This is a genomic window from Hymenobacter qilianensis (assembly GCF_014638675.1).
GTDB classification, from domain to species: Bacteria; Bacteroidota; Bacteroidia; order Cytophagales; family Hymenobacteraceae; genus Hymenobacter; species Hymenobacter qilianensis.
Map to the genome: position 1 here is coordinate 865,070 of NZ_BMFN01000001.1, position 112,558 is coordinate 977,627.

General features: G+C 55.3%; 106 protein-coding genes, 1 tRNA gene and 1 pseudogene (2 of these 108 cut by a window edge). 50 read left to right on the forward strand and 58 right to left on the reverse strand.

Features of this window, described 5'->3' with window-relative positions; genetic code table 11:
- Positions 1-748: the 3' portion of a 23S rRNA (adenine(1618)-N(6))-methyltransferase RlmF gene (gene rlmF / locus IEW06_RS03615; protein WP_188547457.1), read on the forward strand. 242 nt of this gene lie to the left of the window's left edge; 748 of the gene's 990 nt are visible here — the last part of the coding sequence; its start codon lies beyond the left edge, outside the window; its stop codon occupies positions 746-748.
- A 195-nt stretch (positions 749-943) separates the two neighbouring features.
- Here the strand turns inward: rlmF and IEW06_RS03620 are convergent, their stop codons facing one another.
- Both IEW06_RS03620 and IEW06_RS03625 read right to left on the reverse strand, forming a co-directional pair.
- A complete protein-coding gene (locus IEW06_RS03620; protein ID WP_187733853.1) occupies positions 944-2,221 on the reverse strand; it encodes a PQQ-dependent sugar dehydrogenase in 1,278 nt (425 codons plus the stop codon).
- A 302-nt stretch (positions 2,222-2,523) separates the two neighbouring features.
- Positions 2,524-3,654: a putative sensor domain DACNV-containing protein gene (locus IEW06_RS03625; RefSeq protein WP_188547459.1), complete on the reverse strand. Its 1,131-nt coding sequence runs from the start codon at positions 3,652-3,654 to the stop codon at positions 2,524-2,526.
- Between the two features lie 529 nt (positions 3,655-4,183).
- Here IEW06_RS03625 and IEW06_RS03630 point away from each other — a divergent pair.
- Positions 4,184-4,573, forward strand: a complete 390-nt coding sequence (locus IEW06_RS03630; protein ID WP_187733852.1) for a DUF2750 domain-containing protein — start codon at positions 4,184-4,186, stop codon at positions 4,571-4,573.
- Positions 4,574-4,916: 343 nt separating this feature from the next.
- Here the strand turns inward: IEW06_RS03630 and IEW06_RS03635 are convergent, their stop codons facing one another.
- The 5 genes from IEW06_RS03635 to IEW06_RS03655 all read right to left on the reverse strand — a co-directional run bounded on the left by IEW06_RS03635 (position 4,917) and on the right by IEW06_RS03655 (position 9,516).
- Positions 4,917-6,167 (reverse strand): 5-(carboxyamino)imidazole ribonucleotide synthase, encoded by a 1,251-nt coding sequence (locus IEW06_RS03635; protein ID WP_229743031.1) that lies wholly within the window; start codon positions 6,165-6,167, stop codon positions 4,917-4,919.
- Entirely contained in the window at positions 6,164-6,676 is a 513-nt protein-coding gene (gene purE, locus IEW06_RS03640) for a 5-(carboxyamino)imidazole ribonucleotide mutase (protein ID WP_188547461.1), read from the reverse strand. The genes IEW06_RS03635 and purE overlap by 4 nt, the downstream gene beginning before the upstream one ends.
- Before the next feature lie 185 nt (positions 6,677-6,861).
- The gene (locus IEW06_RS03645; protein ID WP_188547463.1) at positions 6,862-7,128 is read right to left on the reverse strand and encodes a hypothetical protein; all 267 of its coding nucleotides are present in this window, start codon (positions 7,126-7,128) and stop codon (positions 6,862-6,864) included.
- 44 nt (positions 7,129-7,172) lie between these two features.
- Positions 7,173-8,453 (reverse strand): dihydroorotase, encoded by a 1,281-nt coding sequence (locus IEW06_RS03650; RefSeq protein WP_187733849.1) that lies wholly within the window; start codon positions 8,451-8,453, stop codon positions 7,173-7,175.
- A 79-nt stretch (positions 8,454-8,532) separates the two neighbouring features.
- On the reverse strand, positions 8,533-9,516 hold the full coding sequence (locus tag IEW06_RS03655) for an aspartate carbamoyltransferase catalytic subunit (protein ID WP_188547465.1): 984 nt from the start codon (positions 9,514-9,516) through the stop codon (positions 8,533-8,535).
- A 976-nt stretch (positions 9,517-10,492) separates the two neighbouring features.
- Here IEW06_RS03655 and IEW06_RS20965 point away from each other — a divergent pair.
- Positions 10,493-10,666 (forward strand): annotated as a pseudogene (locus IEW06_RS20965) (hypothetical protein); the annotation flags it as partial.
- Between the two features lie 79 nt (positions 10,667-10,745).
- Here IEW06_RS20965 and IEW06_RS03665 read toward each other — a convergent pair.
- Positions 10,746-11,198 (reverse strand): winged helix-turn-helix transcriptional regulator, encoded by a 453-nt coding sequence (locus IEW06_RS03665; protein WP_187733848.1) that lies wholly within the window; start codon positions 11,196-11,198, stop codon positions 10,746-10,748.
- 82 nt (positions 11,199-11,280) lie between these two features.
- On the opposite strand from IEW06_RS03665, the gene IEW06_RS03670 reads away from it, so the two are divergent.
- On the forward strand, positions 11,281-12,135 hold the full coding sequence (locus IEW06_RS03670; protein WP_188547467.1) for an SDR family oxidoreductase: 855 nt from the start codon (positions 11,281-11,283) through the stop codon (positions 12,133-12,135).
- Positions 12,136-12,307: 172 nt separating this feature from the next.
- Here IEW06_RS03670 and IEW06_RS03675 read toward each other — a convergent pair whose 3' ends face one another.
- The 4 genes from IEW06_RS03675 to IEW06_RS03690 form a co-directional block, all read right to left on the reverse strand.
- Positions 12,308-12,847, reverse strand: a complete 540-nt coding sequence (locus tag IEW06_RS03675) for a DUF1697 domain-containing protein (RefSeq protein ID WP_187733847.1) — start codon at positions 12,845-12,847, stop codon at positions 12,308-12,310.
- 69 nt (positions 12,848-12,916) lie between these two features.
- Positions 12,917-14,371: an L-lactate permease gene (locus IEW06_RS03680; protein ID WP_187733846.1), complete on the reverse strand. Its 1,455-nt coding sequence runs from the start codon at positions 14,369-14,371 to the stop codon at positions 12,917-12,919.
- 105 nt (positions 14,372-14,476) lie between these two features.
- Complete coding sequence (locus IEW06_RS03685; protein WP_188547469.1) at positions 14,477-17,263, reverse strand: cation-transporting P-type ATPase; 2,787 nt, start codon at positions 17,261-17,263, stop codon at positions 14,477-14,479.
- 232 nt (positions 17,264-17,495) lie between these two features.
- Entirely contained in the window at positions 17,496-18,752 is a 1,257-nt protein-coding gene (locus IEW06_RS03690) for a S41 family peptidase (protein WP_188547471.1), read from the reverse strand.
- A gap of 172 nt (positions 18,753-18,924) precedes the next feature.
- Here IEW06_RS03690 and IEW06_RS03695 point away from each other — a divergent pair, with 172 nt between their 5' ends.
- The 5 genes from IEW06_RS03695 to IEW06_RS03710 all read left to right on the forward strand — a co-directional run bounded on the left by IEW06_RS03695 (position 18,925) and on the right by IEW06_RS03710 (position 23,428).
- Positions 18,925-20,595 (forward strand): hypothetical protein, encoded by a 1,671-nt coding sequence (locus IEW06_RS03695; protein ID WP_188547473.1) that lies wholly within the window; start codon positions 18,925-18,927, stop codon positions 20,593-20,595.
- Between the two features lie 152 nt (positions 20,596-20,747).
- Positions 20,748-20,960 carry a hypothetical protein gene (locus IEW06_RS03700; RefSeq protein WP_187733842.1) on the forward strand — a complete coding sequence of 71 codons (213 nt, stop codon included), beginning with the start codon at positions 20,748-20,750 and terminating at the stop codon, positions 20,958-20,960.
- Positions 20,957-21,511: an ABC-three component system protein gene (locus tag IEW06_RS03705; protein WP_187733841.1), complete on the forward strand. Its 555-nt coding sequence runs from the start codon at positions 20,957-20,959 to the stop codon at positions 21,509-21,511. The genes IEW06_RS03700 and IEW06_RS03705 overlap by 4 nt, the downstream gene beginning before the upstream one ends.
- Position 21,512: 1 nt before the next feature.
- A complete protein-coding gene (locus tag IEW06_RS20970) occupies positions 21,513-21,746 on the forward strand; it encodes an ABC-three component system middle component 6 (RefSeq protein WP_373285333.1) in 234 nt (77 codons plus the stop codon).
- Entirely contained in the window at positions 21,737-23,428 is a 1,692-nt protein-coding gene (locus IEW06_RS03710; protein WP_187733840.1) for a DUF2326 domain-containing protein, read from the forward strand. The genes IEW06_RS20970 and IEW06_RS03710 overlap by 10 nt, the downstream gene beginning before the upstream one ends.
- Before the next feature lie 72 nt (positions 23,429-23,500).
- On the opposite strand, the gene lpdA is transcribed toward IEW06_RS03710, so the two are convergent.
- The gene (gene lpdA, locus IEW06_RS03715) at positions 23,501-24,907 is read right to left on the reverse strand and encodes a dihydrolipoyl dehydrogenase (RefSeq protein WP_187733839.1); all 1,407 of its coding nucleotides are present in this window, start codon (positions 24,905-24,907) and stop codon (positions 23,501-23,503) included.
- A 253-nt stretch (positions 24,908-25,160) separates the two neighbouring features.
- Positions 25,161-26,822, reverse strand: coding sequence for a M1 family metallopeptidase (locus IEW06_RS03720; RefSeq protein WP_223284826.1), 1,662 nt, complete (start codon positions 26,820-26,822; stop codon positions 25,161-25,163).
- 139 nt (positions 26,823-26,961) lie between these two features.
- Between IEW06_RS03720 and IEW06_RS03725 the strand changes: the two genes are divergently transcribed.
- Both IEW06_RS03725 and IEW06_RS03730 read left to right on the forward strand, forming a co-directional pair.
- Entirely contained in the window at positions 26,962-27,927 is a 966-nt protein-coding gene (locus IEW06_RS03725; protein ID WP_187733837.1) for an EamA family transporter, read from the forward strand.
- A gap of 190 nt (positions 27,928-28,117) precedes the next feature.
- Positions 28,118-28,471, forward strand: a complete 354-nt coding sequence (locus IEW06_RS03730; RefSeq protein ID WP_187733836.1) for a group III truncated hemoglobin — start codon at positions 28,118-28,120, stop codon at positions 28,469-28,471.
- A 102-nt stretch (positions 28,472-28,573) separates the two neighbouring features.
- Here the strand turns inward: IEW06_RS03730 and odhB are convergent, their stop codons facing one another.
- From odhB to IEW06_RS03745, 3 genes are all read right to left on the reverse strand, one after another.
- On the reverse strand, positions 28,574-30,358 hold the full coding sequence (gene odhB / locus IEW06_RS03735) for a 2-oxoglutarate dehydrogenase complex dihydrolipoyllysine-residue succinyltransferase (protein ID WP_187733835.1): 1,785 nt from the start codon (positions 30,356-30,358) through the stop codon (positions 28,574-28,576).
- A gap of 164 nt (positions 30,359-30,522) precedes the next feature.
- Positions 30,523-33,378, reverse strand: coding sequence for a 2-oxoglutarate dehydrogenase E1 component (locus tag IEW06_RS03740; protein WP_187733834.1), 2,856 nt, complete (start codon positions 33,376-33,378; stop codon positions 30,523-30,525).
- Positions 33,379-33,595: 217 nt separating this feature from the next.
- Positions 33,596-34,789, reverse strand: coding sequence for an L-dopachrome tautomerase-related protein (locus IEW06_RS03745; protein WP_187733833.1), 1,194 nt, complete (start codon positions 34,787-34,789; stop codon positions 33,596-33,598).
- A 548-nt stretch (positions 34,790-35,337) separates the two neighbouring features.
- On the opposite strand from IEW06_RS03745, the gene IEW06_RS03750 reads away from it, so the two are divergent.
- Complete coding sequence (locus tag IEW06_RS03750) at positions 35,338-35,715, forward strand: RlpA-like double-psi beta-barrel domain-containing protein (RefSeq protein WP_187733832.1); 378 nt, start codon at positions 35,338-35,340, stop codon at positions 35,713-35,715.
- Between the two features lie 39 nt (positions 35,716-35,754).
- Here the strand turns inward: IEW06_RS03750 and IEW06_RS03755 are convergent, their stop codons facing one another.
- Together IEW06_RS03755 and IEW06_RS03760 are read right to left on the reverse strand one after the other, a co-directional pair.
- Positions 35,755-36,771 carry a hypothetical protein gene (locus tag IEW06_RS03755; protein WP_223284825.1) on the reverse strand — a complete coding sequence of 339 codons (1,017 nt, stop codon included), beginning with the start codon at positions 36,769-36,771 and terminating at the stop codon, positions 35,755-35,757.
- A gap of 158 nt (positions 36,772-36,929) precedes the next feature.
- Positions 36,930-37,331, reverse strand: a complete 402-nt coding sequence (locus IEW06_RS03760; RefSeq protein WP_187733831.1) for a hypothetical protein — start codon at positions 37,329-37,331, stop codon at positions 36,930-36,932.
- Positions 37,332-37,563: 232 nt separating this feature from the next.
- Here IEW06_RS03760 and IEW06_RS03765 point away from each other — a divergent pair, with 232 nt between their 5' ends.
- On the forward strand, positions 37,564-37,848 hold the full coding sequence (locus IEW06_RS03765; RefSeq protein WP_187733830.1) for a hypothetical protein: 285 nt from the start codon (positions 37,564-37,566) through the stop codon (positions 37,846-37,848).
- 58 nt (positions 37,849-37,906) lie between these two features.
- Here IEW06_RS03765 and IEW06_RS03770 read toward each other — a convergent pair whose 3' ends face one another.
- Positions 37,907-39,460 carry a hypothetical protein gene (locus IEW06_RS03770; protein ID WP_187733829.1) on the reverse strand — a complete coding sequence of 518 codons (1,554 nt, stop codon included), beginning with the start codon at positions 39,458-39,460 and terminating at the stop codon, positions 37,907-37,909.
- A gap of 201 nt (positions 39,461-39,661) precedes the next feature.
- Between IEW06_RS03770 and IEW06_RS03775 the strand changes: the two genes are divergently transcribed.
- The 6 genes from IEW06_RS03775 (at position 39,662) to IEW06_RS03800 (ending at position 43,684) form a co-directional block, all read left to right on the forward strand.
- Positions 39,662-40,420, forward strand: coding sequence for a hypothetical protein (locus tag IEW06_RS03775; protein ID WP_188547475.1), 759 nt, complete (start codon positions 39,662-39,664; stop codon positions 40,418-40,420).
- 41 nt (positions 40,421-40,461) lie between these two features.
- Positions 40,462-41,085: a hypothetical protein gene (locus IEW06_RS03780; protein WP_188547477.1), complete on the forward strand. Its 624-nt coding sequence runs from the start codon at positions 40,462-40,464 to the stop codon at positions 41,083-41,085.
- Positions 41,086-41,159: 74 nt separating this feature from the next.
- Positions 41,160-41,783: a hypothetical protein gene (locus IEW06_RS03785; protein ID WP_187733826.1), complete on the forward strand. Its 624-nt coding sequence runs from the start codon at positions 41,160-41,162 to the stop codon at positions 41,781-41,783.
- Positions 41,784-41,867: 84 nt separating this feature from the next.
- Entirely contained in the window at positions 41,868-42,071 is a 204-nt protein-coding gene (locus tag IEW06_RS03790; RefSeq protein ID WP_187733825.1) for a CsbD family protein, read from the forward strand.
- 144 nt (positions 42,072-42,215) lie between these two features.
- Positions 42,216-42,797, forward strand: a complete 582-nt coding sequence (locus IEW06_RS03795; RefSeq protein WP_187733824.1) for a DNA-binding protein — start codon at positions 42,216-42,218, stop codon at positions 42,795-42,797.
- A gap of 53 nt (positions 42,798-42,850) precedes the next feature.
- The gene (locus IEW06_RS03800) at positions 42,851-43,684 is read left to right on the forward strand and encodes a DUF1206 domain-containing protein (protein ID WP_187733823.1); all 834 of its coding nucleotides are present in this window, start codon (positions 42,851-42,853) and stop codon (positions 43,682-43,684) included.
- A gap of 123 nt (positions 43,685-43,807) precedes the next feature.
- Here IEW06_RS03800 and IEW06_RS03805 read toward each other — a convergent pair whose 3' ends face one another.
- Positions 43,808-45,022, reverse strand: a complete 1,215-nt coding sequence (locus IEW06_RS03805; protein WP_187733822.1) for an NAD(P)-dependent oxidoreductase — start codon at positions 45,020-45,022, stop codon at positions 43,808-43,810.
- Positions 45,023-45,199: 177 nt separating this feature from the next.
- Here IEW06_RS03805 and gcvP point away from each other — a divergent pair, with 177 nt between their 5' ends.
- Positions 45,200-48,118 (forward strand): aminomethyl-transferring glycine dehydrogenase, encoded by a 2,919-nt coding sequence (gene gcvP, locus IEW06_RS03810; protein WP_188547479.1) that lies wholly within the window; start codon positions 45,200-45,202, stop codon positions 48,116-48,118.
- A 127-nt stretch (positions 48,119-48,245) separates the two neighbouring features.
- A complete protein-coding gene (locus IEW06_RS03815) occupies positions 48,246-48,620 on the forward strand; it encodes a hypothetical protein (RefSeq protein ID WP_188547481.1) in 375 nt (124 codons plus the stop codon).
- An 83-nt stretch (positions 48,621-48,703) separates the two neighbouring features.
- Here IEW06_RS03815 and IEW06_RS03820 read toward each other — a convergent pair whose 3' ends face one another.
- Positions 48,704-49,003, reverse strand: a complete 300-nt coding sequence (locus IEW06_RS03820) for a hypothetical protein (RefSeq protein ID WP_187733820.1) — start codon at positions 49,001-49,003, stop codon at positions 48,704-48,706.
- A gap of 222 nt (positions 49,004-49,225) precedes the next feature.
- Between IEW06_RS03820 and IEW06_RS03825 the strand changes: the two genes are divergently transcribed.
- Positions 49,226-49,834, forward strand: coding sequence for a DUF4136 domain-containing protein (locus IEW06_RS03825; protein ID WP_187733819.1), 609 nt, complete (start codon positions 49,226-49,228; stop codon positions 49,832-49,834).
- Between the two features lie 88 nt (positions 49,835-49,922).
- On the opposite strand, the gene lipA is transcribed toward IEW06_RS03825, so the two are convergent.
- Complete coding sequence (gene lipA, locus IEW06_RS03830; RefSeq protein WP_222841364.1) at positions 49,923-50,816, reverse strand: lipoyl synthase; 894 nt, start codon at positions 50,814-50,816, stop codon at positions 49,923-49,925.
- Between the two features lie 202 nt (positions 50,817-51,018).
- A complete protein-coding gene (locus IEW06_RS03835) occupies positions 51,019-51,813 on the reverse strand; it encodes a hypothetical protein (RefSeq protein ID WP_187733818.1) in 795 nt (264 codons plus the stop codon).
- A 107-nt stretch (positions 51,814-51,920) separates the two neighbouring features.
- Here IEW06_RS03835 and IEW06_RS03840 point away from each other — a divergent pair, with 107 nt between their 5' ends.
- A complete protein-coding gene (locus IEW06_RS03840) occupies positions 51,921-52,325 on the forward strand; it encodes an OsmC family protein (protein WP_187733817.1) in 405 nt (134 codons plus the stop codon).
- A gap of 78 nt (positions 52,326-52,403) precedes the next feature.
- Here IEW06_RS03840 and ytxJ read toward each other — a convergent pair whose 3' ends face one another.
- From ytxJ to IEW06_RS03860, 4 genes are all read right to left on the reverse strand, one after another.
- On the reverse strand, positions 52,404-52,748 hold the full coding sequence (ytxJ, locus tag IEW06_RS03845) for a bacillithiol system redox-active protein YtxJ (RefSeq protein ID WP_187733816.1): 345 nt from the start codon (positions 52,746-52,748) through the stop codon (positions 52,404-52,406).
- Positions 52,745-53,080, reverse strand: a complete 336-nt coding sequence (locus IEW06_RS03850; protein WP_187733815.1) for a hypothetical protein — start codon at positions 53,078-53,080, stop codon at positions 52,745-52,747. Before IEW06_RS03850 ends, ytxJ begins: the two co-directional genes overlap by 4 nt.
- Positions 53,081-53,207: 127 nt before the next feature.
- Positions 53,208-53,489, reverse strand: a complete 282-nt coding sequence (locus IEW06_RS03855) for a hypothetical protein (RefSeq protein WP_187733814.1) — start codon at positions 53,487-53,489, stop codon at positions 53,208-53,210.
- Between the two features lie 168 nt (positions 53,490-53,657).
- Positions 53,658-55,658, reverse strand: a complete 2,001-nt coding sequence (locus tag IEW06_RS03860) for an alpha-ketoacid dehydrogenase subunit alpha/beta (protein WP_188547483.1) — start codon at positions 55,656-55,658, stop codon at positions 53,658-53,660.
- A gap of 268 nt (positions 55,659-55,926) precedes the next feature.
- On the opposite strand from IEW06_RS03860, the gene IEW06_RS03865 reads away from it, so the two are divergent.
- Together IEW06_RS03865 and IEW06_RS03870 are read left to right on the forward strand one after the other, a co-directional pair.
- Positions 55,927-57,417, forward strand: a complete 1,491-nt coding sequence (locus IEW06_RS03865; RefSeq protein ID WP_187733813.1) for an ArnT family glycosyltransferase — start codon at positions 55,927-55,929, stop codon at positions 57,415-57,417.
- A gap of 73 nt (positions 57,418-57,490) precedes the next feature.
- Entirely contained in the window at positions 57,491-58,759 is a 1,269-nt protein-coding gene (locus IEW06_RS03870) for a M16 family metallopeptidase (RefSeq protein ID WP_187733812.1), read from the forward strand.
- Between the two features lie 85 nt (positions 58,760-58,844).
- Here IEW06_RS03870 and IEW06_RS03875 read toward each other — a convergent pair whose 3' ends face one another.
- From IEW06_RS03875 to IEW06_RS03885, 3 genes are all read right to left on the reverse strand, one after another.
- The gene (locus IEW06_RS03875; protein WP_187733811.1) at positions 58,845-59,318 is read right to left on the reverse strand and encodes a hypothetical protein; all 474 of its coding nucleotides are present in this window, start codon (positions 59,316-59,318) and stop codon (positions 58,845-58,847) included.
- 131 nt (positions 59,319-59,449) lie between these two features.
- Positions 59,450-59,830, reverse strand: coding sequence for a hypothetical protein (locus IEW06_RS03880; protein ID WP_187733810.1), 381 nt, complete (start codon positions 59,828-59,830; stop codon positions 59,450-59,452).
- A 300-nt stretch (positions 59,831-60,130) separates the two neighbouring features.
- Positions 60,131-60,715, reverse strand: a complete 585-nt coding sequence (locus IEW06_RS03885; RefSeq protein ID WP_187733809.1) for a hypothetical protein — start codon at positions 60,713-60,715, stop codon at positions 60,131-60,133.
- Between the two features lie 204 nt (positions 60,716-60,919).
- On the opposite strand from IEW06_RS03885, the gene pheS reads away from it, so the two are divergent.
- The 4 genes from pheS to IEW06_RS03905 all read left to right on the forward strand — a co-directional run bounded on the left by pheS (position 60,920) and on the right by IEW06_RS03905 (position 63,537).
- Complete coding sequence (gene pheS, locus IEW06_RS03890; RefSeq protein ID WP_187733808.1) at positions 60,920-61,966, forward strand: phenylalanine--tRNA ligase subunit alpha; 1,047 nt, start codon at positions 60,920-60,922, stop codon at positions 61,964-61,966.
- A 63-nt stretch (positions 61,967-62,029) separates the two neighbouring features.
- Positions 62,030-62,929, forward strand: coding sequence for a 3-hydroxyacyl-CoA dehydrogenase NAD-binding domain-containing protein (locus tag IEW06_RS03895; RefSeq protein ID WP_188547485.1), 900 nt, complete (start codon positions 62,030-62,032; stop codon positions 62,927-62,929).
- Positions 62,913-63,365, forward strand: a complete 453-nt coding sequence (locus IEW06_RS03900) for a Rieske (2Fe-2S) protein (protein WP_188547487.1) — start codon at positions 62,913-62,915, stop codon at positions 63,363-63,365. Before IEW06_RS03895 ends, IEW06_RS03900 begins: the two co-directional genes overlap by 17 nt.
- 95 nt (positions 63,366-63,460) lie before the next feature.
- Positions 63,461-63,537 (forward strand) — tRNA-Asn (locus IEW06_RS03905).
- Positions 63,538-63,642: 105 nt separating this feature from the next.
- Here the strand turns inward: IEW06_RS03905 and IEW06_RS03910 are convergent.
- Positions 63,643-64,140: a carboxypeptidase-like regulatory domain-containing protein gene (locus IEW06_RS03910; protein ID WP_187733806.1), complete on the reverse strand. Its 498-nt coding sequence runs from the start codon at positions 64,138-64,140 to the stop codon at positions 63,643-63,645.
- A gap of 266 nt (positions 64,141-64,406) precedes the next feature.
- Between IEW06_RS03910 and IEW06_RS03915 the strand changes: the two genes are divergently transcribed.
- Positions 64,407-64,577, forward strand: coding sequence for a hypothetical protein (locus tag IEW06_RS03915; protein ID WP_187733805.1), 171 nt, complete (start codon positions 64,407-64,409; stop codon positions 64,575-64,577).
- A gap of 71 nt (positions 64,578-64,648) precedes the next feature.
- Here the strand turns inward: IEW06_RS03915 and IEW06_RS03920 are convergent, their stop codons facing one another.
- The 5 genes from IEW06_RS03920 to IEW06_RS03940 form a co-directional block, all read right to left on the reverse strand.
- Positions 64,649-65,335, reverse strand: a complete 687-nt coding sequence (locus tag IEW06_RS03920) for a sterol desaturase family protein (RefSeq protein WP_187733804.1) — start codon at positions 65,333-65,335, stop codon at positions 64,649-64,651.
- A gap of 82 nt (positions 65,336-65,417) precedes the next feature.
- Positions 65,418-65,948, reverse strand: a complete 531-nt coding sequence (locus IEW06_RS03925; protein WP_187733803.1) for a shikimate kinase — start codon at positions 65,946-65,948, stop codon at positions 65,418-65,420.
- Between the two features lie 93 nt (positions 65,949-66,041).
- Positions 66,042-67,100 (reverse strand): ABC transporter permease, encoded by a 1,059-nt coding sequence (locus tag IEW06_RS03930; protein ID WP_188547489.1) that lies wholly within the window; start codon positions 67,098-67,100, stop codon positions 66,042-66,044.
- 148 nt (positions 67,101-67,248) lie between these two features.
- On the reverse strand, positions 67,249-68,355 hold the full coding sequence (locus tag IEW06_RS03935; RefSeq protein ID WP_187733802.1) for a BT_3928 family protein: 1,107 nt from the start codon (positions 68,353-68,355) through the stop codon (positions 67,249-67,251).
- Positions 68,356-68,479: 124 nt separating this feature from the next.
- The gene (locus IEW06_RS03940) at positions 68,480-69,025 is read right to left on the reverse strand and encodes a DUF1599 domain-containing protein (protein WP_187734223.1); all 546 of its coding nucleotides are present in this window, start codon (positions 69,023-69,025) and stop codon (positions 68,480-68,482) included.
- A gap of 189 nt (positions 69,026-69,214) precedes the next feature.
- Here IEW06_RS03940 and folP point away from each other — a divergent pair, with 189 nt between their 5' ends.
- On the forward strand, positions 69,215-70,099 hold the full coding sequence (gene folP / locus IEW06_RS03945; protein WP_187733801.1) for a dihydropteroate synthase: 885 nt from the start codon (positions 69,215-69,217) through the stop codon (positions 70,097-70,099).
- Complete coding sequence (cdaA, locus tag IEW06_RS03950) at positions 70,096-70,935, forward strand: diadenylate cyclase CdaA (protein WP_187733800.1); 840 nt, start codon at positions 70,096-70,098, stop codon at positions 70,933-70,935. Before folP ends, cdaA begins: the two co-directional genes overlap by 4 nt.
- Before the next feature lie 10 nt (positions 70,936-70,945).
- Here cdaA and IEW06_RS03955 read toward each other — a convergent pair whose 3' ends face one another.
- From IEW06_RS03955 to IEW06_RS03965, 3 genes are all read right to left on the reverse strand, one after another.
- Positions 70,946-72,241: a cation:proton antiporter gene (locus IEW06_RS03955; RefSeq protein WP_187733799.1), complete on the reverse strand. Its 1,296-nt coding sequence runs from the start codon at positions 72,239-72,241 to the stop codon at positions 70,946-70,948.
- A 190-nt stretch (positions 72,242-72,431) separates the two neighbouring features.
- Positions 72,432-73,679 (reverse strand): glycine C-acetyltransferase, encoded by a 1,248-nt coding sequence (gene kbl, locus IEW06_RS03960; RefSeq protein ID WP_187733798.1) that lies wholly within the window; start codon positions 73,677-73,679, stop codon positions 72,432-72,434.
- Positions 73,680-73,727: 48 nt separating this feature from the next.
- Entirely contained in the window at positions 73,728-74,798 is a 1,071-nt protein-coding gene (locus tag IEW06_RS03965) for a patatin-like phospholipase family protein (RefSeq protein ID WP_187733797.1), read from the reverse strand.
- 185 nt (positions 74,799-74,983) lie between these two features.
- Here IEW06_RS03965 and IEW06_RS03970 point away from each other — a divergent pair, with 185 nt between their 5' ends.
- Both IEW06_RS03970 and IEW06_RS03975 read left to right on the forward strand, forming a co-directional pair.
- Positions 74,984-75,967, forward strand: a complete 984-nt coding sequence (locus tag IEW06_RS03970) for an NAD-dependent epimerase/dehydratase family protein (protein ID WP_187733796.1) — start codon at positions 74,984-74,986, stop codon at positions 75,965-75,967.
- A gap of 616 nt (positions 75,968-76,583) precedes the next feature.
- Entirely contained in the window at positions 76,584-77,315 is a 732-nt protein-coding gene (locus IEW06_RS03975; RefSeq protein WP_187733795.1) for a DUF3891 family protein, read from the forward strand.
- A 29-nt stretch (positions 77,316-77,344) separates the two neighbouring features.
- Here IEW06_RS03975 and IEW06_RS03980 read toward each other — a convergent pair whose 3' ends face one another.
- Positions 77,345-78,175: a hypothetical protein gene (locus tag IEW06_RS03980; protein WP_187733794.1), complete on the reverse strand. Its 831-nt coding sequence runs from the start codon at positions 78,173-78,175 to the stop codon at positions 77,345-77,347.
- 189 nt (positions 78,176-78,364) lie between these two features.
- Between IEW06_RS03980 and IEW06_RS03985 the strand changes: the two genes are divergently transcribed.
- The 3 genes from IEW06_RS03985 (at position 78,365) to IEW06_RS03995 (ending at position 81,451) form a co-directional block, all read left to right on the forward strand.
- Positions 78,365-79,330 (forward strand): YihY/virulence factor BrkB family protein, encoded by a 966-nt coding sequence (locus IEW06_RS03985; protein WP_187733793.1) that lies wholly within the window; start codon positions 78,365-78,367, stop codon positions 79,328-79,330.
- Between the two features lie 84 nt (positions 79,331-79,414).
- Positions 79,415-80,572, forward strand: coding sequence for a hypothetical protein (locus IEW06_RS03990; protein WP_187733792.1), 1,158 nt, complete (start codon positions 79,415-79,417; stop codon positions 80,570-80,572).
- 150 nt (positions 80,573-80,722) lie between these two features.
- A complete protein-coding gene (locus tag IEW06_RS03995; RefSeq protein ID WP_187733791.1) occupies positions 80,723-81,451 on the forward strand; it encodes a hypothetical protein in 729 nt (242 codons plus the stop codon).
- A 72-nt stretch (positions 81,452-81,523) separates the two neighbouring features.
- On the opposite strand, the gene rlmN is transcribed toward IEW06_RS03995, so the two are convergent.
- Together rlmN and IEW06_RS04010 are read right to left on the reverse strand one after the other, a co-directional pair.
- Positions 81,524-82,591 carry a dual-specificity RNA methyltransferase RlmN gene (rlmN, locus tag IEW06_RS04000; protein ID WP_187733790.1) on the reverse strand — a complete coding sequence of 356 codons (1,068 nt, stop codon included), beginning with the start codon at positions 82,589-82,591 and terminating at the stop codon, positions 81,524-81,526.
- A gap of 568 nt (positions 82,592-83,159) precedes the next feature.
- Complete coding sequence (locus tag IEW06_RS04010) at positions 83,160-83,594, reverse strand: thioesterase family protein (RefSeq protein WP_187733788.1); 435 nt, start codon at positions 83,592-83,594, stop codon at positions 83,160-83,162.
- A 132-nt stretch (positions 83,595-83,726) separates the two neighbouring features.
- On the opposite strand from IEW06_RS04010, the gene mnmC2 reads away from it, so the two are divergent.
- The 3 genes from mnmC2 to IEW06_RS04025 all read left to right on the forward strand — a co-directional run bounded on the left by mnmC2 (position 83,727) and on the right by IEW06_RS04025 (position 86,299).
- Positions 83,727-84,416 carry a tRNA (5-methylaminomethyl-2-thiouridine)(34)-methyltransferase MnmC2 gene (gene mnmC2 / locus IEW06_RS04015; RefSeq protein ID WP_187733787.1) on the forward strand — a complete coding sequence of 230 codons (690 nt, stop codon included), beginning with the start codon at positions 83,727-83,729 and terminating at the stop codon, positions 84,414-84,416.
- A gap of 82 nt (positions 84,417-84,498) precedes the next feature.
- A complete protein-coding gene (locus tag IEW06_RS04020; RefSeq protein WP_188547493.1) occupies positions 84,499-85,701 on the forward strand; it encodes a DUF2157 domain-containing protein in 1,203 nt (400 codons plus the stop codon).
- 22 nt (positions 85,702-85,723) lie between these two features.
- The gene (locus IEW06_RS04025; RefSeq protein ID WP_187733784.1) at positions 85,724-86,299 is read left to right on the forward strand and encodes a GDYXXLXY domain-containing protein; all 576 of its coding nucleotides are present in this window, start codon (positions 85,724-85,726) and stop codon (positions 86,297-86,299) included.
- Here IEW06_RS04025 and IEW06_RS04030 read toward each other — a convergent pair.
- A complete protein-coding gene (locus IEW06_RS04030; RefSeq protein WP_187733783.1) occupies positions 86,296-86,871 on the reverse strand; it encodes a 5-formyltetrahydrofolate cyclo-ligase in 576 nt (191 codons plus the stop codon). The genes IEW06_RS04025 and IEW06_RS04030 overlap by 4 nt on opposite strands.
- Before the next feature lie 68 nt (positions 86,872-86,939).
- Positions 86,940-88,517, reverse strand: a complete 1,578-nt coding sequence (gene bshC / locus IEW06_RS04035) for a bacillithiol biosynthesis cysteine-adding enzyme BshC (RefSeq protein WP_187733782.1) — start codon at positions 88,515-88,517, stop codon at positions 86,940-86,942.
- A gap of 197 nt (positions 88,518-88,714) precedes the next feature.
- Here bshC and IEW06_RS04040 point away from each other — a divergent pair, with 197 nt between their 5' ends.
- Complete coding sequence (locus IEW06_RS04040; RefSeq protein WP_187733781.1) at positions 88,715-89,893, forward strand: acyltransferase family protein; 1,179 nt, start codon at positions 88,715-88,717, stop codon at positions 89,891-89,893.
- A gap of 122 nt (positions 89,894-90,015) precedes the next feature.
- Here IEW06_RS04040 and rimO read toward each other — a convergent pair whose 3' ends face one another.
- Positions 90,016-91,332, reverse strand: coding sequence for a 30S ribosomal protein S12 methylthiotransferase RimO (gene rimO, locus IEW06_RS04045; protein WP_187733780.1), 1,317 nt, complete (start codon positions 91,330-91,332; stop codon positions 90,016-90,018).
- 379 nt (positions 91,333-91,711) lie between these two features.
- Here rimO and IEW06_RS04050 point away from each other — a divergent pair, with 379 nt between their 5' ends.
- Positions 91,712-93,343, forward strand: a complete 1,632-nt coding sequence (locus tag IEW06_RS04050; RefSeq protein ID WP_188547495.1) for a glycosyltransferase family protein — start codon at positions 91,712-91,714, stop codon at positions 93,341-93,343.
- Between the two features lie 87 nt (positions 93,344-93,430).
- On the opposite strand, the gene ftsY is transcribed toward IEW06_RS04050, so the two are convergent.
- The 6 genes from ftsY to IEW06_RS04080 all read right to left on the reverse strand — a co-directional run bounded on the left by ftsY (position 93,431) and on the right by IEW06_RS04080 (position 97,349).
- Positions 93,431-94,408 (reverse strand): signal recognition particle-docking protein FtsY, encoded by a 978-nt coding sequence (gene ftsY / locus IEW06_RS04055; protein WP_187310277.1) that lies wholly within the window; start codon positions 94,406-94,408, stop codon positions 93,431-93,433.
- A gap of 181 nt (positions 94,409-94,589) precedes the next feature.
- Complete coding sequence (locus tag IEW06_RS04060; RefSeq protein ID WP_133271382.1) at positions 94,590-94,751, reverse strand: DUF4295 domain-containing protein; 162 nt, start codon at positions 94,749-94,751, stop codon at positions 94,590-94,592.
- A gap of 8 nt (positions 94,752-94,759) precedes the next feature.
- On the reverse strand, positions 94,760-94,942 hold the full coding sequence (gene rpmG / locus IEW06_RS04065; RefSeq protein ID WP_044510387.1) for a 50S ribosomal protein L33: 183 nt from the start codon (positions 94,940-94,942) through the stop codon (positions 94,760-94,762).
- 133 nt (positions 94,943-95,075) lie between these two features.
- Complete coding sequence (locus IEW06_RS04070; RefSeq protein WP_229743032.1) at positions 95,076-96,734, reverse strand: aminopeptidase P family protein; 1,659 nt, start codon at positions 96,732-96,734, stop codon at positions 95,076-95,078.
- A 96-nt stretch (positions 96,735-96,830) separates the two neighbouring features.
- Complete coding sequence (gene rpmB, locus IEW06_RS04075) at positions 96,831-97,070, reverse strand: 50S ribosomal protein L28 (RefSeq protein WP_133271380.1); 240 nt, start codon at positions 97,068-97,070, stop codon at positions 96,831-96,833.
- Between the two features lie 96 nt (positions 97,071-97,166).
- Complete coding sequence (locus tag IEW06_RS04080) at positions 97,167-97,349, reverse strand: C1orf53 family protein (protein ID WP_187733777.1); 183 nt, start codon at positions 97,347-97,349, stop codon at positions 97,167-97,169.
- Positions 97,350-97,478: 129 nt separating this feature from the next.
- Between IEW06_RS04080 and IEW06_RS04085 the strand changes: the two genes are divergently transcribed.
- Positions 97,479-98,966, forward strand: a complete 1,488-nt coding sequence (locus IEW06_RS04085; RefSeq protein ID WP_188547497.1) for a DUF6056 family protein — start codon at positions 97,479-97,481, stop codon at positions 98,964-98,966.
- Positions 98,967-98,980: 14 nt separating this feature from the next.
- Here the strand turns inward: IEW06_RS04085 and IEW06_RS04090 are convergent, their stop codons facing one another.
- Positions 98,981-99,880, reverse strand: a complete 900-nt coding sequence (locus IEW06_RS04090; protein WP_187733774.1) for an LEA/WHy family protein — start codon at positions 99,878-99,880, stop codon at positions 98,981-98,983.
- A 202-nt stretch (positions 99,881-100,082) separates the two neighbouring features.
- Between IEW06_RS04090 and rocD the strand changes: the two genes are divergently transcribed.
- The 3 genes from rocD to hemB all read left to right on the forward strand — a co-directional run bounded on the left by rocD (position 100,083) and on the right by hemB (position 103,040).
- Positions 100,083-101,327 (forward strand): ornithine--oxo-acid transaminase, encoded by a 1,245-nt coding sequence (gene rocD, locus IEW06_RS04095; protein WP_188547499.1) that lies wholly within the window; start codon positions 100,083-100,085, stop codon positions 101,325-101,327.
- A gap of 225 nt (positions 101,328-101,552) precedes the next feature.
- Positions 101,553-101,930, forward strand: a complete 378-nt coding sequence (locus tag IEW06_RS04100; protein WP_187733773.1) for a hypothetical protein — start codon at positions 101,553-101,555, stop codon at positions 101,928-101,930.
- Positions 101,931-102,047: 117 nt separating this feature from the next.
- Positions 102,048-103,040, forward strand: coding sequence for a porphobilinogen synthase (hemB, locus tag IEW06_RS04105; protein ID WP_187733772.1), 993 nt, complete (start codon positions 102,048-102,050; stop codon positions 103,038-103,040).
- A gap of 71 nt (positions 103,041-103,111) precedes the next feature.
- Here the strand turns inward: hemB and IEW06_RS04110 are convergent, their stop codons facing one another.
- Both IEW06_RS04110 and IEW06_RS04115 read right to left on the reverse strand, forming a co-directional pair.
- Entirely contained in the window at positions 103,112-103,663 is a 552-nt protein-coding gene (locus IEW06_RS04110) for a hypothetical protein (RefSeq protein ID WP_187733771.1), read from the reverse strand.
- A gap of 45 nt (positions 103,664-103,708) precedes the next feature.
- A complete protein-coding gene (locus tag IEW06_RS04115) occupies positions 103,709-105,067 on the reverse strand; it encodes an APC family permease (RefSeq protein WP_188547501.1) in 1,359 nt (452 codons plus the stop codon).
- 218 nt (positions 105,068-105,285) lie between these two features.
- Here IEW06_RS04115 and IEW06_RS04120 point away from each other — a divergent pair, with 218 nt between their 5' ends.
- Together IEW06_RS04120 and IEW06_RS04125 are read left to right on the forward strand one after the other, a co-directional pair.
- Positions 105,286-105,465: a hypothetical protein gene (locus IEW06_RS04120; protein WP_188547503.1), complete on the forward strand. Its 180-nt coding sequence runs from the start codon at positions 105,286-105,288 to the stop codon at positions 105,463-105,465.
- A gap of 136 nt (positions 105,466-105,601) precedes the next feature.
- Positions 105,602-106,816, forward strand: a complete 1,215-nt coding sequence (locus IEW06_RS04125) for an amine oxidase (protein ID WP_188547505.1) — start codon at positions 105,602-105,604, stop codon at positions 106,814-106,816.
- A gap of 40 nt (positions 106,817-106,856) precedes the next feature.
- On the opposite strand, the gene IEW06_RS04130 is transcribed toward IEW06_RS04125, so the two are convergent.
- Together IEW06_RS04130 and IEW06_RS04135 are read right to left on the reverse strand one after the other, a co-directional pair.
- Positions 106,857-107,576 carry a hypothetical protein gene (locus IEW06_RS04130; RefSeq protein ID WP_187733769.1) on the reverse strand — a complete coding sequence of 240 codons (720 nt, stop codon included), beginning with the start codon at positions 107,574-107,576 and terminating at the stop codon, positions 106,857-106,859.
- 154 nt (positions 107,577-107,730) lie between these two features.
- Positions 107,731-108,618: an alpha/beta hydrolase gene (locus IEW06_RS04135; RefSeq protein WP_188547507.1), complete on the reverse strand. Its 888-nt coding sequence runs from the start codon at positions 108,616-108,618 to the stop codon at positions 107,731-107,733.
- 290 nt (positions 108,619-108,908) lie between these two features.
- Here IEW06_RS04135 and IEW06_RS04140 point away from each other — a divergent pair, with 290 nt between their 5' ends.
- On the forward strand, positions 108,909-109,631 hold the full coding sequence (locus tag IEW06_RS04140; protein WP_187733768.1) for a tetratricopeptide repeat protein: 723 nt from the start codon (positions 108,909-108,911) through the stop codon (positions 109,629-109,631).
- Positions 109,632-109,710: 79 nt separating this feature from the next.
- Positions 109,711-110,442: a hypothetical protein gene (locus IEW06_RS04145; RefSeq protein ID WP_187733767.1), complete on the forward strand. Its 732-nt coding sequence runs from the start codon at positions 109,711-109,713 to the stop codon at positions 110,440-110,442.
- A gap of 91 nt (positions 110,443-110,533) precedes the next feature.
- Here the strand turns inward: IEW06_RS04145 and IEW06_RS04150 are convergent, their stop codons facing one another.
- Positions 110,534-112,558, reverse strand: partial view of a M4 family metallopeptidase gene (locus IEW06_RS04150; protein WP_187733766.1) — the 3' portion only. Its footprint extends 444 nt past the window's final position; the window shows 2,025 of its 2,469 coding nt (coding positions 445-2,469); its start codon lies off the right edge, out of view — the gene reads right to left on this strand; it ends in the stop codon at positions 110,534-110,536.

Consider the following 112,558-nt stretch of genomic DNA (forward strand, 5'->3'; position numbering starts at 1 on the left):
CTACCTGTGCCCGCCCATTCCCGGCCGCGCCGATTACGTTCATTACTTAGCTGATTTGCTGGCTTCCGTCAATGGCGACGTGGTTCCCAGAGGCAAAAGCATTCGGGTGCTTGATATTGGCGTGGGGGCCAATTGCATCTACCCTATTATCGGGCATAAGGAGTACGGCTGGCGCTTCGTGGGCACTGATGTGGATGTGGTAGCCCTGCGCATGGCCAAGCAGATAGTTGCCAGCAATAGCACCCTGGCCGGCAACGTAGACATACGCCGCCAAATTTCCTCCACCCAGATTTTCAACGATATCGTCGAGCCCAAGGAGTTCTTCGACCTGACCATGTGCAATCCGCCGTTTCATGGCTCCCAGGCCGAGGCCGAAGCCAGCAGCCGGCGTAAGGAGCACAACCTCGGCACCCAAAAAGCCCCCCAGACTCCGTCTGCCCCGAACTTTGGCGGCCAGGCCACGGAGCTGTGGTATCCCGGCGGCGAGGCTACGTTTTTGTGGCGCATGGCCCAGGAAAGCACTTTAAGCAAGAGCAACATTTTCTGGTTTACGACGCTGGTATCCAAGAAGGAAACCCTGCCGGGCCTGTATAAGTCGCTGGAAAAGGCAGGGGCCGTCGAGGTGCGCACCATCAACATGGCGCAGGGTCAGAAAAGCAGCCGCATCGTGGCCTGGACGTTTCTGGACGCCCAACAGCAGCAGGCGTGGCGGGACAAGCGCTGGGGGGCAAACCCGGCGCAGAAGTAAGTTTGCGGCCGGACTTTCTTTCCCTATTTCGACGCCAGGTGACTGCTATGCCCACCAATCTACATTGGGAGGGGCAACTCTTTTTAACCTGCTCTAGAAACCCAAAAGCCCGACGAGAACCTTATTCTCGTCGGGCTTTTGGGTTCTAAATGAATACAGGCAGCGGCAATTTGCCCCCAGCGCTTGTCTTGCTTTCTACGAGCCAGCCTGGGGGGCAATTTTCCACAGCTCGCCGTCGGCCTCATCCGTCACCACGTACAGCGCGCCGTCCGGCCCTTGTTTTACATCACGCACGCGTTGCTTGCGGTCGGAAAGGAGACGCTCTTCGCCCGTTACGCGGCCATTCTCGATTTGCAGGCGCACCAACTCCCGGTCTTTGAGCGCCCCCACAAACAGGTTGCCGCGCCAGGCCGGAAAAGCGGCGCCGGTATAGAACTGAGCCCCCGACGGCGCAATCACCGGATCCCAGTAATAGACAGGGTCCACGAAGCCTTGCTTGGTGGTGACGGAGTTGGGCACGGGCTCGCCGGAGTACTCTTCGCCAAACGTTACCAAGGGCCAGCCGTAGTTTTTGCCGCCCTCCAGACGGTTCAGCTCGTCGCCACCCTGCGGCCCCATATCCACGGACCAAAGCTGCCCCTGCGCATCAAACGCGGTAGCCTGTACGTTGCGCTGCCCCACCGTCCAGATTTCGGGCAAGGCACCGGCCTGTTTAATGAATGGGTTATCCGGGGCGGGCTTGCCGTCGGGAGTGATGCGCAGGGTTTTGCCCATGTGGCTATTCATCTGCTGAGCCTGGGGCCGGATTTCCTTGTCGGAGCGCTCACCCAGACTCACGTACAGCATACCATCCGGCCCAAACGCTAAGCGGGAGCCGTAGTGCATGTCGCCGTCGTAGGCGGGCAGCGCCCGAAATATCACTTTTACTTGGCTCAGGCTCCGGCGATCGGCGGAAAGCACCCCTTTGGCTACGCTGGTGGCGTTGCCTTTGTCGCCGCGCGGCTCGGAAAAAGACCAATAAATCGTTTGGTCAGTTTTGAAATTTGGGCTCAGCGCAACATCCAGCAGGCCGCCTTGCCCAGAGACGTAAATCTCGGGCAACCCTTTGATGGGCTCTCCCACTTTCCCCGTGGCCGATACAATGCGCAGCATGCCGGGTTTCTCAGTTATCAGCAGGTCGCCGGTGGGCAGCGGCTCCACGGCCCACGGGTTTTTGAGACCTTTCGCCAGCACCGTCACCTCAAAGGCAGCAGTCGATTTCACGCCCTTGGCCCGGGTTTGTCCGGCGAAAGTGGGGCGCTGCCCGGGCACGTTGGCCTCCCGGGTTTCGAGCGGGGCGCGGTTGATCTGGTCGGCAATCGAAGAGGTTTCGGTGTTCTGGGCCTGGTCGCGCTGCTCCTGGCCCGATTGGTTGCAGGCAGCGGTAAGGCCAGCGAGAAGAATGGCCGTAACTACAAGTGGTCGTCTGTTCATTAGGCGTTGTTTTGAGAAGTATAAAAGCTGGTTTACACATAAGCTGTAAGCAGAAGCACGGCAGCTACATAGCCTTACGCAAAAACAAGCATAGGTTGCCTATAAACAGGTTAGAGTCAGTTTGGTAATCAATAATGGAAATTTGGCGGTCATGCAGAGCGGCAGCGAAGCATCTCGCGTGTTTACTAAGATTAGTAATCCTTCATCAGCACGCGATATGCTTCGTCCCTGGCTTGATGCGCCACATGCTCTGCATGACACCAATATAAAATCGCAAAATGCTTTCTAAGATCAATAGCCCCCTACAGCAGCAGCACATCAATGCGGTGGGCGTGCACCATTTCCAGGGAAGTTGACCAGGCAAACACTGTAAAGAAGCCATCCTGCGACGCTACCAGGGCCACAGTGTCGCGTTGGTCGTACACAAACTGCGCGGCGGCGAGGTGGCGGGTGCCGCCGTTCTGGGCCGGATGCATGTACTTGGCCTCGCTTTCCACGACGGGTTCCGTGAGCACCATTTTATCGACGGGCGTGCTGGATCTGGCGCGGGCTACCTTCGCCCCAAAGGCCAGCAGATGATAGTCGCGGGTGATGATGGTGGCCCCATCCACGGCTGTAAAGCCCCCCACGATGCCAATGGCCCGCTGAATCTCTTCCCGCCACTCCCACTTGGCTTGCTCCTGCTGCCGAACTTCGGCAATGCCCGTATACACGGGCAGCACGGGGTAAGTCATGGGATGCACAATCGACTCCTGCCACTTGTTCGACTCGGTGGGCACCACCAGCACCAATCCGCCCCGGCCGTGGGCGCGCATCACGCCCGCCAGCTCCACCAGCACAGTATCCAGCTCGCCGGCCGCATCGGGCAGCCCTGGTTCGGGCAGAAACTTCTGTAGCGCGGGGCAGTCATCTACGGCCGTGTTTTCGATATCGACCAGCTGGAGCTGCTCGCCGCGCAGGATGGCCACGTTCACAAACTTGCCGAAGCCATCGGCGCGGCGGTGCTTGGCTACCAGCAGGCCGGGCTCCACTACCTCCAGTACAAAGCACAGCGGCGGTGTGCCTGTGGCGGTGCCCCACACATAGAGGCCCTCTTCATCGTACCACACCCCCAGGTGAATGCCCGGCAGCTCTACGGCAGGCGCTAGTTTGAGCAGGTTATAGGGTATAAGGCGACGCTTGGTAAACTCCACGGCCTGGGTTGCCTGCGTGGGCTCCAGCAAAGCCAGCGAAATCTTGGGTGGGTGCCCCTCCTCCCGGCGCAGACTAGCCCAAAACGCTACATCTATCATCACTTCCACCAGATGCGCCGACGGTGGCGGCCCCAGATTGACCGCCTGCTGGGCGCTGGCCGCTGCCCGATGCCGTATAAAGTGAGCTTCAATCATCGGGGCCACCACGCGGGCCGCTAGGTAGGTGGGTTCAGAAAGCATACGGACAAGTACAGAGCTTTGGAAACAGGAAGCTACTATACGTGCGCTAATCAGTCAAAGCTGGAGTAGCTTCCGCACCACTGAATTTTGGTGCTGGGGGGCTTTTTATCAGGTGCTTCAGCTGCTGAGGTTTAGCCACTGCTTACCTTAAAAGCAGAAGAAGCTGGAGTTACAAAATTCACATCAGGCAGCTTTACCCGGCGCTGCCAAAAACAGGCAGCCAACCGTACGCAGGAGTTGTTACGTGGCGCTGACAGATAAGGAAACCTTATTGGAAGAGGTTGATATTTCAAAAGTACTACGGATGAATCGTTCAGGTGAGTATGAGTCAAACCGTCACTATTCCGAGGCTGGGGGTATAACTCTTCTTATGTCAAGCGACTTTTTAAGGAATGGATATGAGTGACTGCGCAGCCTTCTATCTGCGTTTTATCTACTTTCACGGTTGCTGATTGGCAGCTTCGCTAGAGCTTGTAAATTCGAGCGTGTAAGCTTGCCAGTAGAACCTTATCGAGCCCATCCTTATTATATGCGCAACCCCAATCCGAAAGAAATTGAAGCCGTCTCTAAGCTACCAGCATTCAAGCGCTATCAGCATCTTATTAAACACGTAGCCGACACCGAAATAGTCTTCGTTTTAGTGGACGAGTACGGGACTTGCGCCATGAGCGAAGTAGAGGGGAAACACCTGCTGGCCATCTGGCCGGCAGCCGCTTATGCCGAGTTGAATAAAGTTGGGGAATGGAGCCCCTACACGGTCGAGCCACTCGCCTTGGAACACTTCATGCAGCAGGTGGTGCCCGAAGCAGCAAACATAGGCCACTTGATTGATGCCTTTCCGATGAACGACAAGACCGGCTTTGTGGTCTCGTCCGAGGAACTGCTGCGAGATTTACAGGCCGAGCTTTCCAACTATTAAGCTATCTCAAGCGGACGCGTCACACCATATTTAACTCAGCACCTCTTGCCTTTTCACTGTCTTAGAAGGCGAATTATGATAAGCGACTGATTGTTGTAGTAAGCATAAATACTTAATAACGGCCATTCATAAGTGCGCCCAACGAGTTTATACTAGAGTTCAGAGTATTAATAATCACCCCATTTTTGGACAAGCAACTGGAGTCACGACGCGAGAGGCTTTCTCGGTTGTAAACCACTAGCGCACAGCCGCTGGGGATTCATTCTTGTGGCCTCTTTTCGAGCTTGGCGGCGCCTACCGTTGCACAAAGTGCGGGAGGCTGGTCAAGAGCAGAAAATGGCCTCTAGATGGCGTCCTGCCCCGGCAAGTGGAGCAAACCAGCGGCGCGGCGCGCCACGGCTTTGACACTGGCGACATCCGGACCGGTGATGGTCAGGTGACCCATCTTGCGGCCGGCGCGCGCCTGCACCTTGCCGTACAGGTGCAGGTGGGTTCCTGGCAAGCTCAGTACGGAGTGCCAGTCCGGCTCCTGCGGTTGACCGTTGGCATCAAACCACACCTCGCCCAGCAGGTTGAGCATGATGGCTGGGGAATGCTGGCGCGGCTGTGGCAAGGGCAAGCCCGCCATGGCATGGACCTGCAAGTCAAACTGCGACGCGTCACAGGCGTCCAGGGTGTAGTGGCCGCTGTTGTGCGGGCGCGGGGCCATCTCGTTGACCACCAAGCTGCCGTGCGCGCTGCCGTCTTTCACCACAAAAAACTCGACGCACAGCACCCCGACATAACTGAGATGCTGAGCGATGGAAACGGCCGCATCTCGGGCACTAGTTGCCAGGGCGGGGGGCAAATTTCCTTTGTAGGCGTGGGTCACGGCCAAAATGCCGTCGACATGTACGTTGCGCTGGGGGGCAAAACTGACGACTTGCCCGTCCCAGCCGCGCGCCACCAGCACCGAACACTCAGCGGTTAGCGGCAGCATCTTTTCCAGCACGCATGCGGCGCTGCCCAACTCCGCCCAGGCAGCAGCCAGTTCCTCGGCGGTCTTGACGCGAACCTGGCCCTTGCCGTCGTAGCCCATGCGCGCGGTTTTAAGGATGCCAGGCAGCAAATCCGCTCGGTTATCCTGGACGGCCTGCAGCTGGGCCGGTGTCTCAATCACCGCATAGGGCGCACAGGTCACCCCCGACACGGCAGCGCAGGCCGCGAAGTGGGCTTTTTCCTCAATGCGGTTTTGGGCAATGCCCACCACGGCCGCGCCAGGCGCCACAGGCCGGGTCTGCGCCAGCGTTTGCAGGGCCTGGGCCGGCACGTTTTCAAACTCGGTGGTAATGGCCTGGCACAGGTGGGCCAGTTGAGCCAGCCCGGCCGGGTCGTCGTAGCCGGTCTGGATGTGGTGGTGACTCACGAGCCCGGCCGGGCTTTGCGCGTCGGGCTCCAGCACGGCGGTGAAGTAGCCCAGGCGCTGGGCGGCGTGCACAAACATCCGACCCAGTTGGCCGCCCCCTAGCACCCCCAGGGTAGCCCGCTGGCCTGCGGCGTCTACACTACCTGGGAAAACAGGAATCATGGTGGTTACGTGACTGTCGTTGCTCATATGGGCAGGGTCATGGCGCGAGCGGCTTCGGTTTGTTCGGCGCGAAACGCCTGCAGCTTGGCCGCCAGGGCCGCGTCGTGCAGGGCCAGCAGGCTGACGGCGAACAGCGCCGCATTAGCCGCCCCGGCAGCGCCAATTGCAAACGTGGCCACGGGCACCCCTTTGGGCATTTGCACGATGCTGTGCAACGAGTCCACCCCCTGCAAATGGCGACTGGCCACCGGCACCCCCAGCACAGGCAGCGCGGTTTTGGCGGCCATCATGCCCGGCAGGTGGGCGGCACCACCCGCACCGGCGATGATAGCCTGCAAGCCGCGCGGACCGGCTTGTTCAGCGTAAGCAAATAAGTCGTCGGGCATGCGGTGGGCCGACACCACCCGCGCTTCGTGGGCCACGCCAAAGTCCGCGAGAATCTGCACGGCATGCTGCATGGTGTCCCAGTCGCTGCTGGAGCCCATGATCACGCCGACTAGGGGCTTGGGGGTATTAGGGGAGGAAGGTGTATTCATCGAAGTTATCAAAACGTCATGCTGAGCTTGCCGAAGCATCTCTACCGCTTCGTTGGGATCAACCTTCCCAAATATCTAAATCAATTGCTTCTCAAGTCGGATTAAATGCCGTAATCAGTACATCTGCCGATATACAAAACGGTTTGATTGGTCAGAATGTAGACGTACATACTGGGCTGAAACAGTTATGGCAGTTGAAGAAACCTGTACATAATGAGCCAGACTATAATTGCAGCAGAATACAGAAGGAGTTTACTTTTTCCTGTATTATCAGCGACAAGAAATGCTGCGAAGAATAGCCCAGCACTCAGTACTGCAAAAAGAATCCCATCTGTTCCATCTTCTACTTGACTGAGCATGACACCAAGGACGATACCTGTTGTCAGGAATAGCCCTTTGATGAGTTGATTTTTCTCCTTTTCTGTCATTAATAATTTTGCACGAGGTTGCAACGAAGCGGTGGAGATGCTTCGACAAGCTCAGCATGACATTCTACCTATCTGCGCTCTAGCAGGATTTCCGCACCTAAAACCACTAAGTCTACCCGGCCTTTCAACGTCTGGTCGATGAAGGGCGTGTTCTGGGATTTGGATTTCATGAATTCACGCGTGAAGGTCGTTTCCGCTTCAGTATCGAATAAGACGCACTCAGCTTGTTGGCCTACTTCAATGGCGGGTACCGGCAGGCCCATCAGGCGGCGTGGCTCCGCCGAATAGCGCTTCACCACTAAATCCCACCCAAATTTGCCGGGTTCAACGAAGAAGTGATGGAGCGACACCAGGGCTGTATCCAAGCCAGTGATACCGTTGGGCGCGCTGATGAAATCCTGTGCTTTTTCGAACGGCGTGTGCGGCGCGTGGTCGGTGGCAATCAGGTCGAATACGCCTTCGATGAGCCCTTCGAGCAGGGCATCACAATCCGCCTGCGTGCGTAGCGGTGGGTTCATCTTGTAATTCGTGTCGTAGTCGCCGATGTCTTCGTCGGTGAATAACAGGTGGTGCGGAGTTACTTCCGCCGTCACCTTCACGTCGCCGCGCGACTTCCACGAGCGGATAGTTTCCATACCGAGCTTACTGGACACGTGCTGGATATGCACGTGCGCGCCCGCCGCGTGGGCCAGGCGGATGTCGCGGTCGATGATGATTTCCTCAGCGCAAGCCGGCGAGCCCTTGATGCCAAGCCGGTAGCTCATCACCCCTTCGTTGAGGGCGCGCGGCCCGGCCAGCTCCGGCACCTCGCAGTGGCTGGCGAAAAACATTCCAAACTCGGTGGCGTACTGCATGGCCCGCAGCAGCACCGCCGGGTCGCTAGTGGTATCCCCGTCGTCGGTGAGCATTGTCACGCCGAGCCTGTGCATGCCCTCGATTTCCGCCAGTTCCTTGCCCTCGCGGTTCTTAGTGACACAGCCGGAGGTGTACACCGGAATGCGGGACCGGTCCTTAGCATTTTCCAGCACCGTAGCCACGGCCGTTGCCGAGTCGAGGGCCGGGCGGGTGTTAGGCATCATGACCACGCCAGTAATGCCGCCGTTGATGGCCGCTTCGCTGCCCGTGGTGATGGTTTCCTTGTTCTCAAATCCGGGCGCGCGGAAATGGACGTGGGCATCAAACATGCCCGGCATAAGGATGCGGCCACGCGCGTCGATGATGCGGGCACCCTCGGGAATGGCCAGGTTGAGGCCGATGCCCTGAATTTTTCCTTCGACAATCAGGACATCGCTCTCAAGAAGCACGGGTGAATTTTCGGAGGCTATGCGGGCGTTTTGAAGGAGAAGCATGAAGTAATAATTGCTGTAAACCGGCAAGGGGTATGGAAGATATAAATGAAAGAGCGGCGTCAGCCGTTGCGTCCGGCGGTCAGGGCATCACCACTGTCGAGCTAGCCCGCTGCCGCGTGGCATAGGTTGATTCCTGCTTCGGGAAGTCCCCGCCGGGGGTGAGCCAGTCGAGCACGGCCATGCGGATGGAGATGCCATTTTCGACCTGGTTAGTGATCAGGCTGCGCTCGTAGTCCATCACGGCGTCGCACAGCTCGACCCCCCGGTTCACGGGGCCGGGGTGCATGATGTAGAGGCCGCGGTCACGGATTTCCGCCAGCCGGGCGTTGGTGATGCCGTAGACCCGGTGGTATTCCCGGACGTTGGGAAAAAACTGCACGTCCTGGCGCTCCATCTGCACACGGAGCAGGTACACCACATCGGGTGCCCAGGCCATGGCCGCCTCGTAGTCGGTGAAGCGGCGAATGCTTTCCGGGACATACTTGGGCACCAGCGACCCCGGGCCGAGATAAGCGACCTCGACGCCTAGCTTTTGCAGCAACGTGCTGGTAGAGCGCGCCACGCGGGAGTGGAGAATATCGCCGATGATGAGGACTTTTTTGCCCCGAGGGTCAGGAAATTTTTCCTTGATGGTGAAGGCGTCCAGCAAGGCCTGCGTCGGGTGCTCGTGCGCCCCGTCGCCGGCATTAATGACCGAAGCCGTGGTTTGGCGGGCAATCATGCCGGGCAGTCCAGGGTGACTATGACGGACGACGATGTAGTCGGTGCGCATGGCCTGGAGCGTCTCGATTGTTTCGCGCACCGACTCGCCCTTGGTGATGGAGGAATGGTCGACGTTGAAATTCGTTACCTCCGCCGAGAGGCGTTTGGCCGCGACCTCGAAGGAGGAGTGCGTCCGGGTGCTGGCCTCATAGAACAGCATGAGCACGGACTTGCCCTCGAGGGCGGGGATTTTTTTCACCGACCGGGTGAACAGCTTTTTAAAGGATGTGGATTGGTCGAGCAGGAACTCGATTTCCTCACGGTGAAGGGATGCGATGTCGAGCAGGTCTTTACGTGCCATACCAAAGTGAAGGAAAAGTGAGGGCGTCTAGCTAAAACGGACAATGTGCATTCTTATCTACCACTACCCATGCCGGAGAAACTGGCGGCTGGTGTGGGCCGAGGCAATGGCGGCAGCCGCCACCGTTGGCAGAGAGGGTGTTGGCGTCCGGGGGATATATTAATCGGGTGCGGAGCAGCAGTCGATGAACTCAACGGACATAAAAAAACCGTTTCGGAATCCGAAACGGTAGCGGGGCAGCACTCAAAAAAAATAACGGAAATACCAGAGGCAAAATCGGGAGAACCGATGGCGGCGAAGACCTTTTGGTCCACTCGCGGCTCCCTGCCGAGCAGGGTATCTCCGCGCTTCATCAACAAGTTTTTTGGTTGAAGCATGCTGCAAAACTACGGCATTGTTGCGCTCGGTAGCTCATCGGCCATGGTGGTTTTTTTTCGCGCCGCTTTTCGCAAATTTTATTTTCGACCTAATGGACTAGACAACGCACTTTTGCGAGTCTTTTCGCCATCAAAAAAAATTATGGCTCGCGTAACCAATTGTTTGGCAAGCACAATCCGCTCTAACTTTAGCTCTTTATTCCGCTCGCTTCAGCTGGTGGGCCACCACTTTCCGGGGGCAAGCAGACCCTGAACTACTTGGTAGTTCAGGGTCTGCTTCATTTTCGGGCAGCACAATGGGTATGGAGGTGGTTTGGTTCGGCTGGACAGTTCTGGGGGGCTTTCTTCTGTGATAGCAGCCAAAACCATTAGGGCTTCGCCCGACATACGGCGTTAATACGACGAGACCCTGAACTCCACAGCCCTGCGCCGCCCGCCGGCTAGGCGGCCGGGCGCATCGTGCACTATGACTAGAGCAGCCAGTACACGGCCTCCTGTTTTAAGGCCTTTTCGCCAAATACGGTGCGCTGCAAAGGATGAGCCGGTGCGGCAACTGCTACGACAACACCCTTGCCGAATCGTTTTAGAAGCGCTTAAAGGTCGAATTAGTCGACGGTGGCCGTTTCACTGCCTTAACCGAAGCCAACCTGGAAATCAGCTACCATATCGCTTATCACAACGCCGGAAGGCGTCATTCTTCGCTCGGCTACCTCGCACCCAACCATTTGAAAAGTAACTTGAAACAATATCTCAGCTTGGTTCACCTTAGCTAGACAACCTAATGAGCTTTCCCCCATTTCTGGGCAGCCAATTAGAGCTACGACGCGAATTACTTTTTCTATTATATAATCATTAGCGCAAATCCGCTGATACGGCCGGTTCCTGGGCTCCTTCTTGGTTTGGCTGTTTCGCCCACCGTTGTGCAATATGCGGCAGGCTGGTTTCAATCCAATCCGCCAGGTCCCGCACCTTCTCGGCGGCCTGCTGGCCCAGCGGTGTCAGGCTGTACTCCACGTGCGGCGGCACCACATCAAAGGCTACTCTATTTACTAGGCCATCTGCTTCTAGCCATTGCAGGGTTTGAGCCAGCATCCGCTCACTCACGCCGCCAATCAGCCGGCGCAACTCGCTGAAGCGTCGGGTTGTGGGGCCTTGTAAGGCAATGAGTACCAACACTCCCCAGCGGCTGGTCATGTGCTTGAGCACGGTGCGCGACGGGCAGGCCTCTGCCATCAAATCGCCGCGCTGAAACTTGTCGGAAAGCGTATCAGGTTGCTTGGGGGGCAAAATCGAATCTTTTTTCATACTTACCTTTCTGTACGTACTTACTTTATGTAAGTATACATTTTACTTTTGGCTTTTCATTCACTGATTACACACATACTCTATGACTATCGCCATCACAGGAGCCACCGGGCAGCTAGGCCGCCTAGTTGTTGAAAAACTAAAAGCCCAGATTGGGGCTGACCACATTATTGGGCTGGTGCGCTCCAAGGCCAAGGCCGCTGACTTAGGTGTACCGACCCGCCAAGCTGACTATTCCCAGCCCGATACGCTCCCCGCCGCGCTGGCCGGCGTCGATACGCTGCTCTTAATTTCTTCCAACGAAGTGGGACAGCGCATAGCCCAGCACCGCAACGTCATTGAGGCTGCCAAGCAGGCTGGTGTACAGCGAATTGTGTATACCAGCGTATTGCACGCCGATACTTCGTCGCTGAGCCTGGCGGATGAGCATCTTGCTACCGAGGCGCTGCTTAAAGAATCCGGTCTGGAGTACACGCTGCTGCGCAATGGCTGGTACACCGAAAACCACCTGGGCTCGATTCCGGGCGCATTGGCCGGGGGGGCATTTTTGGGCAGCGCGCAGGAAGGTCGCATCTCGTCGGCTACACGGGAATACTTTGCCGAGGCGGCAGTAGCGGCCCTCACCGGCGAAGGGCACGCCGGCCAGACCTACGAGCTAGCGGGCGACGAATCCTATACGCTTGCTGATCTGGCTGCTGAAGTTTCGCGCCAGACCGGCAAAACGATTCCTTACCGGGATCTGCCCGCCGCCGAGTATGCCGCTGCGCTTACTGGTTTTGGCTTGCCCAAAGGGCTGGCTGAGGCTATTGCTGGCTGGGACGTAAGTGCCTCCCAGGGTGCTCTCTTCGATGACAGCCGGCAACTTTCCAAGCTCATCGCCCGCCCGACTACTCCCCTATCCAAAGCTGTCGCCGACGCTCTGAAGCAAGCTTCATAACTGCGCTTCAGAAGCTGTTCAGGTAATACAGCGTAGAGACGCAATAGTTGGAGTCTCCTTGCGAAAGAACTATTCGACGAAAAGACGCAAAATATTGCGTCTCTACATGATAAAGGCATTTGTTTGCTAGCTCAAACAGCCTGTTAAGGAGGTGTGAGTACTTCCGCGCTACTCAACTATTCCTTGCGGCTGCCAGAATTTTGGCGGCCGTGGGGAAGAAGCGCGTAGTGGTCCGGCGCCCAAGTGTTTTATCCAGAAAAGATAGGGTAGCTGGCGCGCGGCCGTCGATGATGTGCCAGATAACGAAGGCTTCGTGGTCGGTGAGGTGCACGATTTCCATATCCCCTTTGGGTGAGCGGAGCGGCAGCACCAGGCCGGTAGGCGCGGAGTCGGTCAGAAACATCAGGCACAGACGCATGTCGTCTGTCACGGTGAGGTGACTGAAGGGATTGAGGACCAGCAGATGCTCCAGCTCCTCCGGGCTGCGCAGAAATGTGGGCACGGCATAGCCCAGGGCCTGCTCTAGGTGCTGCTCAATGCGGGCGGTAAGCAAGGCTCTGTCTTGCACGGGCGCGTCGAAGAACACGTTGCCGGTTTGGATGTAGGTGCGCACGTTGGCAAAGCCTAGCTCCGTGAAGAGGCGGCGCAGCACTTCCATCGTCACGCGGTGGCCGCCCACGTTGATGCCGCGTAGCAAGGCGATGTAGGTCATGTGATCTGGGGGGCTTTTTGTGATGGCGTAAGTTGATCAGCCAAGCTACAAAAAGCCCCCCAGGCCTGCTTAAGCGCTGATCAGCAGCCAGGCCATGCCCAGCAGCCCCGCCAATAACGCAGCCAGAAGCGTAGGAACCAGATTATTCGCCAGGATAGTCTTGTAGTTCTTGATGCCCGCGACGGAGGCGGCGGCAATGATATTGAACAGACAGATAGCATTGCCCAGACTCGCCCCTACCAGCTGCAATGCCAGTACCACGGTAGTGCTCAGGCCCAGAGAGGCGGCTGTGTGCTGCTGGGAGGCTCCAAAAACCAGGTTGGAAATAGTAGTGCTGCCCGTAATAAAAGCGCCCATCACACCGATGAAGGGTGCCAGCACCGGGTAGGCGGGTCCGAGCCGGCTGAGTAGCTCGGCTATGTACTTGACCATAGAGGGCTGCTGCACGCCGGAATAAATCATCAGCTGGGCAATAGCCACCGACGGAAACAACACCCCAAACACGCTCACCATTTTGCCCAACGGTTCGCGCAGGTGCAGGGAGGGGCTGTGGCGGAAATAAGCCACGCCTAGCCCTACCGCTACGAACGGCAGAAACGGCGACTGCAGCGGCTTGAGGCTACCCCGAATGCCGGAGCCAAACATATCCGCGAAGACTAATTCCCAACCCAGCCACAGCCGCAAGGGAGCCAGGAGCTTAGGCAGCAATAATAGCAAGGCTAGCGCCGCGTACGGCAGCCAGGGCCACAGATTGATACTCGTGCCGCGCTGCCGCAGATACAGCACCGCTAGGCCCAGCATAAGCAGGGCACCAAATACGGTAGCCAGCTCGGGCGCCAGCCAGGCCAGCGCACAAAATGGCACTATGATAAACGCATACAGTACCAGCACCTGACGTCGGTTCTTGAGCGCGCCGTGCTGCCGGCCCACCAGCCGAAACACCAGCCCCAGCACCAGCAGTCCCACCAAGCTGATGAGCCCGGCCGCCGTAATACCGATGGTCTGCACCTCGGCGGCCGACAAGCCCAGGGGTAATTGCAGCCCAATCAGAATAGGCGTACCCACGGCCCCGAACAAGGCGAACAAGCCATCGAACAGCAGCACTACCGACACCGACAGCACTGCCTCGAAACCCAGGGCAATCAGAATAAGGGGCACAATAGCGCCGGGAGTGCCAAAGCCCGCCACGCCCTCAAAAAAGGCCGTCAGGCCAATAGCCAGCAGGAAAAACCGAAGTTCCTTGGAAGGGTGAAGCTGATCCAGAGAGTGCGTAAGCTGCCCGATAAGTCCGGTGTGCTGCATGATGGTGTAGAGAAACACCGCGCCCAGCACAATCAGCAGAATATTGACCGTCGTCAGCAACGATACCGCCAGCGCCCCCAGGTAGTGATTCAGGCCCGCGCCCCAGTAAAAGAACAGGATCGTCGTCACCACCCAGCCTACCAGCACCGCTGCCTTAACGCCCTTCGTCAACGAGACAACAACGAGCAGCAGAATAGGCAGCAGCGCGAGCAGATATATCATAGAGGTCAAAAAGGAGAGCGAGGAAACCCAGGAAGTTACGAGTACAGCGTTGTCCCAACGCCTGCACCGGCGCTACCGGTAACTGGGGGGCATTTTGCGGATGTACTAGCCAACTGCCGGCAATGTTCGGGGCTGCCGGGCGCTTCGGACAAGGCTACGAAACCGCAGGTGCTTCTCCACGCTCACGATAAGCCACAGGACGAGGCCCGCTCCTAGAATGCGCAGTAGCTGGGGGGCATTTAGCGGAGCCGAGCTAAACAGGGTATTCATAAAAGGCACGTAGATAAAGGCGGCTTGCAGGGCCAGCATGGCGGCAATGCCGTAGTACACCCACATATTGGAGAAGTAACCAACTTCCTGCGTTGGCCTCACCAGGGAGCGGCAGCTCAGCAGGTAAAACGCCTCCAGCACGATGAGTACCGTAGTAGCCATCGTCTGGGCTTCGGCCAGCGAGGCTCCCTGGTACCGCCGCTCATACAGGTACAAGCCAAACGTGGCAACCAACATCAGCACCCCCACCAGCAGCGTGCGCATGATCAGGTCGCGGGTAAGGATGGGCTCACTGGCCGGGCGGGGCGGACGATCCATAATGCCGGGCTCTCTTGGCTCGAAAGCCAGCGTCAGGCCCAGCAGCACGGCCGTGGTCATATTTATCCACAGAATATGAATCGGCTGCACGGGCAGCTGAGTACCAAAGGCAATAGCCGCTAGGATGGTAAGGCCCTCACCCAGGTTGGTAGGCAGCGTCCAGACTATAAACTTGGTCAGGTTGTCGAACACCCCGCGGCCCTCTTCCACAGCCCCTTCAATAGAAGAAAAGTTGTCGTCGGTGAGCACCATGTCGGCCGCGTCCTTGGCCACGTCGGTGCCGGTGATGCCCATGGCAATGCCGATGTTGGCCTGCTTGAGGGCCGGCGCGTCGTTGACGCCGTCACCAGTCATAGCCACCACCCGGTCGCGGGCCTGCAGGGCTTTGACCAGCCGCAGCTTCTGGTCGGGCGACACGCGCGCAAACACGGAGGTAGTTTCTGCTACTTCTTCCAGCGTTTTATCGTCGATCTGCTGCAGCTCCTTGCCTGTCAGGGCCACTAGCTTGCCGTTGTGCTGGCGTCCTTTCAGCCCAATTTCGCCGGCAATGGCGGCGGCCGTGGCCGCGTGGTCACCGGTAATCATTTTCACGTCGATGCCCGCTGCCTGGCAGAGCCGCACGGCCTCTATGGCTTCCTGGCGTGGCGGGTCAATCATGGCTTGCAGGCCTAGAAACACCAGGTCCCGGCTGGTGTAGTCGTGGCTGATGGCTGCCAGGGTAGCGGGGGCGTCGGCCGTGGCAAAGGCCAGTACGCGCATCCCTTCATTGGCCATAGTTTCTACCTGATGCATAATCACGGCCTTATCCAGTGGGGCCAGGTCCCCATTGGCCTGCATACTCTTGGCACAGCGCTCCAACACGGCTTCCACCGACCCTTTCAGGTAAATAACAGCCCTAACGCCGCCGTGGAGCGTGGCCATATACTGGTAATGGGACTCAAACGGTATGGTGTCCAAGCGCGGGTAGGCTTCCTCCAACTGGGTCCGCTGGAAGCCCGCCTTGCCGGCCGCGACAAGTAGTGCTCCCTCGGTCGGGTCGCCCTCCACAATCCATTTTCCCTCTTTTTCCTTTACGGCGCTGTCGTTGCAGAGCAAGCCGGCGTGCAGACAGAGTTGCAGGGCCCGGTTGGAGGTAAGGTCAGCTACCTCTTGGCCGCACCGAATTTGGCCTTCGGGCCGGTAGCCCAGGCCTTCTACCTGATACATTTGCCCCCCAGCGGCTATTCGCTGCACGGTCATCTGGTTTTCGGTGAGCGTGCCGGTTTTGTCGGAGCAGATAACGCTGGTACTGCCCAGGGTTTCGACTGCCACCAGCTTGCGAATAATTGCCCGGCGGGCGGCCATTTTTGATACACCCAGAGCCAGCATAATGGTAACGGCCACCGGCAAGCCTTCCGGGATGGCCCCCACGGCCAGGGCTACAACAATCATAAAGGTGTCGGCCTTGCTTTCGCCGCGCAGTATACCCACCACGAAGACCACCACGCAAAGCCCCAGAATGACCCAGAGCAGCAGTTGGCTGAACTCTTTGATTTTCAGGGTGAGCGGCGTCTCCAGGTCTTCAGCGCCGGCAATGGACTGCTGAATTTTACCCACCTCGGTCTGGTCGCCGGTGGCTACTACCACTCCTGTTGCTTGTCCATACGTGACGCTGGTGGAGGCAAAACCCAGGCAGAGCCGGTCGCCCAGCACGTTGTCGGCGGGCACGGCTACAGTGCTCTTTTCCACGGCCACCGATTCGCCGGTCAGCGCCGATTCGTCGACCTGCAGGTCGCGGACTTTCACCAGACGCACATCGGCCGGGAACTTGTTGCCCGATTGCACCAGCACCACGTCGCCGGGCACGAGTTGCAAGGCTTCTATTTCATGCCGGCGGCCGTCCCGGATAACCTGGGCGCGGGCCGTCATGCGCTGGGCTAAGGCATTGATGGCGGTCAGCGCCTTCGACTCCTGCACGTAGCCAATAATGGCGTTGATAAACACCACGGCAAAAATCACAATGGCATCGGTGTACTCCTGCAGAAAGATAGTGACCACCGTGGCGGCCAGCAGAATATAAATCAGCGGCTGGTGAAACTGCAGCAGAAACATAACCAGGGCACTCTGCTGTTGTTTTGGCGTCATTCGGTTCAGGCCTACCTGCTGCTGGCGTCGCGCTACTTCCTCCTCGCTCAACCCCTCCTTCGCCGACACCTGTAGCCGCGCCAGCACTGCATCCGCTTCTAGGCTGTGCCACCCGGGAGCCTGATCAGGAGCTAGCTGTAATGGTCGCTCGCTTACCTTTTTTGCTTCTAGAACACGCATAGCCTATTCATTTTTTACCGCTCCGCAAAGGAAGACCACGCACGCGGCTGAATCCATGACGTAGGTCATGTCAAGAGTTAACTCTTTGCACTGCCACACGGGGCTAGGCTGGTGCCTGGGCTGCCCGAAGGGTCTTGCTTGCTGCGTCAGCGGTTTCTACAACCTGTGGGGGGCTTTTTGATCACGACTGCTAGCGCCGCGGCCGCCACTTAATGCCAGCGGCAAAGCAGATTTAATGCTTTGAGCTTCTGCGCAAACGAAGCAATGCTACTTCCAGCGTTTTGTCGCTGCCACCCGCAGATGGCGGTACAATTACCTGTGGCACGTAGTTTTCCCGAGGCAACCCATCAATTCGATACAGTCGCTCGGCCGGAATATTAAACCCAATCCCTGAGTTTGGTATCCGAAAAGAGTAGATGGCGCCGTTCAGGCGGGCCATTTCGGTGCCCATTACCGTGGCGCGCTTCATGCCATCCAGCCCGATGGTTATGCCTTCGGGCATGCTGCCCGTCCAGCGCCCTACCAGCACCACAAGCGGCTGGGTGTAAGGATTAGGTCGGGGTGATACCAGCTCTATCCAGGTGCGCTCCACGCCAAACTCCACTTCTTCGGCCGTTAGCTCGTGGCGCTGGTAGGGCTGCTCCTGCGTGATAAAGCGGCCCATAATAGCGCGGGCCACGGTGGTGTTGCCCCCGCTGGGGCATTCCCGCAAATCTAGGATAAGACCTTGCGTGTCGTTTAGGGCCGTCAGGGCGCTGTCGAAGGCGGCAATCAGGGCGTTGTTGCCGAGGCTGTTGTTGATTTTGACGTAGCCAATGGTGCCCAGGCGCTTGCTTTCCAGCAGTCCGGTGTACTGGATGTTTTCCAGGGCGAGGCCGTTTTTGTCGGGGTAAAAGTCTTGCTTTTTGCCCCCCACCCGCACTGTTAGCTTGCGCGGGGTGCGATGGTCGCCGGCCAGCGCCAGGTTGAGGGCTACCTGACGGGCTGCGTCATCTACGGTCTTTAAGCTGCGGCCAATAAAGGGCTGAATAGCTTGCTCTATAGGCATGTCGTTTAGGGCCAATACTTCCATACCGGGTCGCAGCCCCACTTGCTCGGCCCCCAATCCGCGGCGGATATCCACCAGCACAGCTTTGCCTTCTATAAATGCCCCCCACACATCGGTAGCCGACGGTATCAGACGGCGCGAGTCGGGCAGGTTCGTGGAGAGCGAGGCGTGGTTGTCGTACAGCTCATTCAGGGCGTTTTCCAGCAGGCGCACAAACTGGGCGCGGGTTGTGACGCTTTTCAGCTGCGGCTCAGCCGCTTGCCGGACTTTTTCCCAATCGGTTTGCTTCTTGTCGAAGTAGCAGTAATTGCGCTTTACCGTCGTCCAGAAGTAGTCGAAATCCTGCTCGTACTGCGCTGGGGTGAAGGTAGCTTGGGCGCGGAGTGTGGCAGGCAGAAGCAGCAATAACGCGCACAGCAGGCGCCGATAGGTAGGAAGCACTAGGGATGAGTTAAGGTCAGATTTAGAGTATCTAATTACTAAAAGCTGCTGGCATTCCTGCGCCCCCTTCTCCCAGAGGATATTGAGCAATGGAGGCTGGGGGGCAAAATAACCTCGGCTGCTTTCCAGCAAACCCGTATTTTGCACTCTCTTGTGTTTTCTATTCTATTTTATGTCATGCATATCGTTTCGAGCTTTTCTCTGTGGTATTATTCTTCTGTTCACTACCCGCGCCGCCTCCGCCCAAAGCGCACCGCTCGATACAGAGCTAAACACCTTCTACGACCAACTGAACGCCTACCGCACCGCCCGCTACCAGCCACTGCCGGACCTGGAGGCGCTGCAGCTGCCCTCCACCTTTTCGGGGGCCGATTTGCAGGCCCTGCGCCTGAAGGAGCGTCACATCGTGCGGGTTGATCTGGTGTACACGGCCTTTCGCCTGAACCCCACGTTCAACCAGCGCCAGCTCAACCTCAGCCGCCTCCGCAACCTGGCTGCTGGCGTGCCGGGCTTGGTGCAAGATGAGTCGGTGACGTGGACGCTGGTGGAGCAAACCGGCTGCAACAGCCCCACCGAGTGCCAGCCGTTTTTTCACGGCTTTGTGGTGTACGTAACCCGCCACGCCACCGCCGCCACCAGCCGCGCCGACCTCGACAGCCTCACCCACAAGCTGCGCCTTCTAGAAAAGAGTCGGCCGAAAGCCGCCAAAAAGAGCCAGGGCAAAGCCGTAGCCTGCAATTTGCCCCCCAGCCGCTTCACCTACCGTCAGATGGCCCGCAGCCTGCGCCAGAGCTACAAGTGCCCCCAGCGCGACGCCCAGATTGTAAAGTTTGAGCTGAAAGTAAACGCCGACGGCTCCGTGCAGGCGGTGAAGGTGCTGCCCACCGCCAAGCCTCTGTGCACGGCCGAGCTGGAAGCGGCCATCCGCAAGAGCGTGGGCTTCCACTCCGGTTTTCCCATCAATGGCAAAACGTTTCCCTTTGTGGCCAAAGGCGCGGTGCGGCTTCCCATCGGACCCTTGCAGCTGCTGGGCGAGGCGGATATGGGCTTTACTCATTTCGCCCTCCCCGATTCGGCGGCCCGGCTCTACCGCGTCTTCCTGAAAAAGAAGAACAAGCAGCACAAAAACGACTACTGCGAGGCCCGCATTACCAAAGCCGGCGAACTGCTGGCCACCGCTGATACCGCCGCCGTAGAGCTGCCCCTGCCCGCCGATGCCAACGTAGTAGCCCGCGTGATGCAGCGCCACCCCGAGTGGCCGAAGGAAGTGGTAGTGACGGACGCCACCGGCAGCATGTTTCCCTACACCTTCGACCTGCTGGCCTGGCTACAGCTCAGCGCCCTCGAAGACAAGAAAACCTTCGTGTTCTTCAACGATGGCAACGACCAGAACGACAAGGACAAGCGCGTAGGCAAAACCGGCGGCCTTTATCACGTAAAAACCGACAGCTACGAGGCCATCAAAAACAAGCTCATCGAAACGATGAAGGCCGGCGGGGGCGGCGACGCGCCCGAAAACGACGCCGAAGCCCTGCTCTACGCCCAGCAGCTCACCGGCTCCGACTCTCCCGACCTCATCCTGATTGCCGACAACTACACCTTCCCCCGCGACGCCAAGCTCCTCAAAAACACCACGGCCCACGTGCGCATCATCCTCTGCGGCGTGCGCGACTACGTCAACCCGCGCTACCTCGCCCTGGCCCGCCAGCACGGCTTCTCCCTACACACCATCGAGGGCGACATCGAGGACCTAAGCAAGCTGCTGGAAGGCGAAACCATCACCATTCAGGGTCAGCAGTATCTTGTGACGAAGGATGGGTTTAAGCTGGTGCAGAAGACATAGGTGTTTACCTGTTATTGCTGCTGGACAACATCCTGAATTGCAGCTAACGAAGCTTACGTAGCATTTAATTTAGTTAAGCAGCTAATGAATTTAGCAAATACACGCTCACTTTTGATACCTTTGGACAAGACCTTAACATTTATACAATCACAATGAGCGAAGAATTTATCAAATTCTCTGGCTGGGCTATTGCCGCAGCATCTTTAGTCGTGAATATTTTACAACTACTGAAAAACAATGATTTAAAGAAGGAGATTAACTCGTCCACTCAAACTGTTGGAGCAAACGCTAGGGCGAATCAACAGACTAGTTCTGGGTCTGGAAGCAACTATGCTTCAGGAAGAGATATCAACGTTGGAAAATGATAGATCAAACTAGCTCAGGGCTTGGGGATAATTTTGCAGCACTAGGAGACATCAATATCTTAAAGGAGAGCAGGAATATTACTAGCAACCTTTCAAAATTGATCAACATTCTTGGAAAAAGACTTGCAGACAATAACCCTACTAAACAGGAAAACGAACCTTTTACTATAGAAAAGAAGATTGCTTATAATAATGTAAAAAAATACAAACCTATAATAGACGAATACGGACTTTTTGTTGGCAAGTTATCTGCAATATATAAAGAACATGATCAGCAGAATACTAATATGACATATTTCACGTTAGCTAATATCAGGCAGCATTATTTAAAAGTAAAAGGAGATATTATTAGTGCAAATCCTGGGCAAGATGAGTTATCAATAATACAAACGCATGCTGATAGTATATTTTCAGAAGTTGAGAAAAGATTATTGAATGAAATCAACAAAAGCTCAAATATTACTGAACCTTACGAAATAATAAATGTTTCATTACTGGTAATCATGATTGATGCCTTTATGAGATGCAAAATACTTGAAGAACCTAATTAAGATGCTTCTACCTAAAGACACAAATCCCAAGAATAGCATTTATTTTTACGGAGCTATAGTGTGCAACAAATTAGAAGAAGTGAAAGAAGGGGAGATAGACTTTCTTGATTTATTTACAAAATCGAGAGAAGAAAGCGAAATATCATTGCAATCGTTCGTACTTACCTTAGATTGGTTATTTATATTAGGGTTAATTAAACTGGACAAGTTTGGCTTGATAAAGAAATGTTTTTAAAAAATCTCAAAATTGAGAATGAGGCCAAAGTAGTAAGGGAAGTCCTTTTTCACAAAGGACTCAATCTTATTATTGACGAAACTCCTACCGATGCGCTCCAGCAATCCGGAAATAATGTCGGCAAAACAACTGTTTTGAAGTTAATTGACTTTTGTCTTGGTGGTGACGGAAAGAACATTTATAACGACTCAGAATTTAAAGAGAAGAGTAATGTCGATGTTGAAAACTTCTTAAAAGACAATAATATTATAATTACTTTAATTCTTAAAGATGATTTAACCAAACAAGATAGTGCTGAAATAATTATCAGAAGAAATTTCTTAAAACGCTCTGAAAAAATACAGGAAATCAACAATGAAAGCTATAATGACAAAGATTTTTTAGAGAAACTCAAGTCACTTGTATTTCATTCCAGTTCTGACAAGCCTACCTTTCGTCAGATAATTGCTAAGAATATACGTTACGAAAAAAGCAGATTAGATAATACTATAAAAGTACTTCATATAACTACAAAAGCAGAAGAATACGAAGCATTATACCTTTTTTGGCTTGGAATTGATACTAATACCGCTAACAAAAAACAGAAGCTACAGTATCAAAAATCTACTGAAGAAGCCATACTAAAAAAACTAAGAAAGGAAACATCACATTCACAGATAATTCAGGCATTGTCTGTTATCAATAGAGATATACAAGAACTCAATTTACTAAAAGACAATTTCAGCGTCAATGATGATTATCAAGAAGATCTAAACAGACTTAATATCATCAAGGCGGAAATAAATAAACTATCAACTGAGTTAGCAAGATTAGCCCTTAGAAGAGATATTATTCTTGAAGCAAAAGATGAGATTGAAAAAGAATACGCAAATATTAACACAAAGCAACTTGAGGAGTTATATAAAGCAGCCAATGCATTCATTCCTAAGATGCAGGCTACTTTTGAAGAGATGCTAGAGTTTCACAATAAAATGTTACAGGAAAAAGTAAAATTTATAAGTTCAGAAATTCCCAAATTAGAACAAGATATAGTTAATACTAATCAGCTTATACAAGTCAACGTTAATAGTGAAAGATCTATTTCACAAAAACTCATCAAACTTGGAGCGATTGAGGAATTGGAAAACATAATTCAATCACTCAATAAAAAATATGAGCAGAAAGGCAGATATGAAGAACAGCTTAGACAGTGGAATGAATCAACAGAAAAACTTGAAGAAATAGAGAAAAGCCTAATAAACATAAATAACGGCATCGCCTCTTTTGAAATAGACTTAGAAAAAAGCATTATTGAATTTAATAAGTTCTTCTCCAAAGTATCGGAAAAGCTTTACGGAGAACAGTTTATTTTAAGTCAAAATAAAACAGAGAGAGCTTATGAACTTAAAATTGGTTCTGTAGGAGGGCTTGGGACAGGCAAAAAAAAGGGACAAATCGCTGCGTTTGACATAGCCTATATTCAGTTCTGTGATGAGAACGATATACCTTGTGTTCACTTTATTCTACATGACCAAATTGAGAATATTCATGATAATCAACTTACGCTAATTGCAGATGTTGTTAGCAAATCAAATATACAATTTATTGTACCAGTGCTAAGGGACAAACTTCCTCCTGATTTGAACCCTGAAGATTATAAAATTCTTTCCTTATCTCAGAATAATAAACTTTTCGGAATTTAAATTACGCACAAATAAAAGAGGCCGTAGCTCTAGGAGCTACGGCCTCTTTTACGTTTCTATTTTACAGCAGAACTACATATGAATCGCCCGATTCTCCGTGGCGGCTAAGCACGCTTCCTTCATAGCTTCCGCATACGTCGGGTGGGCGTGGCTCATGCGGGCTACGTCCTCGGCGGAGGCGCGGAACTCCATGGCGGTGACGGCTTCGGCGATGAGGTCGGCGATGCGCGGGCCGATCATGTGCACACCCAGGATTTCGTCGGTTTCCTTGTCGGCCAGCACTTTCACGAAGCCGTCGAGGTCCATGGAGGCGCGGGCGCGGCCAGAGGCGCGGAAGGGGAAGGAGCCGGTTTTGTAGGCGCGGCCGGTTTCCTTGAGCTGCTCTTCGGTGTAGCCCACTCCCGCCACTTCGGGCCAGGTGTACACCACGCCGGGGATGAGCAGGTAGTTGACGTGGGGCTTCTGGCCGGCAATGGTTTCGGCCACGAATACGCCTTCTTCTTCGGCCTTGTGAGCCAACATTGCCCCCCGCACCACGTCGCCGATGGCATAAATGCCCCCCACGTTGGTTTGCAGGTGCTCATCGACCTTGATGCGGCCGCGCTCTTCCAGCTCAATGCCGGCCGCTTCCAGGTTCAGGCCCTGGGTGTAGGCCGAACGGCCCACGGCTACGAGGCAGTAGTCGCCCTCAAACTTCACTTCCTCGCCCTTGGGGTTGGTGGCGGTCACGGTCACGGTGTCGCCCTCGCGGGTGGCGCCGGTTACTTTGTGGCTGAAGAAGAACTCGATGCCGATTTTGCCCAGCACGCGCTTCAGCTCCTTGCCCAGGGCGCGGTCCATGGTGGGGATGATGGCGTCCATGAACTCCACCACCGACACCTTGGCGCCGAGGCGAGCGTACACGGAAGCCATTTCCAGCCCGATAACGCCGCCGCCGATTACCACCATGTGCTTCGGCACCTCCCGAATGTTCAGGGCCTCGGTGCTGGTGATGATGCGTTGCTTGTCCTGCTGAATAAAGGGCAGCACGGTGGGCTTGGAGCCCGTCGCGATGATGACGTTTTTGGTCTCAATCTGCTGCTCTTCGCCTTCGCCGGTAGGCGTGATTTTGATATGGGTCTTATCGACGAAAGAGCCGAGGCCCTGAATCACGTCGATCTTGTTTTTCTTCATCAGGTACTGAATGCCGTCCACGTTGGCTTTCACCACACCGTTTTTACGGTCAATCATCTGATTCATATTCACCTGCAAATCACTCAGCTCAATACCATGCTCCTTGAAGGTGGTGTGGGCATTGTGGTAGTGCTCGGTGCTGTCGAGCAGGGCCTTGCTGGGAATGCAGCCCACATTGAGGCAGGTGCCGCCCAGCGTAGGGTATTTCTCAATGATAGCGGTTTTGAGACCGAGCTGGGCGCAGCGGATGGCCGCCACATAACCGCCCGGCCCCGAGCCGATAACGGTAACGTCGTATTGGTTCATATTCAGCAGGTGAATTCAATGGAAATCAACGGCCACGAAGGTACGCAAGGCGAATTTGTGAAAAGTGAAATTGTGAAGGGGTGAGTTTTATGACGTAGAACGTCATGCAGAGCGGCCGCGAAGCATCTCGCTCGCTGACGTTGCAATACTAATCAACGAAGCGAGCGAGATGCTTCGCGGCCGCTCTGCATGACAGACGTAAAAAATAGCAGAACGTCAAACTCACAATTTCACCACTTCACAAGTTCACCTCTTACTCCACCAGCACGCCGATGTAGTAGTTCTCCGTGTCTACCTCCAGATTGTCTTTGGTAAGACCCGGCAAGCTCAAGGGTTGAAAGGAAGTAGTGAGAGGCAGTGTGCTATACTCGCCGCCTTTTTGGCGCACCCGAATCGGGAGGGCAAAGCCGGGCACATTCGCTATCCAGCGGGCTTCAGATTTGCCTTCCACGAAGCGAACTTCCAGCGTAGGCAGGGCTGAGTGACGTAGGTATTGGTCGAAAACAGGGGTGAGGTCCTGGCCGGTTTGCTTATTGAAGTAAGCAATGATTTGGTCGGTAGTGACGGTTTGGTGGTAGAAAGTGCTGGACAGGCCCCGGAGCAGCTCACGCCACTTTGCGTCATCGGGGACATAGGCCGTGCGTATCATATTGAGCAGGTTGCTGCCCTTATCATACATATCCGATGAGCCTTCCCGGTTTACCTCGTAAGGTCCGATGATGGGTTTGTCGTTACGAATGTTGCGGCGCTGCCCATGGATGTACTGTTGGGCGGCTAGCTTGCCAAACTGGCTTTCCACAAACAAGGCTTCGGAGTACGTAGTGAAGCTTTCGTGAATCCACATGTCGGCTATGTCCTTGCTGGTGATGTTGTTGCCAAACCACTCGTGGCCGCTTTCGTGTATGATGATAAAGTCCCACTTCAGGCCCCAGCCCGTGGCCGAGCGGTCGGCGCCGAGGTAGCCGTTCTGGTACTTGTTGCCGTAGGCCACGGCGCTCTGGTGCTCCATGCCCAGGTGAGGTGTTTCTATCAGCTTGAAACCATCCTCATAAAATGGATAAGGCCCAAACCAGTTTTCCATTGCCTTGAGCATGGGCTTCACATTGGCCGCAAACTGCGTTTTGGCTTTAGCCAGGTTTTCGGGCAGCACCCAGTAGTCAAGCGTCAGCTTGCCTTTTTCGCCGGTGTATTCGTCCGCGAAGTGGGTATAGTCGGCCACGTTGAGGGCCACGTCGTAGTTGTTGATCGGGTTGTTCACAAACCAGTCGAAGCGGGTAGCGCCGCCTTTAAGTTTAGTGGTTTTGCGCAAGCGGCCGTTCGAGATGTCCTTGAGGCCTTTGGGCACCGTTACGCTGATGAGCATGCTGTCTACCTCATCGGCCTGATGATCTTTAGTGGGCCACCAGATGCTGGCGCCCACGCCCTGGCAGGCGGTAGCCACCCACGGCTTGCCCTTGCCATCCTGCGTGAACACGAAGCCGCCATCCCAGGGGGCATTTTTGGCCACCGTAGGCTGACCGGAATAGTAAACCCGAAACTCGGCCCGACTACCCTTCTGAATAGGCGCCGGAAACGTGACGAACACGGCATTAGCCTCTCGCGTGTATGGGACCGGCTTGCCTTGGTATTCCACTTTCTCCACCTTCAGATTGGCAAACAGATCAAACTGCAGACGGGTGAAATCCTGGGTGGCCGTGAAGTGAAAGAGGTTGGAGCCGCTGATAGATTTATTGGCTACATCCAGCTTTACATCGAGGTGGTAATAGTTGATGTCGTAACAGGTGCGGAGCGGCGTGAGCGCGCCGCGCAGGGAGTCGGCGCGGGTAAAGGCGGGCTTGGGTTGCAGCAGTTGGGCCGAGGCCCCGAGGGAGCAGCTTAGCAGGGCCGCCAGAAAAAGCAGAAAGGTAGAACGCACAGCAGAGAAGTAATGGGAGTACATGGCAAAGAACGCCAACCTGACCGAAACGCGGCAAGCCGGGAGCTTCGTAGTAGAGCGCAGCTAGCAGCCCCGCCAAAACCGCCGTAGGTTTGCAGCCTCATTCTCGCTTCGCTTCATGTCAACTTCTGCTACCTCCCCTACCCGCCTGGCTTTGGTGCTCGCTTTTGCAGCGGTATATATCATCTGGGGCTCCACGTATCTGGGCATCCGCTTCGCCATCGATTCCATTCCGCCTTTGCTGATGGCCGGTACGCGCTACGCGCTGGCAGGCGTGCTGCTGTACGGATTTATGCGCCTGCGCGGAGCCCCGCGCCCAAGTGCGCAGGGCTGGATTACGGCGTTCATTATTGGAGTCTGTTTGCTGGGCTTCGGCAACGGCGGCGTGACTTTGGGCGAGCAGTATATTCCTACTGGTATGGCCTCGCTGCTGGTAGCCACGGTGCCCATGTTTCTGGCGGTGCTTGGCTGGATGAGCGGCGTATCACAACGCCCGACGGCGCTGGTGGCACTGGGGCTGGTGTTCGGACTGGGGGGCGTTTATCTGTTGGCCAGCCATCCGGGAGCCTCTCACGTGGCCTTGCCCGGGCGGCAGGGAACCGGCATTACCATGGTGCTGACGGCAGCTTTGGTGTGGGCCATCGGGTCGCTTTATTCCAAGAAAAAGCAGGCGGCGGCTTCTCCTTTTGTGGCCGGCGGCATGCAGATGATTTGTGGTGGTCTGGTGATGCTGGTGGTGGGCCTGCTGCGCGGCGAAGCCAATGGGTTTGAGCTGGCGCAGGTCACGACGAAATCGTGGTGGGCGTATGCTTACCTGGTCAGCTTTGGCTCTATTGTGGGCTTTACCGCTTATATCTGGCTACTGCGGGTAGTAGAGCCGGCCCTGGCGGGCACATACGCCTTCGTCAATCCGGTGGTGGCTGTGCTTCTGGGCTGGGCCTTCGCGGGCGAATCGCTCAATATAAGCATGCTGGGCGGCGCGGCGCTGATTGTAATAGCGGTGATGCTGGTAGTGCTGGGCGGCCGGAAAACGCAGCCTAAAACAGTTGAAAGTGAAGCCGTTGAGCTTGAATCAAAAAGATAAGCTAATGAAGTATTTGCTGCGCTGTGCAAATTCCCTTTTCAGACTCAACAGTATAATTTATTTAACATTAAATTGAATTAATAATCTCAGATTGTGTATGTTTACTATGGGCACTCGCCACGCTTAACATAGCGGAGCAACGGTGTCGGAATCTTGTCGTATGTATCACTCTACCGCTATTTAGCTACTTATGCCAACTGCTCTTCCCGACATCCGTACCGAAGGTGACATCAAGGTTTTGGTAGATTGCTTCTGCCAGAAGGTAAACCAGGATGCGCTGCTCTCGCCCATCTTTAGCGCGGTGGCCGCAGTGCATTGGCCCAACCATCTTACCTCGCTGTATGACTATTGGAGCAGCACTCTGTTTGGCCGCACCAATAGCACTGGTCAGCCCATTCCTCAACAATTAGCTATGCCAGCCCGCAGTCAATACCAGCGCCAGTGGATTGGCTTATTCAGCAAGGCGGTGGAAGAAAATTTTGCAGGTGATAAGGCTGAGGAAGCTAAGGTGAAAGCCCGAAGCATAGCCCTTTCTGCCGAGTAGCTTTCCGCCCCCTATCCACAGCCAGATCCGCGTAGCTTACGTCATAAAAAAGCCCCCCAGCTATGGTAGCTGGGGGGCTTTTTTTGCGTCCATTCTAAAGCGCTACACTCCTAGCAGCAAGCGCGTTGGATCTTCCAGCAATTCTTTCACGCGCACCAAGAACGACACCGACTCGCGACCATCGATGATGCGGTGGTCGTAACTCAGAGCCAGGTACATCATGGGGCGAATCACGACTTGCCCGTTCACGGCTATGGGGCGCTGCACAATGTTGTGCATCCCCAGAATAGCCGACTGGGGGGCATTTATGATGGGCGTACTCATCATAGAGCCGAAAACACCGCCGTTAGTGATGGTAAACGTGCCGCCGGTCATTTCCTCGATGGTGAGCTTATTATCGCGGGCTTTCACAGCCAAGCGAACTACCTCTTTCTCAATGCCTTCGAAAGACAGCTGCTCCGCGTTGCGAATCACCGGTACTACCAAGCCCTTCGGCGCTGATACCGCGATGCTCACGTCGCAGAAGTCATTGAATACGATATCGGTTCCGTCGATCTGAGCATTTACGGAGGGGAATTCCTTCAGGGCTACGCAGCAGGCCTTTGTGAAGAAGGACATAAAGCCCAAGCCAACCTGATGCTTCTCCTTGAATTTGTCTTTGTACTTGGTACGCAGGTCCATGATAGGCTGCATATCCACCTCGTTGAAAGTGGTAAGCATCGCCGTCTCATTTTTCACGGCCACCAAGCGGCGAGCCACGGTCTTGCGCAGGTTGCTCATCCGCTCGCGCCGCTGGACACGCTCACCGGCTGGTTGAGCGCCGGCAGGAGCCGCTGGCTGCGCACTGCTTGCCGGTGCAGCAGCCGGAGTTGGAGCTGGTGCAGCTGGGCGTGCCTGGGCGTTTTGCGCGTCTTCTTTGGTGATACGGCCGTCACGGCCGGTGCCTTGTACGTCAGTAGCGGCAATACCTTTCTCACCGAGGATTTTGCCGGCAGCCGGCGAAGGAGTGCCCGTGGCGTACGTAGCGCTACCCGAAGCGGCAGCGGTGGCAGGCTGAGCCGACGTCGAACTTGTCCCCTGAGCAGCGGCTGGTGCCGGTGCAGCCGGAGCTGCTCCCGCAGCGGCACCGCTACCACCCTCAATGCGGGCAATTACCGTCCCGATGGCAATCGTCTGACCTTCCTGGGCTGCGTGGCGCAACGTGCCAGCGGCCTCGGCGGGCAGCTCAAATGTCGCCTTATCTGACTCCAACTCAGCAATTACCTCGTCGCGCTCTACTTGGGCGCCGTCGGCTTTCAGCCACTTAGCTACCGTTACCTCCGTGATAGACTCGCCTACGGCCGGAATCTTCATTTCTTTCACCTCGCCACCGCCAGTAGCTGGGGCGCTGCCGCCCGTGGCAGGCGCAGTAGGCTTATCGGCTGAGCCAGCGGTCGAACCACCGTAACCTGATTGGTCACTGGCCTGCGGATTTTGCTCACCCTGAGTAATCGGATCTTTTGCGGACTGGGGAGCTTTTTCAGCCGACGCGCCTTGGCTGCCATTGCTGCCCGACTCCTTTTGGCCGGGCGCTACGGGGTCAGCCTGAGGCTGGGCCAGCGTGGCATCTTTGGCCGGTGCTGCGCCTCCAGCGGCCGGGGCAGCGCCATTGCCCTCGCCGCCGATATTGGCAATGACGGTGCCGATACCAATCGTTTCGCCTTCGGCCACCAGAATCTGCAGCGTGCCATCTGCCTCGGCAGGCAGCTCAAAGGTCGCCTTATCCGATTCCAGCTCGGCAATTACTTCGTCGCGCTTCACGGCCGCGCCGTCGCTTTTGAGCCATTTGGCAATGGTCACTTCGGTGATAGATTCGCCGACGGCGGGGATTTTAATTTCCAGACCCATAGGTGGAACGGTTGAAGAGTTTCGGAGGGTGATAGTTTAGGCGGCAGGCGTACTGGCTGCCACAATTACTGATGAAACAAAAAAGCGAATTATGCTGAAAATATAGAGCTGGGGGCTTTTTCAACGAACCTGTGAGTGCGCGAACAGCCGGTTCGCGCACTCAGCTAGTCCTGCTTCTTTGCTACTTCTACGGTGCCTTTGATATTTTCGGCGTCTACCTCGGCAGATGCAATGCCGAAAGCGCGGGCCACAATGTCCTTCTGCTCCTTCACGTGCACCTTATTATAGCCGGTAGCCGGCGAAGCCGACGGCTTGCGGGCAATCACGTCTTCCAGCTCGCGGCGCATGAAGCGGAGCAGGTAGTTCCAATAGCCCATGTTCTCGGGCTCTTCCTGAACCCAATATATTTTGGCCTTCGGGTACTTGGCCAGCTCTACGCTCAGCTGCTTTTGGGGGAAAGGATGCAGCTGCTCCAAACGCACGATAGCCACATCCTTATGCTGAGACTTTTGCTGCTCTTCCAGCAAGTCGAAGTACACTTTGCCTGAGCACAGCAACACCCGCTTTACCTTTTTGGCATCGGCGTACACATCACCAAGAACTTCGCGGAAATTGCCCCCCGTAAACTCTTCCACCGGCGACACGCACAGCGGATGGCGCAGCATCGACTTGGGCGACATTACTACCAGCGGCTTGCGGAAGCTCCACGTCAACTGCCGACGCAGGGCGTGGAAGAAGTTGGCTGGTGTGGTAATGTTGGCTACCACGATGTTATTCTCGGCAGCAAGCTGCAGGAAACGCTCAGGGCGAGCGTTGGAGTGCTCCGGGCCCTGGCCTTCGTAGCCGTGGGGCAACAGCATCACCACTCCGTTCATCCGCTGCCACTTGCTCTCCGACGACACAATGAATTGGTCGATCATGGTCTGGGCGCCGTTGGCGAAATCACCGAACTGCGCTTCCCAAACCACCAGAGCGGTGGGGTTGGCCATGGCGTAGCCAAATTCAAAGCCCAACACGGCATACTCACTCAGCAAGGAGTTATAAATCCGCAGCTTCTCCTGTCCTTCCCCGATGTGATTCAACGAGTTATAGGGTGCCGAAGTCTCCGCGTCGTGCAATACGGCATGGCGGTGCGAGAAGGTACCGCGCTGGCAATCTTGTCCGCTTACACGCACAATGTGCTGCTCCTGCAATAAGGAGCCATAGGCCAGCAGCTCGGCGGCGGCCCAGTTGAGAATGCGCGTTTCGAAGAACATCTTGCGGCGTTCCTCCGTGAGCTTCTCAATCTGCTTCAGGGGGCGGAATCCTTCGGGCAGCGTAGTTAGCGCTTTGCCAACTTTGGCAATGGCCTCCTCACTGATGCCCGTCTCGGGCGACTGCTCAAAGTCTTCGTTTTTGGCCCGGCGCAGGGTGCGCCATTCATTTTCGAGAGCCTGATAGTTATACGGCAGCGGCTTCTGCTTTACCATATCCAAACGAGCCTGCAGCATCTCGCGGAACTCGCGGTCCATCTGGTTGGCTAGCTCCGCATCTACATCACCGCGCTGCACGAGCATGGTGTTATACACCTCGCGCGGATTTGGGTGCTTCGAGATGATATTGTAGAGCGTCGGCTGGGTGAACTTAGGCTCGTCCGACTCGTTGTGGCCGTGGCGACGATAGCACACCATATCAATGAAGATATCGGCGTGAAACTGCTGACGGTACTCAGTAGCCAGGCGCACGGCAAATACCACAGCCTCAGGATCATCACCATTTACGTGCAGCACCGGCGCATCAATAATCTTAGCCAGATCAGTGCTGTAGATACTGGAGCGGGCATCTTCGAAGTCGGTGGTAAAACCAACCTGATTGTTGATGACAAAGTGAATAGTACCACCCGTTTTGTAGCCTTCCAGCAGCGACATCTGCGTCAGCTCGTAGCCAATACCCTGGCCGGCTAAAGCGGCGTCGCCGTGAATCAGAATAGGCAGAATCTGGTGGTAATCGTCGTTGTACTGGTGCTCAATTTTGGCGCGCACAAAGCCTTCTACCACCGGGTTAACTGCCTCCAGGTGAGAAGGATTGGGGGCCAATTTCAGATTTACTTTATGCCCGGCTTCGGTGTCAACTTCCGAAGAGTAGCCCATATGGTACTTCACGTCGCCGTCACCCATAGTCAGGTCAGGCACGGCGGTACCCTCAAACTCCGAGAAAATCTGCTCGTAGGTCTTGCCCATGATGTTGGCCAGCACGTTCAGACGGCCGCGGTGGGCCATACCAATCATCACTTCGCGTACACCCAAATCGGCGGCTTTGTTGATGATGGCATCCAAAGCGGGAATAGTGGTTTCGCCACCTTCCAAAGAGAAGCGCTTCTGCCCTAAAAACTTGGTATGCAGAAAGTTCTCGAACACAACTGCCTCGTTCAACTTCCGCAGAATACGCTTTTTGTACTCAACGCCGGGGTTGAAACTCAATGAGTCCTTTTCCACTTTATCCCGGAACCAGTCCAGAATCTGGGGGTCCCGGATGTACATGTACTCAAAGCCGATGGTGCGGGTATAAATCTTTTCCAGCGCCGCTACGATGTCGCGCAGTTTGGCGCTGGTGCCCAAACCCAACAATTCCCCATTCTTGAAGGGTGTGTCGAGGTCGGCTTCCGTTAAGCCAAAATCAGCGATGTCGAGACGCGCTTTGCGGTCTTTGCGCTCCCGCACGGGGTTGGTTCGGGCTCGTAAATGCCCCCTGCTGCGAAAAGCATGAATAAGGTTGCGAACCTGCGTTTCCTTATCGGCGGCTACTGTGTCCACAGCGCGCACTGCTTCTGCCTCATTCGTAGAAGCAGGTGTAGCTAACACCCCTGAACCGGTGGGCTGGCCTGCTTGGCCATCACCATCAGCAAACTGCTGGGAGAAGTCGAAGCCTTCAAAAAACTTGCGCCAGCCGAAGTCCACTGATTCGGGATCTTGCTGGTATGTCTTGTAAAGCTGGTCTATGTAGTCGCCGTGGGCATTGGCGATGTAAGAGTAAGCGTCCATTCGTAAAGGAGCTAAGTGAGTCAGGGCAAATGTATATAGCTTATCACAAAGCTAAAAACCCATATTCGGTTCCACAAATACACCTGTAAGTCAAGTGCTTATTTCCGTACCCGCAATCGTTACGATTTGCGATGTAGCCAATCTATTCAAAATAAAAGGAAAGCCCTTCCTCAATTGAGGAAAGGCTTCAATAAGTTAAACCGACGCAACCCAGGAATTATTGCGGAAGAGCAGTCTTGAAAATGCGGTAGGTCTGGTCCTGCTTACCTACACCTTTGTTCCAAGTAGGCGTTTTATGAATGGCCGAGGTCGTGAAATACAAATCGCCATTAGCAGTGATAGCATACGTATCTGGCCACTGAAGCCGGGGCTCTTTAGCTATCGTTTCCAGCTTGCCGGCCGGTGTACGGCGCATAATAGCGTTGTTCTCAAAAGAGGTGAGATAGACGTTATCCTTAGCATCTATCTCCATGCCATCGGTGGCGGGAATGGTACCGACCTTCTCCACCTGGCTGCCCAGCTGCGCTGAGGATAAGGCCGCATTGCGAAGCGCCTCTGTTTTGATGCGGTAAAGCGAGTGGCTGGTGAGCGGCGACCAATACAAGTATTCACCATTACGACTCAGAGCAATACCATCGGCGTGCAAGGCCATGGGCTTACCGGTTGGGTCGATCATGGGATGGCCATCCGCTTTTAAAGTAAGGCCCGGCTCCGGATGCACGGAAGGATGATCAGCTAGAAGGCGGCGTGAAGTGCCCGTTTTTAAGTCCACGACTACAATGGCTCCCATTCCTGACTCGGTGATGTAAGCAAAGTTGCGCTGGGTATCAATGCGTACATCGTTCAGGTAAGACTTGCGCGGCGCCACCGAGGCCGGGAAGCTGATGTTTTGAACAACTTTATTGGTCTTCGGGTCAATCTTAACCAGTTTGGGACCACCGGGCACGGTGGCTTTCAGGCCGGGCGCGGCGGGGTCGAGCACCCATAGCATACCAGCCTGATCGACGTGCACACTCTGGGGGCAGATCCAATGCTTCTGGGGCTCGTTGCGGACGGAATCGTTCCACATGCACCAGCTGGCATCGGGATATGGCTTTACGGAGCCATCCGTGCCGATGACCGCAATGGGATTGACCGGGTTGTTATCCCAACGCGGAAAAACGCCAAATACCCGGCCATCGGGCGCTACCGCCACCCCAACAATCTGGGGCTCGCGAAACTCGGCTACAACTTGTAGCGGTGAGTTGGCAGGAGCAGCGGTTTGGCTGGTAGCAGTAGAGTCGGAATCGGTGCTGCGGGAGGCATTTTCACCCGATGGCGATGAGCAGCTTACTACCGCTCCTACTAATAACAGACCGGTACACAGGGATGTAGCCGAGCGCAAAACGCTGGCCGGGCAAATAGTAACCATAGTAGCTAGAGAGAAAGATAGAATGCCTGGAAAAAGATGAAACCCACCTGCTTTTATGCCAGCAGGCAGATGCTTTCTTACGGCCTGACACAGGTCAGGTTCATGACGCGGGCGCACTTCACTCACATGACCGATGAGGCAGTAGTCGCCTATAGGAGCTCTGAGGCTCAAGCGCTTGCCTTCGTGGGGAAATGAGAGCTGAGTTAATACGTATAAAATAAGGGCAATTTTAAATCAATTAACTACCAAAAACGGCGCTTTCGTCCTCTGCGAGAGGCCGTTGATATACTACTCAAAATCCAGAGCAACCTTTTTTTATAAGTTAGGGTTAACACTTTTCGTCCGCGAAAATTATGTGGTCGGCCCATCCTCTTCGGGCGAGTAGAAGAGTCACCAGATCAACTGTCATGTCTATTGCCTTATTCATCCTAACACTCCTTTTCCCCCCGCAAACAAGTACCTCCGCTCCGCTTCCGCTTACTCCTACTGTTGCCAACCTGACACCTCGGCACATTATATTCGATTCGCCAACACCTGTACCTGCAGTGTTGCCCCGTCGCTTACCCGGTTATAAAGTAACGGCCACCGTGTATTGGGCCGAACCCGGGCAAACTGATTCTGATCCGCTAATCACGGCCGACAACTCCCGCATCAAACGTAACCACTCAAGCAAAGACCGTTGGATAGCGCTTTCCCGGGATATGCTTAAGCAGAACGGTGGCAAGTTTAAATACGGTGATTTAGTGCATGTTAGCGGTATCTCCCCTAAGCTCGACGGCGTGTACGTGCTCCACGACACGATGAATCGTCGCCTACGCCGCACCATTGATTTATTGGTGCACAAAGACGAAAAGCTCTATGGCAAATGGGACAACGTGCGCATCAGCCGCGTGGCCAAGCCTGAGCTACAATGGCAGGCCAGCTAAGCTGCCCGCCCCCAAATTTGCCCCCCAGACTATCTGCTTCTATTCCGAAGCAGAGGTATAAGTTGTCATCTCGCGGGGTTTCCCATCGGGCTGATACAGAAAGCTTAATGGCTCATCCGCATCGCTCAGAATAGCGGTGTACGGTATATGCCAGCGCTTCCACATTTCCTGCAACGACTGTGCGTAGGCTGAGTTTAGCCAAGGCGCAAAAATGCCCCCTGTCACATCGTCGATGAGCGTATCGTAGGTCAGGTGCTGGTCGCCGGGCTGATGCGGGCGTACAAAATAATCGGGAATCACGCCGAACAGATAGGCCGCGTAGTAGACGCGGGCCTTAAATTCGGCCACCTGAATAGGGTGTAGCGGACGCTGTGCGTCGGTGTACACTTGGCGCATGGCTTGCCGAATAATGCCATTATCCATCAGACAAGCCATCAATACCACATTATCGAGCTTGATGCTGAACACCATGGTGGTCAGGTCGTCGTCGTACTCAAAGGCGATGGTGTCTTCGTGCGGAGCGGTTTCCAGAATAAAGATGGAGGCCGGCGTGAAGTCTTCAAACTCGATGGGAACACGCAGGGCCTGAAACGTTTGGAAAAACGCTTGAAAGCGACGGAACATCTGCGCGTTTTCGGCGAGCGGGTAGCGTGGCTTTACCAACGGGTCGAGCTCGGTGAGCAGCTCAGTGGTAAGAATGCCATAAAACATCTTGCCCAGCCACAGAAACAGCGTTTTTTCGGGCAGCGCCTGCCACGCGGCTAGGCCCAGCTTGGCCGTTTGTTCCATTTGCGCCTCCAAGGGCTCCACGTACTGGGTGCGGCACCGTGTGCAGCACGGAATCCGGAGCTCCGGGTAGAAGCGGATGCTTTGGTCGAGCAGCAGAATCTGCCGTTCCGCTAGGCCGTAACGCTGCTGGAGCCAATCGGCAAACACTGGCACTGAGTTGGTGGCCGGATCGGTGGGCGAGCCGCACAAAAAGCAGTGCTTGTCGCCAAACTGCATTCGGGCAGACGGATCGTAAAGCGTGAGGTCGGGCGGTGTGTTGGCAGGCATGTGGCGGAAAGGAATAGAGGCTGCAAAAATAGGTGCTGGCGTGCGTCTTGCTGCCTTTGTCGCTATTACGGCCAGTAAGTCGCTGATTGTGAGCAATACGCAAACACAAAAAAGCTCCCCAGACTGGTCTGGGGAGCTTTTTTTGGTGTCGATTGAGGTTAGCGCGACAGCGACGAGCCCAGCTTGATCAGTACTTTACCCAAGTGATTGAGGGAAGCAGTAAAGTGATTGTTGCTTTCATCGGCTACTTTGTTGGCTTCGGCGCCCAGTGTAGCCAGTGTTTCGGCTATGGCGTGGGGCTCCGTGTCACTATCGTTCAGCTGCTCGCGCAGGGTTTTCATCTCCTGAAGTATTTTGGCCAGACCAGTGCGCTCCGAAGCGCTCAATACTTCTATCCAACGGTCGATTTCGGCCAGCCCGTGCTTATCAGCTTGGTCGGGCACACCGCCGTTGAGCAGCTTCAGCGTATCATCCAGAAGCGCGGCGTTCTGCTGATCGGTCACATCAAGCGGAATGGTGGGCGTGAGGGGCGTTTGGGGGGTTTGGGCGGTGGAATCCATAGGTCAGAGAGGCAAATCAGGAAAGAACGTCTTAGCTATACTGGCATCGGCTCCTAAAAGTTAAGCCAATAGTCGGGTTGCTTGATTCATCGTCTTTACTGCTCGCGTTTGGGTAAGTTTTACGCCGTCTATATTCACTTTTTTAGAAAATTTAGATCAAAGGCGGGTTACTTTCCCTAGGTAACCGGTATGAAGCCATTATCCACTCTCACGACCCTAATTCTTTTAAGCCATGAAATTTTCCTTTAAATCTCTGCTCGTTTTAGCCGCATTTGCTCCTTTCGCTCTAGCTTCTTGCTCAGAGAAGACTCAAGAGAATGCCGAAGCTACCGCTGAAAGTGCTGGCACCGACGCTGCTAACGCAACCGAAAACGCTGGCGACGCTATAGAAGGCGCCACCGACAATGCTGCTGCCGACATCAAAGAAGACATGAAGCGTGAGCCCGGCGACACGGCCGTTGTTCAGAACAAAGAAGCTGACAAGCTTGTAGAAGAAGTTCCTGACAAGAAAGACTAGTTCTGCTCTTAGATTGTAAAAAAAGCCCCCCAGACTCGGTCTGGGGGGCTTTTTGATTTTATGCTGTTTCTTTTTCCTGCGCCTTGACCGCCCCGGCCAGTTCCATCAGCACCTCATAGTAGGGCCGACCCAAGGCACGGGCCTTGAGCCAGGCGTAAAAGCTCATGGCGTGCAAATCTTCCCGCTCGCTATCCAATGGCACCGCGTCTGCCATCTGGCTGACGCGCTCCAGAAAGCTGGGGTGGCGCACGGCGGCGGGGTCGTCCAGGATTTCGCGCACCAGGTTCAGGTAGCAGAGCACGTATTGATACGGGCCGCCCTCGCCAAACCGTTCGCGGAAGCCACGCTCAATAGCGCGCAAGCGGTTCAAGGCCAGGTCGGAGTTGCCGAGTTCGAGCTGCACCAGCATCTCGCCCATATTCTTATTGAACACCCATTCCACGCCCATTTTCTGCTCGCACCAATGGTCGGAGCGGCCGATGCCGATAAGCACTTGGTTGGTTTTGGCAAACTGGTTTTCGGCGAAGTAGTGAAAGCCCAGCCCCAGCCGCGCCGTAAGCTGGTCGGCGGCCGACAAGGCCACCTCGCGCCCCTGCAACAGGTTTTCCAGCAAGCTGATACTCTCGGCGTTGCGGCGCAGAAACGAGTAATTAGCAGCCAGTAGGAAGATATACTTGGGATAAAAATCGGCCATGTAGCTGCGCGAGCCCGCGTACAGTGCCGCCCGCAGCTGCTCCAGATACGCCACCGACTCGGTGAAGCGGCGCGAACGATACAAGGCGTGGGCAATCATATACAGCAGCCCCAACTGGTAGTAGCGGTGGGCGGGCCGGAAGCCGTGGCGCTTCTCCATGAGCGTGTAGCAACGGCGCACAAACGGCGCAAACGACACAAAGTCGCGGCGCACCAGCATGGCACTGCGGGCAATGGACATAAGGCGGTAAAGCAACGACGGGCTGCGCGCAAAGGCTTCCTGCAAATCATACTCGCGCAATACTTCGCGCATAATACCATCGAAGGCCTCGCCGGCCCGGCCCCGGCTGCGGGCCTGCCGCAGCCGCTCCCGAATGAGGCTGTCGGCAATACCGGCGCGCTCCTCTTCGTCGGCCGCCTTTTTATTATGATTCCGGCGGCGAATGATGTCGGCCAGCTCATCGGCATACTCGCTGCCCGCCTGGGCAATCTGCAGGTTATAAATGGTGTTCAGCAGCTCATACTGCTCATTCTGGTGGGCCAGCTTTTCGGCCTTGCGCAGAATGTTCCAGGCCAGGCGGGGTACGCCCACATCAAAAAGGTACTGTGCCAGCGTGAGTTGGCCGCGCACCGAGGACGCCGCCGTCGGGTCGAGTTGGCGCTGGCGCAGCAGCAGGTAATCGGTGAGGTGGCGCATCAGGCGCTTGCGCAAGGCATAGTATGCCACCGCGTTAGGCTCACCGGGGTATAGCTTGGCGAGCAGCTCCTCGGTTGAGTATGCTTTGGCGTGCAGCAGCAATTCGTAGAGGCGCGAATCCATGCGACCATTTACTTTTTTGCGCTGCCGCTGCACGAAGCGGCCAAACTCTTTGCGGTCGTCCGGCGAGAAAGTGACCAGCGTCGTGCGTAAGTCATCCATAAGAGTAGATATAAAAGCTAAATATAGGGATTGGGGGGCTTTTTCTAAAGTCTAATTTATTGGCTTGTACACTATCTGTAAATCAGATTTTTACAACAGGAAAGGGGTCTGTCGAAAGTCTGAAAAACGTGAAAGTTGGTTCGTGTTTTCAGGGGGTAAGTCTGCACCTTCGGACAGGATTTCACCTCACAGCCTACTTATATGAAACGCTTTCTACTTTCCCTGCTGGTGTCCGCCTTCACGGTCATTTCAGCCCAAGCCCAGGACCTGCTCACCAAGCAAAATGGCGAGGAGCTTCAGGTTAAGGTTCTGGAGCTTACACCCACCGAAGTGCGCTACAAGCGCACCGATAACCCCGACGGCCCGCTCATCACTGTTCGCCGCTCCGAGGTATTCATGATTCGCTACGCCAACGGCACCAAGGAAGTGCTGAGCACCAGCCAAAAAGCCCCCCAGATTATCGCCGGCTCGCCCCCACCTCCCGGCCCGGTCGTGCCCGGCGATGAGGAGTCGGCTTATGAGGAGATTCACTTGAATGGTCCGCGCATTGGGTTTACTATCCTTTCGCAAGGCGTTATAAATAAGATTAATGCGCGTGAAAGCAGCTATTTGAAGGATTTAAACCCTTTCATCACTCAGTTCGGCTGGCAGTTTGAAACCCGCATTTTCCGAATGCCCAACGGTACGGCGGGCCTGCTGGAGATAGTGCCGCTGATAGGTGGCTTAGAGCAGGGCAAGTTTATTCCGAGCATCAATGCGCTGGTAGGTATTCGGGGGCCAAAAGGGTTTGAGTTTGGCTTAGGCCCCAATCTGACCCCAGTAAGTGCCAATGTTGCGCTGGCTATCGGCACCTCCTTTCGCTCCAATGGCATCAACTTCCCGGTGAATTTCGCAGTGGTACCCGGCAACGGCGGGGCGCGGTTTAGTCTGCTGGTCGGCTTCAACTCACGGCGGCGCTAAGAGCACACTTCTTCTCAATTCACTACTTCATAAATACGACTATGCGCGTTTTTCTACTTTGCTGCTTTCTCTTTTGCGCCACACTAAGCGCGCAAGCCCAAGACACCATTCTGCGCACCAATGGCGATGAGGTGAAGGCTCGGGTACTGTCCATTACGCCTACCGATGTGGCGTACGTGCCTACCACCGAGCCCCCCAGCACCGATACGTTGCACCTGCTTGCTACCGATGTATTCCTGATTCGCTATTCCAACGGCACCAAAGAGATTGTAAGCCAGCCAGATGCTACGGCGCCAGCAATAGGCTTAGGCCGCACTCCGCAGCAAATGAGTGACTTGGGTCGCGAGGATGCGGGAAAGTATTTTAAAGCGCGGGGGGCTTTTTGGGGCACATTTGGAGCCACTGTAGTTAGCATTCCAGCTACTTATGGGCTCGGGGGTATTGTTGCGGGCACTGTCATTGCCGCCACGCCTCCAAAACCTCATAATATGATCGTCCCTGATCAGGCGTTGCTGGCCGATACTGATTATGTAAGCGGCTACCAAAAGCAGGCCCAACGGAAAAAGCTGGGAAAAGCAGCCGGAGGCCTTGGGTTGGGCTTGGCAACTGGGGTAGTGGTTGTATATACGCTTGTCATGATAGCTTTCAGTAACGGAGGTCATTGATGCCCTAAGCTTAATTAAATCAGGCACTTGGTGCGCTGATTTATTTTATTCCTATGTATTTTTTCTCTGCTCTCATGCGTCTTTTTCTACTCACTTATCTATTATTCTGCAGCGCATTGTGCGCCCAGGCTCAGGACACTATTCTGCGCACCAATGGCGAGGAAATAAAGGCGAAAGTGCTGGCCATTACGCCTACTGAAATATCCTATGTACCCGGCACTGAACCTCCAAGTTCAGACACACTGTATATGGCCGCTACTGGAGTGTTCTTGATTCGTTATGCCAATGGCACGAAGGTGATTATTAGCAAAACGGATGCATCTCTAGTAACGGGCCGCACACCGGCAGAAATGACAAACCAGGGCCGTATGGATGCCCAAAAGTATTTTAAAGCACCCGGAAGCTTATTCGTAACCGCTACCGCCACTGCTGTCAGCCTTATTTTTCTTGGTCCAACTACTCCGGGCGCTTTGGGCGGGATAGCTACTGGCGCTGCTATTGGACTATCTCCTATTCAAAGCCAGAATATTATAGCTCCGGATACAGCGTTACTTAACGATCCTCATTATTTGCTTGGTTACCAACAACAAGCCCAACGCAAAAAAATTGGTAAAGCAGCCGGCGGCTTCGGAATTGGCTTACTTACTGGAACAGTTATATGGTTTGCCATTGCCCTCGCGAATACCAATCATTTCTAGCGGCCTAGCTCAGCTCAACCTTGCGGCGTGGCCGGCGTAAGCTAACGGGTAAGTAGTTCATTTCCACCCTTAAGCCCTACGACAATGGATATTGACAAAAGCACTGAGTGGCGTGCCCGTGGCAACTGGAATGAAGTAAAAGGCAAGTTTCGGCAGGAGCACGCCAACCTCACCGACGACGATATGGAGTATCAGGAAGGCCGTCAGGAAGAATGGCTGGGCGAGCTTCAAAAGAAAGCTGGCAAGACAGCCGATGAAATAAAATCCTGGTTTAGCCGCAATTTTTAGCCCTTACGGCTGACCTTATTAACAAAAGCTCCGTACCAGCTGTAATAAGCTAGTGCGGAGCTTTCATTTGTTCTACTCCGTTCACTACTGCTTTCATCTTGGCTGTAAGCCTTTTAGCCGCCAGTTTTCTCTGGCCTTCCGCGTATGAATATTGCCCCGGAAGAGCTGCACACCTTGGGAAACCTTGACCTGCTGACCCTTCCAAAGACCGCTTTCTTTTGCTCACGTAATTATCCTGGCTACATCGAGTATCCCACTTATATGTGGGCCGTGGAGCAACGCACCAACGGCCATTGCGTGCTGTCCGGATTCCATTCCTTACTAGAGCAAAAGGTATTTCGCTATCTGCTGCAAGGCGAGCAACAACCTATTGTGTATGCGCTGGGCCGTGGCATCAGACCCAACATGAAGCTGGAATACGAGCTAGAATTAGCAGCTGACCAGCTGTTGTTCCTTACTCCCTTTGAAGAAGAGCTGACTATTATAACGCAGGAAACGGCCGATATCCGTAATCTGCTGATTGCAGAATTGGCCGATCAATTCTTTATTCCGTACATGGCAGCGGGGGGCAATTTGGAGCGCTTATTTTTTAGCGGCGCTCTGGATGGCAAGCCAATCTTCACCCTCGACTTAGCTGAAAACGAACCCCTATTTCGCGCAGGAGCTGAGTTGTACCAACCTGAAGGTTTGCTTGGCCGGCCCACTATGTACTCAATGAGTGCTTAGCGCTGCGTACTCCCTGTTGGTTCATATTTTCCGCTCTTTTCTACTTTCCAGCTATGTCAACTTCTTCCCTTACTTCTTCCTTGCCCCAAACACCCTCATCGGGTATCAAAGCCTTAGCCCGATTTGGCTTCGCGGCTAAAGGCGTAGTGTATATTGTGGTGGGCACCCTGGCAGTTATGGCGGCTACGGGTACTCAGGGGGGCAAAACGGCGGATAAAGAGCAAGCACTGCAAACCATTCAGGACCTGCCTTTTGGTCGGTTCTTGCTGGGCTTGGTTGCTTTCGGTTTACTTGGCTATGTCATCTGGCGCCTCGTTCAGGCCTTCCGCGATACGGAAGACAAGGGCTCAGATGCGAAAGGCTTAGCCCGCCGACTCGGCTATGCGGGCAGTGGCCTCCTCTACACTGGTCTGGCCTACGCGGCGGGCCGGGCCGCGTTCAGTGGCGGTAACGCCGATCAGGGCAGAGGCAGCACCCAACAATCATTGATTGCCAAGCTCCTGGATCAGTCGTGGGGCCAATGGGTACTTGGCGCTATTGCGCTGGGCATTATTGGCGCCGGCCTTTACCAGATTTACCGCGCTTACTCCGGCAAGTTTTCCAAGCACGTTAATAGTAGCGGATTGCCGGCCGAGCAGCAAAAAATAGTATATCGCACTGGTCAAGTTGGCTATACTGCCCGCGGTATTGTAATGGCCATCATTGGCTATTTCTTTTTGCAGGCCGCTATGCAGTCTAATTCTAAGGCAGCTCAAGGCACCGAAGGAGCATTCGACTTGCTCGCCAGTATGGGTCCTGTTGTACTCGCCATTGTAGCCCTGGGCCTGATGGCCTATGGTGTTTATATGCTGGTGCAGGCCAAATATCCGGTGTTGCGCGGCGTCTAGACAGCGTCCACACTACATTGTCATCCTGACGAAGGAAGGACCTTATCCCAATTAAACGACTTTGTTCAATTGGGATAAGGTCCTTCCTTCGTCAGGATGACAATGCGATTTTAATAGTGTGAGTTAATCAGCTACATAGTCAGCCAGATACGCGTAGCGCTCCGTCAATTTGCCCCCCGTAGCAATGGTCGCCCGCTCAATGATCGGTTCAGGCTTGTCACTTACCAAATACGGAAACACATTGTCCAGTAATTGTCGGCTGAAGTCACGGCTGGCGTTGCGAGGCAGCTCGCAGGGCAGATTATCCACGGCCATCACCGTAATGTTGGTGGGGCTGGAGTAAGGCGGCTCCAGCTCGCCGGTCCGCGGGTTATAATCAAAAGCGGGGTCTTGTATGCTGGTGCTCCGCTTGGTCGTGGGCACGGAGCCATTCACGTCGCAGGTGATATCGGCAATCGTATTGATGCGAAAATCAGGGCGCTGCGTGTCGGCTTCGCTGAACAGCTTGGGCGCCGCCGGATGCCAATAGGCACAAGCCAGCAGCAAATCCGTAACGGGCAAAAAAGCGCCAAACGTGGATTCGTACTCCTGCGGGTTGCGGTGAAAATCGGGCGTATCCCACACGCGGCCGTCGCGGCGGCGGTTGTAGTCGCTGCTGCGGAGCTGGGTGTACACCGGCTCGTTGAAATCCAGGTACAGATAATCGTAGACGCTCACCCGCCGGATGCCCATCTTGTCGAGCACCTCCACCGCGCCCTGCGCTACCCGCCCCGAACCCGTTACTACCATCTTGATGGGGGGCAATTTTTTGACCTTGAAGAACTCCTCCTGCATATCCTCCATGTCGACGCATTGGTAGGCCGGTTTGAGTTCATACAGCTGATGCTTTCGCCCATACGTCAGCAGCCCGTTATACGCTCCCACAATCCCAGCCCAGCGCCCAAAGGCTACAATTCGCTCGCCTTGCTCATTGGTCAGCAGCTCGTAGTCGATCAGGGTGATGTCTTTCTGCAATACCTGCCGCAACAGCTCCCGGTTGGCGGGCTGCTTCTTCACGGTGTGCGAAAAGAACATATACGTTTTGTGGGGAATGAGCTGCGCTGGCGGCACCTCCTTCACGCCCAGCAGGATGTCACAGTCCGACACGTCCGGGCGAACTTCGATGCCCAGGTCGCGGTACTCCTGGTCTTTAAAGCTGCGCACGGGGCATTCCTGCACCACAATGCGCAGACCGGGAAAGAGCGTTTCGGCCTCCACACACTTTTTGGGGGTGAGCGTTACGCGCAGGTCGGGGGGCGTTTTTCCTTCGCGAATGATACCAATGGTTAGGGGGCGCATTTGAGAAAAGAGGTTGGGTAGGTTGGGGGGCAAATCTGGTTAAATATTTTGGCGTATAGGCGCTTCCACCTCCACCAGCCTAATAATCCTATCGTCCGGAGAGGTTTTCGCCTTACCTTTGTTAAAGGTTCGGCTGCCCGCGCGGCCACATCTTCTCGCCACCTCTATCTTCTCTTTATGTTGCTGAAAACCAAGCCCGCTGATGTGTTTGTGGACCGTCATAACGGCCCCGACGAAGTTGCTGTAGCTCAAATGCTGCGCACTATTGGCGTGGAATCCCTCGATCAGCTTATCGACGAAACCGTACCGGCGGCCATCCGCCTGAAACGGCCGCTGAACCTGCCAGCTGCCCTCACCGAGCGCGCTTTTCTGGCTAAATTCAAGCAGATAGCTGGTCAGAACAAAATCTATAAAAATTACATCGGCCTGGGCTACCACGATACGCAGCTACCACCCGTTATCCAGCGCAATATTCTTGAAAACCCCGGCTGGTACACGGCCTATACGCCCTATCAGGCCGAAATTGCCCAAGGCCGCCTCGAAGCTCTGCTCAACTACCAGACGATGGTAATTGACCTCACGGGCCTCGAGATTGCCAACGCCAGCCTGCTCGACGAAGGCACCGCCGCCGCCGAGGCCATGAACATGTTTCATAGCCAAACCAAGAAAAAGAACACCACGAAGTTCTTCGTCTCGGAGTTAGTATTGCCCCAGACCATCGACGTGCTGCGCACCCGTGCCACGCCGCTGGGCATTGAGCTGGTAATCGGTGACCACCGCACCGCCGACCTTTCCGATGAGGCCCTGTTTGGCGCTATGCTTCAGTACCCCGCCGCCGACGGTCAGGTATTCGATTACACTGATTTTATCACGAAGGCGCATGCTGGGGGGCTTTTTGTAACCGTAGCCGCCGACCTGATGGCACTTACGCTGCTGAAGTCGCCCGGCGAAATGGGCGCCGACGTATGCGTAGGCAACTCCCAGCGCTTTGGTGTACCGATGGGCTACGGCGGCCCGCACGCCGGTTTCTTCGCTACCAAAGACCAGTTTAAGCGCGTTATTCCCGGCCGCCTCATCGGCCAGAGCATCGACGCCGCCGGCAATAAGGCCCTGCGTATGGCCCTGCAAACCCGCGAGCAGCATATCCGCCGTGAAAAGGCTACCTCCAACATCTGCACCGCTCAGGTGCTGCTATCGGTATTAGCTGGCATGTACGCTGTGTATCACGGCCCGCAGCGCATTCGTCAGTTTGCCACCAATATTCACGCCCTGACTCAAACGCTGGAAAAAGCCCTGACGGCGCTGGGCGTGGAGCAGAGCAACGAGTTCTACTTCGACGCCCTGAACCTGCGTCTGGAAAGCAAGGAGCTGCAGCAAGCTGTGAAGCGCGAAGCCGAAGCTGCCGGCCTGAACTTCCGCTACTTCGACGAGGTGCGTGTGGGTATTTCCCTGCACCAAAACACCGAGGCTCAGGACGTTGCCGACATCGTGCGCGTATTTGCCAAAGTGTTGGGCAAAGAAGCCGCCGCAGTTGAGATGCCCGCCGACGTAGAGCTGACCTGGCCCGAAGAACTGGTGCGTACCAGTGAGTACCTGACGCATCCCATCTTCAACACCCACCACTCCGAGCACGAGATGCTGCGCTACATGAAGCACCTGGAAAACAAGGACTTGAGCCTGGCTCATTCCATGATTCCGCTGGGCTCGTGCACTATGAAACTCAACGCCACCGCCGAAATGATTCCGGTGACGTGGCCCGAAATCGGTAGCCTCCATCCTTTTGCCCCCCGCGAGCAAGCGCAAGGCTACAAGCAGATTTTTGAAGAACTGGAAGCGTGGCTGTGCGAGGTAACGGGCTTTGCCGCCGTCAGCTTGCAGCCGAACTCCGGTGCGCAAGGTGAATACGCTGGCCTGCTGGTTATTCGCGCCTACCACGAAGGTCGGGGCGAAGGCCACCGCAACATTGCCTTGATTCCGGCTTCGGCCCACGGCACCAACCCCGCTTCGGCCGTTATGGCTGGCATGCAGGTAGTGGTGGTGAAAAGCACAGACAAAGGCGAAATCGACGTGGCTGACCTCAAGCAAAAAGCTGAGCAGCACGCCGCTAACCTTTCTTGCCTGATGGTGACCTACCCCAGCACGCACGGCGTGTACGAGGAAACCATCATCGACATTTGCCGCACGATTCATCAGCACGGCGGCCGCGTGTACATGGACGGCGCCAACATGAACGCCCAGGTGGGCCTCACCTCACCCGCCATCATTGGCGCCGACGTGTGTCACCTCAACCTGCACAAAACCTTCTGCATTCCGCACGGCGGCGGTGGGCCGGGCGTAGGCCCGATTGGCGTGGTTGCTGATCTGGCGCCGTATCTGCCCGGCCACGTGGTAGTAGAAGTTGGCCATGAGAAAGCTACTGGCGCAGTTTCATCGGCGCCTTGGGGCTCGGCCAGCATTCTGCCTATTTCCTACGCTTACATCTCCATGATGGGCGGCGAAGGATTGACGCAGGCTACGCGCATTGCCATTCTGAACGCTAACTACATCAAGGCGCGGCTGGAGGAGCATTACCCAGTGCTGTACGTAGGCGCACAAGGACGTTGCGCCCACGAGATGATTCTGGAGTGCCGCCACTTCAAGAAGGCGGGCATTGAGGTGGAAGACATTGCCAAGCGCCTGATGGACTATGGCTACCACGCGCCTACCGTGTCGTTCCCCGTGGCCGGCACGCTGATGGTGGAGCCTACCGAAAGCGAAAGCAAAGAAGAACTCGACCGCTTCTGCGATGCCATGATCAAAATTCGTCATGAAATCCGGGCGGTGGAAGAAGGCCGCGCCGATGCCAAAGACAACCTGCTCAAGCACGCGCCGCACACGGCGGCTACCATCATGGCTACCGAATGGGACCGGCCTTACACCCGTGAGCAGGCTGCCTACCCCGCCGAGTATGTGCGCGCCGCCAAGTTCTGGCCGGCCGTCAGCCGCATCGATTCCGCCTTCGGCGACCGGAACCTCATCTGCGCCTGCACGCCCATCGAGGAGTACGTGGACGCCGAGGAGAAGCTGGTAGAAACCGACCGCGGCCCATCGTACTAAACTTTTCTAACAGATAAAAAAGCCCCCCAGACAATATCCGGGGGGCTTTTTTTAAGGGTTCTATGTATTATCTACGTCTGGCCAAATCAGCATATAGTCTGGCAAGGCTACTCCACAACAGGCTTTTATGAATCTTCAGATACTGATGAACTCCAAACATTCGCTTCTGCTGCTGCTCATTTCACTTTTCACGTTTTCGTCTTCCTGCACAAAAAATGAGGATGCAATTGTAGGAGATATAAGTGTGGCATTCAATCCAATACTCAACAGTAATGACGAGGCTACCTATTACTACCGTTTGTATGTAGCTGATAGTTACCCCACTATTCCTCCGCTGAAAAGCGAGTATATTGATGCTGCTTCCTATCAGGATGGAAAAACCAGGATTGTTATAAAGGGATTAAATCCAGGCAATTATGTTTTTTCATATTACAAAAACACTCAGCTGGTAACTGCCACGGTTCAAGTCTCTTCCGGCAAGACCAATCATTATGACCTGTAGTGGAACGAGCTTGCTCTAACAGATAAAAAAGCCCCCCATGCTTGGCATGGGGGGCTTTTTTATTGGTAAAGCCGAGCTAACTGCTAGCGTTGGGAAAAGCAGGTGCGGTAGAGGTAGCCGTTGAGAACTTTCCCTTTCTCCGTCACGCGGGCCCGTACAAAGTAGGCGTCTACTGTGTCAAGTACCTGTACTTCAGAGTTTACGCTGAGGTTCGTGAGTTGAGCAGACTCCTTGGTCATCCCGTCGTAGAGGATGCACTCCACGACCGTGTTGTGAGCTACTGGTTTTTTGTTGCCGCGCGAAGAGCTAAAGGAATCGTCGCGGACGGCGCTGCATGAAGCAAGCAAAGCGAGGCCAAACAGGCAAGGGTAGAGTTTGTGCATAGGTCTAGTTTAGGATTGGGAAGATATAGAAATTTCAAGTTGATCAAGGTTTTTTCCCTGAAAAAATTTGCTTTTACTCATTTTGCCGGCCCACATATTTGGGAACATTGCCCCCCATCGCGGCGTTGTATAGCCAGAGTTAAGCACGTACTTTGGTGGCCCTACTTTACGTTAGTTCGGCAACGCGCCTAGCTCTTTCACTCAACCCTTCGACAACTTAATATGAACGCATTCACAAGTTTATTCCGCCGTCCGGTTGCTTTGGCAGCCGTGGGCTTATCCCTGTTATTGGGCGCTACCAGCTGCACTTCTTCCCGGGTAGGCGTCACCTCCGACTACGACCATTCCATCAATTTCCGCACGTATAAAACGTGGTCGTGGTATCCGCAGCAAACCTCTGACGCTGAGGGCGGTCCGGCTCGTGGCTATCAGTCGTTTCTGGACAAGCGCATGCGTACCGCTGTTGAAACCGAAATGAAGAAGAAAGGCCTGACTTACACCGAGCAAAGCCCCGATCTGTATGTGGCTTACAATGCTAAGGTGGAAGACAAGCAGCAGATCAACGGCGGCGGCTTTGGCTACCCCTTTTATGGCTATGGTGGCTACGGAATGTATGGTCGCGGGCCGTACGGGAACGTAACGCAGTACAAAGCCGGTACCGTTATCATCGACCTCGTGGATGCTAAGCGCAAGGAATTGGCGTGGCGCGGGCAGGGCCAGGCTCAGATAGATAAAAACACCATCTCTGAGGAGGAAGTGTACCGCATCGTGGGGGGCATTTTGGAGAACTATCCGCCCCAGGATGGCACTAATGTCAACGCCCGTCGTTAATTATTCGCTTTGCTTCCATTAAAAAAGCCCCCCAGCGCAGTGCTGGGGGGCTTTTTTAATGGATTATTATTTTACCTGAGGTGATTAATCAGATCGGGACATTTACGTGGCGCTCGGCGTGGTAGCTGCTGCGCACCAGCGGCCCCGATTCTACGTACTTGAGGCCACGCGCCAGACCTTCCTCGCGGTAATGAGCAAAAAGATCGGGGTGAATGAACTCGGCAACCTCCAGATGGCGCTTCGTCGGCTGAAGGTATTGGCCTAAGGTCAGAATGTCCAAGCCATTGGCGGCGAGGTCGTCCATGGCCTTATACATCTCGTCTTTCTTTTCGCCCAAACCCAGCATAATGCCCGATTTCGTGCGCTTGCCAGCGGCCTTCGTACGACGAATCTGCTCCAGTGAGCGGTCATATTTGGCCTGCGGGCGCACCAGACGGTACAGGCTGCCCACAGTCTCAACATTGTGCGACACGACTTCCTGGCCGCCGGCAATCATTGTATCCAGCGCTTCCCAGTTGGCTTTCACATCCGGAATAAGCGTTTCGATGGTCGTGGCCGGCGACAGTTGTTTTATCCGCACCACCGTTTCCAGCCAGATGCTGGCGCCGCGGTCTTTCAGCTCATCCCGGTTTACGGAGGTAATAACGGCGTGCTTCACGCCCATCAGCTGAATGGCTTCGGCCACGCGGCGGGGCTCGTCGGTATCATACTCATTAGGACGGCCGGTGGCCACAGCGCAGAACGAGCAGGAGCGTGTACACACGTTGCCCAGGATCATAAAGGTGGCCGTGCCAGCGCCCCAGCACTCGCCCATGTTCGGGCAATTGCCGCTTTCGCAAATGGTATGCAGCTTATGCTCATCTACAAGCCGACGAACTTTAGCGTACTCGGGGCCGACAGGCAGTTTTACGCGCAGCCAATCAGGCTTGCGCGGCCGGGCCGGGGCTGCCGGCTCGGGCTGAATAATGGGTAAGGTCAGCAACAGTTCGTCCATACTACAAAGGTAAGGGTCAGGCAGGAGTTAGCCGCATGTCGGGCTCAGCCCGCGCAGCAGACGCTATAACAAACGAGAAGGGAATAAAGATGCCCTGCAACGGTCCACCACGTTGGTTGTCGCTGCAGGGCAGTATGCTGGGGGGCTTTTATGAATAACTATTCGCCCGTAGCAGCTTGTAGAAACAGGATTAATTCCGCGTTCCCAAATAAATTGTCAGATAAACGGAGGGGAAAAACGTCTCGTTGAGTTTGGCGTCGGAGATGCCGGTAGCCCGCAGAATAGTAGGACGGCTGGGGAAATACTCGAACAGAAAGCCAGTTTCAATGCCCGCAACGGCGTCGCGGTAGCGGCCATACTCAAAGCTGAGTGCTCCGCGCATATGAACACCGGCAGTCGGCTTCACGTTATTGGCGCCACTGAACAAGGGGGCTTTATCTACAATGAACTGGGAATCACCGTGTATGGCTGGATCGAATTGCTCCGTACGAATATCCTCAGGTCCGCCCGGCCGGCCACCCACACGCTCGGTGTAGTCGTAATAAATGTTATATGGCATCAGCAGCCCCACCGACGGGCCGCCACCCAATAAGGCGTTTACCTGCACGCCCGACTCCGGCGCTTTGCGGAAGATAACGCGCTGAGCACCAAAGGATGGGCGCAACACAAACATGTAGTTCGACTTATTCAGCACGTACGTTCCGCCCGTAAACTGATTGCCTATGCGCTGCTCTTTGGGGTGCTTTACCTCCACGCCCTCAATGCTCCAGAAGCGCGACCATTTGTCGTTTAGCACGCGGGTAGAGCGCACGTTGACGCCCCCAATCAGGCCGCCTCTGGTGTTGAAGTTTATGCCATACGTAAACTCCTTCCGATACGAAGGCGTCTCGTTGGGGGTGGCATCCTGGGCCTGGGCCACCGATCCAGCTCCCAACAGCAGCAGGGCGATGCCGAAAAAAAACAGAGGTCGTATGGGTAGCAACACAGCTATACAACTGAGAAATTCAAACGAAATTGGCCCCCTGACAGCGGCCCCACCGAAAGTACGTAAATTTGCGCGCAAAGTATTGCACTCTTCCTGACTATCTGACTATGAGCACTGCCACCGCCCGGTACACCGGCCAATTACGCACCGAAGCCACGCACAGCGCTTCCTGCAACGTCATTTTCACTGATGCTCCCCTGGATAACCACGGTCGGGGCGAAGGGTTTTCACCCACCGACTTAGTAAGTACGGCGCTGGGCAGCTGCATGATGACCATCATGGGAATCGTGGCCGACCGCAGCGGCCTCGACCTGACATCGACGACCTTTTCCGTCACCAAGCACATGGCCAGCGACCCACGTCGCATCGCCCAGATCGACGTTAGCTTTCAGATGCCCGCTATGCTTTCGGCCAAAGATCGGGCTGTGCTCGAAAACGCAGCGCGCACCTGCCCCGTGGCGCTCAGTCTGAACCCGGAAATTCGCCAGCAGGTTCACTTCTCTTACGAGTAGAATATTTCCCATAAAACGGCGAGGTCCGGCGGAAGCATTGCTTCTGCCGGACCTCGCCGTTTTATGTATGTCAGAGGCTTAAGCGCTGAGCAGATCTTTCACCTCATTAAGGCGAATGCCCATGTGGGAGGCATTATAGCTGCACTCGCCGGCCTGAATTAGCAGTAGCTGAGGAGACTCGTGGCGCACACCAAACGTTTCGGCGATAGCCCCGGAAATAGGGCGAAAGCGCAGCAAGTCCAGGTAATAAATTTTAGCGTCACTAAGCCCAGCATCGGCCCATTGGCGCTCCAGCTTGCTTTTCGCCGCCGCGCTGATTGAGCATGTAGTGCTGTGTTTGAAAATAAGAACCGGCTGCTCATGCGACTCGCGGGCGATGTCAGTCAGTTGGTCTGCTTGGGTGAGCTGTTGCCAAGGAATCATAGTTCGGAGGAAGGTTGATTATACTTTTTCTTCTTTCCTAGACGCAGATTCACGCGGGATGGTTCGCTTACCTTCGCAGTGCCCGTGTGATCGAATTGCAGACTGCCCCTTCCATCCTGCGGCAGTGCCCGCGGCTGGCTGCGGCGCAGGTCGTCCCGATTCACGGCCAGATGCGACTCTTTATACTCAGATTTATACTTGCGGGCCTCGCGCAGAGCTTTGCGGTTTTCGGCCCGCAGACGAGCTGGGCTGGTATCCGCCGTCTGGGCTGAAGCGGTGGATATGGAGCAGCTAAGCGCAAACCCGACGAATAACAGAACAGCACTACGCATGGGAGTAACGAATAAAGGTCAGTAGTCGAACCGGATAAATTTGCCCCCCAGACGCCTTATACCGAGGAGTTTTCAATAGTATTTGCCTATACGTAAAGTTGCGCTAATCAGGCCATTTGCACCTGATTTACTGAAATGGCAATGGATGCCCAAAGAGCATTCGCTGCCCTACTTTACGCTTGAGGCGGCGGCGCTCGTACTTTTTCTTTTTCAGCAAGCCATTCTTGTCGTAGCTGTTGCGCTGGCCTTTGAGCGCCGTAACCGGCGCTACGCCGCCATTGTCGCCCGTATTGGTGGCGGCTTTGGGCTGGGGCGGGGCCGTCGGGCTGGGCAGGCGGTAGGGCCGGCAGGCAGTAGCAAAAGTCAGAGCAACAAGCACAAACAGCCAGCGGCAGCTAGGGGTGAACATGGCTAAATACGTAAGAATACTCACTATCATCCCGCATTAGCAGCAGGCCTCAGCATGATTTCGATCTTCTCCTCTCAATTATTAATCCAACGCTACGGACGCATTTTTCCTGCGCGGTGGCGCGGCCGCCAAGCTGAAAAACGGCGCCCTCAGTTTTCAACCTGTTTCTTAATAAGCCAATAGCTTTTCTACCTTTTCCCGCAGACGCTGCTGGGGCAAAAAAGCTTGCTCCAGTGGCGGCGAAAACGGAATGGCCGTATCCAGAGAAGCCACGCGCTGCACCGGGCCGTCGAGGTGCTCGAAGCAGTGCTCGGCAATCCAGGCCGCAATTTCGCCCCCCAGACCACCGGTAAGCGTGTCTTCGTGGAGCAGCAGCACGCGCCCAGTTTTCTCTACCGTCTGGCGCACGGCTTTTTCGTCCCAGGGTAGCAGCGTGCGTAAGTCGAGAATGTCGGCGTCGAGGTTCATTTCTTCAGCCAGGCGAGTAGCCCAATGCACGCCCAACCCGTAGGTGATGATGCTGAGCGTATCGCCTTCGCGTACCAGCTTGGCCTTGCCAATGGGCACCGTGTAGTACTCATCCGGCACTGGGCCGCTCACGGAGCGGTAGAGCAGCTTGTGCTCGAAGTACATGATGGGGTTGGGGTCTTCGATGGCGGCATTCAGCAGTCCTTTGGCATCGTACGGGTTGCTTGGGAAAACCACCTTCAGGCCCGGCGTATGCACAAACCAGGCTTCGTTGCTTTGGGAGTGAAACGGCCCCGCCGCCGAGCCGGCACCCGTAGGCATCCGCACTACCACGTCAGCATTCTGGCCCCAGCGGTAGTGGCTTTTGGCTAGGTTATTCACAATTTGGTTGAAGCCACACGTCACGAAATCAGCGAACTGCATTTCCACCATGGCCTTTTTCTTCTTGATAGAAAGCCCGAGGCCCGCGCCCAAAATGGCCGATTCGCACAGCGGCGTATTGCGCACCCGTTCTTTGCCGAACTGTGCCACAAAACCGTCCGTTATTTTGAACACGCCGCCATAGTCGGCAATATCCTGGCCCATGAGTACTAGCTCTGGAAAGCGCTCCATGCTCTGACGCAGCGCGTCGCTGATGGCGTCTACGTAGCGCTTGTCGGACTGGGGGGCATTTTCGGTGGGCTCGTGGGCCGGCGCGTCGAAGGGACGATACATATCGGCTATTTCTTCGGCTATGTTAGCCGTTGGCATAGGCACCGCATCCGCTACGTGCAGGCCTTCCTCAATTTCTCGCTTAATGGTTTCGCGGAAGCGCATCTTGGCTTCTTCATCCAGAATGCCTTCGCGCAGCAGCCACTGCTCGTAGGTGGTCACCGGGTCTTTCTTGGTCCATTCCTCAAACAGCTCCTGCGGCACATATTTGGTCCCCGAGGCTTCTTCGTGCCCGCGCATCCGAAAAGTCAGCGCCTCCACCAGCACTGGCCGCGGGTTCTGACGCATATCCTCGGCTAGGCGACGAACCGTGTCGTACACGGCCAGCACGTTGTTGCCATCTACCTGCACCGCTTCCATGCCGTACGCCGGGCCTTTATCCACGAACGAGCCGAACCGAAACTGCTCGCGGCTGGGGGTGCTGAGGCCGTAGCCATTGTTTTCTATCATAAAAATGACCGGCAGCTGCCACACGGCGGCCACATTCAGCGCTTCGTGAAAGTCGCCCTCGGAGGCTCCGCCGTCGCCGCTGTATACCAGCGTCACTTTCGGGTTTTTATCGAGCAAATCTGCCAGCGCAATACCATCGGCCACGGCCAGCTGGGGGCCTAAATGGCTGATCATGCCCACGATGTGGTGCTCATTGGTGCCAAAGTGAAAGCTCCGGTCGCGGCCTTTCGTGAAGCCGGTGGTTTTGCCCTGCCACTGCGCAAACAGCTGATCAAGCGGCACATTGCGGCCCGTGAACACGCCCAGGTTGCGGTGCAGCGGCAGAATATACTCGTCGGCCTCCAGCGCCAGCGTGCTACCCACCGAAACAGCCTCTTGCCCAATACCCGAAAACCACTTGCTCACTTTGCCCTGACGTAGCAGAATGAGCATTTTTTCCTCAATGAGGCGCGGCTTTAGCAAGCCTTGGTACAGGTGCAGCAGCACATCTTGGGTATACTCTTTGCGGTCGAATTGAAGGGCGGGGGTAGCTACTGACATGAGAACAAAGGAGGGAATGATAGCGGGGGCCAAAAGTACGGGTTTGGGCAGAAGAGCACGCTATCTGGCTCGCGGTCTGCCCTATCTTTGCCCATAGTTCAGGTGAATTGAGTTAAAATGGTGGTCTGAGTAACTACCGGCTCGTGCATTTCTTTACCTGAAAGCGTAGCCAGATGCCTGCCTTGCCGGTGCTCATCGTATATTTCCAGTTGCCGGTTTTTTACCAACTTTCCGGCTATGTACTAACGCTGCCTTAGCGATTCTATTTTTGCCACGCTCCCACTCTGCCCCCACCCTTACGCACCATCTGGCCCGGCTTCTGCTCGTGCTGGCAGCTTCTGCCCTACCCTTATTCTGGCTGCTGGGCAGCTTGCCCGCCCAACAGTGGGATGAGTCCCGCACCGGCCTCAACGCCCTTGAAATACTGCGGAGCAACAACTGGCTGGTGCTCACTCACCGCGGCGAGCCGGACCTCTGGAACGGTAAACCACCCTTAGCGCCGTGGCTGATGGCGCTCAGCTTTAAGCTATTGGGTCCCACGGAAGTGGCGCTGCGGCTGCCTTCCGCGCTGGCGGCCCTGGCTACGGTACTCGTCGTGTATTTTGCCGGCAGCCGGTGGCTGGGCAGCTGGCGGGCGGGCTTGCTGGCTGCCTTGGTTCTGCTGACCACGCAGGGCTACGTAACCTTACACGTCTCGCGCACCGGCGACTTCGATGCCCTGCTCACCCTCTGGACTACGTTAGGCACGCTGAGTTGGCTGGCTTATCTGGCTACCGGGCGCGCTCGTCATGCCTGGGGCACGGGTGCTGCCTTCGCCCTAGCCGTCCTGACGAAAGGCATTGCTGGTCTCTTGTTTGGGCCGGGTATTATTCTGGCTACATTACTAACCGGTCAGCTGGGTCGGCTGCGCAAATTTGCCCCCTGGGGGGCTTTTTTGCTGATTACAGGCGTCGGGATTACCTGGTATACCGTGCGGGAGTTGGTTGCGCCGGGGTACCTGGCTGGCGTGTGGCAGTACGAAGTGGGCGGGCCGGCCGGCGAGGCGCTAGAAGGCCATGGCCATCCAATTTACTGGTATCTAAGCAAGCTAGCCGAAACCAAGTTCACGGCCTGGATGGTGGTGGCCCTGATCGGCATCGGGCTGGGCTGGTGGATGCCGCGTCGCAGCCGGGGCTGGTGGCTGAGTCGAGTGCTGGGCTGCGTTGTGGTTGTGTTCCTGTTGGTTATCTCGATAGTGAAAACCCAGCTTCTTTGGTATGATGCGCCCGCTTATCCCTTGCTGGCTTTGCTGGCTGCCGGTGGCCTGGTATGGACGGGGCGTGCCGTAGCAACTCATTACCACCGCTACCCTTCACCGACGACACGCTTAGCGGCCGTTTTGCTGGTGGCTGCCCTGCCCTATGGAGTTCAGCTCCTGAATATTCGTCACTCCACTGATGCGGCCCTGCGTAATTCGTCCTTACTATACGGTCGTCATTTGCGGGCACAGGCCAAGCGGCTGCCTCATCTTCGCGAGTACATCTTGGGCGACGACGGCATTTTTAATGACAGCCCCGAGTTTTATATGGCCGCCATCACCGCGCAATATGGTCACCAAATCACGCGGGTAGGGGCCTGGCAGGTTGGGTGGGCCACTCCACCCCGCACTGTGGTCACTTGTGGAGCCAAAGCCCGCGCGATATGGCAACAGTACTACAAAACGCGCGTTCTATTCAGCACCGACTCCTGCGTAACTTTTCGGCTGGAGGCGCGCCGCTAGCTTCCGCCCAAACCGAATAGCTTCACTGCTGGTTTGCTATTCACTTTCCACCTCGATTTTAGCCTAGGTTTTAATGATACACTTCCAAGAATTCACCCTCGCCAACGGCCTGCGCTGCATCGTTCACGAAGACCACTCCACGCCCATGGCCGTGCTGAACGTGCTCTACAATGTGGGCTCGCGCGACGAAGACCCCAGCCATACCGGCTTTGCTCACTTGTTCGAGCACCTCATGTTCTCCGGCTCGGTGAATATTCCGAGCTACGATGAGCCGTTGCAGCGCGTGGGAGGCGAAAATAACGCCTTCACTTCCCCCGACATTACCAATTACTACCTCACGTTGCCCGCCGCCAATATCGAAACCGGCTTCTGGCTCGAATCGGACCGGATGCTGGGGCTGGCTTTCTCCGACAATGGCCTCGAAGTGCAGCGCAAAGTGGTGGTGGAGGAGTTCAAGCAGAATTACCTGAACCAACCTTACGGCGACGTGTGGCTGCGCCTGCGGCCGCTGGCTTACCAGCACCATCCCTACAACTGGTCGACTATTGGCAAGGAAATCAGCCACATCGAAAACGCGGTGATGGATGATGTGCGCAACTTTTTCGCCAAGCACTATGCCCCCCAGAACGCCATTCTGGTCGTGGCCGGTGCCGTGTCGTTAGCTGAAGCCCAACGCTTGGCCGAAAAGTGGTTTGGCCCCATTCCCGGCGGCCCGCGCTACGAGCGCCAATTGCCCGCGGAGCCCCGCCAAACGGAAGCCCGCTTTCTCGAAATCACGGCTGATGTACCGTTGAGCGCGTTTTATAAAGTGTACCACATGCCCGGCCGCGCCGATGACGCCTACACGGCCGCCGATCTGCTTTCGGATGTGCTGGGCCGGGGCAAGTCATCGCGCCTCTATCAGCGGCTGGTAAAAGACCGACAGCTTTTTAACGGCATTTCCGCTTCCTGCACCGGTTCCTTGGAGCCTGGCCTGCTGGTTATTAGCGGCAAGCTCAACACCGGCGTAAGTCTGGAAGAAGCCGATGCCGCCGTGCAGGCCGTGGTAGCTGAGCTGCGCACAACGCCTGTAACCGCCGAAGAGCTGGAAAAAGTGAAGAACCAGGCCGAAGCCAGCATTGTGTTCAGCGAAATTGAGCTTCTGAACCGCGCTATGAACCTGGCCTACAGCAAGCTTATGGGCGACGCCAACCTGGTAAATGAGGAAAGCGCCCGTATTCAGGCCGTTACGCCGGAGCACGTGCTGGAAGCCGCGCAGGAAATTCTACGACCTGAAAATAGCAGCACGTTGTATTATCGTGCTCAGCCTAAAGCTGTTGAGCAACTGGTGGCCGCCGAATAAAGCGAACTGATAATTGCTTTAGCAGCTTCACAAAAAAGCCCCCCAGCAACTTGCTGGGGGGCTTTTTTGTTCGGATGAGGTTGTTTTACCAGTCGCTGGTACCTGACTGGGTTTGCTTGGCCGGAGCAGGTGCCGCGGGTGGAGCCGTCTGGTTGCCAAGCGTGTTGGTAGCTTGTGCGGGAGCCGGAGCAGGTTGTGCATCGGCACGACGTACGCGCTTAAATGGCTTGTTCAAAGGACGACCCATATAGTCGGTCGTAACGCGGTGAGTAGGAGCTGCGGTAAAACCGGGAGCTACCTGCTGACCACCACTGCGCGACATAGGGTCACTTTCGGCTTCATCAACGTAAGCCGCCGCGGCAACCCAAGTAGCTGGGGGTGTGTCGGTTTTAGGAGCAGCCTGGGCTGCTGGTTGCGCCGATTGGGTCGCAGGTTGTTCAGACGCAGGTGCAGTCTGCGCAGGTTTAGGAGCGGCCGGAGCGGGCTGCTGTTGAGCCAACGCTTTGGTTCCACCCAAACAGGCAGTCAAAATCAGGGCTGAAAAAGCAAGTCGAAGCATAGTAAAGTAGGTTAGCTGTTACAGGTTGTAACGCCCCTAATACGATTTCTCGTACAAAAGTGCCTGAATAGTAGTCGATTATTCGAAAAACTATTCAGGCACCTTCTGCTTTACCTTTGAAAATCAGGAGATTATTGCTTCTTTTTCGTGGTGACCGTCGTCGTTTTTTTTACGGGTGTCTTCTCCGAAGAAAGCGTTGACGAGCTAGAAGCGGCCTTCGCAACAGGCTTTTTCAAGGGGCGGCCCATATAGTCGGTAGTGGGCGGGCTGGGCATGTTCAGGCGCATGCCGGGAGCTAGCTTTGTCGTTTCCTCATTGCGCCGACCGGAGCGGTCGTAGCGGGAGTAAGCACCAGCGCGGGGCTTCGCACGCACATTGCTGGTGCGGTGGTAGCCATTGGTGGTTTTTTTGGTAGTCGTGGTGGTGCGTTTCTTGGTCTGAGTTTGAGCTTGGGCAGGTTCCGCCACAAACAAAAACACAAGGGCCACGACGGCAAGTAAACTAATTTTCATAGGGCAAGAGAAAAAGGTGGCTATGTAAGCAAAGCAAAGGGGCAACAGCTTATCGCCGCCACCCCATTACTCTGAATTTTATCCCCGCATCAGATACTTAGAGTGTCCTCTACAGGAGGCAAATTTGTAATAACTGTGCCTTCGAAAAAGCAAAGACAAGGCCAGTAAAACCCTTTGTATCATCACAATTAAATATTGTGTGATAGTACTCTTGCCATATACGTGCATTTTAATAGCACGGATAAATGAAGTTAAAAATCGCATTTAGCTACTTGAAACAAGTGCTAAGCAGGCGACCAGTTACCAAGAAGTGGGCGTATCGTCGTCGGCGTTGGCAGGAGCCGCAGTAGGCTGCGAGGCCAAAGATGAAGATGAGGAGCGACGAATTTTGCGCTTCAGCGGACGGCCCCAATAGTCGGTGCTCACGCCGCGGTAAGGCGAACTGCTCATGCCTGGCGCTACCATCACGCCGGAAGAACGCATCATAGGATCAGTTTCGGCGGCAGCTTCAGTCTCTGCACCAGCGGCGGCAACGGTAGCAGCGGCTTTTTTAGCGGCTTTATTATGCTTTTTCAAAGGTTTGCCCCAATAATCAGTGGTAGGCTTCTGGTGAGTGCTCAGGCTAATGCCAGGAGCACTCATCCAGCCGGTGCGGTAGTTCGTTACTTCTTCGGAAGCAGGAGCCGGAGCGGCAGTAGTTGTTGGAGCGCTACCCCAAACGTCGTCATCGGCAGAAGCCGGAGCGGCAGAAGCTGGCGCGGCCGGAGCAGCGGCTGGCTCAAACCACTCATTGGTGGTTGACTGAGTGCTATTAGGGGTTTGTGCTTGAGCGGAAGTATGGAAGATGGCGACCAGCGCCAGGGCAGATAACAAAAAGGATTTCATAGGAAGGGTGAGTTGGCGATGAGTATCGGACCAGAACCTCTGGCCACCGTCGGAAGACTAACGGGTGGCGCCCCTCGTTTAGTCTTTTACCGTTTCTGTCTAGCTTTTTGCAGCAATCGTACCAATTTCTAGAAAGCCCGAATTTGATACGTCGTGAAATAGTACCTATCGGATTTTGAGTCGGACGCGTACCTTTGCTCTACTATGCAGGAGACTATCACCCAGCTGCGGGCGGCCATTGAAGCCCACGACCTTTCCACACCCGAACAAGTAGAGCAGTTTCGCCTGGCCTTCACAGGCCGCAAGGGCCAGCTAGCTGACCTGTTCGACCAGCTCAAAACCGTACCCCAGGACCAGCGCCGCGCCGTGGGTCAGGAGCTAAACCAGCTTAAGCAACTGGCGCTCGATCGGTTTACGCAGCGTCAGCAGGAACTGGACGCAGCCCGCGAAAATGCCCCCCAGAACCCTGAATTTGACTATACATTGCCGGCTGTGCCGCAGGCTTTGGGTACGCGTCATCCGCTGAGCCTAGTGCGCGAGGAAATGGTGCGCATCTTCGCTCGCATTGGCTTCAACGTGGCAGAAGGCCCTGAAATTGAGGATGATTGGCACAACTTCACGGCCCTGAACTTCCCCGAAAACCATCCGGCCCGCGACATGCAGGACACGTTTTTCGTGCGCCGCAACCCCGCTGAGCCAAAGGAGGATTTTCTGCTACGTACTCATACCAGCACTGTGCAGGTGCGCGTAATGGAGTCGCAAGCGCCGCCTATTCGCAGCATTATGCCGGGCCGCGTGTACCGCAATGAAGCCATTTCGGCCCGCGCCCACATGATGTTTCATCAGGTGGAGGGCATTTTTATTGACGAAGGCGTAAGCTTCGCTGACTTGAAGCAAACGGTTTATTACTTCGTGCAGGAGATGTTCGGGGCCGATATCAATATCCGCTTCCGGCCGTCGTTTTTCCCCTTCACCGAGCCCAGCGCCGAAATTGATATCACCTGCCTTATCTGCAAAGGCACGGGCTGCAACATCTGCAAAGGCTCAGGCTGGGTTGAGATTGGCGGCTGCGGCATGGTTGACCCTGCTGTGCTTCAGCACTCCGGCATTGATCCTGAAGTGTACTCCGGCTACGCCTGGGGCATGGGCATTGAGCGCATTACGATGCTGAAATATCAGATCAAGGATTTGCGTTTGTTCACGGAGAACGATTTGCGGTTTCTGCGGCAGTTTGAGGGCATTATCTCTTAATAAACCGCTGCTCTTTAACCTAGATCACACGCCTACCACTTCCCTTTTTTTGCTTGATTAGCTATGACTACATCCTCCGAAAACGCCATAGCTCCTGAGCAGTCGGTTCCGCAGCAGATCAGGACAATAGCGGTGGTGGGTGCGGGCACAATGGGATTGGGCATTGCTCAGCTCTGCGTGCAGCACGGCTTCCCGACCATCTTATTTGATCTGAACGCTGATATTCTGGCGAAGGCAGAGGTAGCTATTGCGGCTGGCTTAGGCAAGCTGGTAGAGAAAGGAAAAATACCCCCCGCAGAACGGGAGGCAGCCCTGGCCCGCCTCCACCCGACCACCGACTTAGCCATTGTGCAGGCCGATCTGATTATTGAGGCCGTGGTAGAGAAACTTGCGGTGAAGCATGAGCTTTTCCAAAACCTGGCAGCCCAAAATGCCCCCCAGACTATTCTGGCTTCCAATACGTCGTCGTTGCCGATAACCCGGCTGGCGGCGGCAGTTCCGCACCCGGAGCGCGTTGTGGGGATGCACTTCTTCAATCCGGCCCCCCTGATGGCGCTGGTGGAGGTAATCAGCGGCGTGGCGACGGCCCCAGCGGTAGCCGATGCGGTGCAGGCTCTGGCTGAAAAGCTTGGCAAGCAGCCCGTGCGTGCCGCCGATGCCCCAGGCTTTATCGTGAATCGGGTGGCCCGACATTTTTACGTCGAGAGTCTCAAGCTGGTCGAGGAGCAGGTAGCGCCGTTTGAGGTGGTGGATGAGCTGCTGGAGGCTACCGGTTTTCGGATGGGCCCGTTTCGGCTCATGGATTTGATTGGCGTTGATACCAACTTCTCGGTGACCAGCGCGATGTTCGAGGCATTCCATTACGACCCCAAGTTTCGGCCCAGCCGCATTCAGCAGCAGAAAGTAGATGCGGGCCATCATGGCCGCAAAACGGGTAAGGGATTCTATGACTACTCTCGCTAAAAAAGCCCCCCAGCGCACCCTATTGGCCTTAGCGCTGACTTTGGTGCTCGGCTTCGGAGGCTGTGGCGACTCTAACAGTGCCGAGCCGCTTATTCCATTTGTAAGCTTTATAGAAAGTATAAGCGTTCTGGATCAGCGCTACCCGCAGCTGCGCACCGACAACGGCGCGGTGGAGATACCCGGCGGCGTGCGTGGGCTTATCATCGTGCGCCAGAATGCTACCACTTACCTCGCTTTCGAGCGCAATTGTCCTTATCGCCCCTACGATTCGGGGTGTTCTACAGTGAGCGTCGATGCTTCCCGCTTGTTTCTGGTTGACGACTGCTGCGGCTCGCAATTTACGCTACAAGGCCAGGCGCGCGGTGGCCCCGCCCCCCGACCACTACGTCAGTACGCTACTTCGATCTCCGGTAATCTGCTGACAATCACCAATTAATGAAGTTAGCTAAAAGAAAAAGCAGAAAGCATTTGTGATTTTTACAGCTTTGCCCTAACATTGCACCCGCAACGACTGATAAAGTCGCCATAACCGCTTCCTTAGCTCAGCCGGTTAGAGCATCTGACTGTTAATCAGAGGGTCCCTGGTTCGAGCCCAGGAGGGAGCGCCAAAAAGGCCAGTAATAGACTACACACAGTCTGTTACTGGCCTTTCTCTTTGGTGATGATAGCGCTCAGGGTTACTCTGAATGACATGAGGACCCGATAGCCTTCTGCTAGGGTTTGCGATAGGCCTTTTCGGCCGCTTTCTCCCGTTGTTTGCGCTGCCGCTCGTAGTTCGGCAGCTTATTGAGCTGAATAGCCATCGGGGCTGCTCCTTTCGTGGCTACTTCCTGCTGCTCATAGCCGGCATAGCTCACACGCAGCACGGGCGAAGGCAATAGAGAGCGTAGCAGAAATCCCCCCGCCGAGTTGGTAATGCTGGACTCTTGGGGCGCTCCTACCAGGCTCACCGTGACTCCAGCCAGAGCCTTGCCAGTTTCATCCACTACTGTACCCGTCAGGTTAGCGGGCTCAGCGGGCTTGATAACCTCAGCGGACTTCACATCCGTTGCGGCAGGGGTGGCTGTTGGTGTTTGAGTCGTTGTTGGCTGACTCTTCGTTACCTGACGCGAAACCAGGACACTTGAAGCACTTTTCCCGGTCTGGGCTACTCCCCTGATGGGTAGCAGCAGATAAAGTAAGCTGCTAAGAAAGAGGAAGGATAGTTTCACGACGGAAAGGCTTTGAGTAAAATGAAAACGAAAAGTAGGCAAATAGACGGTTAATCCTATTTATCTGGCAGATATACAGGCAGCAGTAAGGCATTCGTGTTCCGTAGCTTCTGCCTACCAGACTTGAACGCAAGGATTTTGCCACTATATTCTGATGGTCGCTAGTCTTGCATTTAATAAGGCTTCTCAACCTTTTATGAGCCAAGCCAGTATCATCAGGCAGTCTGGTCTTGTGCTGGCTTTCCTCCTCTTCTGTCTGACATCCTATGAAAACTTTTCGTCCTTTTCCCCTCGGCCTCCTCGTACTGCTCACGTTTTCGCTTAGCAGCTGCGACCTCATCGGTGATATTTTCAAAGCCGGCGCCTGGACTGCCCTCATCGGCGTGTTTATCGTGGTAGTGCTCATCGCATTTCTGGTGCGGAAAATGCGTCGCTAGGTTATAGCAAGCTCCATAAAAAAAGCCCCCCAGACCGACGTCTGGGGGGCTTTTTTGCTGGGCAGCAACTATTAGTTGTGCTGTTTATTGGTTTTCTGGTCGGGCATGGTGCCGATGATATGGTCCCAGATAGTGGTGCTCACGCCAAAGGCAATTTCATCCTGCCGATAGTGGTGCTGCGCATGATGATGCCACCATACTTTCAGGAAATTCTTGGGTGGTGCGTAGGCGTGAATAGCGTAGTGCACAAACAAGTAGAGCGCGTAGCCAAAAATAAAGCCCGATAAAATGGCGAAAGCGGCATTGCCGAATACGAACCGAAACAAGAAGAAAAGCAGCGAGGCCACGAAAACTGACACAATGGGCGGCATAGCTAAGCGCGATTTGTCTTTGGGAAACTCGTGGTGTACGCCGTGCATGGTGTACTGAAACTTGGCGCGCTTAGGCGTAGTAGCCGGCAAATGATACAGGTAGCGGTGCATAGCATACTCCGCGAAAGTGAACATAAACCAGCCTAGCAGAAACAGTCCGAAAGCCGAGAATCCGGCAATCAGGCCATGCGTAAGCCCATAATAGAGGCTGCCCAAAGCCGTAATCATGAAAATAGAAACGGGCAGGGCAATATGGGTATGCGTAAGTCTTTCCAGAACCGGATTTTCAAACAACCGCGCTGAGCCTTTATGCTTAGGCTTAATAGTGCCGGGCGTTTTTGCCGGAGTGGGCTGCAAATCAGGTGTGGGAGAGGGAACGGTATTCATATACAAATAAGCTTCTTATACAGAGCAAAAGTACAAACCACAGCGCAAATAAAGCACTGCAGGCTGGCAAAGCGCCAACTGACTAGCCTGTGGTGTAGTAGGTATGGAGCAAATGCCATATCGCTTCCACCGTGCAGATCCCTTCGCAGCGCAAAGGCGCGCGGTCGTAAAACCGTTGGCGAAGTGCTAAGGTTTCACTTATATGGGCCGTTAATGCCTTTTCATCGGGAATATCCGTCAGGAGTGGGCGGCGACTAAGGTTACGACGGAGCCGCTGCAACAGCTCGGGCACCGGCACGGCCAAATACAGCGGAATGCCTGTTGCGAGCAGCAGGTCCATGTTCTGGTGAAAGCAGGGCGTGCCTCCACCTGTGGCCAGCACCATGCGGGGCTGGCTGGTTATCAACGTCCGCAATACGGCTGCTTCCACTTCACGGAAGTAATCCTGCCCGTCGGTTGCGAAGATTTCGAGAATACTGCGCTTTTCGTGGGCTACAATCTCCTCATCCAGATCACGAAAGGGCATTTCCAGGCGCGTAGCCAGGGCCAGGCCAAGCGTTGTTTTGCCCGCGCCCGGCATCCCGATCAAATAAAGGCTATCGTCTGCTATCATAGTGATTATTAGATTCTTCCTCTATCGAAATACTTCTCCACCTTTAACGGCTTGCGAGCAGGCATATTTTGCCCCCAGCCCTCACTGCATCCGCTAGGAAAGGCGCACGCGCGGATCGAGCACGGCGTACAGCACATCGACAACGATGTTGATGACGACGAAAAGAAAGGCGATAAAGATGGTAGCGCCCATAACCACCGGGAAATCAAGGTTTTCAACGGCACGCAATGTTACCGTGCCCAGGCCTTTCCAGTTGAAGATATATTCAATAAAAAAGGCCCCCGCCATCAGCGAAGCCAACCACCCCGATACGGCCGTAATAACCGGATTGAGCGCGTTTTTGAGCGCGTGGCCCACGATAGTCTGGTAGCTGGAAAGGCCCTTCGCCCGCGCCGTCCGAATGTAATCCTGGCTCAACACATCGAGCATAGAGGAGCGCGTAAGCTGGGTAATAACGGCCAGGGGGCGAATACCGAGGGCAAAGGCCGGCAGCAGCAAATTGCGCAGCACCAGGTGGCGACCCGTAAACGGATCGGTTTCGTAGAGCTGACCGGTTAGGTTGAGGCCCGTCCAATGGCTCCAGTAAAAGCCAAACGTCATGGCGATGAGAATACCGGCCACAAACGAAGGCACCGAAATACCCAGCACCGAGGTGGTAATGAGCGCCCGATCGAGCCAGGAATGAGGGCGCACGGCGGCTATCACGCCAAACAGAATACCGAACACGGCCGCAATCAGCATGGCGGCCAGCGCCAACCACAGTGTGCCCGTGAAGTGATCGAGCAGGATGCTCAGCACGTCTTTGTTGCTTTGGAAAGAGCGGCGCAGGTAAGGCGTTTTGAGTACCAGCGCATTTTTGCCCCCCAGCGGCAGCAGCGCCGTGCCACCGTATTTGGCCACGCCCGCCGAGTCGCGCGGGTGCAGTCCCAAAGGCGACACATCGTTGAGGTAACCGACCAACTGCGTGGGCAGCGGCTTATCGAGGCCGAGGTCAGCGGCAATGGCAGCGCGGGTGGCTACGTCGGAGCGCTGGCCAGCCAGCAGGGCTACCGGGTCGCCGGGCAATACCGCGAACAGGAAAAAAACGGTGAGCGCTACGCCGGCCAGTATCAGCACACCTTGTCCTAAACGGCGCAGTACAAAAGAAAACATAGGTTGGGGGGCAAAAAGGGAGTTGTGCTGCTGCTGAACGTCATGCAAAGCAGTAGCGAAGCATCTCGCTAGCGGTAGTAGGATTACCACTCTTACATCAGCACGCGAGATGCTTCGCGGCGCTCTGCATGACGAAAGAAAAACAGTTCTACAACAGATGATCGACGGTTTCCTGATCGGGGATGTCGTGGTAGTGATACTTGCCTTTCACCACGCCATTCTGCAGAATCATAATACCCGGATCGGAGCGGATCATGGACTTCAGCACGGTAGCATCGGCGTAATACACGGGCGCGGCCAGATTTACATCGTGACGGAAGGCATCGAAATCGGCGGGGCTGCTGCTGGTAACGACGATCGGCGTGAGCTTATTCGGCAACGTAGGTGCTTTGGCAATCAGCGCGTTAATTAGGTCGTACCGGTCGCGGTCCGACTTATTGGTATTCTGCACGATGAGCAGCAGCTTGTTGCCCGTCAATATTTCCTTTGTGTGGTCTTTGCCGTCGGCGTCGAAGATGGCGAAGTCGGTGATAATGGGCCGGGAAGCTTCGGGATTCTGCACCTCCATGCTCTTGTACTTCCAGGTCGTGTCGGTCGGATATTGGTCGAACTCCTGGGTCTGGCCGTTGCGCTCCAGCACGTACTTGTAGCGCGCCTGCTCCTGCGGTTTCATCAGGGCCCCGATGTCGTTGCCGACTTTATAGGGCAGAAAATCGAAATACGGCAAGTGCCCGAGGGCCCGCACGCCAATACCAATAGCCACCGCCGAGGCCACCGTGATATACATTACGCCCAACGTGCCCTTGGCAAATACGCGCCGCAGGAAGCGCTGATTGAAGAACACCACCGCCCATAAACCCAACAAAAACAGGTCTTTGAAGAAAGACTGCCAGGGTGTTAGCTTGATAAAATCGCCGAAGCAGCCGCAGTCGGTTACCTTGTTGAAGGCGGCAGAATAGAACGTCAGGAAGCCAAAAAACACGAGCAAGGCCAGCAGCGTGAGCAGCGTTTTGCGCAGGTGCCAGCGCAGCAGCAACGACACGCCCAGCACCACTTCCAGCGAGCTGAGCAGAATGGCCATCGTGCGCGCGAAGCCTTTAAAAACCAGAAAGAAGGAGCCGAAATCCTCGGCAAATACCTCGAAATATTCCTCCAGTTTGAGCCCCATGCCTACGGGGTCGTTGAGCTTTATTAATCCCGAAAAAATAAAAACCGCGCCGAGCAGCACCCAGCAGATATGCGTGATAAGTTTCATGAATTGGATGTATCTGGCAGACTTCAAGGCGCTAAGAGGCTAGGTAGAGGTTACTAAGTTGGGAGTTAAAACCCCATACGCAAACAAAAAGGTCGGGAAAGTGGCCGGAAGCTTCTGCTGCGCGCTACTTCTCCCCTTCCAGCTTTATCAGAGCAAATACGGCGTAGTTCAGCATATCGCGGTAGTTCGCCTCCACGCCTTCCGACACGTAGGTTTTGCCCTCCAGATCCTCAATCTGCTTGGTGCGATGCAGCTTCATCAGAATAATATCGGTGATGCTGGGCACGCGCATTTGCCGCCAGGCTTCACCGTAGTCGTGATTTTTGGCGAACAGTAAATCTCGGTTGGCTTGTATTTCACGGTCGTAAGCGGCGGCTACTTCCGTGGGGGGCAAATCCTGGGGCGAGTCGGCGGGCAGGTGCAGCTGCATCAGGGCAATGACGCAGTAGTTGATGATGGCAATGAACTCCTCGTTCACGCCATCAGCTACCAGCTGGGTGCCTTTTTCCTGAATGGAGCGAATGCGCTGGGCCTTGATATACAGCTGATCCGTAACGGAGGGCAGGCGCAGAATGCGCCAGGCGGTGCCATAATCGTGGGTTTTGGCCAGAAACAGCGCCCGGCACTGCTCAATAACCTGATCGTACTCCTGCTGGGTTTGGGTTTGCAAGATTTTCACTATAGATTTAAGGAACTTCGGATCGTGGAAACGTGGGCACCTGGAAGGTAGGCTGGCGGTGAGAACTAGAGCCAATTGTGGCGCAAGCTTGTTTCGCTTTGACTTCTGCTGAAAGAAGCCCGAAACCATGCAGCTTTTTGCCCAAAACCAAGTCCCTAAGCGCTCAGACCCTAGATTATCATGCTCCAGACCGCCGCGAAAGATACGTGTTTTTCCCCGAGGCAAACCCTGCGTTGCCGCGACGGCCGCGTATTGGATCTGCGCCGGGCGCAGGTCATGGGCATTCTTAATCTGACCCCTGATTCCTTTTACGCCGGCAACCGCATCGCCAGCACCGACGACCTGCTACGGCGGGCCGAAGCGATGCTGCAAGCGGGCGCGGCCATTCTCGATCTGGGGGGCTATTCTACCAGGCCGGGGGCTGAGGATATTTCGGCTGAAGAAGAAAAAGCCCGCGTACTACCTGCGCTGGAGGCCGTACGGGGGGCTTTTCCAGAAGCCTTTTTATCCGTCGATACCTTCCGGGCCAGCGTTGCCGCCGAAGCAATAGCCATCGGCACCGACATCATCAATGATGTAAGCGGCGGCACGCTCGATGCCGATATGTTTGCTACGGCTGGGCGGCTGGGTGTGCCCTATGTGCTGATGCACATGCGCGGCACGCCTCAGAATATGGCGCAGCAAACCCACTACGAGGGCGACCTCGTAACGGAACTCGTGCGCTATTTCCGCGACAAGCTGGCCGCGCTCTATGCCTCCGGCGTGACGGATGTAATTCTCGACCCTGGTTTTGGCTTTGCCAAAACGCCAGTTCAAAGCCATGAGCTACTACGTCGCTTGCCTGAGCTGGCGCTGCTGGGTCTGCCGGTCCTGGCTGGGCTTTCACGCAAGTCACTGGTATACAAACCCCTGGGTCTCACTCCCGAGACTGCACTTACCGGTACAATTGCCGTTAATACAATTGCTTTGCTCAACGGCGCACGTTTATTGCGCGTACATGATGTAGCGGAAGCCGTCCACACAGTGCGGCTCGTGCAACAAACCTTCATCCCCTCCTCCTCGTGATTGGCTCGTTCTCCGTCGGCTTCCTGCGCATAGGCTGGATAGACGTGATTGACGTCTTGCTGGTCACGGTATTGTTTTATCAGCTGTATAAGCTGCTGACGGGAAGCGTGGCGCTGAAGGTTTTTTTGGGCTTCATGTCCATCTATCTGCTGTATCTGGTAGTGAAAGCCGCCGGTATGGAGCTGCTGACCAGCATTCTGGGGCAATTTATGAGTGTGGGCGTGCTGGCCGGCATTATTTTGTTTCAGCAGGAAATCAGGCGCTTTCTGCTCACTATCGGAAAAGCAACGGCCTTCGATAGAGTCCGCGTATTTCCCTGGCGCCGCGACCAAACCGCTGAGCGCATGAGTATTACGCCGTTTGTTGAAGCAGCCAAAAGCCTGGCGGGCAAGAACACCGGCGCCCTCATTGCCTTCACTATGACCTCGGAGCTAAAATTCTACGCGGAGTCCGGCGACCTGATCGATGCCGCCGTGAGCAAGCGCTTGCTGATGAGCATCTTCAACAAAACCAGCCCATTGCACGACGGCGCCGTTATCATTGCCAACAACCGCATTAAGGCGGCGCGCTGCATTCTGCCCGTCAGCGAAAACCCTGACGTTCCGGCATCTCTGGGGTTGCGTCACCGCGCCGCCATCGGTCTCTCGGAAGTGACAGACAGCATCGTGCTGGTAGTAAGCGAGGAAACCGGCCAGATTTCGCTGGTGCGCGCCGGAGAGGTATTCCGCAACCTGTCTTCCTCCGATTTGCGCGCCAAGCTGAATGAGATGCTGTTTGATATGGCCGCAAAAGCTCCTACATCAGCAGCATCGACAGCGACGGAAGTAGCCGCGTAAAGAAGTCTTTTTACTCAGCCGTAGCTACTTTGGCTTTCTCAGCTTCTTCGGACTCACTCAATTCGGCGGCTATTTTTCGGCCGTGGCGACGGTCAAGCCAGTTCATGATGGGCGTTGCTAGCACGCCGTGCAAGCCAATGGACACCAGCATCGTGAATGCTAGAATGGCCCACAGCTGCCGCGCTTGAGGAAATTCAGCTTTATCCAGCGCATAGGCCAGATAAAAAATGGAGCCGATGCCCCGAATCCCAAAAAAGGAAATCACGCTGCGTTCGGCCATGTTCACTCGCCTGGATCCTATTAGGGTTAATAAGCCCCCCAGAGGCCGCAGCACCAGCACCAGCAACAAGCCGATCAGCATGCCTTGCCAAGTGAGCGGCGCCAGCAACCCGCCGGCGATGGCGCCGCCAAACAGGATAAGAATAACCACGATCAGCAGGCGCTCCATCTGGTCGGTGAAGGCGTGCATCTGCTTGTGATACTCATGCTTGCGCTCCCGTCCACGCAACGTAATAGCGGCCACGAATACGGCTAAAAACCCGTAGCCATGCACCAGTTCCGTTAGGCCGTAGCTAATAAGCGTGACCGCTAGGGCCACAAACCCATACGCGCTCGACTTTAAGCTGATTTTTTTGGGCAAGTTGAAAATCAGGTAAGACAGAAACAGACCTGATAGCCACCCTAGCATCACACCTGCCCCAATCCGGTACAGCACATCCATCCAGGCCCATTCAATCAAACGAGCTGATAAGGGCAACGCTGCCGGGAGCAGCGCCAGCGCCAGATAAACAAAGGGAAACGCCAGGCCGTCGTTCAGGCCAGCTTCGCCGGTAAGCGCAAAGCGTACGTTGTCTTCGCGGCCCTCGCCGGGGTCACCTACCTGTACATCGCCGGCCAGCACCGGATCGGTGGGCGCAAGGCAGGCGGCTAGCAGCACCGCCGAAGGCAAAGCCAAGCCAGCCAACGTGATGCCCGCCAGCGTGATGCCCGCGATGGTAATAACCATCAGCACCAGCACCAGCCGAAGTGGGGTGCGCCAGGCGACCAACGAAAACGGGCGGTCTATTTTGAGACCAGTACCGGTCAGCGCCACAATTACACATAGCTCCGACAAATGCGTTACTAATTTTGGGTGCTCAAACGGGTCGGCAGGCGGCAAACCCAGTGGTAATGTATAGGCAGCCATACCCAGTCCAATGAACAGGATAGGATAGGAAAGCGGGTATTTTTCCAGCAAAGAAGGCAGCCAAGCCACGCCCAGAATGGCCACGCCCAGCATGACAAGGAAAATGTGATATACCGACATAAAAGCGAACTGCAAGTAGTGATTAAGCAGTCACTTACGCAGAACGTCAGGCGTTCGGCTATACTCAGCAGTATCACCCGCCAAAATCAGGCTGTTCTATTTCTGGCAAAAGCTACTTTTTACATATGAGAGGCATAAAAAAGCCCCTCAGATACTCTCTGGGGGGCTTTTTTATCTCAATCAATACGAACTAAGGTGTGTTCGTTACTACCTGTCCAGCTTCGGGCTGAGCAGCGCTTCGATCTTTTAGCGTACCCAGTTCACGGCCAACTTCGATAAATGCCGCAATGGCCTTATCCAGATGCTCGCGGGTGTGGGCGGCGGAAAGCTGCACTCGAATACGCGCCTGACCTTGAGGCACTACGGGGTAGTAGAAGCCAATAACGTAGATGCCCTTATCCAGCATTTTGGCCGCGAATTCCTGGGCCAGCTTGGCGTCATACAGCATTACGGGCACGATAGGATGCTCGCCGGGCTTGATGTCGAAACCAGCGGCGGTCATTTTTTCGCGGAAATACTTGGTGTTTTCTTCCAGCCGGTCACGCAGCTCCGTGCTCTCATTCAGTAGCTCCAGCACGCGCAAGGAAGCGCCCACGATGGCCGGAGCTAAGGTGTTGGAAAACAGATAGGGACGGCTGCGCTGCCGCAGCATTTCGATAATTTCCTTGCGACCTGTGGTGAAGCCGCCCATAGCACCGCCTAGTGCTTTGCCCAGCGTACCGGTGATGATGTCCACGCGGCCCATCACGCCGCGCAGCTCGTGGGTGCCGCGGCCGGTTTTGCCCAAAAAGCCCGTGGAGTGGCATTCGTCTACCATTACCAACGCCTGATACTTGTCGGCGAGGTCGCAGATCTGGTCGAGGCGGGCAATGGTGCCGTCCATGCTGAAGGAGCCATCCGTAACGATGATGCGGTGGCGGCTGCCTTTGGCGGTGGCGTCCTGAAGCTGCTTTTCCAAGTCTGCCATGTCGTTGTGGGTGTAGCGGTAGCGCTGGGCTTTGCACAGGCGCACCCCGTCAATGATGGAGGCGTGGTTCAGGGCATCTGAAATGATGGCGTCCTGCTCGTTGAACAAAGGCTCAAATACGCCGCCGTTGGCGTCGAAAGCCGCCGCGTACAGAATCGTATCCTTGGTGCCCAGAAACTCGGCCAGCTTGCGCTCCAGCTCCTTGTGAATGTCCTGAGTACCACAGATAAAGCGCACCGACGACATGCCGTAGCCGTGTGAATCGATGGCCGCCTTAGCCGCCTCTATCACCGCCGGGTGCGACGATAATCCCAGGTAATTATTGGCGCAGAAGTTCAGCACTTCGCCGGCCTCGTTGGTTTCAATTTTGGCCCCCTGAGGTGAGGTAATAATGCGCTCTTTTTTGAACAGGCCGTTGGCTTTTATTTCGGCCAGCTGGTTTTCGAGGTCGGGTTGGAGGGTGGTGTACATATGGTGAGGTGGTGAAATTGTGAAGTGGTGAGTGGGGGGCAATTTTCGTTATTTTTTGGCTTGTGTACGCGCGAAGAAATCCTGCACGCCCTGTCGGCCGCTATCTACCAACGACTGCTTTTGCGCCGCTGATACTTGCTTGATTTTCGGATTGAACCCCAGCGTATTGATACTAACGGTGCGGGGCCAGTCGGTGGCGGCCGTGGGGTTTAGGTTTTCGATGGCCAAGGTATAGAAGGCGCCCATATAGCTGCCGAAATCGTTGATGTCATACGGAGCCAGTTCGCGGCGGCCATCGGGCTGGGTATCAAAGGCAATCTGCTCGGCGCGGTCGAGGCGGATGCCCAGGGTTTCGGGATTCACAATTTGCCCCCCAGAGGCCAGCGCTGTGGTGTTGGGGGGCAAATATCGAGCGTGGTCGAACAGGTCGAGCGGGTAGTTGGCCAGCAGGCCCCCATCTACTAACACATTCACCTTCTGATTTTTCGCCGGCTTGCGCACTACCTCGCCCTGCTCATCGAGCAGCACGGCGCGGAAGTACAGCGGAATGCTCATGCTGATGCGCACGGCGGCGGCTACGCGCAAATTGGGGTGGGTTTCGTAGCTGAATACGTCCGTGCGCTGAGTGGTCAGGTTGGTGCCCGTCACGTACAGGTCGCGGCCCTTGCCTTGCTGGGCCAGCGCATGAAGCTGCCCCAGGGTGAGGTCGGGGTTCTCGGTTTTGCGGGCTACCAAGTCGCTGAGGTACTTCGTAAACTGGTCGCCGCGGTACCAGCCGTACTGTTTGATCAGGCGCGTGCTGCCCCCGAAAAAGATCAGGCGACCATCGTTGAGGCGTTGCACCGGCGTGTTATTTACCACCTCAATAATTTCCTGGGGCGAATAGCCCACGGCCAGCAAAGCCGCCTGAATAGCTCCCGCCGAGGTGCCGCCCACCCGCTGAATACCCGCCAGCACGCCTTGCTTTTCCAGCTCCGCCAGCGCGCCTCCGTAGGCAATGCCCCGAATGCCGCCGCCTTCCATCACCAGGTTGCGATAGGTAACGGGCGCCACCGATTGGCCTTGCGCCACAGAGGCAATACAGCAGGTAAAGGCCAGTATCAGGGCAAAAAGCCGCATACAGTATTGTTTGAGCGTTACCCAAAAGTAGACAAAAGTGGCTGCTTCTGCCCGATGAGCTTCGGCTGGGCACGGGAGTTGCGGAGCGGGCGTTGCCGAGCTTGCCTACGGGCAAGTATACTGGCATAACCGCCCGACCCGGTATCTTTGTAGCCCCACCCCACCCACATTCCCTTTTTCTCAGCATGGAAACCACCCCCAGCGATACTATTCTCGTTATTGGTGCCTGCGGCCAGCTTGGCTTCGAGCTCACCCACGCTCTGCGCCAGCGCTACGCCGCCGACCACGTAATTGCCGCCGACGTGCGCCGGCCCCAGCAGCCTGAGTTGCAGGAAGCTGGCCCCTTCGAGCTGCTCGACGTGCTCGACCGTCCCCGTCTCGAAGCCATCATTGACCAGTATCGTCCCAAGCAGATTTATCACCTCGCGGCCCTGCTGTCGGCTACGGCGGAGAAAAACCCGGAATTTGGCTGGCGCCTGAATATGGACGGCCTGCTGAACGTGCTCGATCTGGCGGTGAAATACAAGGTGGCACAAGTGTACTGGCCCAGCTCTATTGCCGTGTTCGGGCCGGATACGCCCCGCCAAAACACCCCCCAGCTTACCATTATGAACCCCAGCACGGTGTATGGCATCAGCAAGCTGGCCGGGGAGCAGTGGTGCGAGTGGTACCACAAAAACCACGGCCTCGACGTGCGCTCCCTGCGCTACCCCGGCCTGATCAGCTACAAAACCCTGCCCGGCGGCGGCACCACCGACTACGCCGTGGATATCTACCACAAAGCCGTAGCCGGTCAGCCCTACGAGTGTTTCTTACAGAAAGACACGTACTTACCGATGATGTATATGCCCGACGCGCTCAAAGCCACCCTGGACTTGATGCACGCCCCGGCCGAGCAAATCAAAATACGCTCGTCTTATAATCTGGGCGCGATGAGCTTTTCTCCCGCCGAAATCACGGCCGCCATTCAGCGTCACGAGCCCGATTTTGAGGTAACCTACAAGCCCGATTCGCGCCAGCAGATTGCCGACTCCTGGCCTGCTAGCATCGACGACTCCCGCGCCCGCCAGGATTGGGGCTGGCAGCCTGAATTTGATTTAGACAAAATGACGGCTGACATGCTCTTGCACCTCCACCAAGCCGAGCCGCAAGTGGCTGAGAGCCGCTAAGCAGCAATGATTTATGAGCTTGGGCGAGGTGCTAGTAGGAGTTGTACAGCTACTAATAATAGTCGGCTTTTACTATATATTCTACCAGCTCATTAGAGTACTAATACGCCTGGGAGCTATTCGCTACCCGACGAATCCGCTTCTGCCGGGCTGGCGCCAACTGCACGACCAATATGGTAGCGAGGAGAACGTGCATATTACCGAGCTAATATCCGGCTGGGTTGGGGCTCGGAACTACGATTTGAAGATCATATTCAACGCCCAGGATGTGGTAATCCGAAATATGATGAGCTCTTCCGTAGCAGTACAGATCCCATATACCGAAATACAGATAGTGCAGGCCCCAGTTGCTTGGCAACTCACTCGCTCCAGCGAAAAAAAATACACCGACGGTAAGTTTCAAGCCGGTGGCGTTATTATCGAATTACCAGCCTATTGGGCTGACCAGCTAATAAAATATATGTCTGCGGTGAGCAGCGTCAGTTGAATTGGCTTCTTTCTACAGATTGGTTTTTCAACGCTCTACCGCGACCCGGTAGAGCGTTGTTATTTAGGCACATTCGAAAACCTCCTCGTTCATAGTGCGTTCCTGTTGCGTAACTCGGACCTATATCACATGATTGTCAACTACACCACCCAAGGCTGGCAGATTGTCTACCAGCAGTCGCACGCGTTGCTGGCGGCGCAGCTGGCGTGGCACTGGCCCCCGTTTGGCCCCACCGACCGCTGGGTGGGCCTACTAGCCGCCATTGCCCAGCACGACGACGAGCAGCGCCCCTGGGACGGCCATTATGGCCTCACCCCCACCGGCGCCCCCGCCGATTTCACGATGGTAGACTTCTCCATGGAACAAGCTACCGGCGTACTCCGGGCCGCGCGTTTTCAGGGCCAGTGGCGCAGCTTGCTTACTAGCATGCATCTGAGCTTTCTGTACGAATCGCTCAGGGGGCAAAAAAAGGAGCTGGACGCTTTCCTGGATGAGCAAAAAGCCAATCAGCAGCGTTGGCGCAAGGGCTTGGGCATCAATAAAGCTGATGCCCAACAAGCCTACGACCTCATGCAGTGGTGCGACCGTCTTTCGCTGATTCTCTGTCGTCGGGAGTTACCTGAAATGGGCCGCGCCCTCGAAATTAGCCAAGGCCCCGATGGGCGGCGCTACGACGTGGCACGCCCCACCGCCGACGGCCCCGTGACCATTACGCCCTGGCCGTTTGCGGCTTCTCACTTTACGGTGAGCGTGGAAGCGAGTAGCCTAGCACAACTCCAATTTAAGGACGATGCGGAGCTATCGGCCCGCTTGCGCGAAGCTCCTATTGAGACGTTGCGGTGGGAGCTAGTGAAGTCTTAGAGCTTCGCTAAAAGCCCCCCAGACACTACTTATAGTGAGCTTTTCAGCTTCTGCACCGGCACCGGGCTATCCATAATGCCGACCGGAACAGTTTGGCGAACAGCTATATCGGTGATGCGGGCGGGCTTGGTCGGGTCGCTGCGGTCGGAGGCCAGCAGAATGTTGCCGTGCTGCGCATAGTCGCTCCAACGACGGCGAAAGGCCGGCTGGGGGTCATCGGCCTTGGCAAAGTACGACCACTCATGCACAAGCCCGCTGCTGCGCAGCACCCGAATCTCGTAGCGGTTTTCGGGCGTCACGCCCACATCTTTAAACGTCATCTGTAGGATGTCGGCAGGCTCGTTTTCGAAGGTCGTACCCAAGCCGCGGTAGGTAAGCGTCACGCCAGAGTCTTTCAGTTTGAAGGGCATAATCAGCCACCACGAGTTATTCACCCAGGCCGGATACATTTTTTCCAGCAGCTCCTGACCGCCAGGTGTATCTGTTATTTCTTTACCGCCTTTGTAGGCCTTACCAGTGCGGGTAAGCAGATTATAATTGGCTACTAAGCTGTCTTGCTCCCAGTGAAAATCGCCGGTGTATTTGTCCCAGATCTGGTATTGGCCCCGAAAAAAGCTCCACGCCAAGTAGCGGGTATTCTGCCAGTTTTGGTAGCCGCCCATGCGGGCCATTACGGTGTCGGCAATGGCAATAGCACGGGGGTCAGAGCCCGCCAGGTCGAAGCCCTGGCCAGCCGGATACGCCGGCGTAGCGCTGATAGTGGCCACCTCGCGAATTCGCTGGCAGCTCATCATGTAAAGCGAAAGAGTAACCGCCAGGCCGAAGCCAACGGTGCGCAGAAAAGGACAAAAAGCCTTCATTAACAAGAAGATAGAAGATGTGAAAAATACCGGCCTAGCGTTGAGCTTTGCTTGATAGGTGGGGTGCGGGCGCATCTATACGGGAAGCGCGCATGGGTGGACATATAGAAGTCTGAACCGAACGCATAGCCTGACTAGCCCGTACTAGTAGCCAGTACATTCAGGCTTATCGCTCGCTTTCCCTTTATTATGACACCTTATCGCCTTTCCGACATCGTTGGCATTTTCAAATCTACGGCTGGCGAATTTATGCAGAACAACTCGTTTCGCCACGCGGCGGCGCTGTCGTACTACACCATATTTTCACTGCCACCTTTGCTGCTCATTGTCATCACCTCGGCCAGCGCTGTGCTTGGTCCTGAGGCAATTACGGGGCAGCTTTTTCAGCAAATCAGAGGCATAGTAGGTGCTGAGGAGGCCAAGTTCATTCAGGATTCCATCAACAAGTTCAACCAGACGCAGCAAGGCGGTTTATCCTCGCTCATAGGTGTGGCTACCCTGATCTTTGCCGCCACCACCTTCTTCGTTACGCTACAGGAGAGTATCAACGATATCTGGAATCTGAAAGTGAAGCCCCGTAACGGCATCTGGCAGTTTGTCCGCGACCGTCTGTTGTCCTTTGGCTTAATTTTGAGCGTAGCGCTGCTTCTGCTTATCTCGTTTGTGGTCAGCGCGGTACTCACTGCCTTCACCGATTACTTGCAGCAGTTGTTGCCTGGGGTAGCGGTGTTTTTTATTCGCCTGCTCGATCTGGCCTTATCGCTTGCCATTACTACCACCCTGTTTGCCATGATCTACCGCTTCCTGCCCGATGCCATCATCCGGTGGCGCGACGTCTGGATTGGCTCCTTTATCACGGCGGCCCTATTTGTACTGGGCAAGTTCCTGATTGCCTTCTACATAGCCAAGGCCGAGCCGGCATCGGCTTACGGGGCAGCCGGTTCCGTTATTATTCTGCTGCTGTGGGTCAACTACTCGTCGCTCATCATCTTTTTCGGGGCCGAGTTTACCCAGGAGTTTGCCGATGCCTTTGGGCAGAAAGTTCAGCCCAAAGCGCACGCCGTGCGCATAGAAGTACGCGAAGTGCCCATTGGCGAATCGAAGGAGGAAATCAGCACAGGCCGCCCGCGGGCGCAAGGCACCTGGCGAAAATAAAAGGCTGATTATTCAGACGTATCGGTATTTAAATATTCACGCAAACGAGTACGTTTACGGCACTGCCCTCACGCACTCATTTGTATGAAACCTCTTTATAGTCTGCTTGTGCTCCTGCTCGGTCTGGGGGGCTTTTTTGCGCCGCAAAAGGCAGCTGCTCAAGAAACTACTTCCTCTCAGATCCGGGTGCTGACGGTAAGTCCCATCGTAGGAGAGTCAATTGACAAGCAGGAAAAGATTACCTATGGGCTGTTCCCATTCTATTCGTTTGATGACTTTCGCGAGGCTCGCTTTATTCAGCGCCTGACGCCTGACAGCTCCATTACGCTGCAAGCCACCATGCTTGATGGCAGCATCAAGCAGCGCCCGTTTACTATCAATGACTTTCGGGCCGTGCGCGTCAGCATCGAAGCGCGACAGAAGATGCTGAGCGCTACTCCTGGCTTTGGCACCGCAAGAATCGGGATGCCTGATTCACTGGGTCAGATGTACTCCGTTGAGCTTCGCACGGGCACTTCTTTTGTGGGCCGGCTTGTGGCCCAGCGGGCCGGGGAGTACGAGTTTCAGACCACGGACCTAGGGCGCATCACGGTGCAGCGGGCCAATATAAAAACCATGCAGCCCCTCACTTCTGACCAGGCCGGAAAAGGCTGGGAACCAGTTGGCAACGGCACCCGCCTCTTTTTCGCACCCACCGCCCGCACCCTGCGGCAAGGCGAGGGGTACGTGCAGGACATCAACATCTTCTTTGTAGGAGCCAACTACGGCATTACCAATAACATAGCCATTGGCGGGCTCGTGGGGCTAGTGCCGGGCGCGGGGCTGAATATTCTGGCCGTGACGCCCAAAGTTGGGGTTGCTGTAACCGAGAAGTTCAGCGTAGGCGCGGGCGTTTTGTTTGCCAGCGTATTCGGCGAAACGGGCGGCATAGGCTACGGCCTCGGCACCTATGGCACCGCCGACAATAACGTGACGCTCGGGCTGGGCTACTTATTTGCGGATGGTGAAGTCGAAAGCAGCCCGGTAGTGGTGCTGGGCGGTGCTACCCGCATATCGCGGCGTGTGTCCCTGCTCAATGAGACGTATATAGTCGATGGTGGCTTCGGGGGCTTGGCGGGCCTGCGCATTGCCGCCGCCCGGCTGAGCGGCAGCCTGGGCATTTTGTACGGCACCGATGGCGAAGACGGAATAGTTGTGCCGGCTTATCTGGAAGTCACGTATCGGTTTGGCAAGGTGAAGTAACAGAATTATATAGCTTGAAAGCTTGCCATTGTTAGCGCTTCTACTGAGAGTGTTCAAAGGGAATACATACGAGAATTGGCTGCGTATTAGTAGGCAACAGAGCAGTTAATATATATCAATACAATTGCCAGAATATTGTAATTTGCGGGGATGAAAAAGCTATACACTTCCTTATTATTTATCCTCCTACTAAGTTTTCAGTTCGAGGCTCGTGCCACCAAGATAAAAGCTATAGCTGATACGCTGGGGCAAGCTCGCTTAGTAAAATCTCTGTCGGCTACGATGTGCAGCAAGATAGAAGAAGAGGAGAAAAAACGTCCTTTAAAGACTTTAACCCCAGAAGAAGGCAAAACTCTGTTTATTCAGATTGTAACTGCGACCATGAGCGAGCACACCGATCAGCTGAGCAGTTTGATGACGACAAACAAGATCGGTAAAGGAAAAATGAATGCCGTAGGAGAAGTGTTGGGTAGGGAAGCCACGATGCGGCTAATGAAGACCTGCCCAGCGAGCCAGCCCTTGGTTATGCAGTTGGGTTTATCTGAGGCCAAAAACAAGCCCACCATCACACCTGAGGAAAAACCGGTGTTAACGGTTCTGGTAGATGACATCTGCAACCGCTTAGATACGGAGCAAGCGAAAGCCACATTTGCGCAACTTACGCCCTCAGCCCGCCTCGAGATTATGCAGCAGTGCATGCAGGGAGCCATACTTAAGCACTTAGAGGAGTTGTCTATATTCTATGGCATAAAGACCGTCCAATCTTCTTCCGAGATGGAAAAGATTGGGGTTAAGATTGCCTTCATTATGGCTGAGCAGTGCCCAAATCACCTTACAAAAATGGGTCTTGATAGCAATGAAAGTAAAGGCAAGAAGTAGCCATGACTGATAAACTTTAAAGAAGAAAAAGCCCCCCAGAGCAGTTCTGGGGGGCTTTTTTTGTTTGTCAGCTTAGGCAGCTACAGGCTTTTCTTTCACGGCTAATTGTCCGCAGGCGGCATCGATGTCTTTACCGCGCGAGCGACGAATGTTGGTTTGCACGCCGCGGTCGGCCAGGTACTTGTGGAATGCCACGATTTTGTCGGCTTCGGCGTTCTGGTAGTCGGCGTTTTCGATGGGGTTGTACTCGATGAGGTTCACTTTGCAGGGCAGCCACTTGCTGATGGTGTACAGCTCGGCGGCGTCTTCCAGCGTGTCGTTGAAGTTCTCGAATACGATGTACTCGTAAGTGACTTTGCGGCCGGTTTTCTGGTGGTAATACTGCAATGCCTCCTTTAGCGCCGCCAGCGAGTTGGCTTCGTTGATGGGCATGATTTCGTTGCGCTTGGTGTCGTTGGGCGCGTGCAGACTCAGGGCCAGGTTGGCTTTCACGTCGTCGTCGGCCAGCTTCTTTATCATCTTGGCAATACCGGCCGTGCTGATCGTGATGCGGCGCGGGGCCATGTTCAGGCCATCGGGCGCGGTAATGCGCTCCACGCTTTTCACTACGTTGGCGTAGTTCAGCAGCGGTTCGCCCATGCCCATGTACACGATGTTGGTGAGCGGCGTGCCGTACTGGCTTTCGCACTGCTCCCGAATACGCACCACCTGATCGTAGATTTCGGCCGCGTCGAGGTTGCGCTTGCGCTCCATGTAGCCCGTGGCGCAAAACTTACAGGTCAGCGAGCAGCCCACCTGCGAGCTGATGCAGGCCGTCATGCGCGTGTCGTGCGGAATAAGCACGCCCTCCACAATGTTGCCATCGTGCAGGCGAAACGCCGACTTGATAGTGCCGTCGTTGCTGAGCTGCTGATTTTGCACCGTCACGCCATTGATAACAAAGTGCTGGGCCAGCAGCTCGCGGGTAGTCAAGCTGATATTGTTCATCTCCTCAAACGAGGAAGCCGTATTTTTCCAGAGCCACTCCAGCACCTGCTTGGCACGAAAAGGCTTCTCGCCGTGCTCCACCATAAAGGTTTTGAGCTCGTCGGGGGTGAGTTTGCGGATGTCGCGCTTGGTAAGTACGGGCAAGGATATCATAGGGCAAAGATACAACGTAACAGGCGCTTGGGTTCCAGAATATAGACTTCTGTGCCTGTTATTGAGCTGATGCCAGCTTCAATGTGTAGCTAACCGCTACGCGTCGCCCATTTTGCATGCCCGGTTTGAAACGAGGCAGTTTATTGGCTGCTGCTACCAGAGCAGCTTCGCACGCCGCCGATAGCTTTGGGTGTGGAGTGTTTTCTGAGTTATTAACGCTAGCAACATTACAGATAGCACCATTGGAGTCAACAGTAAACCTCACAAAAACAGGAGATGGGGGCGAACAACCAGCTTTCGTGCTAGCTACCTGAAATTCACGAGCTAAGTCTGAGATTAAATTTTTTGTATTGCCTCCTAGATACGTGGGCATGTTTTCCACATAAGTGTATGCTTTCGTACACTCATTATACTGGCTTTCTAAAATAGGCTTTGTTGACGTAGAACCCTGCGCCACCGCCGACCATGCAGTTATCAAAACCAAGCTCACCAATAAACTTAATCGCCTAAGTATCTGCACGCAGCAATGCATAAGAGAATGGATAGGGTTAATAGTTAAAGATAATTATTATGCGCTGGGCAGACTAAGCTGGGCTTCCATCTCGGGGGACAAATTGCGCAGTTTACGGGTATTATAGTCGAAGCACAGCATGCCCGTTTTGGCCCGAGCGATTTCGCGACCATCCTGGTTTTTCACCCAATACACCACATCGAAGCCGTAGCGGTGCAGGTCGGTGGCGGCCAGCTGAATGTGGAGCACGTCGCCGTGGAAGCCTTCGCCTTTGTACTCTATGGCCACGTCGGCCATGATTAGGCCGATTTTGGTAGCGGGGTCGAATTCGGGTAGTTGGCAATGCTGTAGGAACTGCACGCGGGCTTCGTGCAAAATGCTGAGCAGAGCATCGTTGCCGAGGTGGGCACCGTAGTTGAGGTCGGTGATGCGCACCGGAATCTGCACGGTGAGCGGGAATGCGTCGGGTAAGGCTACTTTTACGCGGGCCATGTTTGCGAAAGTAAATAGGTTTTGTCATGCAGAGCGCAGCGAAGCATCTCGCTCGCGCCGTTAGAATACTATGGTAACATCAGCACGCGAGATGCTCCGCCCTGCATGACGTTCTAACTAAACAAACATACTATGCAACTAGAAGTCCGGGTGACGCAAGATGGCTCCAGCACTCTGTACGTGCCGGCGCTGAATGAGCACTACCATTCTACTCACGGTGCCGTGCAGGAGGCGCAGCACGTGTACCTGACGGCGGGCCTGGAGCCGGCTCTGGCGGCTTCTGGGGGGCAAATTCGGGTGCTGGAAATCGGCTTTGGCACCGGCCTGAATGCGCTGCTCACGTTGCAGCGCAGCCTACTTGAGCCCCAGCCCATCCTCTACGATACACTGGAAAAATATCCGCTATCCGCTTCCGTTATTGCGGCGCTGGGCGTGGAGCGCTACATTCTAAACCCTGAGCTACAGGAGTTTCACTACCGCCTGCATGCCGCGCCCTGGAATGAAGCAGTGCAACTTACGCCGCGTTTTACACTGCGAAAGCTCCACGCGGCCTTGCAGAATTTTCAGTTGCCCACAGACTACTACGACGTTGTTTACTTCGATGCATTTGCCCCCGAAAAGCAACCCGATATGTGGACCGAAGCCGTATTCAGCCAATTATTCGCGGCCACCGCGCCGGGGGGCATTTTGGTGAGCTATTGCGCCAAAGGCAGCTTTCGGCGCAGTTTGAAAGCGGCAGGCTGGATAGTAGAGAAAATACCCGGCCCGCCCGGCAAGCGCGAAATGACGCGAGCCCGGAAAGGTGAGGTAGTGAAATTGTGAAGTGGTGAGTGATGTTTATCAACTTGTCTTCCTTACCTACCTTCACCACTTCACAATTTCACTACCTCACCTTTCCCCACCCATGAGTCGCAAACTTCTTGAAACCGACGGGCCGGACTGGGTAAAGAAGGGCATTATCAGTCCTGAGCAGCATCGGCAGTTGCTGGAGCTATACCCGGAAGATGCGCGGGCTATCGGCTTGTTGCCGCTCTTGGGCAGTTTGCTGGTCGGGCTGAGTGCGTTGAGTTTAGTAGCGGCCAACTGGCAGGGTTTGCCGGAGTGGCTGCGGATTGGGCTGCTGCTGGGGGCCTTTTTGGGCGCTTACGCCAGCGGTGAGTTTTTTCTGCGCCGCGGCAATAGCTCGGTGGGAATTGGCTTGGTTGGCTTGGGCCTGATTCTGTTTGGGGCAGCTATTATTCTGACCGGGCAGATGTACCAGCTCATCGGCTACGACGTAACGGGGCTCGTGGCCTGGGCTGTGGCGGGCACGTTGCTGACGTACTTGTACCGCAGCCGGTTTCTGTTTGTGCTGACGGTAGTGATTGGGGGCGTGGTGCAGGGCTATACTACGGGGCAGCTGGGCGCCTTCAGCTACGCGGCGGCCGTGCTGACGGCTGGCGGGCTGGGCTACTACTGGTGGCGCCGCCCCGATATACTGCTGGGGGGCGTTTTGGCTAGCGGCCTGCTCTGGCAAGCGGGCTTACTTATCGGGCATCTGCACGCCAAAATCACGTGGTTTTTTGTGCCCGCTATGCTCATCTACGCTGCCGGCGACTGGCAAACCGACCGCCCCGCCGGCCGCGCGCTGCAAGGCCCGCCCCTGATTACGGCTTTTATATTTATGCTGGGCTTGGCGCTTTATGGGGAAGTAGGCAGCTACGCTGGCATGTTGCGGCCGCCCTTGCTGGCTTACGTTGCGGCCTTGCTGGTAGTGTTGGCGCTGTCGTTGGCCGGTAAGCGCACCCGCGGCCGGCTGGGCAGCGCCACCGATTGGCTGCTGCTGCTGCCGGGCTTTTATTTGCCGAGTGGCTTGCCTTTGGCCGTCGCTTCGTTGGTGGTTCTGTATGCGTACTCGGGAGCAGTATTGTGGCGGGCACAAGCTGAGCAAAACTCTGATCGCGTAACGCTGGGGACCATTTTGTTTATCCTGACTACAATGGCGGCGTACTTCAAGCTGACCTGGGATTTCATGGATAAATCGCTTTTCTTCCTCCTTGGCGGCGTGCTGCTGCTGGGCCTGAGCTGGTATTTGCGGCGGCGCAATACCCGCGCCAGTAGTCGCTAATCACCTTTAATCATCGCACCGTATGTTTTCGCTCTTATCAGATCAGGTGCCCTTGGCGCGGCGGCGGCGACTATTGCTGCTGACGATTCTGGCGCAGGTGCTATTTATTGTGGCTGTGGCAGTGGCGGGTTACGCTACCACCGCTTACGGCCGCGTTATTACGCTCCGCACCACGCCCATTGACCCGCGCGATTTGCTTTACGGCGACTACGTTATCCTGAATTATTCTATCAGTCAGCTGCCCACCAGCTTATGGCGCGAGCCCGGTCCGCACCCGCGCCGGGGCGACCCCGTATATGTGGTGCTGCGGCCAGCCGGCGAGGCCTACGAGGCAGTACGCGTGTACGCTAAAAAACCCGACGTACCCGCCGACCAAGTGGTGCTGCGCGGCTGGGTAGCCGACCGCTGGCGCCGCAACCTGCGCATTCGCTACAACCTGGAGCGCTACTACGTGCCCGAAGGTACCGGCCTGGAGTTGGAGCGCCGTGGAGCACGCAAGCCCCTGCTGGTCAACATAAGTATCGCCCCCTGGGGTCAGGCCCGCATTACGGGGGTTGAAATAATTGCGCAGGACAGCGCAGCGGCCCCTCGCCCTTAGCGAAACCGAAACACCTGCTCGGGCGTGATGCAAGCCGTCAGCGGCTCATCGGTGGTATCTACGTCGGTAATCTGGGGAATGAGCGGCTCCAACGACAACCCAATCCGCTGCGTCTCCGGCCGACATTGCGCCAAAAACCGGTCGTAGAACCCCTTGCCATACCCTACCCGATGGCCCGCCAAGTCGCAGGCCAGCAGCGGCACCAACACGGCATCAAACACACTGGGAGGCATTTCTTCCGCCTCTACAGGCTCAGGTATTCCCCATCGGTTTGTAGCCAGCTGGGTATCAGGCATAAGCAGGTAGTGGCGCAGCGTTTGCCCATCGGCCTGCGTGACGGGGACGGCCAGCTGCACCTGCGGAAACTCGTCCCATATTCGGCGGATGAAGAGCCAGGTGTCGGGCTCGTGCTGCTTGCTGATCGGCAGAAATAAGTGCAGCCAATGCCAGTCAGCTACCGGAAACTGGCTAAAAAACTGCTGGCCGAGCCCCTCGCTGCGCCGCTGCACTTCAACCTCAGACAGCGCGCGGCGGCGAGCCAAAAAATTACGACGAATGTCTGCTTTCAGCATAAACAGTTCAGCAAAAAGCCCCCCAGCAAACTGGGCAAGCGACTAAAGACATCGTAGCTAAGCCGGCTCTACTCTTCCTCCAGCACCGTGAACTCCAGCGCCAGTGGCTCGAAGGAATCCAGAAGCTGCTGCAGAAACTCAGGGTTATTGATGACAATACTGAGCACGTTCTCCACGCGCTCTTGCAGGTCGCCGTTGGGGAAAAGCTTGTCTTTTACAGCTGTAAGCTGGCTAAAGACGATTTCGTGCTTGTTTTCGGCGGCTTTGATGAGGCGCTTTTCCAGGTTGCTGAGGCCGGCCGCAGCCTTCTGCGCTTCGGCGGCCACGGTTTTTACCAGCGTGGGGTCGAGGCGCTGTGCGAGGTCGGTTATTTCCTTAAAAATGCCCCCCATTGCGTCCTGCTGAGCTTTCAGACTTACTTCCTCCTGCCCTACAGTGCTGCCGACCTGCTTTTTCAACTCTGCCAGCGGCTGGAATAAGTCGGTGGCAGTGAGGCCCAGCTTGCGCAGTTTACCCGCGTTGGGCTTGCTTATATACAACCCCGAATTGCGCAGCAAAAGGATCGGGAAGGGGACTTTATTATCGGCGAATACCTGCTTGAGCTGAAACCAATAGGCTACTTCCGCGCCGCCGCCAATGTAGCACAGGTTGGGCAGCAGCAGCTCCTGATACAGCGGGCGCAGCACCACGTTGGGGCTAAAGCACTCGGGCTGCTGGCGAGCCAAAGTCAACAGCTCTTCCGTCGTGTAGCGCAGTTCCGTGTTGCGCACCACAAAAGCGTCGCTTTCGGGCTCTATTCGCTCGCGCTGGCCTTCGTCGGTCAGGAAAAACAGGTTGAGCGGGCGGGCGTACACCTGGGGCTTGTAACCAGCATTGGTAAGCTGCTCATTCGTGGCTTGCACCGCCTTAAACGACGCCTGCGCACTGATTTCCTGTTCCAGCGCGGGTACCAATGCCTGCTTGAGCGCGGGCGTGTCAGCATCCAGACACACCAGACCCATCTCGCCGAACAGCTCCGTTACCAGGCTACGCGTGGCTTCGGACAGGGTCGATGATTTCCGGTAAGCTTCCGCAAAAGCCGCGGGCACATCCGCCGATAACTGACTGAGCACTTGCTCCTCCAAGCCATCCACCGCCATCCGCCCAACGGGACCGCCTACCTTTTCGGTTTGCCACTCGTGGCGCTTACCAAACAGCTGAAAATGGTTGATTTCGGCGAAGTCGTGGTCTTCGGTGGCCATCCAGTACACGGGCACAAAGTCGTGCTGCGGATACTTTTCCTTCAGCTGCCGGCTCAGCTTGACGGTGGTTATGATCTTGTAAATGAAGTACAACGGCCCCGTAAACAGGTTGAGCTGATGCCCTGTGGTAACGGTGAACGTGGTGGGCTGAGCCAGCAATGCTATGTTAGCGGCCACGCTGGGGGGCAAATTTGTTCCCTGGTACTGCTCCTGCACACTAGCCACCAGTCGCGCCCTGCTCTCGGCTGAATAGCTGGCTTGTTTTTCCTCAATTTGCCCCCCAAAGGCCTCCAGGGTGGGGAAGTGGTGGTAAAAAGGCTTCAGCGCCGCGTGCTGGGTTAAATAATCGGTAACTAAAGCAGAAAAGGCACCGGTAGCGGCGTACGGGAGGGTGGTCACGTGCATGAGTAGAGTCTGATAAGCTGGTTTAACCAGCGAAGCCCGACAAAGTAACGGGCTATTTCCGGAGTTGTCTGCGCAGAGCTTCCAGCGCAGGCTACAAAACGTCTCAAATAGGGTCCGTTTTATTCCCGAAAGTATATCAACGCTATATCCAGCCTTCCGTAAATTAGCCTCCTCTACTTTATTCCTAGTATCCTGGTATGGCTCCACGTCCTTACTTTCCCAACCTCGACGGCTTACGGACGGTGGCGTGCCTCGCCGTTTTCCTTATTCATAGCTTCATCAACCTGCCCAGCCCGGAGGTGCAGTCTACGGCGGTGTACCGCTACGGCCTGAACGCCTTTAGCACCGGCCACGTGGGCGTCAATTTCTTCTTTGTGCTGTCGGGCTTCCTTATCACCTACCTGTTGCTGGAGGAAGAGAAAAACTGGGGGCGCTACGATATCCCGGCCTTCTACCGCCGCCGCATTGTGCGCATCTGGCCGCTGTATTTTGCTTGCGTAGCCTTCGGCTTTCTGGTGATGCCCGTGCTGAAAGCCAAAATGGGTCAGGAATGGAATGAGCTCGCAAATCCTTGGTGGTACGTCACTTTTCTGGCTAATGTGGCGGTGTTTTTTGATGGCTCGGAGGCGGCAGCATTCAATCTGAACGTGCTGTGGTCGGTGGCTATTGAAGAGCAGTTTTATTTATTCTGGCCGCTCCTGCTGTTACTGTTTCGGCGTGCCCGGCTTGCGTTGTTTGTGCTGCTCATTGTCTTCAGCCTGGCTTTTCGCTACCTCAACCGCTTCGATGGCGACGTGCTCTACCAGCACACTTTTTCGGTGCTCTCTGACTTGGTTATGGGCGGGGGCGCGGCCTGGCTGGCTTTCCACCGCCCCAGCTTCCGGGCCTGGGTGAGCAGCTGGCCGCGGCTGGCTATCGTAACGGGCTACATGGTAGGCGTAGCGCTCATTCTGGCTCAGGAGCACGTGCTAACCGGAACCGTGCTACTGACCGGGCGCCGGGTAGTGCTGGGCCTGTTTTTCGTGTTTGTGATTTTGGAGCAGAACTATGCTACAGAGTCCTTCTATAAAATGAGCCGCAACCGCTTCCTTACCTACTGGGGCACCTACACGTACGGCTTTTACTGCCTCCACCCTATCGGTCTGCAAATAGCCCTGATAGGCGTACGCCGCTTCTGGCCCGGCCCGGAAGATCTGGGCTTCGTGTTTGTGTATTCTGCCCTGGCTTTACTTATAAGCGCCGCAATGGCCTGGGTAAGCTACCGTTTCTTCGAAATGCCATTCCTGCGATTAAAAGGCAAATCGCGCACGGCTACGCCCATTCCATCGGCGGCCGAACCTATTTTGGCGCCGGCAACGGTGGCAGGAGAGAAGTAGCCTGAACCGAGCCGGCCTACTGCGGATGCTTTTTCAGTAGCGCCTGACCGTCGCTTCTATAAACCCACAAAAAAGCCCCCCAGAGTATTTCTGGGGGGCTTTTTGTGGGTTAGCGGCCTATTTTAGCGCACTAGAGTACCGTACAGATCAAAATCCGAGGCATCGTGGATCAGCACCGGTGCAAAATCACCTAGGCGAACGTGGGTATCAGGAGTAGCTGCTACCAACACCTCATTGTCTACTTCGGGCGAGTCGAACTCGGTGCGACCCACGAAGTAGCCGCTCTCCTTGCGGTCAAACAGTACCTTATAAGTCTGCCCCACTTTCTGCTCGTTCAGCTCCATGGATATGCCTTGTTGCAGCTCCATAATCTGGTCGGCGCGCTCCTGCTTTAGTTCGGCGGGCACATCGTCAGCCAACGAATAAGCATGCGTGTTATCCTCATGCGAATATGTGAAGATGCCCAACCGGTCGAAGCGCGTACGCTCTACAAAGTCATATAGCTCGTCAAAATCCCGCTCCGTTTCGCCCGGATGGCCGGCAATAAGTGTTGTGCGCAGCGCAATGCCCGGCACCCGCTGACGCATGGTATCCACCAGTTCTATGGTGCGGCGCTTGCTGATACCCCGGCGCATGGTTTTGAGCATGTTATCTGAAATATGCTGCAAGGGCATATCCAGGTACTTGCAAATATTCGAGCGCTCAGCCATTACATCTAGCGCGTCCAGCGGAAACTGCGAAGGGTAAGCGTATTGCAGCCGAATCCAGTCGATGCCATTCACGTCGGAGAGGTTGCGCAGCAAATCGGCCAGCTTCCGCTCGCCATAAGCCTGCAAACCATAATACGTCAGGTCCTGGGCAATCAAAATAAGCTCCTTCGTGCCCATGGAAGCCAGGCGCTTTGCTTCGCGCACTAAATCCTCCATCGGCCGATCTACGTGCTTGCCGCGCATCAACGGAATAGCGCAGAACGAGCACGGACGGTTGCAGCCTTCCGCAATCTTGAAGTAAGCGTAGTGTGAAGGCGTGGTAATCAGCCGCTCGCCCACCAGTTCGTGCTTGTAGTCGGCCTCCAGCGTCTTCAGCAGTTGCGGCAGCTCCAGCGTCCCGAAGTAGGCGTCTACCTGCGGAATTTCAACCTCCAGATCCGACTTGTAGCGTTGCGACAGGCAGCCCGTCACATAGAGTTTTTCCAAACGGCCCGCTTCCTTCTCGTCGGCGTAGCGCAGAATAGTATCAATGCTTTCCTGCTTGGCGTTGTCGATAAAGCCGCAGGTGTTGATAATCACAATGTTGGCATCACTTGTAGCTGCCTCATGGGTTACATCGAACTGATTGGCCCGGAGTTGGCCCATAAGTACTTCCGAGTCAACTACATTTTTGGAGCAGCCCAGTGTGATGACGTTTACTTTATTGGCCCGAGTGCCTTTTACTTTCATGTCAATTGGGTAAGCCAGAAATAGGCCGAAGCGCCTAATCCTGAATAAATTGGCCCCCAGCCGCGTGTCGCGAAAATGGGAGCGCAAAGGTACGCATGAGCCAACGCCTTTTCCTAGGCTGAACGTTCATTCCGCCTCCCGCTCCCCCGACATCCATTGACAGTAGCACCGAGATAAAATCCTGCTTGCCCGCAATGCTGCTACTACTGCCGCCAACCCTCCATCACCTATGCTTAGCTTGCATCATTATTACAAAGCCCTGAAAACCTGTACAGTCGATAAAACAAACCTGCCAACAGGGAATAATATGGTAATTTAACCTTTAGGCTTCCAACAAGTCACAGCGGCCAGAACTGGCTACGCTGCCCTTATTTTGCTCATGAATTTTACGAGTATTCTTCAGCGCCTGCCCACCTACACGCTTGTCTTCGTTATTTTCTTCACCCTCGCGTTCTTCCTTTTCGCACACGAAGGGCTAAATAACATTGACGATTTTTTCTATTCTCATTACGCGTATCAGCTCCAGACTGGCACCTTCCCCGCCACCCCAGATCCACGGGGCTTGCTTGATTCTTTAAAAGAACGCTACCTGGTGTTTGCTCCGGTAGCCCTGCTTTACTGGGTATTTGGCATCAACATTTACACCACCACCCTCTGGCCGCTACTAGCGACAATAGGTTGCTCCGTTTTAGCCTGGGTTCTATTCCGCCGACGCCAGCCAATGGTAGCAGTTGGAACAATGCTACTCCTGGGCCTGCATTACTACACGCTCGATCTAGCGCGGTATCTCTACCCTGATAATCTGCTCATGCTCTGGGGCTTTGCAGCCGCCACGGCCCTATATACCGGACGGCAACCCGGGCGGCGCGAGGTCGTCTGGGGGGCATTTTTTGCCTTGTTCAACTTCGCGGCGCTGCTTAGCAAAGAGACCATTATCTACTATGCTCCATTCTACCTGGTGGTGCTGGTTTGGGATATGGCCCGGCGACAGAATTACCGTTTCTGGCTTACTGCGGTGGCCCTAGGTGGCGTGCTACTCGCCGCCTATCTGCTGTACTATCATGCCTTAACGGGTGATAGCCTCTACCGCATCCACCTCATTGAGCGCACAAATGAGTTTATGAAGTCCAGCAACTACTTGCACGGCCTTCGACATGAGCTGCTTGGGCGTCTGACCTGGCAGCCCATCGCATTTTTTGTGGAGATAGGTCTGGCTCCGGCGTTTCTGCTGGCAGGTGTTGCCGCGCTCAGCTGGTGCAGGAAGCGCCTTTCGTCGGAAGCAGGGTTCTGGTTGGGTTTGCTACTGGTTACACTGGCCTGCTACTGGCTTGGTAGCACATCATTGGTGCAGTATACTCCCATTACACTCCTACCCCGCATGACTACACCCCTGCTCCCGCCACTGTGTATAGCAGCGGGCTTTGGCTTGCGGGAAGTAGTAAACAGCGGCTGGGGCCGGGTTTGGATTGGCGTGCTTCTATTAGTGGCGGCTCTTTGGATGCACAATTTGATGTCGCTGGTGTACGGGGGACTAGGCTTGTACTTTGCTGGATCGGTTCTACTAGCCAGATTAAAAGTTAGTTTGATGTGGTTTCAGACCGGAACTCCGTTTTACCCCCTTCTAACAACACTGGCACTGGCCGGTAGTCTGGCCTTATTGCCAGTGCGCACGATGTTGCTATCGAGCGAAACGTCTTACTTCTCACAGGCGCTTCTGATTCAGAAGTACTTACCGGCTTCTACTACTCGCGGGCATGTATTTGTCAATGACCACTTAGCTCGACAATACCCATTTTATTACGACTTTCAAGTACCACTCGGATTAACTTACTATCCTTATAAAATTGCCAGCAGCATATGCCCGGAGCCTAACCAACGGTCGTGGTTCATCTTAAATCTCACCACCACTAATACTCAGCGTCAAAGCGGAATATTCGATCGTTTTCCCCGCCGGCGCCTCGTAGCACAGGAAGGATACGTGCAACTCTACGAAGTGGAGTTAGAGCAATAGAGCTAGCTATGCAGAGTCAAATTATACCATAAAAAGCCCCCCAAGATTATGTAAGAATAATCTTGGGGGGCTTTTTTGTACTTCAGCTTATTTCTTAGAAAACAACGAGTTGACAAACGTATGTCGGTCGAACAGCTGCAAGTCGGTCATCTTCTCCCCCACCCCGATATAGCGTACCGGAATATTAAACTGGTCGGAGATACCGATAACGACGCCACCCTTGGCCGTGCCGTCGAGCTTGGTAATAGCCAAAGCAGATACCTCTGTGGCGCGGGTAAATTCTTTGGCTTGCAGAAAGGCGTTCTGGCCGGTGCTGCCATCAAGTACCAGCAGCACTTCGTGGGGCGCATCGGGAATTACCTTCTGCATCACGCGCTTGATCTTGCTCAGCTCGTTCATCAGGTTCACCTTGTTATGCAGGCGGCCAGCCGTATCAATTATGACTACGTCGGCCTGCATTTCCACACCTTTCTGCACGGCATCATAAGCAACGGAAGCCGGGTCGGTGTTCATGCCATGTGAAATCACGGGCACGCCGACGCGCTGTCCCCACACTATGAGCTGATCCACGGCGGCGGCACGGAAGGTATCGGCGGCACCAAGCACTACTTTTTTGCCCGCTGAATGGAAGCGGTGCGCCAGCTTGCCGATGGTCGTGGTTTTGCCCACGCCATTAACACCCACCACCATTATCACGAACGGGCCGGTGTAGGCACCTGTATCGGGGCGGTCGAGGACGGCGCTTCCGGAGTTATTCTCGGAAAGCAGCTCGGCAATTTCCTCGCGCAGAATGCGGTCCAGCTCGCTGGTGCTCACAAACTTGTCGCGGGCCACGCGGTCTTCAATGCGCTTAATTACCTTAACCGTCGTGTCGATGCCCACATCGGCGTGTACCAGTACGCCTTCCAGGTCGTCGAGCACCTCCTCGTCTACCTTGCTTTTGCCGACAACCGCTTTGCTGAGCTGGTCGAAGAAGCTGGCTTTAGACTTTTCCAGCCCTTTGTCCAACGACTCCTGCTGCTCTTTGCTTTCTTTATCCTTTTTGAAAAAGTCGAAAAGTCCCATGGGTGAGGAAGTAGCGCGAAGCTCCAGCTTCGCGTATCGTTGCATGCAAATAGTTACCACAAGCTAGCTAAACTAATTGGGCAACGACGCGCAAAGCTGGAGCTTCGCGCTACAACGCAAAAAAGTCCCACTGCTGGCGGGACTTCTTCACTTACTACAGGAATGCCACGAAGGCACCGAATTACTTAGTCCCGGAGGCCAAATACTCCTGTACTTTGTCTACGAGCACCATTTCCTCACGGAAGGTGTAAGCGCCAGTTTTTGGCGACTTCACGGCACGAATGACTTTAGCCCAGTCTTTTCCGCCCGCTACTTTCAGGGTTGCTACTACTTTCTTAGCCATTGCTCAGCTTACTTGATTTCCTTGTGAACGGTCATCTTCTTAAGCACAGAGTTGAATTTCTTCAATTCAATGCGCTCAGGAGTGTTCTTACGATTCTTCGTAGTGATATAGCGCGAGGTGCCTGGCTGGCCCGAGTTCTTGTGCTCGGTGCACTCCAGGATTACCTGCACCCGGTTTCCTTTCTTAGCCATCTCGACTGGGGGTTTTTGGATTAAGGACTGCAAAGGTACGAGCCTTTGCGGAATTACCAAATGGTCAGCACAATGTAAATCTTACTTTTTACTTTGGCAGGTGGTAAACGCACCTCTACGCTTTAGTAGGCGGCTATTTCAGCTCCGGAAGCTTAAAGTCATCCAATGCGCTGGATTTAGCCATAAGTGCTTCGATTTCGGCTACGGTGCGGGGGGCTTCTTTGGACAGATTTTCCCAGCCTTTGTCCGTTACCAGCACGTCATCTTCAATACGCACGCCGATATTCCACCACTTCTTGTCGCAGGGGCTGTTTTCGGGAATGTAGATGCCGGGCTCGACAGTGATGACGGTGCCAGCGCGCAAAGGGCCATATGTACCCCGATCGTGGACATCGAGGCCCAGGTAGTGCGAGGTGCCGTGAGGGAAGTACTGTCGAGCTTCTTTGGCGTCTTTAATGATGCCTAGTTTGAGCAATCCTTCCGTAACCACCTTCCGGGCAGCCTCGTCAGGGGCTCGGAAAGCGCTACCGGGCTTGCACTGCTCGAAGCCGGCTTGCTGGGCCGCTAACACCAGCTCATAAATCTGACGCTGCTCCGTGGTAAACTTACCTGTGGCCGGGATGGTGCGGGTTACATCGGCGGTGTAGCCGTGGTACTCAGCGCCGCAGTCCATCAGCACAAGGTCGTTGCCGAGGCGGGGCTTGTCATTGACGGTGTAATGCAGCACGCAGGCGTTGTTGCCGGCGCCTACAATGCTGGGGTAGCCTTCGAATTCAGCACCGTACTTTCTATACACAAATTCGTGCAAGCCCTGTACTTCCATCTCGGTCATGTTCGGCTTCATAGCCTTCATAACCTCCTGCTGGCCCACTGCCGAGATGCGGATGGCTTGCCGCAGGTGCTTTATCTCTTCCGCGGTCTTCACCTCCCGCATCTCATCCAGCAGCGCCGATAAAGTAGAGCCGTCGAGGCGCGACGTGGGCAAGGCAGCTACTGCTTGCTTGCGGGCATCGTCGGTGCTGGCCTTCAAATAGGCTTGCAGGTAGCGATCGGAAGCCAACTGGGGCTGCTCTTGGGTCAGATTGGTCAGGTAAGGCGTCAAGTTGGCCGCACCTGGGGTTCCAGCGTACTTGCGGATTACCGCATAAGCTTCGCTCCGACTTGGATTGTAGTCGGCGGGAAAATTTGCCCCTTGGCGGAAGGCTTGGATAAGGCTGTACACATCGCCGGGGTTGCCTGCATCATCACGGGCGTCTTGGGGCTGATCCAGGAACATGACTTGCTCGAAGCTGCTCCAGGGTAGTTTGGCGGCAGCAAACTCTTTGTTATCGGCTACATATTGAATCTTTAGCTGCTGCTTGGTGCCTTCAGTGCCGAGGCGCCGACCCGTCCATTGCTCAGCCCTGGGGTTGCGCGGCTGCACATACAGGGCTTCGGTTACGCCACTTTGCCCCCCAACCGTCTGAGGCTCTTTGAATAAGAGGAGCACAGCGTCGGGCTCGTCATAGCCGGTGAGGTAGAAAAGGTCCGGGTTCTGATGATACTTAAAGTCCACATCGTTGGCCCGGTTGCGGACGGGGCTGGCAAACAAAACGGCAACGGAGCGAGCTGGCAGCTTTTGTCGCAGCAGCTCTCTCCGTTGCCGGTGAAAGGCGGGGTCCATAAAATCGGCAGGGCGGTCGGAGCCAGCGGCGCGCTGTGCGCTAACCTCTGGTGCAAAACTCGCCAGCAGCATCGCTACGCAAGCGACACGGACCAGCCGGGGGGCATTTTTCGGCAAGGAAAGGAGCATAGTAAAAGAAAGACTACGAATAGCGCCCAAACGTTGCGCTTGGGCCGGGTAGTTCACCCGTCGCGTCTTCCGGCTCCTAAAACTGCCGAAAAATCTTTAGTAAACGATGAAGCCTTTTTCCTTCGCCTTCTTCAAGGTGGCCATGATGCCATTCTTGTTGATGGTGCGGATAGTGCTGGTAGCTACTTTCAACGTAACCCAAGCATCTTCCTCGGGAATGTAGAAGCGCTTCTTCTGTAGGTTGGGGTAAAACTTGCGCTTCGTCTTGTTGTTGGCGTGCGACACGTTGTTGCCTACGCGGGTACGCTTGCCGGTTAGATCACAAACTCGGGCCATGATATCAGGAACTTAGAGGTTTCAGTACTGGAAAAAGGGACGCAAATATCGGTAAAAGTCCGACAACGTCAAACTGGCCCACTGAAAAATAGCGTGTTAGCTGCCCAAGGAGCCGCTGGGGGGCTTTTTTTTCTCACGACCAAAGCTCCACGGGCAGTGTCGGCAGCCGCTTTTGCAGCAGTGGCCCCGCCGCAGATGGTATTGCTCGGTGAACACCATATAGCCTTCAGGCGTGAAATAGAAGTCGCCGGGATGTAGGGGTTGTGGGGCTGCGGGCATGAGCTAGTGACAAGCTGAGGGGCAAAAGTACGACGGTTCGCTTGTTGTATCTTTCCCGCTTTGATTGCCGAGTTTTGCGCCAAGCATCTCGCCTGCACTACCAGCTTCAAGCAATACCAAAGCCTACGTATGGCCATCCCTTCCCGGCCCTTTTCGCACCTGCCATTGCTCGTCCTTGTACTGGTAACGGTGGCGGCAGTACTTCCTTTCCTGCTTTTGAGCTACTACAATCATCCCTTTATGGATGATTATTACAACGCCGCCAATGTGCGCGCTACCGGACTCTGGGCCCAGCAGATTGAACTGTATCTGCGCTGGACTGGCCGGTTCTCTTCTTCGCTATTTGTCACCGCGGCCAACCCGCTCGTTTACGGGTGGTACGATGGGTTTCGCTGGACTCCTGCCCTCACCTTGCTGGCCACATTGGGTACCATTTACCTGGGCTTGCGCACGCTTAGTCAGCAGCAAATACCCCGCACGCAAGCGGCGCTGGCTGCGGGCATCTTCCTGCTGTTTTATTTGCACATGATTCCTGACCCGTATTCGGCCATCTACTGGTTTACGGGGTCTATAGTCTACCATATTGCCGGGCTCACACTGCTGCTCGTGTTAATTGCCTCCGAACGTGCCCGACAGACGACTAAGGCGTGGAGCCGCGGTGGCTGGCAGGTAGCAGCTGTCATCTGCGCGATAACGGCCACAGCGGCTAATGAAATGACAATGCTGCATTTGCTACTGGGTCTGACGCTGCTGTTAGCCGTGAATGGGTACCGTCGGCAATGGCCCCAAGTGCGGTGGTGGAGCACCATATTACTGCTGACTTTGGTGGTGGCCATAATCACCGTGATAGCTCCTGGCAACTATGTGAGAATGCAGTTTGAAGGGTACGCTAAAGATCCTAACCGCGAAAACCTGGTTTGGCAGTTCCTTTCAGCTGTACCGGATACTCCGAGTGCTATGTTTCGCTTGCTGGTGCGGCGAGGCTTGGCTTTCAAGCTGCTGCTACCTACACTGCTCTGGCTGCCCACGGCCTATTATTGGCAGCAGCGCGGCTGGCTGAGCAATACTATCCGGCTGCCGTGGTACTGGGGGGCTTTTTTTATGTTGGTAAGCTACGGGCTGAGCATGCTCTTATTTATTGGCGTGATGAAGCAGATGCCGCCAGACCGTGCCATCAATGGCTTGCTGCTGTTTCTGTTTCCGGCTGGTTTGTTAGTTATCTGGGCCGGGCTGGCTTACCACGCGCGTTCGGTATCCTGGCAATTACCCAACTGGTTATTGCGCTGGGGACCAGTGGTATACATCGGGGCATTTAGCTGGATAGGCATACCTCGCCGGGCCTGGCAGGAACTACTATTCAGCGCCCCCGCGTACGACCAGCAGCTTCTGGCCCGCGAGGCACAATTACAGTCAGCTTGGTCGAAAGGCATTGAGGATGTAGTAGTTAAACCCATTATCGGGGTTAAGCCTCATCGGGTACTTATCACGGAGTGGGAGCTGACCACCGACCCCGGCCATTACATCAACTCCGAAACCGCCCTGTATTTTGATGTAAAGAGCATTGTCATCGACAAGAAGCTACTGCCCCAGGCTCACCCCGACTTTCACTACTACTAAGGCTGGGGGGCTTTTTACTTCGGAATATTCTTCAAATCCTTGAGGGTGCCGGTGCTGGAGAAGTTCATATCGACATCCTCGGGGTTTTGTTTGCCTGCCGCAAACACCACTTTACCGTCCAGTTTGTATTCTGTTTTTTCGGCTCTGAATAAGGTTTTAAAAGCCACTTTTGGCATCTTCTTGGGTTCGAATGTTACCCGAATAGGCATGATTTCGGTGCCTTTCTGGCGAAAGGAAACGTCTTTTTCTTCTACTCCACGCACATCTAAGTCGTCGCCCCCGACGCGGAAGCGGTAGTTGACGCGCTTGATGGTAACCGGGAACGGATTGTAGTTTGTAATGCGCAGGCGCACTGTGGCCTCCCCATTCTTCAAACCCATGTCGGTGATGTCCACGTCGGCGACTTCCACCTTGGGCATCTTCGGTATGTATATCTTTTTGCTGACCGTCACGGGGATGCGCTCAGGTCCTACTATGGGCAACCGTGTGTAAAGAATCGTGGTCATCTGCACGTCTACGCAGTCCTGCTGTATCTCCTTCACTTTATCAGCCACTTTGCTCAAGTCCACATTCACAGGCACTTGCAGCTTACTCATCCCCCGCGATTTCACCACGGTAGGCTTATCGTTTGAGCCGTGCGCCAGCAGCTCGCCATCCAAGCGGGTAATGTAGCTGAAGCTGTCCACGCGCATCGTGACGGGCACATTATTGCGCAGCTCTACAACCATCGTGGCTTTCAACGAATCAGGCGTGATGTTGCCCATCTGCATGGAAACATTCGACAGCGTGGGCAGCAGTTTTTTGCCTTTATCAGTTGCTATATAAGTGATGCCCAGACCTAATACCAGCAACAGCAGCAAGCCTATCACTATAGCCAGCACCGGGTGGCGGCGGGAGAAAGATAGAGAAGACATATTTAACAGAATAGGGTCGAGCTTATAGCTAAACAGTAGCAGGTATCTGATTATGAATGCATTATCAACAGTACGGTAGTGAATGCATGCATTGTTATGGTCGAGCTTTCAGAAAAAGCCCCCCAGCACCCTTCCCGGCGTTTTTGCGTAATTTCGAGTCTGGAAATTGTTCTCGCTTATACCACCCCATTCTGCTTCGCTTATGGAAACCACCCCCACCACCGCCCATCGCAGTCAGGAGTTTATGGCGCTCGAAGACCGCTACGGCGCCCACAACTATCACCCCCTGCCAGTGGTATTGAGCCGGGGTGAGGGCGTGCACCTCTGGGATGTGGAGGGCAAGCAGTATCTCGACTTTTTGTCGGCCTACTCGGCTGTAAATCAGGGTCATTGCCACCCGCGCATTATTGGGGCAATGGTAGAGCAGGCTCAGCGCCTGACACTTACTTCCCGGGCTTTTTTCAATGACCAGCTCGGCTTAGCTGAAAAGCAGCTGTGCGAGCTGTTCAACTACGACAAAGCCTTGCTGATGAACTCCGGGGCCGAGGCCGTTGAAACCGCCCTGAAGCTAGCGCGCAAATGGGGCTACCAGGAAAAGGGCATTGCGCCCAATCAGGCCCGCATTATTGTGGCCGAGCGCAACTTCCACGGCCGCACCACCGGCATCATCTCCTTCAGCACCGACCCCGACAGCACCGGCGGCTTTGGTCCCTACAATCCTGGCTACGAGGTAGTACCCTACGACGACTTGGAGGCACTGGAAGAAGCCGTGAAGGATCATCAGGTATGCGCTTTCATGGTGGAGCCCATTCAGGGTGAGGCCGGCGTAGTGGTGCCGTCTGAGGGATATCTGGCCAAGGCGCAAGCGCTGTGCAAAGCCCATAATGTCCTGTTCATTGCCGACGAAATTCAGACCGGCCTGGGTCGCACGGGCGAGTGGCTGGCCAGTTACGCCGAAGGTGTGCACGCCGATATTCTGATTTTGGGCAAAGCCTTATCGGGCGGTGCCATGCCTGTGTCGGCGGTGCTGGCGCAGGATGCGGTGATGCTCACGATTCAGCCGGGGCAGCACGGCTCCACTTTTGGCGGCAACCCGCTGGCCTGCGCTGTCATGCGCGCTTCTCTGGATGTAATCAAAGATGAAAACCTGGTGGAAAATGCGCGCGCGCTGGGCGAGATATTCCGGGAGCGGATGCGCCAGGTACAGCAAAAGCGCCCCGACGTGGTAGAGCTGGTACGAGGCAAAGGATTGCTTAATGCCGTGATTATCAAGCCCACCGATGATGGGCGCACCGCCTGGGATGTGTGCGTGACACTGATGGAGCGCGGCCTGCTGGCCAAGCCCACCCACGGCGACATCATCCGGTTTGCCCCCCCGCTGGTTATCACCGAGGAGCAGCTGCACGAAGCCTGCGACATCATCGAATCGGTGCTGCTGGCCTTCTAAATCATTCTTTCGGCTCTCTGTAAGCGGACTTCCCAAGGCTGGGAAGTCCGCTTATTTTTTCATCTTCGACCCATGCGTTTGAGACTTTGGCACCTCTGGGGGGCTTTTTTGTTGTTACCGTTTGTCGGCTGCCGGAGCGGGAAGGCAGCTTTTACCTTTCACCCGCCCACCACGCAAACAGAGCCTGCAGCCTACGTCAGTGTACTATCAGACAGTACTTCCGCTGTGACAACGGCAGCCAGCAAAACCAGAGCGGCACATGCGCTGAAAGTCGTAGCATCTGCTTCCCGCCAGACCAAACACTTGACGCCCAAGCCGGTCAAGGCCAAGAGCCTGGCGCAAACGGCGTTACCGATTGGGCAGTTCAAGAAGAAGCCTTCAGCGGCGTTGGCGTATCAAACTGCGACTGACCGAAAAGCCTTGAACCTTGTGCTGGGTGGGATATTGGTAGTTGGCGGTGTGGTAACGGGTTTGCTGCTGGGCGGCTGGCTGGGCCTGGGCGTTGGGGCGCTGATTGTATTGCTGGGATATTACTTCTTGATCCTAGGTATGGGCGGACCACATGCCTGGACAGAAATCTTTCAGGAGTTTTTCAATCTTTAAGCCAAGCGTCCGCTTGCTTTTCCATCTTCAATAAGAAAGCCCAACCGGATTCGGGCGCGGCCGCAACCTTACCTTTGCGCGAGTTGTTCTACCTCGTCCTATTACTAAAAACAACCTATGGCGCTTATTCCCACGCACCGCCCCCGGCGCAACCGCAAGTCTGAAGTCATTCGCAATATGGTGCAGGAAACCAACCTCACCACCCACGATTTTATCTATCCTATTTTCCTCACCGAAGGCCAGAACCAACTGGTAGAGGTGAAATCCATGCCGGGCATTTTCCGCTACTCCGCCGACCGTATCATCGACGAGATTGGCGCCTGTGTAGAGCTTGGCATTAAATCTTTCGCGCCGTTTCCCCAGATCAACGAGGAGCTAAAAGACCGCTTGGCCCGCGAAAGCGCTAACCCTGAAGGCCTTTACCTGCGCACGGTAGCGGAAATTAAGCGCCATTTCCCGGAAGTGGTACTTATGACTGATGTGGCCATGGACCCGTACAGCTCCGATGGCCACGACGGCATTGTGGATGCCGAAAGTGGTGAGATTATGAATGATGCCTCGCTGGAAGTGTTGGGCCAAATGGCGCTGGCTCAGGCCCGGGCCGGCGCCGACATCATCGGTCCATCGGATATGATGGATGGCCGCGTGGCCTTCATCCGCGATGTGCTCGACCGCAACGCATTCTCGCATGTGAGCATTATGAGCTACACGGCTAAGTACGCCTCGGCTTTCTACGGCCCCTTCCGCGATGCTTTGGGCTCGGCGCCCAAAAAAGGCGATAAAAAAACTTATCAGATGAACCCCGCCAACCGCCGCGAAGCCCTGCGCGAGCTGGCCCTCGACGAGCAGGAAAGCGCTGATATGGTGATGATTAAGCCTGCCCTGAGCTACCTCGATATCATCCGGGAAGTGCGCAATGCCACCACCTTGCCCGTTACGGCTTACAACGTATCGGGGGAGTACGCTATGGTGAAAGCCGCGGCCCAAAACGGTTGGGTCGATGGTGAGCGGACGATGATGGAAGTTCTGCTCAGCATCAAGCGCGCCGGCGCCGACGCCATCCTGACCTACTTCGCCAAGGAAGCAGCGCAGGTGCTACGGCGCGGCTAATGTATTCTCAACTAATGCAAAAAAGCCCCCCAGACTTGGTCTGGGGGGCTTTTTATGTAAAATTATAAGATCTATTCAGCGCTGAAGTCACTTAAAGCAGCCAACTCACTTTGGATAGTGGCTTCCCATTCTATTTGCTTGTCCGGTAATGTGCCGTAGTTGGTTTGCTCACCATAGGCAATTCGGCGCTTGGCGGCTTCAACCGTCAATTTATCTTCCTCGGCTTTCAGCTTTTGGTTGCCGACCATAAGCGAACGAAACGCACTAACTCGAACTGTCTGACGCAACCGACGGATATACACCTCCTGAATATCGAACAAAGTTTGTTCAAAGCGCAGGAAATCAGTCACGTTGCCAGTCGTATCAATGCTGGAGGCCGAGCATAGCAGCATATTTCGAACTAGCTGATTATTGCCTCGCTTTCCCATAAACTGGGTAGGATGACCATTGTAATCGTACTGGTATTGAGCCTGACCACCGGTACCAGGCTTGGCAATGATATGAAAGTCGGAGGCTTGGAGGCGGCGGGTGGAACTCCATAGCAATCGGTCGGGCGCGAGTGCTTGCCCGTATGTGGCGGAGGCGGCTAACGATAAAGTAAAAAACAGGATAAAAAGCTTCATGTGCGGCAAAGCGTGGCGTGGTTATCTACGCTTAGTCGGGGTTATTTACTGCTCAAACGGCCACCTTCCTAAGCGCCGACTCCAGAGCAAAAACACGACCACACCGGCCCCAATCACCGTCAGGCCCGAAAGCATAAACGCCGGGCCGGTGCTCCAGAAAATCAGCAGCCAAACGGCTATGGCCAACAACACCGGCAAGGGATACAAGGGCATTCGGAAAGGCAGATGAGCCGTGCCCCGGCGCCGGCGAAGCAGCATCAGGCCCACTCCTTGCCCCACAAATTGGATCAGAATACGCATGGCCAGTATGGCTGTGATGACCTCGCCCAGCCGAAACAACAGGCTAAACACGAAGCCTACGCCGCCCAGTATCAGCAAGGAGACGTGCGGGAACTGCTTGGTAGGGTGAACTTTGGCAAACAATGGCAGAAACTCGCCATCGGCGGCGGCGGCATACGGGATGCGGGAGTAACCCAGCAGCACGGCAAACAACGACGCAAACGCCACCCACAGCACCAAGGCCGTAGCCAGCTTGGCGGCGGTGCTGCCATAAATCGTTTCGACGAAGGTGCTCACGATGAACTCGGAGTGCTGGGCCTGCTGCCAGGGAATGACCGTGCCCACGCTCCAGTTCAGAAGCAGGTACAAGGCCGCTATTCCTAAGATGCTCAGGAAGATGCTGCGCGGAATAACGCGCTCCGGATTGCGGATTTCGCCCCCCAGATGACACACGTTGTAGTAGCCCAGGTAGCTGTAGATGGTTTTGACCGCTGCCTGTCCCAAAGCCACCGAAAACAGCAAGCCCGGCACGTCCGAAATGCCCCCCATGGGGAGCCAGGCCACGTTATGGGTTGAGTGCGTGACGCCCCCAAATATCAGCCAGCCCATGAGGCCCAGCACGCCTACCCACAGCAGCACGCCCAGCCGTCCAATATCATCAATGCGGCGGTAGAGCAGCACAATGAGCGCCAGCACCACCACCCCGCTCACCAGCTTGGGCTGCCACCATTCGGTGAGCGGCACCAGATAGCCGAAGTATTGGGCAAAGCCGATAGCCCCCGACGCCACCACCAGCGGCGCCTGCACCAGCGTTTGCCACACATACAAAAACGACATCAGTCGGCCCCACTTAGCCTCGCCATAAGCCAGCTTGAGAAAGCGGTAGCTGCCCCCGGCCTCAGGGTAGGCGGCGCCCAGCTCGGCCCACACCATGCCATCGACCACTGCCAAAGCCGCGCCCACCATCCAGGCCAGCAGGAAGTAAGGCCCCATCAGGTGCATGACCAGCGGCAGCACCACGAACGGCCCAATGCCCACCATATCAATCATGTTCAGGGCGGTGGCTTGCACCAGTCCTAAGTCGCGACGAAGAGTAGGCGGCTTTGCTGAGTCGAGTTGAGGCATAGGTTGGAAGTAAGCAGTCGGGACCAGAAATAAGGTGGCCAGCGCCGTAAAAGTCGGAGAAAAGCAGAATGTTCAGCCAATAGTTGCGCTTACTACGGTTTCAGGCGTCTGGGGGGCTTTTTAAACCAGCGGACAGGCTGCTGCCCGCCTACGTGCTGGCTGCTATAAACGCTGCTCCTCTTCTTCTTACCAACCTCTGCGCCTTAGTCTGCGTAGCTGTGAACTTATTTGTCTTTTGCTTTCCTGTGGGCAACAACGCTGAATCGAAAACTGCCACCGCGGAATTCGTGGCGGCCTCCTTCACCGGCAGCCCGGCAATGCTGGCGGCGGGCATAGTCGCTTTGGTCGGCAACTGCGGAGGCGAGAAAAGCTTTTGGGCAACTCCAGGAGAGCATTAAGGCAAAGCACCCTGATTTTAAGCAAAGTTTTATTGAGGCTAAATCTATTACCGACGTTGCTCACAAAGCATCGGTTTAAGTGGTGGCTCGGGTAACAAAAAGCCCCCACTTGCCTCGTCCTAACCACTAGGCACCTATGCACCACTTACACAAAAATGCCCCCCAGAACCCATTTCAATCGTTCTGGATGGGTGGCTATGAATGCACTGACCAGCTTAACGCTTTCGGGCACCGCGTTGATTTCCTGCATCTTACCGGTCACTTTCAGAAGCTGGATGAAGATTATCAGGCGCTGAATCCATTCGGCATTCGCACGGTGCGGGAAGGTATCCGGTGGAGCCAGGTAGAGCGCACGCCCTACCACTATGACTGGAGCACGGTGGCCTCGATGCTGGCTACCGGGCAGCGCCACGGCGTGCAACAGGTGTGGGACCTCTGCCACTTCGGCTACCCCGACGATCTGACGCCTCTGCACCCCATGTTTGCCCGGCGCTTCGCGGCGCTGTGTCGTGCCTTTGTGGAGTTTTACCGCAGCCATAGACCTGATGATGTGCTCATCGTGACGCCCATCAACGAGGTCAGCTTTATGTCGTGGTTGGGCGGTGATGTGCGTGGTACGTCTCCGTATTGCGTGGGTCAGGGCTGGGAAGTTAAGCGGGGGCTGATGCGGGCCTACATCGAAGGCACGGCGGCCCTGCGCGAGGCAGACCCTGGCATTCGTATTCTCACCACGGAGCCCATGATTAATGTGGTACCCCGCCTCGGTGCCAACCGCACGGAGCGAAACCGGACCACTGAGTTTACTATCAATCAGTTTCAGTCGGTAGATATGCTGGCGGGCAGGCTGTGCCCGGAGCTGGGTGGCTCCCCCGATTTTCTGGATATTCTCGGCTTTAACTTTTACTACGACAACCAATGGCAGCTGGAACCGCACCAAACACTTGGGTGGAACGATTCGCCGCTTGACCCGCGCTGGAAGCCGCTAAGTGCGCTGCTGCAAATGGCCTACCAGCGCTACCAGCGCCCTGTAGTACTCACCGAAACCAGTCATCCCGGCATCGACCGGCCACTCTGGATGCAGCATATTGCTCGGGAGTGCGCCATAGCTTTGCGTCAGGGGGTGCCTTTGTGGGGCGTTTGCCTCTACCCTATCATCGACCGGCCCGACTGGGATTTTCAGGACAACTGGCATCAGTCTGGCCTTTGGGATGCGGAGCTACTGCCCGATGGGCCACCCCAGCGGGTACTCTATGAACCTTACGCGGAGGAGCTACTGCGGGCACAGGCCCATATTGCAGAGGTGCTGGCTTCGGCTGAATATGCCCAAAAACCGCAACGCGTCATGGCCTAGGCCCACAACATTTAGTAAGCAGATGTTTGCCTAAGGCCGGTTACTGGTTTTCCAATAAGCCGCTGATGTGCTGATCAGCAATGCCCGCTATCAGGTTGGCATCTTTACAGATGAGCTTCCGCTGAATAACGGCCGTGATGGTTTCCAGGTCTTCCTGCTGCTTTAGCCGATCCGTGAGGGCTAGAATGCGGTGCAAAGAATCAGTGCTAGCGGCATAGATAGCATTCCACATGCTCGCCAGCGCGGCACCCTCGCGGCCTATCACCCGGCGCAGATCAAGGAGGCGGATGATGAGGGCCGACATTCTGCTCAGTACATCGCGCTCAGTAGGCGAAAACGTGCGGGGCCGGCGGCCTACCACACATAAGTTTCCCAGGTTTTGCCCGTTGGCGCCCTTGAGAGCGGTGGCGGCATAAAACCGGAAGTTGAGGGCGCGAGTCACGAATGGGTTGGCCAGTTCCAGAGGCTTGGGGGCCATTTCTTCGAGTAAAGCGGTTTCGCTCCGTCGTATGGCCACGGTGCCGAAGTCCTCTTCTCCACTGGCATCCCAGCCAAATGCCTCATAAGTAGCCGCTTGCTCCTCCGTTTCAGCCGCAGCGAATGATACCAGCACTACCGGCACATCGAATAAGGCGGCCGTCAGACAAACTAAATCATCAAGTAAGTTCTCAGGTAGAGTACGTAGAAGCGTGTAGCGGCTCAAAATCCGCATCCGGTTCAATTCCCCAGATGAGGCAAGCACCTGTTCCTTATTTTTCATCTACCTGATTTATAACGATAAAGAGGCTTATAGCATCTTAAAAATCTGGAAATACCCCTTTACGTTACTGCTTAATTTTTAATTACTTTCCAGCTAATTTTTTTATGACTTTTTTTAAGTCGGACTAAAAGCCAGCGCTCTTACCTAACCTCATTTATCGGCTGGATTTGCTTATAAACGGCAGCAACTGCCGATAAATTACGTTGTGCTGCCAATACAGTTGTAACACCATAGGAATGTGCTGTTTACCAGGAAGCACCATAAATTGAGGCGACACGCCAAGCTCCTTCAGGCGACTCCTGAACTTCTGGCTGCTGCTCGCAATGGACGGGTAGGTTTTGCCCCCCACAAATGTGAGGAAGGGCGGGCTGGCCGCCGTGAGATGATACAGCGCTGATACTGCTTTCCAGCCCTGTGGGTCGCGGCCAAAGGCGGTGAGGTACTGCTCGTCACCGGCATATTGCTTCTTGAGTAGATAGTCGTACATATCGAGGCCGGCAGGGTCGTCGAGGATGACGCCACGCACGGAATTTTGGAGCAAACCCAGCCGGGAAAAGTAGTGGTTGTCAGTGGCAATCAGGGCTGCTAACCCAGCCCCGGCTGAGTGTCCCATGAGAAAAATACGCTGGGGGTCGCCGCCGTACTCTGCAATGTGCTGCTGGGTCCAGTGCACGGCGCGGGCGCAGTCTTCGGCCATAGCCGGCACCTGCACATCGGGCGAAAGGCGGTAGTTGATAATGACGGCTACTACGCCCTGCTTGGCCAGCCGCCGCCCGATGAAGGTGTAAATATTCTTGCTGCCGCTGTCCCAGTTGCCGCCGTGAATAAAGACGACTACCGGATGGCTGGCCGCTGCCTTACGCCGCGGGGTATACACGTCGAGGCGGTGGCGCTCGGCACTGAAGTCAGTAGCAGTGGCGGCTACATAAGCAATATCCTGGGTGCGGCGGCTGGGACGAGCCACGGCGTATTCGTTGGTGCCAACTATCAAGAGCAGCAACACAAGCAGGGCTGGCAGCGCCAGCAAGCGGGAAACAGACATCGGAAGGGAATATGTAGCGGGCACTTCTGTAGCAGAATACTTGCTGATCAGCCCGCATATACTCGTGGAGCTGCCAACTGGTTTGTCGGCGTGTGTCGGGCCTTCAAAAAAGCCCCCCAGACAGTATCATAGCTCTACCAACGTGTACTAACCTCAGTTTGCATCTCCCGTCAGCAACCTCAGCATGCATAGACTATCCTTGGGCTGAGGGCGTTATATTTGTACGAAAGCTCAACTGGCAGCTTGATGCTGGGGGGCAATTTTAAGCGTTTCTCTATCTACCCTGTTGCATGAAAAATATTCTGGTGCTGGCGGCGCTGCTGGCTTTTGGTGCCACGCCTACTTTGGCACAGCGCAAAAACAAAAAGGAAAAAGCTTCGGCCGCCACGGCTTCCATTAGCAAGGCTAACCGCCTGCTGCCGTTGTTTGGTGGCATCACCACGGCCCAGGCCGAGCAGGTAGTCGGGCCGAATTTCCTGGCTGATATCGACCGCAACTTCCCTTCGCGCGCCGAGGCCAGCAAGTTTTTCTCCACCAAAGGCTATGAGTACTTAAGCGAAAACCAGCCTGACACGGCTATGTACCGCTTCAACCTGGCGTGGCTGCTCGATCAGAAAAACGCCGATGCCTACCGCGGTTTGGGCGTGGTGGCCAGCCGCAACCCAACGCCCGATGAGTCGATTAAGCTGCTCACACAAGCCTTGGCAATTAACCCCACCGATGGTAACACGCTCAGCGACTTAGGCGCCAGCTACCTGATTCGCTATGAGCAATCCAAAAAGAAAAAAGACCTGAATACTGGCATGGAATTCCTGCAAAAAGCCATCACTGCTGACCCAAACAATGGGGTGGCGTGGCAGCAGATGGCGCGGGGCTATTATTTCCAGGAAGACTATACCAAGGCCTGGGAGGCGGTTCACAAGGGCCAGAGCCTAAATATGGCCAGCTTCGACTTCGGCTTTATTGGCGAGCTGTTGGCCAAGCAACCCGACCCCACAGGCAAGTTCAAATAAAGCAGGGGCAAACGACGTTAGGCAACGAACTGGTAGTTAACCGCGTAAGTGGCGGCTACTTTCAACTAAGTCTTTGCCTGTGAAACTTCGTTTGCTTCTACTCAGCTCTTTGCTGTTCTGGTCTTTAGCTTCTTCTTACACCGCCGCTGCTCAGGGGCCCGGCCAACGCCAGCGCTATTTTAGCAACCAAGCTCGTCCTTATTATCGTGGTCCATTCCGTGTGACGGTGGGCGGAGGCGTGGCCCTCTACACCGGCGACCTAGGTAAATGGTCGCAAAACCTGCCGGGGCCGAGCATCAGCTTGGGCGGCCTGTATCTGCTGCGTCCGCGCCTGCAAGTCGGGGGCGAGGTGTCGTACTTTCAGATTGGAGCCACCGACCAGCTGCCCGAGCGTAATCTGGCTTTCCGGGGCCGCAACGGGGCGCTGACCACTTTTCTGCGCTACGAGCTGTTAGGCGACGAGTCGCAGTTTGCCGCTCCCCGTGGCCCGGCGGCCATTATTAAGCCGTATGTGAAAGCCGGTTTAGGGCTGGCGATGTATAATCCGAAGACCTACATTGGCAGCGGCCGCCCCGTAAACAACCAGGTGTATCTGGCCCCCGAAAGCACCGGCTACCCCAACATAGCCGTGATTGCGCCCGTGGGCGTCGGCCTTACGTTCCGCCTTTCCCGCGACTTCAGCGCTACTGCCGAGGCCGTTTACAACTTCACCAGCACCGACAACCTGGATGATGTCAGCCTGCGCGGCAACACCAAAAAGAATGATGGCTACGGCACCGTGGAGCTGAAGATTGAGTACTCCATTAAGTAGGATAGCCTAAAAAAAGCCCCCAGAACTACAAAAGGCCCGTCGTGCGACGGGCCTTTTGTAGTTCTGGGGGCTTTTTGCCCTGTTCCAAAGCTTATTGCTTCACAAAACGCTGGCGGAAGGTTTTCTGCCCGTCGCTGACGCTGAGCATGTACATGCCTTTGGCTAGATGCGTCACGTTCAGCTCGCCGTTGCTGGTAAGTTGAGTGCCCTTGATGCTCCGGCCCTGCATATCTGCCACCTGCACCGATACGGCTGAGGCGTTATTTGGCAAGGTCACGCGCAGCACATCGGTAGCCGGATTCGGATAGATACCGACTTCAGTGCCTACCAGATTGTCGCTGCCGAGCGTGGCGCTGCTGCTTACATTGCTGCTGGCTACTACGTTGCTGGTGAGGGCGGCGCCGCCCGTCACGTTGATGGTGTAGTCTTCTACTTCGCCATATGTAAAGCTGCTGCAGCTAGTTTGAGCCGCGTCGCTCAGCGAAACCCGCATGCGGGTGCTGCCGCTACGGGCCGTGGTGGGCACCGTGAAAGTGGCGCTGAGGGTAGCCGCGCTGGCGGAAGTACCACTCACTACTGTTTCACCGGCATCTATAAAGTCACCGTCCTTGTTCCAGTCGATATACACTTTCCAGTATTCGGTGTACGCCGTAGAAGCGAAACCTGCGCTAAAGCGGATGGTTTGCGAAGAGCCCGCTGCTACGCTGGTGCTTAGGGCCGTGCCATTGTAATATCCACCGGTTTCTTTGGCGGAAGTACGGTTGATGGTACCCAAGTTGACCAAATCAATCCACTCGTATGCGTTGTTTGTGCCATTAGAAGCGCAATACGTTACGCCGGTGGTTGGGGGCGGAGTAGTGCCGCCGCTGTACGCAGCGCCTACACCCACCGCATACCAAGCATTGGTGGTCGCAATTACCTGGGCCGAGCCTGCTCCATACAAGTCAGTAGCCGACTGAATAGAATAGGTACGAGCCGCTGCGTAGTTGCTTGATGCCGTGAGGTATACGCTCTCCGTACGATACGCGATTTTGGCCGCCGCATCAATACCGATACCCGTTACGCTGAAGCTGCTGCCTATGTCATTGGTGCCGCTGCCGCCCACGACCAACCGATAAAACCAGTGGTTAAGCACGCCGCTATTGGTGTGTACGCCGCCGTTGTCGCCGCTGCCGGCGTACCAATAAGTGCCTTTATAAGTGTCGGGCTGACTTTCGGCGTTGGGGTTACTCATCGAGCGCAGTGAAGGCCGCACTTTGTCGATATCCTCCCCGATGAGCCAAGTGGCTTTATTAGGGTCTTTGTAATACTCCACGGCCGCTCCCCAGATGTCGGAGAAGCCCTCGTTCAGCGCACCCGACTCGTACGAATACGTGAGATTAGCAGTGCTGGAGCATATAGCGTGGCCGATTTCGTGGGCCGCAACGTCGAGCGAGGTCAATGGGTCGAAGCGAGTGTAGCCGTCGCCATAGGTCATTACCGAGCCATTCCAGTAGGCATTCTCATAGCCTTTGCCGTCGCCGGGGGTGTCGTCGAAGTGAACGTAGCTCTTGATTTTGGCGCCCGCATTGTTGTAGCTGTTTCGGGCGTGAATGTTCTTGAAGTAGTCGTAGGTGCTTTGGGCGCCATAGTGCGCATCGAGTGCCGCGTTGTCGAGGTTGGCGTTGGCGTACTCCGTCCAGCTATTGTCTAAATCCGTGAAGTCGACGGCGGTGGTATAGCTGTTTCCCTTCCGGCAGTTATACGTTTCGATGCCGGAGCCGCGGGTTAGCTCGCGCAGGCGGTAGCTGCCGTTGATGCTTTCCGTAGCGCCAGTTTTGGTGCCGCTGTAGCGGGTGGCAAAAGTACCAGTGGCTGCCGCGTGCTTGATAATAGCATCCTTCGCTACAATGTCGCCCGTTTCGGCATCTACATAAATGTAGGCCCGACTTACGGGCTGCTGGGAATAGATATTGAACTTCCAGGCCAGCGTAGGCTGCCCAAACTCCGGACTTCCCGGCTCAGCTTGGGTGTTAGTTACAATAACCAATTCGCCCTCCGGCTTGTAGCTGGCGCGCGGGTTGTTTTCGTGCTCTTTTAGGGTAGCCTCTTCACCGGCATCTTCCCACATATACTT

What these genes read in the sequence shown, in the direction of transcription:
- IEW06_RS04110 (WP_187733771.1), bottom strand. Translation starts at nt 103,663, where the DNA reads ATGAAGCTTTTTATCCTGTTTTTTACTTTATCGTTAGCCGCCTCCGCC.
- IEW06_RS03880 (WP_187733810.1), bottom strand. Translation starts at nt 59,830, where the DNA reads ATGAAAATTAGTTTACTTGCCGTCGTGGCCCTTGTGTTTTTGTTTGTG.
- IEW06_RS03790 (WP_187733825.1), top strand. Translation starts at nt 41,868, where the DNA reads ATGGATATTGACAAAAGCACTGAGTGGCGTGCCCGTGGCAACTGGAAT.
- IEW06_RS03975 (WP_187733795.1), top strand. Translation starts at nt 76,584, where the DNA reads ATGATTGTCAACTACACCACCCAAGGCTGGCAGATTGTCTACCAGCAG.
- IEW06_RS03745 (WP_187733833.1), bottom strand. Translation starts at nt 34,789, where the DNA reads ATGGTTACTATTTGCCCGGCCAGCGTTTTGCGCTCGGCTACATCCCTG.
- IEW06_RS03925 (WP_187733803.1), bottom strand. Translation starts at nt 65,948, where the DNA reads ATGATAGCAGACGATAGCCTTTATTTGATCGGGATGCCGGGCGCGGGC.
- IEW06_RS03980 (WP_187733794.1), bottom strand. Translation starts at nt 78,175, where the DNA reads ATGAAGGCTTTTTGTCCTTTTCTGCGCACCGTTGGCTTCGGCCTGGCG.
- IEW06_RS03955 (WP_187733799.1), bottom strand. Translation starts at nt 72,241, where the DNA reads ATGTCGGTATATCACATTTTCCTTGTCATGCTGGGCGTGGCCATTCTG.
- IEW06_RS03765 (WP_187733830.1), top strand. Translation starts at nt 37,564, where the DNA reads ATGAAATTTTCCTTTAAATCTCTGCTCGTTTTAGCCGCATTTGCTCCT.
- IEW06_RS04020 (WP_188547493.1), top strand. Translation starts at nt 84,499, where the DNA reads ATGAGTCGCAAACTTCTTGAAACCGACGGGCCGGACTGGGTAAAGAAG.
- IEW06_RS20970 (WP_373285333.1), top strand. Translation starts at nt 21,513, where the DNA reads ATGCTTCTACCTAAAGACACAAATCCCAAGAATAGCATTTATTTTTAC.
- IEW06_RS03775 (WP_188547475.1), top strand. Translation starts at nt 39,662, where the DNA reads ATGAAACGCTTTCTACTTTCCCTGCTGGTGTCCGCCTTCACGGTCATT.
- IEW06_RS03820 (WP_187733820.1), bottom strand. Translation starts at nt 49,003, where the DNA reads ATGCACAAACTCTACCCTTGCCTGTTTGGCCTCGCTTTGCTTGCTTCA.
- bshC (WP_187733782.1), bottom strand. Translation starts at nt 88,517, where the DNA reads ATGCACGTGACCACCCTCCCGTACGCCGCTACCGGTGCCTTTTCTGCT.
- IEW06_RS03965 (WP_187733797.1), bottom strand. Translation starts at nt 74,798, where the DNA reads ATGCGGCTTTTTGCCCTGATACTGGCCTTTACCTGCTGTATTGCCTCT.
- IEW06_RS04040 (WP_187733781.1), top strand. Translation starts at nt 88,715, where the DNA reads ATGGCTCCACGTCCTTACTTTCCCAACCTCGACGGCTTACGGACGGTG.
- IEW06_RS03915 (WP_187733805.1), top strand. Translation starts at nt 64,407, where the DNA reads ATGAAAACTTTTCGTCCTTTTCCCCTCGGCCTCCTCGTACTGCTCACG.
- IEW06_RS03630 (WP_187733852.1), top strand. Translation starts at nt 4,184, where the DNA reads ATGCGCAACCCCAATCCGAAAGAAATTGAAGCCGTCTCTAAGCTACCA.
- IEW06_RS03740 (WP_187733834.1), bottom strand. Translation starts at nt 33,378, where the DNA reads ATGGACGCTTACTCTTACATCGCCAATGCCCACGGCGACTACATAGAC.
- IEW06_RS03995 (WP_187733791.1), top strand. Translation starts at nt 80,723, where the DNA reads ATGAAAAAGCTATACACTTCCTTATTATTTATCCTCCTACTAAGTTTT.
- IEW06_RS04030 (WP_187733783.1), bottom strand. Translation starts at nt 86,871, where the DNA reads ATGCTGAAAGCAGACATTCGTCGTAATTTTTTGGCTCGCCGCCGCGCG.
- lpdA (WP_187733839.1), bottom strand. Translation starts at nt 24,907, where the DNA reads ATGAACCAATACGACGTTACCGTTATCGGCTCGGGGCCGGGCGGTTAT.
- IEW06_RS04115 (WP_188547501.1), bottom strand. Translation starts at nt 105,067, where the DNA reads ATGCCTCAACTCGACTCAGCAAAGCCGCCTACTCTTCGTCGCGACTTA.
- mnmC2 (WP_187733787.1), top strand. Translation starts at nt 83,727, where the DNA reads ATGCAACTAGAAGTCCGGGTGACGCAAGATGGCTCCAGCACTCTGTAC.
- IEW06_RS03900 (WP_188547487.1), top strand. Translation starts at nt 62,913, where the DNA reads ATGACTACTCTCGCTAAAAAAGCCCCCCAGCGCACCCTATTGGCCTTA.
- kbl (WP_187733798.1), bottom strand. Translation starts at nt 73,679, where the DNA reads ATGTACACCACCCTCCAACCCGACCTCGAAAACCAGCTGGCCGAAATA.
- ytxJ (WP_187733816.1), bottom strand. Translation starts at nt 52,748, where the DNA reads ATGATTCCTTGGCAACAGCTCACCCAAGCAGACCAACTGACTGACATC.
- IEW06_RS03770 (WP_187733829.1), bottom strand. Translation starts at nt 39,460, where the DNA reads ATGGATGACTTACGCACGACGCTGGTCACTTTCTCGCCGGACGACCGC.
- IEW06_RS03620 (WP_187733853.1), bottom strand. Translation starts at nt 2,221, where the DNA reads ATGAACAGACGACCACTTGTAGTTACGGCCATTCTTCTCGCTGGCCTT.
- IEW06_RS03730 (WP_187733836.1), top strand. Translation starts at nt 28,118, where the DNA reads ATGCCAACTGCTCTTCCCGACATCCGTACCGAAGGTGACATCAAGGTT.
- IEW06_RS03795 (WP_187733824.1), top strand. Translation starts at nt 42,216, where the DNA reads ATGAATATTGCCCCGGAAGAGCTGCACACCTTGGGAAACCTTGACCTG.
- IEW06_RS04070 (WP_229743032.1), bottom strand. Translation starts at nt 96,734, where the DNA reads ATGCTCCTTTCCTTGCCGAAAAATGCCCCCCGGCTGGTCCGTGTCGCT.
- IEW06_RS03785 (WP_187733826.1), top strand. Translation starts at nt 41,160, where the DNA reads ATGCGTCTTTTTCTACTCACTTATCTATTATTCTGCAGCGCATTGTGC.
- rocD (WP_188547499.1), top strand. Translation starts at nt 100,083, where the DNA reads ATGGAAACCACCCCCACCACCGCCCATCGCAGTCAGGAGTTTATGGCG.
- IEW06_RS03800 (WP_187733823.1), top strand. Translation starts at nt 42,851, where the DNA reads ATGTCAACTTCTTCCCTTACTTCTTCCTTGCCCCAAACACCCTCATCG.
- IEW06_RS03985 (WP_187733793.1), top strand. Translation starts at nt 78,365, where the DNA reads ATGACACCTTATCGCCTTTCCGACATCGTTGGCATTTTCAAATCTACG.
- IEW06_RS04125 (WP_188547505.1), top strand. Translation starts at nt 105,602, where the DNA reads ATGCACCACTTACACAAAAATGCCCCCCAGAACCCATTTCAATCGTTC.
- IEW06_RS03680 (WP_187733846.1), bottom strand. Translation starts at nt 14,371, where the DNA reads ATGATATATCTGCTCGCGCTGCTGCCTATTCTGCTGCTCGTTGTTGTC.
- IEW06_RS03625 (WP_188547459.1), bottom strand. Translation starts at nt 3,654, where the DNA reads ATGCTTTCTGAACCCACCTACCTAGCGGCCCGCGTGGTGGCCCCGATG.
- hemB (WP_187733772.1), top strand. Translation starts at nt 102,048, where the DNA reads ATGGCGCTTATTCCCACGCACCGCCCCCGGCGCAACCGCAAGTCTGAA.
- IEW06_RS03665 (WP_187733848.1), bottom strand. Translation starts at nt 11,198, where the DNA reads ATGAAAAAAGATTCGATTTTGCCCCCCAAGCAACCTGATACGCTTTCC.
- IEW06_RS03705 (WP_187733841.1), top strand. Translation starts at nt 20,957, where the DNA reads ATGATAGATCAAACTAGCTCAGGGCTTGGGGATAATTTTGCAGCACTA.
- IEW06_RS03895 (WP_188547485.1), top strand. Translation starts at nt 62,030, where the DNA reads ATGACTACATCCTCCGAAAACGCCATAGCTCCTGAGCAGTCGGTTCCG.
- IEW06_RS03850 (WP_187733815.1), bottom strand. Translation starts at nt 53,080, where the DNA reads ATGCGTAGTGCTGTTCTGTTATTCGTCGGGTTTGCGCTTAGCTGCTCC.
- purE (WP_188547461.1), bottom strand. Translation starts at nt 6,676, where the DNA reads ATGAATACACCTTCCTCCCCTAATACCCCCAAGCCCCTAGTCGGCGTG.
- IEW06_RS04090 (WP_187733774.1), bottom strand. Translation starts at nt 99,880, where the DNA reads ATGTCTTCTCTATCTTTCTCCCGCCGCCACCCGGTGCTGGCTATAGTG.
- IEW06_RS04140 (WP_187733768.1), top strand. Translation starts at nt 108,909, where the DNA reads ATGAAAAATATTCTGGTGCTGGCGGCGCTGCTGGCTTTTGGTGCCACG.
- IEW06_RS04025 (WP_187733784.1), top strand. Translation starts at nt 85,724, where the DNA reads ATGTTTTCGCTCTTATCAGATCAGGTGCCCTTGGCGCGGCGGCGGCGA.
- rlmN (WP_187733790.1), bottom strand. Translation starts at nt 82,591, where the DNA reads ATGATATCCTTGCCCGTACTTACCAAGCGCGACATCCGCAAACTCACC.
- IEW06_RS04080 (WP_187733777.1), bottom strand. Translation starts at nt 97,349, where the DNA reads ATGCCCGCAGCCCCACAACCCCTACATCCCGGCGACTTCTATTTCACG.
- pheS (WP_187733808.1), top strand. Translation starts at nt 60,920, where the DNA reads ATGCAGGAGACTATCACCCAGCTGCGGGCGGCCATTGAAGCCCACGAC.
- IEW06_RS03840 (WP_187733817.1), top strand. Translation starts at nt 51,921, where the DNA reads ATGAGCACTGCCACCGCCCGGTACACCGGCCAATTACGCACCGAAGCC.
- IEW06_RS03670 (WP_188547467.1), top strand. Translation starts at nt 11,281, where the DNA reads ATGACTATCGCCATCACAGGAGCCACCGGGCAGCTAGGCCGCCTAGTT.
- IEW06_RS03825 (WP_187733819.1), top strand. Translation starts at nt 49,226, where the DNA reads ATGAACGCATTCACAAGTTTATTCCGCCGTCCGGTTGCTTTGGCAGCC.
- IEW06_RS04135 (WP_188547507.1), bottom strand. Translation starts at nt 108,618, where the DNA reads ATGTCTGTTTCCCGCTTGCTGGCGCTGCCAGCCCTGCTTGTGTTGCTG.
- odhB (WP_187733835.1), bottom strand. Translation starts at nt 30,358, where the DNA reads ATGGGTCTGGAAATTAAAATCCCCGCCGTCGGCGAATCTATCACCGAA.
- IEW06_RS03710 (WP_187733840.1), top strand. Translation starts at nt 21,737, where the DNA reads ATGTTTTTAAAAAATCTCAAAATTGAGAATGAGGCCAAAGTAGTAAGG.
- IEW06_RS04010 (WP_187733788.1), bottom strand. Translation starts at nt 83,594, where the DNA reads ATGGCCCGCGTAAAAGTAGCCTTACCCGACGCATTCCCGCTCACCGTG.
- IEW06_RS03695 (WP_188547473.1), top strand. Translation starts at nt 18,925, where the DNA reads ATGTCATGCATATCGTTTCGAGCTTTTCTCTGTGGTATTATTCTTCTG.
- IEW06_RS03875 (WP_187733811.1), bottom strand. Translation starts at nt 59,318, where the DNA reads ATGCTTCGACTTGCTTTTTCAGCCCTGATTTTGACTGCCTGTTTGGGT.
- IEW06_RS03860 (WP_188547483.1), bottom strand. Translation starts at nt 55,658, where the DNA reads ATGTCAGTAGCTACCCCCGCCCTTCAATTCGACCGCAAAGAGTATACC.
- IEW06_RS03855 (WP_187733814.1), bottom strand. Translation starts at nt 53,489, where the DNA reads ATGTTCACCCCTAGCTGCCGCTGGCTGTTTGTGCTTGTTGCTCTGACT.
- IEW06_RS03655 (WP_188547465.1), bottom strand. Translation starts at nt 9,516, where the DNA reads ATGGCACGTAAAGACCTGCTCGACATCGCATCCCTTCACCGTGAGGAA.
- rpmB (WP_133271380.1), bottom strand. Translation starts at nt 97,070, where the DNA reads ATGGCCCGAGTTTGTGATCTAACCGGCAAGCGTACCCGCGTAGGCAAC.
- IEW06_RS03885 (WP_187733809.1), bottom strand. Translation starts at nt 60,715, where the DNA reads ATGAAATCCTTTTTGTTATCTGCCCTGGCGCTGGTCGCCATCTTCCAT.
- IEW06_RS04085 (WP_188547497.1), top strand. Translation starts at nt 97,479, where the DNA reads ATGGCCATCCCTTCCCGGCCCTTTTCGCACCTGCCATTGCTCGTCCTT.
- IEW06_RS03755 (WP_223284825.1), bottom strand. Translation starts at nt 36,771, where the DNA reads ATGCCTGCCAACACACCGCCCGACCTCACGCTTTACGATCCGTCTGCC.
- IEW06_RS03970 (WP_187733796.1), top strand. Translation starts at nt 74,984, where the DNA reads ATGGAAACCACCCCCAGCGATACTATTCTCGTTATTGGTGCCTGCGGC.
- IEW06_RS03920 (WP_187733804.1), bottom strand. Translation starts at nt 65,335, where the DNA reads ATGAATACCGTTCCCTCTCCCACACCTGATTTGCAGCCCACTCCGGCA.
- IEW06_RS03935 (WP_187733802.1), bottom strand. Translation starts at nt 68,355, where the DNA reads ATGAAACTTATCACGCATATCTGCTGGGTGCTGCTCGGCGCGGTTTTT.
- IEW06_RS03990 (WP_187733792.1), top strand. Translation starts at nt 79,415, where the DNA reads ATGAAACCTCTTTATAGTCTGCTTGTGCTCCTGCTCGGTCTGGGGGGC.
- IEW06_RS03930 (WP_188547489.1), bottom strand. Translation starts at nt 67,100, where the DNA reads ATGTTTTCTTTTGTACTGCGCCGTTTAGGACAAGGTGTGCTGATACTG.
- IEW06_RS03725 (WP_187733837.1), top strand. Translation starts at nt 26,962, where the DNA reads ATGTCAACTTCTGCTACCTCCCCTACCCGCCTGGCTTTGGTGCTCGCT.
- IEW06_RS03700 (WP_187733842.1), top strand. Translation starts at nt 20,748, where the DNA reads ATGAGCGAAGAATTTATCAAATTCTCTGGCTGGGCTATTGCCGCAGCA.
- IEW06_RS04050 (WP_188547495.1), top strand. Translation starts at nt 91,712, where the DNA reads ATGAATTTTACGAGTATTCTTCAGCGCCTGCCCACCTACACGCTTGTC.
- IEW06_RS03675 (WP_187733847.1), bottom strand. Translation starts at nt 12,847, where the DNA reads ATGACCTACATCGCCTTGCTACGCGGCATCAACGTGGGCGGCCACCGC.
- IEW06_RS03685 (WP_188547469.1), bottom strand. Translation starts at nt 17,263, where the DNA reads ATGCGTGTTCTAGAAGCAAAAAAGGTAAGCGAGCGACCATTACAGCTA.
- IEW06_RS03780 (WP_188547477.1), top strand. Translation starts at nt 40,462, where the DNA reads ATGCGCGTTTTTCTACTTTGCTGCTTTCTCTTTTGCGCCACACTAAGC.
- IEW06_RS03815 (WP_188547481.1), top strand. Translation starts at nt 48,246, where the DNA reads ATGAATCTTCAGATACTGATGAACTCCAAACATTCGCTTCTGCTGCTG.
- ftsY (WP_187310277.1), bottom strand. Translation starts at nt 94,408, where the DNA reads ATGGGACTTTTCGACTTTTTCAAAAAGGATAAAGAAAGCAAAGAGCAG.
- rpmG (WP_044510387.1), bottom strand. Translation starts at nt 94,942, where the DNA reads ATGGCTAAGAAAGGAAACCGGGTGCAGGTAATCCTGGAGTGCACCGAG.
- IEW06_RS04060 (WP_133271382.1), bottom strand. Translation starts at nt 94,751, where the DNA reads ATGGCTAAGAAAGTAGTAGCAACCCTGAAAGTAGCGGGCGGAAAAGAC.
- IEW06_RS03635 (WP_229743031.1), bottom strand. Translation starts at nt 6,167, where the DNA reads ATGAGCAACGACAGTCACGTAACCACCATGATTCCTGTTTTCCCAGGT.
- IEW06_RS03760 (WP_187733831.1), bottom strand. Translation starts at nt 37,331, where the DNA reads ATGGATTCCACCGCCCAAACCCCCCAAACGCCCCTCACGCCCACCATT.
- IEW06_RS03650 (WP_187733849.1), bottom strand. Translation starts at nt 8,453, where the DNA reads ATGCTTCTCCTTCAAAACGCCCGCATAGCCTCCGAAAATTCACCCGTG.
- rimO (WP_187733780.1), bottom strand. Translation starts at nt 91,332, where the DNA reads ATGAAAGTAAAAGGCACTCGGGCCAATAAAGTAAACGTCATCACACTG.
- folP (WP_187733801.1), top strand. Translation starts at nt 69,215, where the DNA reads ATGCTCCAGACCGCCGCGAAAGATACGTGTTTTTCCCCGAGGCAAACC.
- IEW06_RS03870 (WP_187733812.1), top strand. Translation starts at nt 57,491, where the DNA reads ATGATACACTTCCAAGAATTCACCCTCGCCAACGGCCTGCGCTGCATC.
- gcvP (WP_188547479.1), top strand. Translation starts at nt 45,200, where the DNA reads ATGTTGCTGAAAACCAAGCCCGCTGATGTGTTTGTGGACCGTCATAAC.
- IEW06_RS03805 (WP_187733822.1), bottom strand. Translation starts at nt 45,022, where the DNA reads ATGCGCCCCCTAACCATTGGTATCATTCGCGAAGGAAAAACGCCCCCC.
- IEW06_RS04130 (WP_187733769.1), bottom strand. Translation starts at nt 107,576, where the DNA reads ATGAAAAATAAGGAACAGGTGCTTGCCTCATCTGGGGAATTGAACCGG.